The organism is Arthrobacter terrae (genome assembly GCF_015708085.1).
GTDB lineage: Bacteria > Actinomycetota > Actinomycetes > Actinomycetales > Micrococcaceae > Arthrobacter_M > Arthrobacter_M terrae.
Genome location: NZ_JADNYM010000021.1, coordinates 1 through 94,523, shown reverse-complemented (window position 1 = coordinate 94,523; position 94,523 = coordinate 1). Strand labels below are relative to the sequence as shown.

The 94,523-nt window shown below is 63.8% G+C and carries 85 protein-coding genes; 46 read left to right on the top strand and 39 right to left on the bottom strand.

Features of this window, described 5'->3' with window-relative positions:
* Positions 1-198: 198 nt before the first annotated feature.
* Positions 199-435 carry a hypothetical protein gene (locus IV500_RS15780; protein ID WP_196397759.1) on the bottom strand — a complete coding sequence of 79 codons (237 nt, stop codon included), beginning with the start codon at positions 433-435 and terminating at the stop codon, positions 199-201.
* A gap of 185 nt (positions 436-620) precedes the next feature.
* Between IV500_RS15780 and IV500_RS15775 the strand changes: the two genes are divergently transcribed.
* On the top strand, positions 621-1,904 hold the full coding sequence (locus tag IV500_RS15775) for a M18 family aminopeptidase (protein ID WP_196397758.1): 1,284 nt from the start codon (positions 621-623) through the stop codon (positions 1,902-1,904).
* A gap of 111 nt (positions 1,905-2,015) precedes the next feature.
* On the opposite strand, the gene IV500_RS15770 is transcribed toward IV500_RS15775, so the two are convergent.
* Together IV500_RS15770 and IV500_RS15765 are read right to left on the bottom strand one after the other, a co-directional pair.
* A complete protein-coding gene (locus IV500_RS15770) occupies positions 2,016-2,666 on the bottom strand; it encodes a DUF1345 domain-containing protein (RefSeq protein ID WP_230855053.1) in 651 nt (216 codons plus the stop codon).
* A gap of 82 nt (positions 2,667-2,748) precedes the next feature.
* Positions 2,749-4,431, bottom strand: a complete 1,683-nt coding sequence (locus IV500_RS15765) for a DHA2 family efflux MFS transporter permease subunit (protein WP_196397757.1) — start codon at positions 4,429-4,431, stop codon at positions 2,749-2,751.
* Positions 4,432-4,892: 461 nt separating this feature from the next.
* Here IV500_RS15765 and rpsF point away from each other — a divergent pair, with 461 nt between their 5' ends.
* The 4 genes from rpsF (at position 4,893) to rplI (ending at position 6,638) form a co-directional block, all read left to right on the top strand.
* A complete protein-coding gene (rpsF, locus tag IV500_RS15760; RefSeq protein WP_196397756.1) occupies positions 4,893-5,198 on the top strand; it encodes a 30S ribosomal protein S6 in 306 nt (101 codons plus the stop codon).
* Positions 5,199-5,261: 63 nt separating this feature from the next.
* Positions 5,262-5,846, top strand: coding sequence for a single-stranded DNA-binding protein (locus tag IV500_RS15755; protein ID WP_196397755.1), 585 nt, complete (start codon positions 5,262-5,264; stop codon positions 5,844-5,846).
* Between the two features lie 85 nt (positions 5,847-5,931).
* The gene (gene rpsR / locus IV500_RS15750; RefSeq protein ID WP_196397754.1) at positions 5,932-6,171 is read left to right on the top strand and encodes a 30S ribosomal protein S18; all 240 of its coding nucleotides are present in this window, start codon (positions 5,932-5,934) and stop codon (positions 6,169-6,171) included.
* A gap of 17 nt (positions 6,172-6,188) precedes the next feature.
* Positions 6,189-6,638 (top strand): 50S ribosomal protein L9, encoded by a 450-nt coding sequence (gene rplI, locus IV500_RS15745; protein ID WP_196397753.1) that lies wholly within the window; start codon positions 6,189-6,191, stop codon positions 6,636-6,638.
* Positions 6,639-6,703: 65 nt separating this feature from the next.
* Here the strand turns inward: rplI and IV500_RS15740 are convergent, their stop codons facing one another.
* From IV500_RS15740 to IV500_RS15730, 3 genes are read right to left on the bottom strand one after another with little or no spacing between them, the layout of a single operon-like run.
* Positions 6,704-7,219, bottom strand: a complete 516-nt coding sequence (locus IV500_RS15740; protein WP_196397752.1) for a hypothetical protein — start codon at positions 7,217-7,219, stop codon at positions 6,704-6,706.
* A gap of 32 nt (positions 7,220-7,251) precedes the next feature.
* A complete protein-coding gene (locus IV500_RS15735) occupies positions 7,252-7,674 on the bottom strand; it encodes a DUF1801 domain-containing protein (protein ID WP_196397751.1) in 423 nt (140 codons plus the stop codon).
* A gap of 5 nt (positions 7,675-7,679) precedes the next feature.
* Positions 7,680-8,186, bottom strand: a complete 507-nt coding sequence (locus tag IV500_RS15730) for a hypothetical protein (protein WP_196397750.1) — start codon at positions 8,184-8,186, stop codon at positions 7,680-7,682.
* Positions 8,187-8,758: 572 nt separating this feature from the next.
* Between IV500_RS15730 and dnaB the strand changes: the two genes are divergently transcribed.
* From dnaB to IV500_RS15710, 4 genes are all read left to right on the top strand, one after another.
* The gene (dnaB, locus tag IV500_RS15725) at positions 8,759-10,144 is read left to right on the top strand and encodes a replicative DNA helicase (protein WP_196397749.1); all 1,386 of its coding nucleotides are present in this window, start codon (positions 8,759-8,761) and stop codon (positions 10,142-10,144) included.
* Between the two features lie 43 nt (positions 10,145-10,187).
* Positions 10,188-11,510, top strand: coding sequence for an MATE family efflux transporter (locus IV500_RS15720; RefSeq protein ID WP_196397748.1), 1,323 nt, complete (start codon positions 10,188-10,190; stop codon positions 11,508-11,510).
* Positions 11,511-11,728: 218 nt separating this feature from the next.
* The gene (locus IV500_RS15715) at positions 11,729-12,328 is read left to right on the top strand and encodes a hypothetical protein (RefSeq protein WP_312875956.1); all 600 of its coding nucleotides are present in this window, start codon (positions 11,729-11,731) and stop codon (positions 12,326-12,328) included.
* 143 nt (positions 12,329-12,471) lie between these two features.
* A complete protein-coding gene (locus IV500_RS15710) occupies positions 12,472-12,828 on the top strand; it encodes a hypothetical protein (RefSeq protein ID WP_196397747.1) in 357 nt (118 codons plus the stop codon).
* Positions 12,829-12,847: 19 nt separating this feature from the next.
* Here the strand turns inward: IV500_RS15710 and IV500_RS15705 are convergent, their stop codons facing one another.
* The gene (locus tag IV500_RS15705) at positions 12,848-13,834 is read right to left on the bottom strand and encodes an N-acetylglucosamine kinase (protein ID WP_196397746.1); all 987 of its coding nucleotides are present in this window, start codon (positions 13,832-13,834) and stop codon (positions 12,848-12,850) included.
* A 101-nt stretch (positions 13,835-13,935) separates the two neighbouring features.
* Between IV500_RS15705 and IV500_RS15700 the strand changes: the two genes are divergently transcribed.
* The 4 genes from IV500_RS15700 to IV500_RS15685 all read left to right on the top strand — a co-directional run bounded on the left by IV500_RS15700 (position 13,936) and on the right by IV500_RS15685 (position 18,380).
* On the top strand, positions 13,936-14,907 hold the full coding sequence (locus IV500_RS15700) for a MurR/RpiR family transcriptional regulator (protein WP_196397745.1): 972 nt from the start codon (positions 13,936-13,938) through the stop codon (positions 14,905-14,907).
* Between the two features lie 155 nt (positions 14,908-15,062).
* Positions 15,063-16,493, top strand: a complete 1,431-nt coding sequence (ngcE, locus tag IV500_RS15695; RefSeq protein ID WP_376770216.1) for an N-acetylglucosamine/diacetylchitobiose ABC transporter substrate-binding protein — start codon at positions 15,063-15,065, stop codon at positions 16,491-16,493.
* Between the two features lie 97 nt (positions 16,494-16,590).
* On the top strand, positions 16,591-17,487 hold the full coding sequence (locus IV500_RS15690; RefSeq protein WP_196397773.1) for a carbohydrate ABC transporter permease: 897 nt from the start codon (positions 16,591-16,593) through the stop codon (positions 17,485-17,487).
* Between the two features lie 101 nt (positions 17,488-17,588).
* On the top strand, positions 17,589-18,380 hold the full coding sequence (locus IV500_RS15685) for a carbohydrate ABC transporter permease (protein ID WP_230855057.1): 792 nt from the start codon (positions 17,589-17,591) through the stop codon (positions 18,378-18,380).
* Positions 18,381-18,444: 64 nt separating this feature from the next.
* Here the strand turns inward: IV500_RS15685 and IV500_RS15680 are convergent, their stop codons facing one another.
* Complete coding sequence (locus IV500_RS15680; protein WP_196397772.1) at positions 18,445-19,038, bottom strand: CGNR zinc finger domain-containing protein; 594 nt, start codon at positions 19,036-19,038, stop codon at positions 18,445-18,447.
* Between the two features lie 109 nt (positions 19,039-19,147).
* Here IV500_RS15680 and IV500_RS15675 point away from each other — a divergent pair, with 109 nt between their 5' ends.
* From IV500_RS15675 to IV500_RS15660, 4 genes are read left to right on the top strand one after another with little or no spacing between them, the layout of a single operon-like run.
* Entirely contained in the window at positions 19,148-20,128 is a 981-nt protein-coding gene (locus IV500_RS15675) for an EamA family transporter (RefSeq protein WP_196397743.1), read from the top strand.
* A gap of 42 nt (positions 20,129-20,170) precedes the next feature.
* Positions 20,171-21,268, top strand: a complete 1,098-nt coding sequence (locus tag IV500_RS15670) for a WD40/YVTN/BNR-like repeat-containing protein (protein WP_196397742.1) — start codon at positions 20,171-20,173, stop codon at positions 21,266-21,268.
* 12 nt (positions 21,269-21,280) lie between these two features.
* Positions 21,281-21,577 (top strand): MoaD/ThiS family protein, encoded by a 297-nt coding sequence (locus IV500_RS15665; protein ID WP_196397741.1) that lies wholly within the window; start codon positions 21,281-21,283, stop codon positions 21,575-21,577.
* A 59-nt stretch (positions 21,578-21,636) separates the two neighbouring features.
* Complete coding sequence (locus IV500_RS15660; RefSeq protein ID WP_196397771.1) at positions 21,637-23,505, top strand: glycoside hydrolase family 2 protein; 1,869 nt, start codon at positions 21,637-21,639, stop codon at positions 23,503-23,505.
* 35 nt (positions 23,506-23,540) lie between these two features.
* On the opposite strand, the gene IV500_RS15655 is transcribed toward IV500_RS15660, so the two are convergent.
* From IV500_RS15655 to IV500_RS15640, 4 genes are read right to left on the bottom strand one after another with little or no spacing between them, the layout of a single operon-like run.
* A complete protein-coding gene (locus IV500_RS15655; protein WP_230855051.1) occupies positions 23,541-24,563 on the bottom strand; it encodes an NAD(P)-dependent alcohol dehydrogenase in 1,023 nt (340 codons plus the stop codon).
* Positions 24,560-25,423 carry a carbohydrate ABC transporter permease gene (locus tag IV500_RS15650; protein WP_196397769.1) on the bottom strand — a complete coding sequence of 288 codons (864 nt, stop codon included), beginning with the start codon at positions 25,421-25,423 and terminating at the stop codon, positions 24,560-24,562. The genes IV500_RS15655 and IV500_RS15650 overlap by 4 nt, the downstream gene beginning before the upstream one ends.
* Before the next feature lie 15 nt (positions 25,424-25,438).
* Entirely contained in the window at positions 25,439-26,386 is a 948-nt protein-coding gene (locus IV500_RS15645) for a carbohydrate ABC transporter permease (RefSeq protein WP_196397740.1), read from the bottom strand.
* On the bottom strand, positions 26,386-27,780 hold the full coding sequence (locus tag IV500_RS15640) for an ABC transporter substrate-binding protein (RefSeq protein ID WP_196397739.1): 1,395 nt from the start codon (positions 27,778-27,780) through the stop codon (positions 26,386-26,388). The genes IV500_RS15645 and IV500_RS15640 overlap by 1 nt, the downstream gene beginning before the upstream one ends.
* Positions 27,781-27,907: 127 nt before the next feature.
* On the opposite strand from IV500_RS15640, the gene IV500_RS15635 reads away from it, so the two are divergent.
* Positions 27,908-28,849 carry a sugar-binding transcriptional regulator gene (locus IV500_RS15635; protein WP_196397738.1) on the top strand — a complete coding sequence of 314 codons (942 nt, stop codon included), beginning with the start codon at positions 27,908-27,910 and terminating at the stop codon, positions 28,847-28,849.
* Entirely contained in the window at positions 28,846-30,264 is a 1,419-nt protein-coding gene (xylB, locus tag IV500_RS15630; protein ID WP_312875953.1) for a xylulokinase, read from the top strand. Before IV500_RS15635 ends, xylB begins: the two co-directional genes overlap by 4 nt.
* 55 nt (positions 30,265-30,319) lie before the next feature.
* Here xylB and IV500_RS15625 read toward each other — a convergent pair whose 3' ends face one another.
* Both IV500_RS15625 and purB read right to left on the bottom strand, forming a co-directional pair.
* On the bottom strand, positions 30,320-31,846 hold the full coding sequence (locus IV500_RS15625; RefSeq protein WP_196397737.1) for a mannitol dehydrogenase family protein: 1,527 nt from the start codon (positions 31,844-31,846) through the stop codon (positions 30,320-30,322).
* A gap of 268 nt (positions 31,847-32,114) precedes the next feature.
* Positions 32,115-33,566: an adenylosuccinate lyase gene (gene purB, locus IV500_RS15620; RefSeq protein WP_196397736.1), complete on the bottom strand. Its 1,452-nt coding sequence runs from the start codon at positions 33,564-33,566 to the stop codon at positions 32,115-32,117.
* A 217-nt stretch (positions 33,567-33,783) separates the two neighbouring features.
* Here purB and IV500_RS15615 point away from each other — a divergent pair, with 217 nt between their 5' ends.
* The gene (locus IV500_RS15615) at positions 33,784-34,119 is read left to right on the top strand and encodes a hypothetical protein (RefSeq protein WP_196397735.1); all 336 of its coding nucleotides are present in this window, start codon (positions 33,784-33,786) and stop codon (positions 34,117-34,119) included.
* Positions 34,116-35,819, top strand: a complete 1,704-nt coding sequence (locus IV500_RS15610) for a hypothetical protein (RefSeq protein ID WP_196397734.1) — start codon at positions 34,116-34,118, stop codon at positions 35,817-35,819. The genes IV500_RS15615 and IV500_RS15610 overlap by 4 nt, the downstream gene beginning before the upstream one ends.
* On the opposite strand, the gene IV500_RS15605 is transcribed toward IV500_RS15610, so the two are convergent.
* Entirely contained in the window at positions 35,816-36,244 is a 429-nt protein-coding gene (locus tag IV500_RS15605) for a phage holin family protein (RefSeq protein WP_196397733.1), read from the bottom strand. The two genes, IV500_RS15610 and IV500_RS15605, sit on opposite strands and share 4 nt — an antisense overlap.
* A 75-nt stretch (positions 36,245-36,319) precedes the next feature.
* Here IV500_RS15605 and hisC point away from each other — a divergent pair, with 75 nt between their 5' ends.
* From hisC to IV500_RS15585, 4 genes are all read left to right on the top strand, one after another.
* Entirely contained in the window at positions 36,320-37,441 is a 1,122-nt protein-coding gene (gene hisC, locus IV500_RS15600; protein ID WP_196397732.1) for a histidinol-phosphate transaminase, read from the top strand.
* 147 nt (positions 37,442-37,588) lie between these two features.
* The gene (pdhA, locus tag IV500_RS15595; protein WP_196397731.1) at positions 37,589-38,794 is read left to right on the top strand and encodes a pyruvate dehydrogenase (acetyl-transferring) E1 component subunit alpha; all 1,206 of its coding nucleotides are present in this window, start codon (positions 37,589-37,591) and stop codon (positions 38,792-38,794) included.
* Positions 38,791-39,765 carry an alpha-ketoacid dehydrogenase subunit beta gene (locus tag IV500_RS15590; protein WP_196397730.1) on the top strand — a complete coding sequence of 325 codons (975 nt, stop codon included), beginning with the start codon at positions 38,791-38,793 and terminating at the stop codon, positions 39,763-39,765. Before pdhA ends, IV500_RS15590 begins: the two co-directional genes overlap by 4 nt.
* Positions 39,766-39,779: 14 nt before the next feature.
* The gene (locus tag IV500_RS15585) at positions 39,780-41,153 is read left to right on the top strand and encodes a dihydrolipoamide acetyltransferase family protein (RefSeq protein ID WP_196397729.1); all 1,374 of its coding nucleotides are present in this window, start codon (positions 39,780-39,782) and stop codon (positions 41,151-41,153) included.
* Between the two features lie 6 nt (positions 41,154-41,159).
* Here the strand turns inward: IV500_RS15585 and IV500_RS15580 are convergent, their stop codons facing one another.
* Together IV500_RS15580 and ald are read right to left on the bottom strand one after the other, a co-directional pair.
* Entirely contained in the window at positions 41,160-42,485 is a 1,326-nt protein-coding gene (locus tag IV500_RS15580; RefSeq protein ID WP_376770215.1) for an aminotransferase-like domain-containing protein, read from the bottom strand.
* 135 nt (positions 42,486-42,620) lie between these two features.
* A complete protein-coding gene (gene ald / locus IV500_RS15575) occupies positions 42,621-43,733 on the bottom strand; it encodes an alanine dehydrogenase (protein WP_196397728.1) in 1,113 nt (370 codons plus the stop codon).
* Between the two features lie 254 nt (positions 43,734-43,987).
* On the opposite strand from ald, the gene IV500_RS15570 reads away from it, so the two are divergent.
* A complete protein-coding gene (locus tag IV500_RS15570; protein WP_196397727.1) occupies positions 43,988-45,220 on the top strand; it encodes a PucR family transcriptional regulator in 1,233 nt (410 codons plus the stop codon).
* On the opposite strand, the gene IV500_RS15565 is transcribed toward IV500_RS15570, so the two are convergent.
* Entirely contained in the window at positions 45,183-45,602 is a 420-nt protein-coding gene (locus IV500_RS15565; protein WP_196397726.1) for a helix-turn-helix domain-containing protein, read from the bottom strand. The genes IV500_RS15570 and IV500_RS15565 overlap by 38 nt on opposite strands.
* 9 nt (positions 45,603-45,611) lie before the next feature.
* Entirely contained in the window at positions 45,612-47,627 is a 2,016-nt protein-coding gene (locus tag IV500_RS15560; protein WP_230855050.1) for a S9 family peptidase, read from the bottom strand.
* A gap of 84 nt (positions 47,628-47,711) precedes the next feature.
* Here IV500_RS15560 and IV500_RS15555 point away from each other — a divergent pair, with 84 nt between their 5' ends.
* The 5 genes from IV500_RS15555 (at position 47,712) to IV500_RS15535 (ending at position 53,690) form a co-directional block, all read left to right on the top strand.
* Complete coding sequence (locus IV500_RS15555) at positions 47,712-48,794, top strand: Gfo/Idh/MocA family protein (protein WP_230855049.1); 1,083 nt, start codon at positions 47,712-47,714, stop codon at positions 48,792-48,794.
* Between the two features lie 127 nt (positions 48,795-48,921).
* The gene (locus tag IV500_RS15550; protein WP_230855048.1) at positions 48,922-50,205 is read left to right on the top strand and encodes an MFS transporter; all 1,284 of its coding nucleotides are present in this window, start codon (positions 48,922-48,924) and stop codon (positions 50,203-50,205) included.
* A 68-nt stretch (positions 50,206-50,273) separates the two neighbouring features.
* Positions 50,274-50,774: a DUF456 domain-containing protein gene (locus tag IV500_RS15545; protein WP_196397723.1), complete on the top strand. Its 501-nt coding sequence runs from the start codon at positions 50,274-50,276 to the stop codon at positions 50,772-50,774.
* 48 nt (positions 50,775-50,822) lie between these two features.
* Positions 50,823-51,371 (top strand): acyl-CoA thioesterase, encoded by a 549-nt coding sequence (locus IV500_RS15540; RefSeq protein ID WP_196397765.1) that lies wholly within the window; start codon positions 50,823-50,825, stop codon positions 51,369-51,371.
* Positions 51,372-51,449: 78 nt separating this feature from the next.
* A complete protein-coding gene (locus IV500_RS15535; RefSeq protein ID WP_196397722.1) occupies positions 51,450-53,690 on the top strand; it encodes an MDR family MFS transporter in 2,241 nt (746 codons plus the stop codon).
* Between the two features lie 13 nt (positions 53,691-53,703).
* Here IV500_RS15535 and IV500_RS15530 read toward each other — a convergent pair whose 3' ends face one another.
* Entirely contained in the window at positions 53,704-54,876 is a 1,173-nt protein-coding gene (locus IV500_RS15530) for an acyl-CoA dehydrogenase family protein (protein WP_196397721.1), read from the bottom strand.
* A gap of 57 nt (positions 54,877-54,933) precedes the next feature.
* Positions 54,934-56,130 carry a CaiB/BaiF CoA transferase family protein gene (locus IV500_RS15525; RefSeq protein WP_196397720.1) on the bottom strand — a complete coding sequence of 399 codons (1,197 nt, stop codon included), beginning with the start codon at positions 56,128-56,130 and terminating at the stop codon, positions 54,934-54,936.
* A gap of 119 nt (positions 56,131-56,249) precedes the next feature.
* On the opposite strand from IV500_RS15525, the gene IV500_RS15520 reads away from it, so the two are divergent.
* The 5 genes from IV500_RS15520 to IV500_RS15500 all read left to right on the top strand — a co-directional run bounded on the left by IV500_RS15520 (position 56,250) and on the right by IV500_RS15500 (position 64,767).
* Positions 56,250-58,442 carry an FUSC family protein gene (locus IV500_RS15520; RefSeq protein ID WP_196397719.1) on the top strand — a complete coding sequence of 731 codons (2,193 nt, stop codon included), beginning with the start codon at positions 56,250-56,252 and terminating at the stop codon, positions 58,440-58,442.
* 484 nt (positions 58,443-58,926) lie between these two features.
* Positions 58,927-59,943, top strand: a complete 1,017-nt coding sequence (locus IV500_RS15515; protein WP_312875952.1) for an ABC transporter permease — start codon at positions 58,927-58,929, stop codon at positions 59,941-59,943.
* Between the two features lie 3 nt (positions 59,944-59,946).
* Entirely contained in the window at positions 59,947-60,867 is a 921-nt protein-coding gene (locus IV500_RS15510) for an ABC transporter permease (RefSeq protein ID WP_230855047.1), read from the top strand.
* The gene (locus tag IV500_RS15505) at positions 60,860-62,974 is read left to right on the top strand and encodes an ABC transporter ATP-binding protein (protein ID WP_312875951.1); all 2,115 of its coding nucleotides are present in this window, start codon (positions 60,860-60,862) and stop codon (positions 62,972-62,974) included. The genes IV500_RS15510 and IV500_RS15505 overlap by 8 nt, the downstream gene beginning before the upstream one ends.
* Positions 62,975-63,042: 68 nt before the next feature.
* Positions 63,043-64,767 carry an ABC transporter family substrate-binding protein gene (locus IV500_RS15500; RefSeq protein WP_196397718.1) on the top strand — a complete coding sequence of 575 codons (1,725 nt, stop codon included), beginning with the start codon at positions 63,043-63,045 and terminating at the stop codon, positions 64,765-64,767.
* 124 nt (positions 64,768-64,891) lie between these two features.
* Here the strand turns inward: IV500_RS15500 and IV500_RS15495 are convergent, their stop codons facing one another.
* Positions 64,892-65,509 (bottom strand): hypothetical protein, encoded by a 618-nt coding sequence (locus tag IV500_RS15495; RefSeq protein ID WP_196397717.1) that lies wholly within the window; start codon positions 65,507-65,509, stop codon positions 64,892-64,894.
* A 314-nt stretch (positions 65,510-65,823) separates the two neighbouring features.
* Between IV500_RS15495 and IV500_RS15490 the strand changes: the two genes are divergently transcribed.
* Positions 65,824-66,246, top strand: coding sequence for a universal stress protein (locus IV500_RS15490; protein WP_196397716.1), 423 nt, complete (start codon positions 65,824-65,826; stop codon positions 66,244-66,246).
* A gap of 109 nt (positions 66,247-66,355) precedes the next feature.
* Here the strand turns inward: IV500_RS15490 and IV500_RS15485 are convergent, their stop codons facing one another.
* From IV500_RS15485 to IV500_RS15465, 5 genes are all read right to left on the bottom strand, one after another.
* On the bottom strand, positions 66,356-66,646 hold the full coding sequence (locus IV500_RS15485; RefSeq protein ID WP_196397715.1) for a hypothetical protein: 291 nt from the start codon (positions 66,644-66,646) through the stop codon (positions 66,356-66,358).
* Positions 66,647-66,815: 169 nt separating this feature from the next.
* Positions 66,816-67,376, bottom strand: a complete 561-nt coding sequence (locus tag IV500_RS15480) for a TetR/AcrR family transcriptional regulator (RefSeq protein WP_196397714.1) — start codon at positions 67,374-67,376, stop codon at positions 66,816-66,818.
* Positions 67,373-69,481, bottom strand: a complete 2,109-nt coding sequence (locus IV500_RS15475; RefSeq protein WP_312875950.1) for an MFS transporter — start codon at positions 69,479-69,481, stop codon at positions 67,373-67,375. The genes IV500_RS15480 and IV500_RS15475 overlap by 4 nt, the downstream gene beginning before the upstream one ends.
* A 176-nt stretch (positions 69,482-69,657) precedes the next feature.
* A complete protein-coding gene (locus tag IV500_RS15470; protein ID WP_196397713.1) occupies positions 69,658-71,850 on the bottom strand; it encodes a prolyl oligopeptidase family serine peptidase in 2,193 nt (730 codons plus the stop codon).
* Positions 71,851-71,859: 9 nt separating this feature from the next.
* On the bottom strand, positions 71,860-73,677 hold the full coding sequence (locus IV500_RS15465; protein WP_196397712.1) for a glycoside hydrolase family 15 protein: 1,818 nt from the start codon (positions 73,675-73,677) through the stop codon (positions 71,860-71,862).
* A gap of 248 nt (positions 73,678-73,925) precedes the next feature.
* Here IV500_RS15465 and IV500_RS15460 point away from each other — a divergent pair, with 248 nt between their 5' ends.
* Positions 73,926-74,591: a hypothetical protein gene (locus tag IV500_RS15460; RefSeq protein ID WP_196397760.1), complete on the top strand. Its 666-nt coding sequence runs from the start codon at positions 73,926-73,928 to the stop codon at positions 74,589-74,591.
* 4 nt (positions 74,592-74,595) lie between these two features.
* Here the strand turns inward: IV500_RS15460 and IV500_RS15455 are convergent, their stop codons facing one another.
* Positions 74,596-75,321 (bottom strand): hypothetical protein, encoded by a 726-nt coding sequence (locus IV500_RS15455; protein ID WP_196397711.1) that lies wholly within the window; start codon positions 75,319-75,321, stop codon positions 74,596-74,598.
* A 78-nt stretch (positions 75,322-75,399) separates the two neighbouring features.
* On the opposite strand from IV500_RS15455, the gene IV500_RS15450 reads away from it, so the two are divergent.
* The gene (locus IV500_RS15450; protein WP_196397710.1) at positions 75,400-76,485 is read left to right on the top strand and encodes an alanine racemase; all 1,086 of its coding nucleotides are present in this window, start codon (positions 75,400-75,402) and stop codon (positions 76,483-76,485) included.
* 148 nt (positions 76,486-76,633) lie between these two features.
* Positions 76,634-77,467, top strand: coding sequence for an SDR family NAD(P)-dependent oxidoreductase (locus IV500_RS15445; protein ID WP_196397709.1), 834 nt, complete (start codon positions 76,634-76,636; stop codon positions 77,465-77,467).
* A 412-nt stretch (positions 77,468-77,879) separates the two neighbouring features.
* Here the strand turns inward: IV500_RS15445 and IV500_RS15440 are convergent, their stop codons facing one another.
* A complete protein-coding gene (locus IV500_RS15440) occupies positions 77,880-79,193 on the bottom strand; it encodes a plasmid pRiA4b ORF-3 family protein (RefSeq protein WP_196397708.1) in 1,314 nt (437 codons plus the stop codon).
* A gap of 229 nt (positions 79,194-79,422) precedes the next feature.
* Positions 79,423-80,076 carry a GntR family transcriptional regulator gene (locus IV500_RS15435; protein ID WP_196397707.1) on the bottom strand — a complete coding sequence of 218 codons (654 nt, stop codon included), beginning with the start codon at positions 80,074-80,076 and terminating at the stop codon, positions 79,423-79,425.
* A gap of 231 nt (positions 80,077-80,307) precedes the next feature.
* On the opposite strand from IV500_RS15435, the gene IV500_RS15430 reads away from it, so the two are divergent.
* The 3 genes from IV500_RS15430 to IV500_RS15420 all read left to right on the top strand — a co-directional run bounded on the left by IV500_RS15430 (position 80,308) and on the right by IV500_RS15420 (position 82,879).
* Positions 80,308-81,315 carry a 1-aminocyclopropane-1-carboxylate deaminase gene (locus IV500_RS15430; RefSeq protein WP_196397706.1) on the top strand — a complete coding sequence of 336 codons (1,008 nt, stop codon included), beginning with the start codon at positions 80,308-80,310 and terminating at the stop codon, positions 81,313-81,315.
* A gap of 75 nt (positions 81,316-81,390) precedes the next feature.
* A complete protein-coding gene (locus IV500_RS15425; protein ID WP_196397705.1) occupies positions 81,391-81,909 on the top strand; it encodes a metallophosphoesterase family protein in 519 nt (172 codons plus the stop codon).
* 718 nt (positions 81,910-82,627) lie between these two features.
* A complete protein-coding gene (locus IV500_RS15420) occupies positions 82,628-82,879 on the top strand; it encodes a hypothetical protein (RefSeq protein ID WP_196397704.1) in 252 nt (83 codons plus the stop codon).
* A gap of 122 nt (positions 82,880-83,001) precedes the next feature.
* On the opposite strand, the gene IV500_RS15415 is transcribed toward IV500_RS15420, so the two are convergent.
* On the bottom strand, positions 83,002-83,703 hold the full coding sequence (locus IV500_RS15415; RefSeq protein ID WP_196397703.1) for a type 1 glutamine amidotransferase domain-containing protein: 702 nt from the start codon (positions 83,701-83,703) through the stop codon (positions 83,002-83,004).
* Between the two features lie 50 nt (positions 83,704-83,753).
* Complete coding sequence (locus IV500_RS15410) at positions 83,754-84,623, bottom strand: aldo/keto reductase (RefSeq protein WP_196397702.1); 870 nt, start codon at positions 84,621-84,623, stop codon at positions 83,754-83,756.
* A gap of 155 nt (positions 84,624-84,778) precedes the next feature.
* On the opposite strand from IV500_RS15410, the gene IV500_RS15405 reads away from it, so the two are divergent.
* Genes IV500_RS15405 through IV500_RS15395 form a run of 3 tightly spaced genes read left to right on the top strand, consistent with a single transcriptional unit; the run spans position 84,779 to position 86,408 of the window.
* Positions 84,779-85,261 (top strand): SRPBCC family protein, encoded by a 483-nt coding sequence (locus IV500_RS15405; protein WP_196397701.1) that lies wholly within the window; start codon positions 84,779-84,781, stop codon positions 85,259-85,261.
* 39 nt (positions 85,262-85,300) lie between these two features.
* Positions 85,301-85,912, top strand: coding sequence for a hypothetical protein (locus IV500_RS15400; RefSeq protein WP_196397700.1), 612 nt, complete (start codon positions 85,301-85,303; stop codon positions 85,910-85,912).
* 43 nt (positions 85,913-85,955) lie between these two features.
* On the top strand, positions 85,956-86,408 hold the full coding sequence (locus IV500_RS15395) for a hypothetical protein (protein WP_196397699.1): 453 nt from the start codon (positions 85,956-85,958) through the stop codon (positions 86,406-86,408).
* 111 nt (positions 86,409-86,519) lie between these two features.
* Here IV500_RS15395 and IV500_RS15390 read toward each other — a convergent pair whose 3' ends face one another.
* From IV500_RS15390 to IV500_RS15360, 7 genes are all read right to left on the bottom strand, one after another.
* Positions 86,520-86,858: an antibiotic biosynthesis monooxygenase family protein gene (locus tag IV500_RS15390; protein ID WP_196397698.1), complete on the bottom strand. Its 339-nt coding sequence runs from the start codon at positions 86,856-86,858 to the stop codon at positions 86,520-86,522.
* 76 nt (positions 86,859-86,934) lie between these two features.
* Complete coding sequence (locus IV500_RS15385; RefSeq protein WP_196397697.1) at positions 86,935-87,786, bottom strand: patatin-like phospholipase family protein; 852 nt, start codon at positions 87,784-87,786, stop codon at positions 86,935-86,937.
* Positions 87,787-87,910: 124 nt separating this feature from the next.
* Positions 87,911-89,299: an allantoinase AllB gene (allB, locus tag IV500_RS15380; protein WP_376770214.1), complete on the bottom strand. Its 1,389-nt coding sequence runs from the start codon at positions 89,297-89,299 to the stop codon at positions 87,911-87,913.
* Positions 89,238-90,443 carry a glycerate kinase gene (locus tag IV500_RS15375; RefSeq protein ID WP_196397695.1) on the bottom strand — a complete coding sequence of 402 codons (1,206 nt, stop codon included), beginning with the start codon at positions 90,441-90,443 and terminating at the stop codon, positions 89,238-89,240. The genes allB and IV500_RS15375 overlap by 62 nt, the downstream gene beginning before the upstream one ends.
* 9 nt (positions 90,444-90,452) lie before the next feature.
* On the bottom strand, positions 90,453-92,243 hold the full coding sequence (gene gcl, locus IV500_RS15370) for a glyoxylate carboligase (RefSeq protein ID WP_196397694.1): 1,791 nt from the start codon (positions 92,241-92,243) through the stop codon (positions 90,453-90,455).
* 92 nt (positions 92,244-92,335) lie between these two features.
* On the bottom strand, positions 92,336-93,241 hold the full coding sequence (locus IV500_RS15365; RefSeq protein ID WP_196397693.1) for a 2-hydroxy-3-oxopropionate reductase: 906 nt from the start codon (positions 93,239-93,241) through the stop codon (positions 92,336-92,338).
* 161 nt (positions 93,242-93,402) lie between these two features.
* A complete protein-coding gene (locus tag IV500_RS15360) occupies positions 93,403-94,185 on the bottom strand; it encodes a hydroxypyruvate isomerase family protein (protein ID WP_196397692.1) in 783 nt (260 codons plus the stop codon).
* Between the last annotated feature and the right edge of the window lie 338 nt (positions 94,186-94,523).

Here is a 94,523-nt window from a genome sequence, read left to right as displayed (position 1 = left end):
CCGGCAGCGACCCTGGCCTCCAAACGCCCCCACTGCCTCAACGCGGCCACCGAAGCGTCATACACCGCTTCCTGCTCCGCCAACCACTCACCCGCAGCAACAACCCCCGCAGCAAACACCGGATCCAAAACCCCGCCATCCCCCCGCACCGGAAACCCCGGATGCGGCCGAAACACCCCACCACCACCAGACCCCGTATCAGTCCCGGAACCCGACCCAGCACCAGCACCAGACACCGGCCCGGTCCCCGACAGAGCTTCGTCCGGCAGGACCACAGCAGCCAGCAGCGCCGCCGTCGTCGGCTGCTTCCCCGACCCGCCCGCCGTCGGCTGCTTCCCCGACCCGCCCGCCGTCGGCTGCTTCCCCGACCCGCCCGCCGTCGGCTGCGTCCCCGATGCTCCCGTCAAACCGTCCATAACCCAACACTGCCACCACCCACTGACATTCAGACCTCACCAGCACTTGCACGTTGAAAACCTCTGGGGCTATGCGGCCATCGTGAGCGGGCCAGCGCCCAACTCCTCAGCAACGACCGCGGATCCATCAGCTGGGCAGGAATCCGGCAGGGCCGGGGACGAGGGTTGGCAGCAGTTGCCGCCGATGTTTGATTGAATCGATGTATGAGTGAAGCCGAGAATCACATTCAGGACCTGGCCGCCTACGTCACCGCGTCGCCGTCGAGCTTTCACGCCGCGCATGAGGCGGCCCGCAGACTGACAAGCGCAGGTTTCACGCGACTCGATGAAGCGCAGGAATGGACCGGTGGTCCCGGTAAAAATTTCATCATTCGTGACGGCGCGATCATCGCGTGGGTGACCCCGTCCAACGCCACAGCCGTCACCGGTTTCAATATCCTGGGGGCGCATACGGATTCTCCGTCCTTCAAGCTCAAACCCAAGCCCACGACAGGTAAGTTCGGCATGCTGCAGGCCGGCGTCGAGGTTTACGGTGGTCCGCTGCTGAACTCTTGGCTGGACCGGGAGCTGCAGCTGGCCGGACGGCTGGTCACGTTGGACGGCACGCAGACGCTGGTGGCATCGGGGCCTCTGTTGCGTTTCCCCCAGCTGGCCATCCATTTGGATCGTGGGGTCAACGATGGCCTGGTCCTGGACAAGCAGCAGCAGATGAATCCGGTCTGGGGCATCGGGGATGCGGGCACCGCGGACCTGCTTGGACTGCTGGCAAGCGGAGTGGGTCTGGATCCTGCGGACATCGCCGGCTACGACGTCGTAGCTGCGGACACGCAGGCACCGGCGGTATTCGGGGCCGAAGGAGAGCTGTTTGCGTCCGGTCGCCTGGATAATCTGTCGTCGGTACATGCGGGTTTGACTGCTCTGATCGCCGTCGGAACAGTGGCCAATCCTGAGGGACCTGTTGCGGTACTGGCCGCCTTCGACCACGAAGAGGTCGGTAGCGCCTCACGCTCCGGAGCCTGCGGACCGGTCCTGGAGGACGTTTTGGTCCGGATTTCGGACGGACTCGGTGCAACGGTCAGTGAACGGCGCCGTGCGTTCAGCACGTCCTTCTGTGTTTCCGCCGACGCAGGGCATGCGGTCCACCCGAATTATCCGGAGCGCCACGATCCGGCGAACCGTCCCGTCCTCAACGGTGGGCCGTTGCTGAAAATCAACGCGAACCAGCGCTACGCCACGGATGGGGTCGGGGCCGCTGCCTGGGCGCGCTTGTGCCGGACTGCAGGGGTTCCGTATCAGGAATTCGTCTCCAATAACGTTATGCCCTGCGGTTCCACGATTGGCCCGCTGACGGCGACGCGGCTCGGGATCCGCACGGTCGACGTCGGTACCCCGCTGCTTTCCATGCATTCAGCCCGGGAACTGTGCGGCGTGCAGGATCCGGGCAGGCTGGCCCAGGTGGCGGAGGTCTTCTTCGGCACGGTTGTGTAAGGGCCACTGGCCGCGGATCGCTGGCCGTGTTGCTGCGGTGCTCGCCATGTGAGGCACGCGGTGACGGACGCGGGTCTCGGGCCGCGGGCGGCTGCGCCGAAATCAGCCCCGCTATTGGGCCAGGCTGACTACGAGGTTGATGGTGGTTGCCAGAATACCGGTGCCGAAGACGTAGGCGAGCAAGCTGTGCCGGAGGGCAGCGGAACGCATTTCGCGTGTCTGAATATCAGTATCGGACACCTGATAGGTCATACCCAGGCTGAACGCCGTGTAGGCGAAGTCCGTGTACTGCGGCGGCTCATCCTGATTGAAGCTGATCCCCTTGGGGACCGGTTGCGTATAGTAGATCTCCGCGTAGCGCAGCGTAAAGAGTGTGTGTACCAAGAGCCAGGACAGGGCGACGGTGAATAAGGCGAGCAGCGCCAACAGCAGTTTGGCGATGCCCTTCGCGTCCTGCGCCGCAATCATCACCAGGACGACGGCGGCAAGGCTCGCCAGTGCGGCGAGAAGGATCAGTAAATCCGCTGTGGCACGGCGGGGATCCTCTTCCACTGCGTACCGGGCCGTGGCGTCCGCGTCCATTCTGGAGATGGTGAGCCAGATCCAAAGGCTGTAGATCAGGGCCGCCGCCGCCCAGCCCACCGCCGGGGCGTAGATCCACTCGCCTGCCAGTGCCGTCAATAAGCACGCCGCAATGCCGGCAAGGATCATGATCGCAAAGCGCAGGTGTGCGCGGCGGGCCCGCTGGGATTTGATCGCCATGGCCCGATCTTCCCATAGGTCTGACGGCCTGTGCGGTCAATGTCCCACGACGTCGTGCGTCAATGTCCGACGACGTCGCAAGTCAGTGGGCGGAACCGGAGTTGGGCTTAGTCCCCGCAGCGTGTGAGCCGTGCTTCAGCGCGGGATCATCCGCCCCGCCCCGGGCAGGCACCGCGACGTGCCGGCCTGTCGAGGCGCCGCCGTGCTCCGACTCGCGCGGGCCTGAACTGTCGGGAGCACCACGATCCCACTGATTCACCCGCTTCGGCAGCGCGAACACCAAGGCGAAAGCGGCGACGGCGAAGATCGCGCTGACGAGCATGGCATGGGCGGAGGCGGAGGTGAAGCCGGTGGCCAGGTTCGCCGCGGCCTGCCTGTTGACCTCCGCGATGGCAGCAGCCGTGTGGGACGTTGGCGCCGCCGGTTTGGCCACTGTCAGCGTGCCGAAAAGTACGGAACCGATGGCAGCGATGCCGATTGCGGCACCGATACGTTGGATGGCCGCGATCACGGCCGAGCCGGATCCTGCGTCCCGGCGATCGACGGTCGCTACGATGAACTGTGCATTTGGTGCGATGAAGAGGCCGTTGCCGACACCGGCGATGAAGAGCGGCGCGAGCAGGCTCCAGTTGGTCAGGTCGACGCCTTTGACGATCAGGAAGAGCAGCCACAGCCAGATCAGGCCGACGGCGACGAGCGCGGTTCCGAGCACCAGGACATTGCGGCCAAGGCGCGATGAGAGCCGGTTGCTCTGCGAAGAGCCGAGAATGCTGCCGATGGCGAACGGGATCGTCACCACGCCTGATTCGAGAGCGCTGTGAGCGAGACCGGTCTGCCAAAGCAGCGAGATCGTGAAGAATATGCTCGTAAACGCTGCGAAGTAGACCAGGGCCAGGATCACGCCACCGGTGAACTGCGGGTGTTTGAACAGCGTCGGAGGCACAAGGGCGCTTCCGCCCCGCCGCGTGTAATGGACCTCCCAGAGGGCAAACATGGCGAGCAGGACGACTCCGCCTGCGATCGTGGCGTAGGTCCAGAGCGGCCAGCCCTCGTCCTGGCCTTGGATGAGGGGAACGAGCAGGGCAACCAGAGCGGCCGACACGAGGAAGACGCCGAACCAGTCGAGACCGGCGGGCGGACGCGGATTGTCCGGGTCGCGCTTAGGAAGCCAGAACATCGCGAGGACGAGGGCAGTCAGGCCGATCGGCAGGTTCACGTAGAAAACGAAGCGCCAGCCGTCGGTGTCGCCGAACGCCTGAATCAGCAGACCGCCGATGATCGGGCCGAGCGCCGACGAGACGCCGATGACGCTGCCCATGATCGCGAAGGCCTTGCCTCGCGATTGCGACGGGAAGAGCAACTGGATGTAAGCGGTCACCGCTGGCACAAAGATACCGCCCGCAAGACCCTGGATGACGCGAAAAATTACCAGCTGCGTGTCAGACTGGGCGATTCCACAGGCGAAGGATGACACCGTGAACAGAGCGATACCAGTGAAGAAGACCCACTTGTGACCCACCCGGTCGCCAATGCGACCGGCCGGAATCAGCGAGAGCCCGAACGCCAGCGCGTAACCGGAAATGATCCAGGAGAGCGTGGCCTCGTTGGCATTGAGGGAGGTGCGGATGGTCGGCAGGGCCACGTTGACGATGGTCGTGTCGAGGAGCGCAATAAACATCCCAATCAAGAGGACGACGAGTGCTCGCCACGCCGATTTGGGAAGGGCGGGAGCTGGGGATTGGGCCCTAGCGGTCGCGTTGGTCATTGGTGTGGTGCCTTTCGTACCAGATGCTGACTGCGGGACGGGCTCACATCGCGTGGACGGCGCTCATGCCTGACTTTTGATAGCGGAACGAGGCTCGCTCCTGTGTGATTAACCGGGTCGGGAACGGCTTAGTCATTACCCTCGGGTGAGACGAGGGCCTTATGAGGGGACCGGCGGAGGTCGCTGCTCGGTGCCGGCGGCTGAGAAAGGTTCACGGACCATCCTGGTGCATTGGTCTATGATAGCAAGTTGTCCCCTGACCCAGCACGTAGAACTCTTCGCGTGCCTTGGAGGCCTTATCAACAACCGGTCCTGCCGCCGTCGTACTTACGGTAATATGGATAAGTCTGTGCTGGTGCCGGCCATGCTTCATCGGTGGCCGCCAGCCCACGGACACCGCAAATGAACCTCCTGTTACGGAAAGACCGTAGCCGTTTAGCCCAAAGGAGGTGGGTTCACATATGCGTCCTTACGAACTGATGGTAATCATCGACCCCGAGGTCGAAGAGCGTACCGTTGAGCCGTCGCTTCAGAAGTTCCTCAGCGTCATCACCACCGGTGGCGGAACCATCGAAAAGGTGGATATCTGGGGCCGTCGTCGACTGGCTTACGAGATCAAGAAGAAGACCGAAGGTATCTACGCAGTGGTGAACTTCACCGCAGAGCCGGCTACCACGCAGGAGCTTGACCGCCAGCTGGGTCTCAATGAGACCATTCTGCGCACCAAGATCATCCGCCCCGAAGACCAGAAGGTTGTTGCCGAGTAACTTCGGTTACAGTTTTTTGAGCGTTTTCATCCGTAGGAACACACCAGCAGGAAGCAGGAGCAGATGGCAGGCGAAACGATCATTACTGTCGTTGGGAATCTCACCAGCGATCCGGAACTGCGGTTCACCCCGTCGGGTTCGGCAGTAGCGAACTTCACCATTGCATCCACTCCGCGGACCTTCGACCGCCAGTCGAATGAGTGGAAGGACGGCGAAACGCTGTTCCTCCGCGCATCTGTTTGGCGTGAGGCCGCCGAGAACGTAGCGGAGTCCCTGACCAAGGGCACCCGCGTGATTGTTTCCGGCCGGCTGAAGTCGCGTACCTACGAGACCAAAGAAGGCGAAAAACGCACCGTGATGGAGCTTGAGGTCGATGAGATCGGCCCCTCGCTGCGCTACGCCAATGCCAAGGTCAACCGCACCCAGCGCTCCGGCGGTGGTGGCGGCAACTTCGGGGGTAACTCCGGTGGCGGCAACAGCGGTGGGGGTAACTTCGGCGGCAACTCCGGTGGGGGAAACCCGGCCTGGGGCGGCGGCGGAAGCCAAGGATCAGGGCAGTCCGCTCCGGCAGACGATCCGTGGGGCACGCCCTCCGGTGGATCCTCCGGTTGGGGTTCGGGCCCGGATTCTTCGGAACCTCCCTTCTAAAGAAATATTCATGACGGCAGCTGCCGTCGCAAACCATCCCGTGGATCCATATCCACGGGCTCCACGAATACTAAGGAGCTCCACGATGGCAAAGGCTGAACTCCGTAAGCCCAAACCAAAGTCCAATCCCTTGAAGGCCGCTGACGTCACCGTCATTGACTACAAGGACGTAGCATTGCTGCGCAAGTTCATCTCTGACCGGGGAAAGATCCGTGCGCGCCGCGTCACGGGCGTCACCGTTCAGGAACAGCGCAAGCTCGCCCAGGCAATCAAAAATGCCCGCGAAGTTGCACTGCTGCCCTACTCCGGCGCCGGCCGCGGCTAAGCGAAGGGGATAACCAGATGTCTAAGCTCATTTTGACCCATGAAGTCACCGGACTCGGTGCTGCCGGCGATGTTGTCGAGGTAAAGAACGGTTACGCCCGTAACTACCTTTTGCCCCGCGGATTTGCCCTTACCTGGAGCAAGGGCGGCGAGAAGCAGGTTCTGTCGATCAAGGCCGCCCGCGCTGCCCGTGCGCACGCTTCTGTTGAGGCTGCTCAGGCCCAGGCCGCTGCTTTGTCCGCTAAGCCGGTCAAGCTCGTGGTCAAGGCCGGGGAATCCGGCCGACTCTTCGGTACCGTCAAGGCCGAAGATGTAGCCAAGGCCGTCGAGGCCGCAGGACTCGGCGCCATCGACAAGCGCAAGGTGGAGTTGCCCGCACACATCAAGAGTGTCGGCTCCTACACCGCAAACGTCCGTCTGCATGAGGATGTTGCCGCTGTTATTAACCTGGATGTTGTTTCCAGCTAGTTGACAGTTGGCTGAAAGGAACCCGAGCACGCTTGGGGGTTCCACCGGCTTAAAGTTGAGGGCCTCTACCCACCGGGTAGGGGCCCTTTGCTGTCTTTAATCGGAGCCACGCACTCCGGATCGTTACCGGCACGGCCAAAGGTGGCGTAGCTCGTAAATGCGTCACTGGTCATGAGCTTTTGCACCCGCTCCAGCGTGCTTAGCCGACCGTCGGCCATATCGCTTTGGTTCTGCCGCAGGACGCTCTGGATGGCGCGAATGCCTACGTCTGCCTGCTGCTGCTCCTGTTGCCCCGGCTCATCCGGGCGCTGTTGCCCTGGCTCGTCCGGGCTCGGCTGGCCAGCCGGAGCGGGAGTCCGCGGGTTTGTCAGCTTTGAAGTACGCGGTCCGGTGCTGGCCGTGATCGCCGCCGTCGAGGCTGCGTTGGCGGCGGCTGTTGTGCAACGTACGCCTAATTGCCGACGGTATTCATCTTCCGCAGTGGATCTGCGTGCCCGGTGCCTGCCTGTAAAGGCTGACGCGACCAATACTGCGGCAGCGGCTATCGCTGCTGCAACACCAATGATCGACCCGGCATCCATTTTTGTAGCTTACTCCCGGCACGGTTCGACGCTTAGGTTTGCGCGCTTGGCGGACCGGCAGTATTGGCAACGAATCCCTCGCGGATCAGTTCTTCGAGGACAAGCATGTCCACTTCGGCGAGTTTGTTGAGATAAACACGGCCGGCCTCCGTCGTGTGCTGCCCGAGTGAGCCCAGGCGCGCTTTGGCGGACGGGGTGTCGGCGAGTCCGAAGAGGCAGAGGCGGCCGTTCTGTGAGGAAAACCCGACAGCAGCCTGATCCCCTTCCATCCCGCTCTCACAGCGGTAATGGATACTGCCGAAGCCGATTGTGCTCCGGCCCCACACGGCGGCGGGTACACCGGTAATGCGCGTCATCACCACTGTCAGCGCCAGGACATCTCGGCGTCGGGCCTCGTCCTCAACGGCCGCGATAAATGCCTCCACCTCCACGGAGACAGGCACTTCGCTATCCATCCGCGTTACCCGAGCCGGTCCACGTAGTTTTTGGCGTCCATCAGTCCGACGCCCGTTTTGGAGCGCAACAGTGCGATGGCCTGCATCTTGCTGCCGTTACGGATGAGGGTCTGCAGCTGTGCCACGAGCTGCGGGTCCATCGACAGGGGCTGGTCCTGGCCGGCGAAGCGGCCGGCGTTTTGGCCACCGTTACGGCCGCTGAGGTTCTGCCCGTGCGAAACGTTTTGCCCCCGTGCGATGTTCTGTCCGTGCGTTTCGTTTTGTCCTTGGGCCGGAGAGGTGCGGTAGGCGTTGGCCTGGGAGTAGCCCGTACGCTGTGACGGATGGCTTGGACGGCCCGCAGCGGCCGAGCGCGCAGAAGCCTGCAGCTGCGCCTGGGCCTTGCGGTCCAGCTCCCGCTGATACCGGTCCGCATCGGAGAGGTTGCTGCCGCCCGTGCGGCCTACGCGGGCGGCCCAAATCAAAACGACAATTCCGACGACGGCGATGAGCACTACGAAGAACCAGTCCATGCCCTGAGCATATGCCACCTTCGGCAGGGACGGGTCCGTCCGGCCGAAATGACCACGCAGGTGTTCGGGCCCGGGAAGGCAGGGTAACGGGTCTGCCCGTTTGTAAATATGCCTGACCGGACATGCACGCACAACTGCAGCAGTGCGGATCCGTAAGGAAACGTTGCACGGCAGGCATATTTGGCCTGTTGTAAGCGGCCCTCTAACGGCCTATTTAAGCCTTGTCAACATGAAAGCTGTGGATGAAGGTTTGCCAAAAACTTCTTTTCCTCCACAGGGTGTGTGTAGTGTTTCCGCAGGTCAGAGAGGTAATCGTGGGAAAAGTTTCTTGATATCCACAAGGTTCTCCCCAGCCTGTGCACAAGACACGCCGCGCTATGCACAAGTTATCCACAGGGCGGGTGTGCGGCCGGGTTGGCACCCGTGCAATGAGGGTCTACCGTGGCTGAGGATCCCCTTCACAACCATCACCGTGTCGGTGCCCAATGGTAGGAAGAGGTATCCGCGGTACAGGTCGGCAGCGTGCCGGTTGACGGTCCACAGACCAGCGCGGCACGAAAGGGGCATGACCGATGTCAGCAACGAATACGGACTCGGTGGGAACCCTGCGCGAACCGGACTTCGCACGGACGCCACCGCAGGATCTCGTGGCCGAGCAGAGTGTTTTGGGCGGCATGATGCTGTCCAAGGACGCCATAGCAGACGTCGTCGAAGTACTGCGGGGCAATGATTTCTACCGCCCCTCGCATGAAAGCATCTACGAGGCCATTCTTGACCTCTACGGCCGGGGCGAGCCGGCGGACGCCGTCACCGTCGCCGATGAGCTGACCAAACGCGGGGAAATCAGTCGGATTGGCGGCCCTGCCTACCTGCATCAGCTCATCCAGTCCGTCCCTACCGCTGCAAACGCGGGTTTCTACGCGGAAATTGTCGGCGAGCGAGCGGTTCTCCGGCGCCTGGTAACGGCCGGCACCAAGATTGTCCAGCTTGGTTATGCCAACGACGGCGAGGTCGAGGACATTGTCAATGCTGCGCAGGCCGAGGTATACGCCGTCGCCGAACGCCGGACCGCAGAAGACTACGTCGCCCTCAAGGACGTGATGGAATCGACCGTGGATGAAATTGAGGCTTCCGGGCACCGCGGTGAGGGCATGACAGGTGTGCCCACCGGATTCTACGAACTGGACGAACTCACCAATGGTCTGCACCCCGGACAGATGATAGTCATCGCGGCCAGGCCGGCGGTCGGTAAATCCACCTTCGCCTTGGACTGGGCTCGTTCGGCCGCGATTAAGCACAATTTGCCGACGGTTGTCTTCTCGCTGGAAATGGGCCGCAATGAGCTCGCCATGCGCCTGCTCTCTGCCGAGGCCACGATCAGCCTGCAGGACCTGCGCAAAGGAACCATTAAGGACGATCAGTGGTCCAAGATCGCCACCACAATGGGCAGGATGAACGACGCACCGCTTTTCATTGATGACAGCCCGAACATGTCCTTGATGGAGATCCGGGCCAAGTGCCGGCGGCTCAAGCAGCAGCACGGTTTGAAACTGGTGATTTTGGATTATCTGCAGCTGATGTCATCCGGCAAGAAGGTCGAGTCGCGCCAGCAGGAGGTCTCCGAATTCTCCCGTGCGCTGAAGCTCCTCGCGAAGGAACTGCAGGTCCCTGTTATCGCGCTTTCCCAGCTGAACCGTGGCTCGGAGCAACGAACCGACAAGAAACCGATGATTTCTGATCTTCGCGAGTCGGGCTCCATTGAACAGGATGCTGACATGGTGATCCTGCTGCACCGCGAGGACATCTATGACAAGGAATCCCCCCGCGCCGGGGAAGCGGACGTCATCGTGGCCAAACACCGTAACGGTCCAACCAAGACAATAGTTGTCGGATTTCAGGGCCACTATTCCCGATTCTCCAACATGGCCGTTGACTCTGCCGGCACGGGTTCCTTCTAGGGTCCGGCGATGGATCCCGCGCCCTGCCCGTTAGCATGGTCCGGTGCCCCAAACGTCCATCAGCCGACAGATTCTGCAGCTGGCGGTCCCCGCATTCGGCGCGCTGATTGCGGAACCGCTGTTTCTGCTTGCCGATTCGGCGATTGTCGGGCACCTTGGTGTGGACCAGCTGGCCGGCGTCGGCCTCGCGGCGACTCTGCTGCAGACAGCCGTAGGCCTGTTGGTGTTCCTGGCGTATTCGACGACGCCGGCTGTTGCCCGGTTGCTCGGCGCCGGACGGCTCGCTGACGCGCTTGCCGTCGGGCGGGACGGGCTGTGGCTGGCGGCGTTGCTGGGCGTCGGCCTTGCCATTGCCGGGTACCTCCTCGCCGCACCGGCGCTGGGGTCGTTCGGAGCCAGCGGTCCTGTCCTCGGGTTCGGCGTCGAGTATCTGCGGTTCTCCATGCCGGGGCTGCCGGCCATGCTGCTGGTCCTGGCCGCAACGGGAGTGCTTCGGGGCCTGCAGGACACCAGGACGCCGCTGCTGGTGGCAGGCGTGGGCTTCATGGTCAACATTGCCTTGAACGCGCTGCTGGTGTTCGGGCTGGGTCTCTCCGTGGCCGGCTCGGCATTGGGGACCAGCATCGCGCAGTGGGGCATGGCGGCCGTCTACCTCATTATCGTGGGCCGGGCAGTCCGGCGTCACGGGGTAGGGCTGGCTCCTGACTGGGCCGGAATCCGGGCCGTTTCGCGGGTGGGAAGTTGGTTGATGCTGCGCACGCTCAGCCTGCGGATTGCCATCCTGGCCACCGTATTGGTGGCGACGGCACAGGGCGCGGTGAATCTGGCAGCCCACCAGCTGGCCATGACTATCTTCACCTTCTTGGCATTCGCGCTGGACGCGCTGGCGATCGCAGCGCAGGCATTGGTAGGCAAGGAGCTCGGCGCGGCAAATGTGCTCCGGGTCAGGATGCTGACCGGCACCATGGTGCGCTGGGGGGTGGTTTTCGGCGCCGGAACCGGGATACTCCTGCTGGCGCTGTCTCCGTGGGCCGGTTGGCTGTTTACCCCGGACCGCCAGGTTCATGCGGCTCTTTCCGCGGCTCTAGTGGTCCTCGCCCTCGGTCAGCCGCTGGCCGGGCTGGTCTTTGTTCTGGACGGAGTGCTGATCGGCGCCGGGGACGCGCGCTACCTGGCGCTCGCCGGTGTGGCGAATCTGCTGGTCTACCTGCCGCTGCTGTTCTGGGTCTCAGCAGCAGCGGGAACCGGTCCGATAGGTCTGGGCTGGTTGTGGGCGGCTTTCGCCTTGGGCTACATGGCCGCACGGGCCGTGACCCTGGGGCTCCGGGCGCTGAGCACCCGCTGGATGCGCGCCGGTGCAACGTAGATGTCGGCCGTAGCTTCACGCCGATCCCACCTGTCGCCGTCGGTCTTCAGGCCCGACGACGAACGTGCTTATGTGCGCAGAGCCGCCCGGTCGCGCCTTCGGATTCTCTGCAACGCCGGCGCTGAACGAGGCGCTGAACAAGGCGCTGAACAAGGCGCTGAACTGGTCTCACGTTGAACCCGATTCGGATTGGGATCCGGGGCCGGTAAACTAGCACAGTGACTGAATATCCCGCACCCGTCGTCCCGGCCGGCGCCGGCGCACCCGCGCAGCCAGTCTCCTTGTGGAAACCGGTACTGCTGCGCGCACTTGTTTGCCTGGTTTTCGGCGCCGTCACGGTTTTTTGGGCCAAACCAAGCGAGGCTGGAACGGGCGTGGCAGCGGGGCTGTACTTTCTTGCAGCTGCCTGTGCGCAGGTGATACTGCTGCGGCAGCTGCAGTTCCGCAAAACTGACAAGGCCTTCATTGCGCTTGCCCTGCCCGCCGGAATCATGGCCGCCTATGGACTCAGTTTCCTCATTAATTCCAAGCTGGAGTTCATTGGCTTCAATGCTGCGGCGGCGCTGTTCCTGTTCGGACTCGGTGAGGTGTATCTGGGAATTAAGTATCGCCGTCGGCACGTGCTGGCGCGGGACTGGCTCGCCGCCGGCGTCGTGGGGATAGGTACGGCTGCCGTCCTGCCGTTCTTCACAGCACTGGGGCCGCATGCACTTCTAGGCGTTGTTGGGGGCGGTGCCATCATCACCGGGGCCCTGCTCCTGCTGGCGGCGCTGACTATCCGTTTCGACGCCGCGAAGCCGGCGCAGGCCGTAAACTAAAGAGGTACGTGTTCTACTCTGCGTAGAACTTCTTAGAGTTGAACCACGTGAGCCGCGCCACCTGCGCAGCACGTCTCACGTAGCACTTCATGCGTTTAACTAACGACCATCCCGGCGCTGCCGGTACACCAGGAGGACTTGACGTGGCGGAGAAAACACCAGGAACACCCGGGGAACCGCGGATCTCGGTGAAGGCACCGCTAAGTTTTGCCGCAATCCTGGGACTTATCGCAGGGGCCGTCACGGTCGTCGTCTCCAGTGGCGGAACGGCCCATACGCCGCGCTGGGATCTGGGAGCCATTGCGTTCGGCGTGGCCTTCATCGTTTGTCTCGTTGTCGCTGCAATGTTATCGATGAGCTTCAAGGAGAATGCCGAGCACCTGGGAAAGGGCTCTGGTGTGAGTCGTACGTCCGCTGAGCGTCTGGCACAGAATGAACGCAGCCAGAGGCTTCGCGAGGACAAGCGCCGGAACGGCGACGGCGGTCCCCGGACACCGTAGGCATCACCGGTCAGCTGGCTCAAGCACTCCGAAGGTCGGCGAGTGTCCGTCGGATGCGGGCAAACATCTCAGCGTCGATGGTGGTGCCGGCATGTCTGAGGGCCAGTACGGCGGCGCCTACGACGCCGTCGGCGACGCGGATCGCACTACCGCCGGCCGCCTCTTCCACGTAGGCAGCCAGAGCCGAACCCCGGGCCAGAATGCTTCCGCCAAAGACGAGTGGCCCAATCACGGCAGGTGCTAAGACAGCGCTCAAGGTGGTGGAGAGGGCACGGGCGGCGCGGGCCAGAATATCCTGTGCAACGCCGTCAGCGGAACCATTGACGGCATCAAAGGCAAGCGGCGCGAACTGTGAAAGCTCTACGGGGACAAGCTCATAGACCGCATCGATCAGCTGTTGTGCGGCCGCCGCACGACCCTGGACGAGCGGGGGTAGGTCCGGGTCGATGCCGAGCGCGGCCAGCAGCGGGACACAGAGCGAAGTCTTCGGCCCGCGCCCATCCAGGGCGGCGCAGACAGCGCGGACCACTTGATGGCCGATCCAGAAGCCGGAACCGGCGTCACCGAGCAGCCAGCCCATTCCGTCAGCGACGGCGTCGAGCTGACCGGCTCTGATCCGGGCCGCTATTGCCCCGGTTCCGGCTACTAGGGCATAGCCCTGGTCATGATAAGTAGCGGAAAAAAATGTAGCTAAAAGATCAGATTCGATCACTACTCTCCCCTGCAGGCCCAGATCAGAAAGCCCGTCGGCGAACGTTTTCCCGAACGTCTGGACGGATGAGCCTGCCATCGCGATGATCGCGGAGGAGTAGCCTGATCCACTCTGGCCGTGCTGCTGGGCAGCCCGTTGGAGCGCGGTCCGCAGCGAAGCCTGCACGGCAAAAATTCCGCTGGAAACCGGGTTTCCACTGCCCGCGTGCCCGTAGCCCAAGCAGGCCCCTGTGCGGTCCATAATGACGGCCCTGGTGGAAGTTCCGCCGGCATCAAAAGCGACAAGTTGCTGCATCGTTTCCCTTTTCGTGTCTACATTGTGACTTGACACACACGGCGCCTAAGAATAGTTTTCAAAGAACGGCTCCAATCAAGAAACGGATTTTCATTATGCCCATGTTCACGCCCCAGACCACGGCCGGTACGGCTGTGGGTGTCGTGAACCGCATTCAGGCCAAACTACCCGAGATGCCGAGAGCCATGGCGAAAATTGCCGCCTATCTGCTGGAGCATCCGCAGGCACCCATCCAACTTTCCATCATGGAACTGGCGGAGCAGACCGGAACGTCTGCGGCCACTGTGACACGCTTTTGCAGGCTTCTGGGTTACCCGGGGTACGTTCCCTTTCGGGTCGCAATTGCCGCAGACGCGGGCCGCAGCGATGCCAGAGAGTCGTGGAAGGTGGACATCGGCAGGGCATTCGGTCCCGACGATGCGCCGGAGGACGTACTGAGCACCTTGGTTAATGCCCATACCCGCTCGCTGCGGGAAACGGCGACGCTGATGGACATGGCGCTGATGAACAAGATTGCGCGGCGCATAGTGCTAAGTACGCATGTGGATATCTACGGCATCGGCGGAAGCGCCGTGATGGCCAAAGAAATGCAGTCCAGGCTGTACCGGATCGGCATCAATGCCCACCACTGGTCGGAAGTCCATGCCGGCCTGACAAGTGCGGCCATTCAGGACAGCACTTGCCTTGCCATTGGTATTTCGAATACAGGTCGCACCGAAGAGACCATCGCGATGCTGCAGCAGGCCCGGCGGGCCGGTGCGATGACCGTCGCGTTGAGCAATAATCCGGGATCCCCGCTTGCGGAAGCAGCTGACCTGCAGATTATTACCGCTGTACACGAGCAGTTTCTCCAACCGGATGATCTCTCCGCAAAGCACGTCCAATTGTTGGTCCTTGACCTGCTGTACCTGCTGGTGGCGCAGCTGAACTTTACCCGGACCACGACAAAGCTGGCATCCTCCGCACTGGCGGTATCCCCGCACCGTCGTTCGAACCGGACCGGTCCCAGGACGGACAGGAACGATCACCTCTATGCGGGCACCTCGGAAGGAAAGGGACGGACCCATGTTTGAGGCCGTGGGCAGCTATCTGTCCGAAGTGACCAGCAGCGAGGACCTGTACAAAAACCACATCAGAGTTCACGCCTAGGGCATGAACTCACCGGGGCAGTCCGTGGCCGCAAAGGACCAACAAGACTACAACCGCATTAACTCGTACGGTACCAATAATGGAAGGCATTAACACCATGAATATCCAGAAGAAAACTCTGCAACGGCGCGGATTCCTACGTGGCGTCCTGGCTGCCGCGGTCCTGGTTCCAGTCGCCGGTTCGCTCGCGTCCTGCGCCGGCGGCGGAGCCGGCTCGACGGCCACCACTGCCGCAGGCACCGTCTCCGATACCAATCCGTTCGGTATGGCGGACAACTCGACCATTGACGCGGTCATCTTCAAGGGCGGCTATGGCATCGACTACGTCGAGTTTGCCGGCAACCTGCTCGAGAAGAACCATTCCGGGACGACCGCGAAAATCGCGCCATCGACGGCCATCGCGCAGGAACTTCAGTCGCGCTTCGTCGGAGGTAACCCGCCGGACCTGATTGACAACTCGGGCGAAGGTGCCATGGGTTTCAGCGGGATCCTGGATCAGCTGGAGGACCTGAAGTCCGTCCTCGAAGCGAAGAACCTCGAGGGCACGGTCATCAAAGACACCCTGTATGCAGGAGTAGAGGCGCCGGGTACCTTTGGCGGCAAGCTGGCGGCGGTGAACTATGCGCTGACAATTTACGCCCTGTGGTATTCCGCCTCCTTATTCGAGGATAACGGCTGGACGGTTCCGAAGACCTGGGACGAGGCCCTTGACCTCGGTGCAAAGGCAAAGGCCCAGGATAAGTACCTCTTCGTTTGGGGTAAGGAAGCGGCCACCTACTACCAGACCCTGGCTCTGGGTTCGGCCATCAAGGAAGGCGGCGACGAGGTCCGGCTGGCCGTGGACAACCTGAAGGAGAACTGCTGGTCCCAGCCGGCTATTCAAAGCGTCTTCAGCGCGATGGAAAAGGCCGTCAAGGCCGGCTACTTTAAACCGGGTGGCTCGGGAACCAAGTTCACCGCTGCACAGGCACAGTGGAGCAACGACGAGGCAGCTCTGCTCTACCCCTCCGGTTCGTGGATTGAAAACGAGATGAAGGACCAGACCAAGGCCGGCTTCAAGATGACGGGTGCGCCGGAATTCACGGTCACTTCAACACCAAAGATGCCGTACGAGGCCATGCACAGCGCTGCGGGCGAGCCCTTCATCGTTCCGTCCAAGGGCAAGAACGTTGCCGGCGGCAAGGAACTGCTGCGCACGATGCTGTCCAAGGACGCTGCGACCAATTTCGCCAAGACCAAACTGGCGCCAAGCATCGTTAAGGGCACCGTTCCGGCCGACGGATTCGGCTCCACGGCCCTGGTCTCCCAGACCAAGCTGCTCGACGCTGCGGGATCAAACATCTTCACGTGGGGATTCGTTGACCTGTACGGCACAAACAAGGATCAGCTGGTCGTGTGGAACACCTTCCTGGACGGAAAATCGGATGTGGCTACGCTGACTTCCGGACTGCAGAAGATCACCGATAACGTGCGTAACGACAGCTCGGTGACGAAGATTGAAGTGAAGTGAAGTGATTGATCTAAGTTCGCAGGTGCGTCCGGATAGCGGCAAGCCCGCCGCTATCCGGTCCCGCCGGAAAAAACTGACCTTCGACAAGGTCAGTTTCATGGTGGTTTTTCTTGGTCTGCCTCTGGCCGTCTACGTTGTTTTCGTCATCTCGCCGTTCGTCCAGGCCGCCTATTACTCCATGACCGACTGGTCCGGCTTCAGTGCGAGCATGAACTTCATCGGCGTGGATAATTACGTGAAGCTCGTTCACAACGACACGTTCATGAAGGCGCTGGGAAACAACATCATTCTGGTGATCGTCTTGCCCATAGTGACCATCATCCTCAGTCTGATACTGGCCACTCTCGTGACGGTCGGCGGCAGCAGCCGCGGACAGATCAAGGGCTTGAAGAACTCCAGCTTTTACCGCGTTGTCTCATTTTTTCCGTATGTGATCCCGGCCATCATCATCGGTATCATGTGGACGCAGATTTACGATCCGAGCAACGGTTTGGTCAATGGAATCCTGACCGGGATGGGGTTCGACGAATTTAAGTCCTTTCCGTGGCTGGGGGACGAACGCACCGCCATGATCGCCACCATGTTTGTGATCGTTTGGGGATTCATCGGCTTCTATATGGTGCTTTTCGTAGCGGCCATTAAGGGTATCCCGGCTGAGCTGTTCGAGGCAGCGAGGATCGATGGCGCCGGCCGGGTACGGACGCTGGTCAGCATCACGATTCCGCTGATCCGGGACAACATCCAGACGGCCTACGTCTATATGGGAATCCTGGCTCTGGACGCCTTTGTCTACATGCAGGTCATGAACTCCGGCGGTGGACCGAACAACTCCACACTGGTCATGTCCCAGCAGCTGTTCTCCACAGCCTTTACCAAGAACCAATTCGGCTACTCCAGCGCAATGGGTGTGGTCCTGGCGGCCGTGACATTGGCGTTCTCCGGGCTGGTGTTCCTGGTCAACCGGCTGACCGGCGGAAAGGATGACGTGCGATGATGTCGCTCAAGGAGGCCGTCCGCAGCGGTAGCGTAACAGTACGGCCGAGGAAGGCGAAGGAAACCAAGGGCGACAAGGCTGTCGCGGCCGTTTCGCACACTATGCTGCTGATTTGGTCCCTGATCGTCATTCTGCCGCTGTTGTGGACCTTGATGACGTCCTTTAAGACGACAAGGGAGATCTTTGCTTCGCCGTTTTCGTTGCCGGAGCAGTGGAACTTCGACAATTATGTCTCAGCCTGGACCACGGCAGGGATCGGCAGTTACTTTGTGAACACGATCATCGTGGTTGGCTTCGCGCTGGTCATCGTGATGGTGCTGGGAGCGATGTGCGCGTACGTGCTGGCGCGCTTCAAATTCCCGGGAAGCCGAGGCATCTACTACCTCATGCTCGCCGGACTGACGTTCCCGATCTTCCTGGCCATTGTCCCGTTGTTCTTCATCCTGAAGAACATCGGTCTGCTGAACACGCTCCCTGGCCTGATCATTGTCTATGTGGCTTTTGCGCTGCCGTTCACCGTTTTTTTCCTCTTCTCCTTCTTCAAGACGCTCCCCGATGAGATTGGCGAAGCGGCTGCCATTGACGGGGCAGGGGAATGGCGGACTTTCTTCCAGGTCATGCTGCCCATGGCGAAGCCGGGCCTGGCATCCGTGCTGATTTTCAACTTCCTCGGACTGTGGAACCAGTTCCTCATCCCGGTTGCGCTCAATACCAATGTGGGGCACTACGTCCTGTCACAGGGCATGGCGGCCTTCGCATCGCAGGCCGGCTACGCGGTCAATTTCGGGGCGCTGTTTGCCGCCGTCGTCATTACCGTTGTTCCGGTGCTCATTGTTTACATCATCTTTCAACGGCAGCTGCAGGGTTCTGTCTCCGCAGGGACCAACAAGTAGCGGGTTCGATCCGGTTCCCCAACGGCGGGCAGAGCAGGCTTAGATCCTGGTTGGCCGCCGCGTGTCATAATCCTTGGTCCGTCTTCCGGCGGCGGTACGCGGCCACATGCGTCCGGTTCGCGCAGTTGCCGGTACCGCAAAACCTGCGGGAACGATTCCTGGACAGGTCCAGGACCGCAGCGCTGCAGTCACTGGCCGCGCAGCACCGCAGCCGGTCCAGCTCTTTGCCGCGGATGACGTCCACCAGCGCCATGGCCGCTTCCGTACCCATCCGCAATGCCAGCGGCGCCTGCGCAGTGGTGGCGTGCAGATGCCAGTCCCACTGGTCATGTTTGACCAGCTGCGGCAGGGCCCGGGCATTGGCGAGAAGGAGATTTGTCAGCCGGACTGCCTCCTCTTCGGGCGCTGTCCAGATCTCCCGCAGCTGCGCCCGGAGCTGCCGGACGGAGCGGAGCTCGGCCACGTTGTGTGTCCGGGCGCCGGTGAACCGCTGCTGGTCAATAAAGACGTCCAGATCCTGAATCGTCGTTAAAGCATCCGCGTCGCCTGCAGGCAAAGGTCCAGGTCCTTCGCCGCTGCGCGGTGTTCGGACGGGGGCGGTGTTGATGAGCGCCACCGCGGACTCCAACGCAATTTCAGCGTCATGAGTGAAGACCACGTTGACTCCTGTCATTGAGGGGACGTAATGTCACTAGCCTACGTGGCTTTGATCCTGACAATAACTGTCACCCGGGCCCGGCACAGTATTCAACCGGAGAACACCCCTGATGGCAGTTAGCAGCAACCGGCACCATTCGTCCGTACCGCTGGCGGCCGCCCTCCTTTCCGCCGCGGCGTTTGCGCTCTCCGGGTCTTTTGCCAAGGCGCTGTTCGAGAGCGGTTGGTCGCCGGGTGCGGCCGTTGCCGTTCGCATCGGCGGCGCCGCCGCCGTCTTGCTGATCCCGGTTATCGCCACCCTGATCCGGCGCTGGAGCCTGGTCCGTGGCTCGTTGGCACGCGTTGCACTCTACGGAATTGTTCCCATTGCCCTGTGCCAGCTGTTCTATTTTAACGCCGTCTCGCATCTTTCCGTGGGTGTTGCCCTGCTGCTGGAATACCTCTCGCCGGTGCTGCTGGTGGGCTGGGTATGGTTGCGGACCAAGGCAGCTCCCGGGCTGTTGACGGTGCTCGGCGGTCTGTGCGCCATGGGTGGGCTGGTCCTGGTTCTGGATCTGACCGGTTCACAAAAGCTGGACGCAGAGGGCATCCTTTGGGGACTTGCGGCTGCTGTTTGTTCCGCTACGTTCTTCATCATGTCTGCCCGTGCAGGCGATGACGTGCCGCCGGTGCTCATGGCCGGCGGCGGGATGGCGGTGGGGGCGGTGCTGATCTTTGGGCTGGGAGGCCTCGGGGTAATGCCGTTGACATTCTCGACGGAAAATGCGGTATTTGCCTCTCACCCGGTCAGCTGGCTGGTGCCCATATTTGGACTGGTGCTGGTGACCACGGTCCTTTCCTACCTTGCCGGAATCATCGCTGTGCGTGGACTCGGAACGAAGGTGTCGTCATTTCTGGCGCTGTTCGAAGTGCTTTTTGCCGTAATCTGGGCTTGGCTGCTCTTGGGCGAGCTGCCCCGGACCATCCAGCTGTTAGGCGGCGCGCTGATCGTCGGCGGCGTGATCCTGGTCCGGGTCGATGAGCTTCGTGGGCCCGGGCATCCGGAACTGGATCACGCCAATGATCTGGAGCCGCTGCCGCTGGCAAAGTAGAAAAACGTTGCGCTTGGCTGTGTGTGGTGGTCGAATAGTGAGATGGCCGACGCTGCGAGTGTGCTAATAGCTATTGGAACCAAGAAGGGCCTGTGGCTGGGCACCAGTACGGACCGCACGCACTGGGACCTTACCGGTCCGCATTTTCTGATGCAGGAGATTCCCAGCATCGCCATCGATACCCGGGGGGATCGTACCCGCATCCTGGTGGGTACCCGCTCCGAGCACTGGGGCACCAATGTACTGCATTCGGATGATCTCGGTGCCAGCTGGACCGAACCCGAGCGGGCGGCTATTTCATTTCCCCCGGACACCGGTGCGTCGCTGGAGCGGATCTGGCAGCTGCAGCCCGATGCGGCCGGCCGGCCCGGCGTGGTGTGGGCAGGGTGCGAGCCGATCTCGGTCTGGAAGTCCACGGACGGCGGCGAACACTTCGAGCTGAACCGTGGGCTATGGGACCATCCGCACCGCAGCCAGTGGGGCGCGGGCTACGGCGGGGCCGCCGCGCACACCGTGCTGCCAAGCCCTGCGGATACGCAGACCATACACGTTGCCATGAGCACCGGGGGTGTGTACCGCAGTACCGACGCCGGTGGATCCTGGCAGGCGCGGAATCAGGGAATTTCCGCCTATTTCATGCCCGACCCGTTACCGGAATTCGGTCAATGTGTGCACAAGATTGCCCGCGACGCCGGGCAGCCGGAGCGGCTCTACGCGCAAAACCACCACGGTGTGTACCGCTCCGATGACAATGCCGACAGCTGGACCTCCATAGCCGAGGGTCTGCCGGCTGATTTCGGCTTTGTGATGCTGGCTCATCCACGCCGTTCCGGCACGGCCTGGGTGATTCCTATCAAGGCCGACGGCGAGCGGATCCCGCCGGACGCGAGGCTTGCCGTGCATCGGACGGACGACGCAGGCGAGAGCTGGACGCGTGCGGATTCCGGGCTCCCGCAGTCTGAATACAACGCGGTGCTTCGCGACGCCGCCGCCACCGATACCGCGGAGCCTGCCGGGGTGTACTTCGGAACCCGTGGCGGGTGCGTCTACGCCAGTGCGGATGAGGGCAGCACGTTTACCGAGGTCGCCTCGCACCTGCCGGATGTACTTTGTGTCCGTGCCGCCGTCGTCGCCGGTTAGTTTAAAAAGGCCATGAACGAGGTCGCAGATGTGCTGGTACGGGTTCCCAGCCTGCTGCGCCAGTTCACGGATGGCCAAGAGGAGCTGCTGCTGGCCGTGGAAGGGCCGCTTTCCGTGGCTGCTGTGCTGGATGTGATCGGTGCTCAATTTCCGTTCTTCGACCGGCGGGTGCGGGATGAAACGGGTGCCCTGCGCCGCTACGTGAACATTTATGTGGGATACGACGACGTCCGCCGGCTGCGTGGGACGGACACCAAGGTGCAGCCCGGACAGGAACTGATGATTATTGCATCTGTGGCGGGCGGGTGAGCGGGGCAAGCCTGCCCAAGCCCGAACACCCCCGGCCTCAGCTCATCCGTGACAGGTGGATGAACCTCAACGGACTGTGGGACTTTGAGATCGATGCCGGGGATTCAGGCCTTGAGCGCGGGCTCCGTACACGCAAGCTTGCCGGGGAAATCCTGGTGCCGTTCGCTCCGGAAACGCAGCTCTCCGGCATTGAAAACGTCGATTTCATGGAAGCGGTCTGGTATCGGCGCACGGTGACCATACCGCCGGCGTGGGCCGGTCACCGTGCGATCCTGCATTTTGGCGCCGTCGACCATGACGCAACGGTCTGGGTCAACAACGTTGAAGTCGTCCGGCACCGCGGTGGATTCACGCCGTTCAGCGCGGACCTGCAAGGCGTGGCTGAGCCCGGAACCCGGGCGTCAATCGTCGTTCGGGCCCGCGATTCGCGCCATGAAATGCAGGCGCGGGGCAAACAGGCCACCTGGTACAACAACACCCATTGTCAATACACCCGCACCACGGGCATCTGGCAGACGGTGTGGATGGAAGCGGTTGCCGACGTGCACGTAAAACGTCTGCGGATGACACCTAACCTCGCGCAGGCAAGCCTTACCGTCGAAGTTCCACTGAGCCGGAACCGGGCAGGACACACGGTCAAGGTGGTCCTGACCGGGGAGCAGGAGGTGGCAATTACGGCCCTGACCCGGGCCGATCTCGATCTCACGCCATCTGTGCGGCTCAGCATTCCACCGGAGGCGTTGCGCCCGTGGTCGGTTGAGGACCCGTATCTATACGGTCTTGAGGTCTCGGTCGTGGACCAGAATGGCGCCGTCGTCGATCATGTCAGCAGCTACGCCGCAGTGCGTTCGGTGGCCCTCGATGGGAAAATGGTCCGCATCAACGGCAAAGCAGTCTTTCAGCGGCTGGTACTGGATCAGGGCTACTGGCCTGAATCGCTCATGACGTCGCCGAATGACGCCGCGCTGATCAAGGACATTGAGCTGGCCATGGCAGCCGGATTCAATGGCGCCCGCCTGCATGAAAAGGTCTTTGAAGAGCGCTATCTTTACCACGCTGACCGGCTGGGCTACCTGGTCTGGGGGGAGTTCGGCGACTGGGGTGTTTCCGGCGGTGGAACCGTCGGTCATAACCAGAAACCGACCGCCAGCTTCGTCGCGCAATGGCTCGAGGCCCTGCAACGGGACTTCAATCATCCGTCCATCATCGGATGGTGTCCGCTCAACGAGACCCATCAGGTGCTGCACGACCGGATCACCGTCCTGGACGACGTCACGCAGGCCATGTTCCTGGCCACCAAACTGGCCGATCCGACCCGGCCCGTAATCGACGCCTCCGGGTACGCGCACCGGGTCCGGAACAGCGATATTTATGATTCCCACTCCTATGAACAGGACCCGGAGAAGTTCCATGCCGAGCAGAGCGGGCTGACCGCGGGGATGCCGCATCTGAACCGCGGCGATGGTGCTGAAGAACTCTCTGTTCCGTACAGTGGCCAGCCGTATTTCGTCTCCGAATTCGGCGGGATCTGGTGGAACGAGGAGGAAGCATTATTGGCCGCGCTGGATCAGGGGGCACAGGATGAGGGGGCTCTGGATCAGGGGGCACAGGATCAGGGCGGACAGCATGGGAGAGCCGGGACCGATCGGGAAAAATCCTGGGGCTACGGCGAGCGGGTACGTTCGGAAGAAGAGTTCTACCTCAGGTTCAAGGGTCTGTGCGAAGTCCTCCTTAATGATCCACAGATGTTCGGCTACTGCTACACGCAGTTGACGGATGTCTTCCAGGAGAAGAATGGCATCGTCAACTTCGACCGCAGCCGCAAACTTGATGTTGCGCGGATCAGCGCGATTCAATCACGCCCGGCTGCTATTGAGCTGCTCGAGGGCGGTTCGGTGAGTGCAGACACCGGCCGCGCGAGGACGTAGTTATCGGCGCGGACGTACCCGCTCACCGTGCCGGGTCACGGCCGGACTATCGCCTTGAGCGCGCCGGGGCTGTCTCCGGCGGTCAAGGCAGCTTCCACATCGTCGAGCCCGTGCACGGAAGTGACCAGGGCGTCCAGATCCACGGCGGAGCTTGCTGCGAGCCCGACGGCGATGGGCCAGGTATTGGCGTACCGGAACGTTCCGGTGATCATGAGTTCGCGGCCCTGCACCAGCTGAACGGGTAAGGCGATGGTGTCTGCACCCATCCCGACCAAAACACAACGGCCCCGCGGTGCCAGCCGGGCCAGGCCGGCCAGGACGGCGGGTTCTGCACCGGTGGCATCAATGAAGACATCGAATACGGCTCCGGCGGGCGGGGCAGCGTTGGCCGCGTAGCTGTGTTTGGCACCATACCGTTCGGCCTGCTCCAGGCGTTCGGCACGGACATCGGTGACGGTGACGACCGCGCCGGCCAGCTGGGCAACTTTCGACGCCAGCAGGCCGATCGGGCCCGCACCGGCCACCAGCACCTTGTCGCCGAGCCCCACCTTGCCGGCGCGGCCGGCGGCGATCGCGACACTGAGCGGTTCCAGCAAGGCGGCGGCGTCGTCGGAGACGGAATCAGGAACGGGATGGCAAAACGCCGCGGGGTGGACGGCGTACTCGGCGAAAACACCGTCCACCGGCGGCGTGGCAAAGAACCGCACATCGGGATCCAGATTGTAGCGGCCGGCCAGGGTCTGCGCGGAAAGCGGTTCCGGGACACCCGGTTCCAGGGATACCCGCTGGCCTATGGCCCGGTTCAGCACTCCAGGTCCGAGGGCGACAATAACCCCGGAAGGCTCGTGCCCGAGCACCAGGGGTCGGTCGACGATGTAGTCACCGATCCGTCCGTGCCGGTAATAATGCGTGTCCGATCCGCAGACGCCCACCGCTTTGATCCGGACCAGGACCTCGCCCGGCCCCGGCACCGGCATCGGGCGTTCTTCCACATGCAGGCTGCCGTGACCGGCATCGAAGGGACCGCTGAGAACCGACACTTTCATCGTCGTCGTCATTTCACCGCCCCCATGGACAGGCCGCGCACCAGCTGCTTTTGCGCCACCCAGCCCGCTATCACGACCGGCAGTGACGCCAGCACGGAGGCCGCCGACAGCTTGGCGAGGAACAGGCCCTCGCTGGTCATCTGCGAGACCAGGAAAACGGGCACCGTGGACGCATTGGCGGCGGTGAGGTTCAGGGCGAAGAAGAATTCGTTCCAGGCAAAGATCACACAGATCAGTGCCGTTGCTGCCAGGCCCGGGGTGACCATGGGCATCAGGATAGTACGCAGGGTTTTGATCAGGCCTGCACCGTCCATCGCGGCAGCCTCCAGGACCTCGGTGGGGACTTCCTGGAAGAAGGAGCGCATCATCCAGACGGCGATCGGCAGGTTCATGGCGGTGTACAGCACCACCAACGTCCAAATGTTATCCAAGGCCTTGATCTGTCCGGCAATCACATAGATGGGCATGATCACCGCGACCACAGGCAGCATCTTGGTGGAGATGAAGAAGAACAGCACGTCCTGGGTCTTCTTCACCGGGCGGATGCTCAATGCGTATGACGCCGGTACGGCCAGCAGGATCACGAAAATCGTGGAGACGCCGGTGGCGATCAGCGAGTTCAGGAAGTAGCTGCCCGCGCCGTTGTCCAGGACGGTCGCAAACTGGTCGAACGTTGGCACAAAGAAGAACACGGGCGGGTTGGAGGCGGCCACCGATTCCTGCTTGAAGGCCGTCATCACCAGCCAGATCACGGGCGCGAAGAAGATGAAGGCCAGCACCCACGTGCCGGTGGTGATCGCGGAACCACTGAGTCGTCGTCGGGCTTCACGGGACTTGCGCTCAGCGGACGGTGCGGTGGAACGGGGAGACATGGTGGTGGTCACGGCTTAGTCCTTTGCGTCAAAGCTGCGGAAAATGAGGCGCAGGGCGAATGTGGCGATGATGATGGTGGCGATGACCACCACAACACCCATCGCGGCTGCCTGGCCGATGTCGAAGCCCAGAAAGGCCCGCTGGTAGATGTAGAACGGCAGGTTTGCGCTGGCCGTGCCGGGTCCGCCGGCGGTCATCAGGTAGATCTGGTCGAAGGTGTTGACCACGTAGATGGTGCCGAGCAGGACGCCGAGCTCAATGTAGCGGCGCAGCTGCGGGAGCGTGACCCAAAGGAACGTCTTGCCCCAGCTGGCGCCGTCAATCTGCGCCGCTTCCAGCACGTCCTTGGGCTGGGACTGCAGGCCGGCCAGCACCAGCAGCATTGTGAACGGGGTCCACTGCCAGACCAAGGCCATCAGGATGGAGATCACCGGGTACGACGACGTCCAATCCACCGGCGGGATGCCCACCAGCGAGATCACCCAGTTCACCAGACCGAAGCTCGGGTTCAGCATGGACACGGACCAGAGCGTCGCGCCGGCCACCGGCATGATAAGGAAGGGGGTGATGAGCATGGTGCGCACCACGCCCTGGCCGCGGAAGCTGCGGTCGAGCAGGAGCGCGAAGATGATTCCGAGCACCATGGCGGCAAGGACGCAGCCAAGGGTGATGACAATGCTGTTTACGGCCGAACTGCGGAACGTGGAGTCCATGAAGATGTCCGCATAGTTCTGCAGGCCGGTGAACTGGTTGCCGTCCGGGCGGAGCAGGTTCCAGTTGCGCAGCGAGTACCAGATGGTGACCAGGAACGGCAGTTGAGTGACGATGATCGTGAAGACCAGCGCCGGCAGCAGGGGGCCGCGTCGCCGCCAGCCCTCCGCCTTGGAATGGCCACCCTCGGTTCTGGCATTCTTGAGCTTGTGTTGTTTGAGATTGTGCCGGTCAACGAGAGTGCTGGCCATCACTTTCCTCCTTGTTGGTAGGACTCAGCAATGGGTTCGGCATAGAGCTGTGCCTGCTTGAGTGCGTCTTCAACGGATTTCTGTCCGGCAATCGCGGCCGAGACCTGCTGGCTGACCCGGGTGCCCAGGTCCTGGAACTCGGGGATGCCGACAAACTGCAGGCCCGGGTAGGGGACGGGATTGACCATGCTGGTCTCCTGTGTTGCCGAGTACATCGCATCCAAGGTGGGCTTCGCATAGGCCTGCGCCACCTTGGCGTACTCGGGGATCTGGTAGGTGGACTGGCGGCTGCCCGGGGGCACCCGCTCCCAGCCGATCTTGTTGCCCACCAGCTTGATGTAGTCCTTGTTCGTCATCCAGGAGATGAAGTCCCAGGCCGCGGCCTTGTGCTTGGTGGTGGTCGGGACGGCCAACGACCAGCTGTACAGCCAGCCGGCGGATTTGGTGTCCTTTACCGGTGCCGGGGCGTACCCGGACTTGCCTGCCACCAGCGAGGAACTTGGGTCCTCAATGCTGGAGACCATGGCCGTGGCGTCGTACCACATGGCCGCCTTACCCTGGCTGTAGCGCGTGATGCAGTCGCCGTAGCCGCTGGTTGCGGCGCCGGGCTGGCCGGCCGTTTTGAGCAGGTCCACGTAGTCCGTGACGGCGGCCTTGACCTGCGGCGAGTCCAGCCTGGCCTTCCAGTCCATGTCAAACCATCGGCCGCCGTAGGTGTTGATCACGGTGTCCAGCGGGGCCATCACCTCACCCCAGCCGGCCAGTCCGCGCAGGCAGATGCCGGCGAAGTCCTTGGATGGATCGTTGAGCTTTTTGGCCAGGGCACTGACTTCGGCCCAGGTGGGGTGCGCCGGCATGGTCAGCCCGGCCTGCCTGAACAGGTCTTCGCGGTACACCAGGAAGGACGATTCCCCGTAGAACGGAACCGAATACATATCGCCCTGGTAGCTGAGCGCATCCTTGATGGTGGGGATGAAGTCGGCCGTGTCGTAGCCGGGCGTGGCATCGGCCATCGGCTGGAGGTCCTCAATCCAGCCGTTCTCGGCCCACATCCGGGTTTCGTAGTTGGAGATCATGACGACGTCGAACTCGCCGCCGCCGGTGGCCACGGATGCGGTGATCTTGGCCCGGGCCTCGTTCTCGGGCAGCGTCACGAATTTCACGTTCACGTCCGGATGCTTGGCCTTGAAATCGTCCTGCAGGGAAACGGCATCCTTCATCTGCGGGTTGGCGACGATGGCCACGACAATATCGGTTTTGGCACCCTCGCCACCTGCGGCTGTGCAGCCGGAGAGCGCAAGGGCAACGACGGCGACGCCGGCCAACAGCGCGCCGAGCCGGGTCTTCCCCTGCTGCGTTCGGCGGCGATGTCCGTGGTGCTGTGGAAACTTCATTGCTCCCCTTCAGTTGAGACGCTCATATGAGAGTGACTGAATGCTCATTTGTAAAGTGACTCTAGTCATATACACTCATTTGAGCAAGAGCTGATGCTCGTTCGTTTCACCGGAAAGAAGAGCCGCCGTGCCGCAGCCCACGCATGAAGAGCTTCTTGCCCTGATCGGCAAGGACTACTATCTGGACAACCGGTCCAAGGTGGAAATCGCCACCAGCTACGGGATTTCCCGTTTTCAGGTGGCGCGCATGCTGGATGAGGCACGCGCCGAAGGCATTGTGCGCATCGAGGTCCGCACGCCCGAGTCCATGCCGCCCAAGGAGCTGCATCAGCTGGCCGCGTGGCTCGGCATCCGAAAAGTCATCGTCATTAAGACCTCCGGCGATGACGCGCAGCAGCGCGACATGCTGGCGCGGTCGGTGGCCAAGGAACTGATGGAGAGCGTCAGGGCAGGAATGACGCTGGGTATTTCCTGGTCCCGCACCCTGGATCTGGCCGCACGCTACGTCACCGAACTGCCCAAATGCGACATCGTCCAGCTCGCCGGCGCGCTCCCAGGGGGCGGCGGCGGAAACCCGCTGGATCTGATCCAGCGCCTGGGGCAGGCCTCGAACGGCCGGACCTGGCCACTGTGGGCCCCGCTGGTGGTGGACAGCGCCGCCACCGCCGCGGGGTTGAAGCAGCAGCCGGAGATCTCGCAGGCGCTGCGGAAGGCCGACGCGCTGGATTTTGCCGTCATAGCGATCGGGGCCTGGGCGCCCAATCTCTCCACCGTTTGGGATCGGGTGGACAACGCCGTGCGTCAGCAGGGCGTCGTGGCCGGCGCGGTCGCGGAATGCTCCGGACGCCTCATCAACGCGGCCGGATCGGCCGTGGTCACGGAACTAAACAGCCGGATTCTTGCGGTCAGCCTGAGCCAGCTCAAGCGCACTCCCACTGTCGTCGCCGTCGGGCATGGAGCCGAGCGCAGCCCCGCAGTCCGCGCCGCCGCTGCCGCGGGAATTGTCAGCACCTTAATCGCGGACGAGTCTCTGGCCGCCGCCCTTATCCGGGCCAAGCTGGCCGCGTGAAGGGCGTCAGCACCGTGAGGTGTGTTGTCGGTGTTGACTCCTCAACACAGTCCTGCAAGGTGCTCGCCGTGGACGCCGGGACCGGGCGGGTCGTCGCTGCCTCGAGCGCCGCGCACCCGGACGGTACAGCCATCGACCCGCATATCTGGACATCAGCGCTGCACCAGGCATGGGACGGCGCAGGCATTCCGGCTCTGGGCGCCGAGGTAGCGGCTGTTTCGGTAGCCGCCCAGCAGCATGGCATGGTCGCTCTCGATGCAGCGAACGAGCCGGTATCTGATGCGCTGCTGTGGAACGATATCCGCAGTGCGGATGACGCGCAAAGTATGCGCGATGACCTCGGTGCCGGGGCCTGGGTGGACGCCGTCAACGTGGTGCCGGTGGCTTCCTTTACGCTGACCAAGCTCGCCTGGCTGGCGCGCTGCCGGCCCGCGGCCGCTGCGCGGGTGGCGCGGGTGGTGTTGCCGCATGACTGGCTGAACTTTCAGCTGACCGGCCGTTTCACAACGGACCGCAGTGATGCTTCGGGTACTGGCTACTTCAGCCCCGTCACGGACAGTTACCGACCCGCGCTGCTGCAGCGCTTCTTCGGCCGGGTCCCGGCGCTGCCGGTGGTGCTCGGTCCCTCTGCTCAGGCGGGCACGGTGCTTCCGGCCTGGGGGCTGGCTAACGCCGTGCTGGGCGCCGGCGCCGGCGATAATGCCGGCGCGGCGCTTGGTCTTGGCCTGCAGCCGGGCGAGATTGTGGTTTCCATTGGAACGTCGGGGACGGTCTTCAGCACATCGTCGGTGCCCACCCGCGATCCGAGCGGTCAGATCGCGGGGTTCGCCGATGCCACGGGCAACCACCTGCCGTTGCTGGCCATGTTAAATTCCGCCCGGGTGATGGCCGCGGCCGCCCAGATGCTGCAGATTGACCTGCCCTCGTTGGATGCGTTGGCGTTGACCGCGGACCCGGCCGCGCAGGGTCTTCTCCTGCTGCCGTACCTTGACGGTGAACGCACCCCGAATCTGCCGGCTGCGCACGGCAGCCTGCTGGGACTGAGCCGTGCCAATATGACGGCGGAGAACGTGGCACGTGCCTCGGTGCTGGGCGTGCTGAATTCGCTGGCCGACGCAATTGACCGGATGAAAGAGCACGGCGTGCCCGCGGAGCGCGTGCTGCTGATTGGCGGTGGGGCAAAATCGAGGTCGCTGCGGCAGGCCGCGGCGTCTGTCTTCGGGCTGCCGGTCGAGGTACCGGTGGCTAATGAATACGTGGCGCTGGGAGCGGCCCGTCAGGCAGTCTGGGCCGCCACCGGCGAGCTGCCGGTGTGGGAGCGGCGGATCGAGGCGTCCTTTGAGCCCGACGGCGGCTGGGGCGCCGAGGTGCGCGGCCGCTACATCCAGGCGCGACAGACCATTTATGGGGTTTAGTGCGGGTTTTTGCTGCGGCGGGGCGCGTAGCCGGCTCCTCGGCAGCAGGGCTCCGCTACCGGAGGAGCTGCTCCACGGCCGCGCGGGCGCCGGCGGTGTGCAGGGTGTCCAGCGTCTGCAGGTAGGCGCTCACGAAGCGTTCGCTGTCAATCAGGTCGCCGAAGACCTCGCGGTTGGCCAGAAAAGCCAGCTTGTCCTCGCGCTGGCGTGCAGCCGCGGCCATCAGCGGCTCCTTGAGGCGGTCGACGACGTCGATCGCCTCGCCGCTTTCGTCGGTGCCCTCGGCGTACCGTGCCCATGAGGCGACGATGCCCGCTGAACGGAAGATGTCGCCGTCGTTCGCCAGATTAATCCGGACGACGGGCAGCAGCCACTTCGGGATCCGGTCCGAGCTCTCCGCACACAGCCGTGCCAGCGTGTCCCTGACGTACTCGTTGGAGAAGCGCTCGATCAGCGTGCGCTTGTAGAGCGGTAGGTCCACGCCCGGCAGGTCCGCGAGCGTCGGGGTGCCTTCCTTGTCCATGTAATCGAGCAGGAACCGGGCAAAAAGCGGATCCTGGGCCACCTGGTGGGCATAGCGGTACCCGGCCAGATAACCGAAATAGCACAGGCCCTGATGGCTGGCGTTAAGCAACCGGAGCTTCATCAGTTCGTACGGTTCCACATCCTTAACCAGCTGCACCCCTGCGTCTTCATAGGGGGGCCGGCCAAGACTGAAATGATCCTCCAGCACCCACTGCTCAAAGGGTTCGCAGACCACTGGCCACTGGTCCTCGATGCCGAATTCCGCGGCGATCGATTCCCTGTCCGCCTCCGTAGTGACGGGCGTAATGCGGTCAACCATGGAATTCGGGAACAGTACCGCCGTCTGCATCCAGGCACCGAGTTCCGGGTCCTTGAGGGTGGCAAACGCCGTGAACATTTTCCGGGCCACGTCTCCGTTGCCTTGGATATTGTCGCAGGACATCACGGTGAAAGGAGTCATTCCCCGGGCGCGGCGGCGGGCCAGCGCTTCGGTGATCAGGCCAAAGGTTGTCCGCGGCGCGGCCCCGGGCTGCAGATCCAGCACTACGTCGGGGTTGGTTGCGTCGAACTCGCCGGTGACGTGGTGGAAGTTGTAGCCGCCCTCGGTGACGGTCAGCGAAACAATGCGGATTTCCGCCGAGGCCATCTTTTCAATTACTGCCTCCGGATCGTCGGGGGCGAAGAGGTACTGCGCCACCGAGCCGATAACCCGCGCCTCCCGGGTCCCGTCCGGGTTCTTGAGCAGGAGCGTGTAGAGGCAGTCCTGCTCCGCCATGACGCGCTTCATCTTCTCGTCCTGGGGCAGCACGCCGACGCCGCAAATTGCCCAGTCCGATGCCTTTCCCTGGTTCATTAGCCGGTCCAGGTACATCGCCTGATGCGCCCGGTGGAAGCCGCCCATGCCGAAGTGGACAATGCCGGTCGTCAGCGTGCTGCGGTCATAACCCGGGACGGCGGCGCTGCCGCCCTCAGGAGCCGGTTGAGCCGGGTGAGCCTGTTGAGCCTGTTGAGCCTGTTGAGCCAGGAGGGGCAGCGTGGCTGCGGACAATTTCGGCATTGAGTCTCCTTGTAGCAGGTGTTTTTCCTCACAGTATCATATGAGCAATACCGCACCGCTCATATGAGTGTTTCCCTTGTTGCCCTTATGGCCCACAGTCGTTCGCCTCGGCGGTTGGCCGGCCCCGCTGCCGAACGGATGATCTGCCCCTTGCCACCGGGCAAAATCATACGATCGCAGTAGAAACGAGTACTCGAACCCGCTCCTGCTGTTCTCGTTCGAGAAAGGTTCCGGCCTCGCGATACACGTCCACACTCATCGGGTGCGTTCAGTCCTGCAGGTGATCCACCAGGCGTTCTGCGATGCCCGTGTAGCCGCCCGGTGTGAGGGCCAGCAGGCGAGCCTCGGCCTTAGTGGACAGGCCCAGACCGGAGACGAACTCCTGCATCCGAGCCGCATCCACACGCTGCCCGCGGGTGAGATCCTTAAGCCGCTCGTAAGGGTTTTCCATCCCGGGAACGCCCGCGATGGACTCTGCGCGCATCACCATCTGGATTGCCTCGCCGAGGACTTCCCAGTTGTGTTCCAGATCGTCGGCCAGGACGGCCTCGGCCGTATCCAGCCTCCCCAAACCGCCCAGAACATTACCGATGGCCAGCAGCGAATGGCCGAACGCCACGCCAATATTGCGCTGGCTGGAGGAATCCGTGAGGTCGCGTTGCCACCGGCTGGTCACCAGAGTGGCTGCGAGGGTATCCAGCAGGGCGCTGGAAATTTCCAGATTGGCCTCGGCATTTTCAAAGCGGATCGGGTTGACCTTGTGCGGCATGGTCGAGGATCCGGTGGCGCCCGGCACCGGTACCTGGGCGAAGTAACCGATCGAGATGTAGCTCCAAACATCCGTGCACAGGTTGTGCAGAATACGGTTGAAGCGCGCCATATCGGAGTACAGCTCGGCCTGCCAGTCGTGCGACTCGATCTGCGTGGTCAGCGGGTTCCAGGTCAAACCCAGGCCTTCAATGAAGCTCCGGGATACCTGCTCCCAATCCACCGAAGGCACCGAGGCATAGTGTGCCGCGTAGGTTCCGGTGGCACCGTTGATCTTGCCTAAGTATTCCGTCTTCTCGATCCGCTTAAGCTGCCGTCCCAGCCGGTGCGCCATCACGGCGATTTCCTTGCCCAACGTGGTGGGCGTGGCGGGTTGGCCGTGTGTGCGGGAGAGCATCGGCACCGCCCGGTTTTCCTGGGCCATTTGCGTAATTTTGGCCACCAGAGCATGGGCCGCGGGCAGCCAGACATCCTGGACTGCGCCCTTAATGCCCAGCGCGTAGGAGAGGTTATTAATGTCCTCGCTGGTGCAGCCGAAGTGGACCAGCGAGGTCAGGTTCTCAATGCCGATAGCCGGCAGCCTGCGGCCCAGGTAGTACTCCACGGCTTTCACGTCGTGGACGGTGACCTTCTCCAGCTGCGCCAGTTCCGCCACCGAGGCAGTATCAAAACCGGTCACGACGGCGCGCAGCTGCGCCTTCTGGGCATCGCTGAGCTCCGTGGTCCCCGGCAGCAGTTGCTGCGTTGTGAGGTGAATCAGCCATTCCACCTCGACAGCTACCCGGTCCCGGTTGAGGGCCGCTTCGGAAAGGTAATCAACCAGCGGCGCGACGGCGCCCTGGTAGCGGCCGTCGAGGGGCCCCAGGGCGATGCGCTCATCGGCAGCGGCCAACGAGATGCGTCCGGCGGGCGTGCGGGCGGCGGATTCAGTGGTGACGGCAGATTCAGACATGCCGCAATTCTTTCATGAAGTCGGCTGCCGCCTGCCGCTTGCCGCCTGCCACTATGACAGCACCAGACATCTCCACGGCAGCGGAACGGCCAGGCAGGCGACGGTCCCCCTGCACAGGGTTCCAATCGGGAGACTTTTCCACACTTGAGCGCTGGTCCCTGTCGGCGGTTCCCGCGGAGACCTAGCGTCGGGTGTAACGCTTGCGGCAGGAGGAAAAATGATAACGACGGCGGCACGGTCGGCAATGCTGGCCGAGGACGTCGAGTGCGTTGCCGGTGAACTGTTGCGGGCAGCAGCGGAAATGGACGAACTGCGCCTGCAGGTACATGGCGCGGGGCAGTTGAGGTGGGAATCGCCGTCCGCCGCCGCGTTCAGAGAGGTTCTGGCGCAGCGGGAACGGCGGATGCAGAACGCGGCGGGAATGCTTTCGGATGCCGCGGCAATGCTGGTGCAGTATGCCGCACAGCTCCGTACCGTAGCGCTTGAAAAATCTTTGCATGACACTGGCCCGGATCCATTCGCTTGGACCGGCGGACCGGGCCTGCTGCGATGATCGAACGAATCGGGGAGTCTGCGGCAGATCCGCCGAACGGTGCATCCGGCAGTCCGGGCCCGCCGGATAAGGGGCCAGCACCGTTTGGCCTGCCGGGCGGTCCGCTACCGCCCACCGCGTTCCTGACAGCACCGACCGGCAGCTATACCGTGCGGGGAGGAGTGGGATCGGTCAGCTACGTGCTCGGCGAGATCATGCTGGCCAGCGCATCCCTGCAGCGAATCGCGGACGAATTAGCTCCCGTGGAACAGGCAGCGGCCAGAGCCCTGAACCTTTTCGAAACCAGCAGTCCGGCCTGGGCTCCATACCCGTTCGGTCTGATTGCTGAACTCCGCAGTGCCGCCGCAGATTGCAGCGACTGCCGTATGGAGTTGGAGGCTGTCGCCCTCGACGCCCGGACGGCATCCAGCCGCTATGCGGCCAGTGAAAACCAGGCACTGGCCCAGCTGGACCGCGGCAAAGCAGTGCATTCGAACATGTCCGGCTGGCAGTTGCACATTTTTGGGCTGCCGATGGCTCCCATGGTTATCGGAGCTCAGCTGATTACGATTCTGCAGGATGCACAGCAGCGGGGCCTTCGCGATGTGGCCCAAGACGCCGTAGGCCATCTCCCCGATTACCTCAGTGGAGTGCTGGGGTTCCCGCTCCTCTTACCGTCGCAGGCAACGACGGGCGCGGGTCGAACGGCACCATTGCCACCGTCTGGTGTCATCGCGGCCAGCGGGCTAAGGCACGTGATGGACTCCGGCGGGATCTTTGTGCCCGGCGGCCTGAAGATGGAGCGGCTCCCCCCAGCACAGTGGTCCCCGGCGCAACGACCGCGGGCCGGACCTGTTCCGGATCACCCGGCGACAACTGACCCGGCGGCAATTGACCCGGCGACAACTGACCCGGCGACAACCAACACTGCGGTGGGGACGATGGCACCAACACTGCATGACGCGCTGGCTGGTTCCAGAGACGCCTATCGGGTGGCCCCGGCAGCAATTGTGATTAAGCGGGTGGATCGGGGCGACGGTACCGCCGCGTGGATAGCAGACCTGCCGGGAACGGAGCAGTGGTGGCCACTGGACGGCGCCAACCCGTGGGATGTCGAGGGGGATCTGGAGGCCATTACCTCCGCCCAGCGTGCAGGGTTCGCGCAGCGGCAGGTGCTGGTGGAGGAATGGGTGAAGGCCGCGCTGCGCGATGCCGGTGCGGCGGCAGGGGACGCAGTGATGATCAACGGGCACAGCGGAGGAGGAATCCACGCCGCCGCCATGGCCGCCAACCCGGCATTCCTGGCCGAGGTCAACGTCCGGATCATCAACATTGCCGGCGCACCTGGGGCGAATCAACACGTGCACCCCGGGATCCACGTGATGGATCTGGAAAATGTGGATGACATAGTTACGGCTGCCGACTTGGCCCCGCCGCCGGAGACGGCGGACTGGGTGAGCGTCACTTCCGGTCGACGTCCTTCTAGTTCGCTGGCCGACCCCGGGAAACTGGTGGCCAATGCGCACAGCCTGGATTATTACCTTGACGACGCCGCTGAGCTGGATCGCAGCGGGAACGTTTCGGTAGTGGCGCACAAGGAGGCTCTACAGCAGTTTCTGGGACCTGCGGCCCTGACCGGAGCCGTGAGCTACCGCAAGTACGTCTATCAGGGCACGGACGTGAACCTGAGGAAAAGAGACCGGGGGCAAAAACGGGACTAGCGGCCGCTGCTGAGGCTTCGCCGGTTGATGCCTGTGAGCGCGCCGGCGATCATCGACACGACGCTGATGACAATTGCGGCAAGTACCGCGGTCCACAAGAAGGCGTCGATGGTGAAGTGAACGGGCGTGTACCCGCTCAGCCAGGAGGTCAGCCACAACATTGCTGCGTTGATGATGATGGTGAAAAGACCCAGTGTGAGGAAGGTGATGGGCAGCGACAGCAGCTTCACGATCGGCTTAACGAGAGCATTGACGATGCCGAAGATGAGTCCCACGGCGATGAAGGCCAGGACGGTGCCGGCCGCGCTGTTACCGGGCACCAATCCATCGGCTCCGCTGGAATAAATCTGCAGGCCGGGAAGCAGAGCGCTGGCAATCCACAGCGCCAGGGCGTTGATCAGGACGCGGACAATGAATTTACCCATCCGTCATAATCCCACATCGGGCGGCGATGCGACATTGGCCCGCGACCGCAGGGATCCCGGCGATAAGCTGGAACTATGACTATTGAGAACTCCGCCGCAGCTGCTGTGGTTCATCCCCGCACTGTCGTGGGCAGACTACCTAAATATGCCGCCGGTAAACCGGCCGCCGTTGTTAAGGGACTGGAGAGCTTCAAGCTGTCTTCCAATGAAAACCCACTGGGCCCCGTACCGGCGGTGCTGGACGCCCTGCGCTCACTGGCGGACGTCCACCGGTATCCGGATTCCCTCAGCACTAAACTGCGCGGTGAGCTGGCGGACTTTCTGGGCGTCCCGGCCGATGATATTGTCACCGGCGCCGGCAGTCTTGGCGCATTGAACCAGCTGCTGTCCACGTTTGCCGGCCAGAATGACGACGGCCGTCCGGACGAGGTCGTTTATGCCTGGCGATCCTTCGAGGCTTATCCGATCTGTGTGGGGCTGGCGGGCGCCGAGAGCATCAGGATCCCGCTGAACGCGGACGGCACGCATGATCTGCCGGCAATGGCGGCAGCGGTGACTGAACGGACCAAGGTGATTTTGCTGTGTACGCCGAACAACCCGACGGGGCCGGTCCTGTACACGGCCGAAACGGAGCGGTTCATCAACTCCGTCCCTACCGATGTCCTGATCGTGATCGACGAGGCATATATGGAGTTTGTCCGTGCTGAAAATGCCGTTGACGGAATCGCTATGTACCGCAAGTACCCCAATGTTGTAGTGCTGCGGACGTTCTCGAAGGCGCACGGACTGGCAGGGCTGCGGGTCGGCTATTCGGTTTCGCGGCCGGAGCTCACGCAATATCTGCGGGTCACCGCAACGCCCTTCGCCGTGTCCTCCCTCGCGGAGCACGCCGCCGTTGTCTCCTTGCGCAATTACGACCAGGTTGTGGAAAGGGTACAAAGCCTGGTCGACGAGCGGGACCGGGTGGCAGCCGGCCTCAAAGACCTTGGCTGGGAGATTCCGGACGCTCAAGGTAACTTTGTCTGGCTCAATTTAGGGGACAATAGCGCCGAGTTTGCCGCCTTCGCCGACCAGCGAGGGCTGTCTGTGCGTCCGTTTGGCGACGAGGGCGTCCGGGTCACTATTGGCGAGACGGAGGCTAACTCCCGTTTTCTGGAACTCTGTGCGGAGTATACAAAACCGCCGCGGCGTTCCTAGCGCTTAATAAATTCCCTGCGGGGCGTGCTGCCGATACAGTGGATCGAAGAAATAGCAGGATCTTCGCCCGGCCGAAATACATTCCGGTTGGCGCATGTATCCCTACTCAGCGATCGACGTTGCCGATGCGGCAGACGAGGAGAAGGTATGGGCGCTGCCCAGCTACCCAGTACCGAGTTTGAGGATACCGACGTTGGCGGGGCCCTCATCGAGGGCATTGCCCCGGTGGATAACCTGGTACAGCTGCTGGGACCGGACGGGAAGCTTCGCCATGATGAGAAGTTCAGTCCGTATCTTGCGCGGCTTACGCCGGAGAAGCTGCGCAGTTTCTACTCGGATATGGCCACGGTGCGTCGCTTTGACCAGGAGGCCACCGCGCTGCAGCGCCAGGGTGAGTTGGCCCTCTGGGTCCCGTTGACCGGGCAGGAAGCCGCGCAGATCGGCTCGGGTCAGGCGACGGAGCCGCAGGATTACATCTTCCCCACCTACCGCGAGCATGGTGTGGCGCTGACGCGTGGCGTTGATTTGTCGCAATTGCTCAAGCTCTTCCGCGGAATTTCCAATGCCGGCTGGAATCCGAAAGACACCAACTTCCATCTCTATTCGCTCGTTCTTGCCGTCCAGACACTGCATGCAGTGGGGTATGCGATGGGAATCCAGCGCGATCAGGCCACCGACGCGGCAATGAAACCTGCCGCCGTCGTGGCCTATTTTGGTGACGGTGCCAGCTCCGAAGGCGATGTACATGAATCGATGGTCTTTGCCGCTTCCTACCAGGCACCCGTGGTCTTCTTCTGCCAGAATAATCATTGGGCCATTTCGGTCCCCTTCGAGGTCCAGTCCCGTATTCCGCTGGTGAACAGGGCCAGCGGCTACGGTTTTCCGGGGATCCGGGTGGATGGCAATGACGTGCTGGCCGTGCACGCCGTCTCTCAGTGGGCCTTGGACCATGCACGCTCGGGGCACGGACCGGTGCTGATCGAAGCTTTCACCTACCGGCTTGGCGCGCATACCACCGCCGATGACCCCACGAAGTACCGCTTGGCGGCGGAAGAGGAAAAGTGGCGTGCCAAGGATCCGCTGGTACGGCTGGAAAAGTACCTGCGGGCGGAGAACCTTGCCGATGACGCTTTTTTCAGCTCCGTTAAGGACGACGGCGACGAATTGGCCGCGTATGTCCGCAAGACGACGCTGGCCATGACCGTTCCGGACATCCGATCGTCCTTTGCCAATGTCTACGCCCAAGCGCATCCACTGGTGGCCGAGGAGCTTGCCTGGTTCGAGAACTACGCAGCGTCCTTCGCCGAAACGGGCACCGGATCCGCCGCCGGGAATGAAACGGGTGCGCCATGACCACAATGACCATTGCCAAGGCCATTAACGAGGGCCTGCGGGCCACGCTGGCGACCAACCCCAAAGCGCTGATAATGGGGGAGGATATCGGTGCGCTCGGCGGCGTGTACCGCGTGACCGAAGGGCTGAAAGCCGAATTCGGCGCGGATCGCGTGATGGATACACCACTGGCTGAATCCGGTATCATCGGCACGGCCATCGGGATGGCCTTACGCGGCTACAGCCCCATCTGCGAGATCCAATTTGACGGGTTTGTCTTCCCCGGCTTCAACCAGATCACCACCCAGCTGGCCAAAATCCGCACCCGCAGCAGTGGTCAGCTCAGCGCCCCGGTGGTTATCCGCATCCCCTACGGCGGCGGGATCGGGTCCATTGAACACCACTCCGAGTCCCCGGAAGCGCTTTTTGCCCATACCGCCGGACTGCGGATTATTTCCCCCTCCAACGCCCATGATGCCTACTGGATGATCCAGCAGGCCGTCGCCTGCCCGGACCCGGTCATCGTCTTCGAGCCCAAGCGCCGGTACTGGCTCAAGGGTGAGGTCAACACGGCGTCGCCCGGTTTGGACGCCTTCTCGGCGCAGGTGCTGCGCCCGGGAACGGATGCGACCGTCGTCGCGTACGGCCCGTTGGTTCCCGTGGCGTTGGCCGCAGCGGAGGCAGCCGAACAGGAGGGACACAGCGTGGAGGTCATTGATTTGCGCTCCATCTCCCCCATCGACTTCGATGCCGTCACCGCCTCGGTGGAAAAGACGGGCCGGCTGATCGTGGCCCATGAGGCGCCGACGTTCGGCGGATTGGGCGGCGAAATCGCGGCACGCATCAGCGAGCGTTGTTTTTACGCCCTGGAGGCACCGGCGCTGCGCGTTGGCGGGTTCCACATGCCTTATCCCGTCGCGCGGGTGGAGGAGCATTACCTGCCGGATATTGACAGGATCCTCGAGGCGCTCGACCGCGCGCTGGCCTACTAGGGAAGGCGCGACGGATGTCCGCATTGAACACGTTTAATCTGCCCGATGTCGGCGAGGGGCTTACCGAGGCGGAAATCGTCTCCTGGAAAGTCAAGCTGGGGGACGTGGTGGCCATCAATGATGTCCTGGTCGAGATTGAAACTGCAAAATCCATTGTGGAGCTGCCCTCGCCCTACGCCGGGATTGTTGCGCAGTTGCTTGTCGACGAAGGACAGACGGTGGACGTCGGTACTGCGATCATCAGGATCGGTTCGGAGGCGGACGCTTCCGCAGCGCCGGTGGGTGGGCCAGTGTCGGCGCATTCATCGGAGCCTTCCGCGGCCGCCGCGGTCGAAGGTCACCGGCCACTCGTCGGTTCCGGGCCGAGGGCCGACGCCGTCAAACGCCGGCCCCGGAGAACTTCCACCGCCGTGCCGCCGTCGCCTGTGCCGCCGTCGCCCGTGCCGCCGTCGCCCGTAACGCCGCTCTCTGAACGCGCGACCGAGGCCCCAGCGGCGCGCGTGCTCGCCAAGCCTCCGGTCCGTAAGGCCGCGAAGGATCTGGGAATCAACCTCAGCGACGTCTCGCCGACTGGACTGCGCGGGGAGATCACCAAGAAGGATCTGCTCAGCTATCAGGATCAGCGGACCGCCGAGCAGGACGGCGCGGGAACGTTCTGGCAGTCTGCACCGGAGCGCGGGCCGGACGCCGCGGCGGATCAGCGGATTTCGCGTATCCAGGTCAAGGGAGTGCGCAAAGCGACCGCCAAAGCGATGGTGCTCAGTGCGTTCAGCGCCCCGCACGTGAGCATTTTCGTGGATGTCGATGCCAGCCGGACAATGGAATTTGTGAAGCGGCTAAAGACCTCACGGGACTTCGAGGGCATCAAGGTTTCGCCGCTGCTGATCCTGTCCAAGGCGGTGATCTGGGCTGCCGCGCGCAATCCTTCGGTCAATGCGACCTGGACCGGGGACGAGATCATCGTGAAACACTTCATGAATCTGGGCATCGCGGCGGCCACTCCGCGGGGTCTGATGGTCCCGAACATCAAGGACGCGCAGGATCTGTCGCTGAAGGAGTTGGCGGTGGCGCTGAACGATTTGGCCAGCACGGCGCGCGCCGGGAAGACCCAACCGGCGCAGATGGCCGGCGGCTCGCTCACCATCACCAATATCGGAGCGCTGGGAATCGACACCGGAACGCCGATCATCAATCCGGGCGAGGTGGCTATTGTGGCGTTCGGAACGGTCAAGCTCAAGCCGTGGGTGTTGGACGGTGAAGTCATTCCGCGCTGGATCACGACCCTGGGTGGTTCCTTCGATCACCGGGTAGTGGACGGTGACCTGTCTGCCCGTTTCATGGCCGATGTTGCGTCGATCATGGAGGAGCCGGCCCTGCTCCTGGAGTAGCAGGGCTTATCGGCCGACGGCGGCGCGAAGGACCGGCGCGAGCCGGCGGACGCCTTCGCGAATGTTCTCCGGGGTCGCCGAACTGAACGCGAGCCGAAGGGTATTGCTGGGGCCGGGTGCGGAGGTGAAGGCGGCGCCTGGCACAAAGACCACGCCGGCATCGATTCCCTGATGCAGCAATGGATATGTGTCCACGCTAGCCGGGAGGGTCAGCCAGATAAAGAATCCGCCGGCCGGCGTTGTCCAGCTGACACCGGCCGGCATGTGCTCGGCCAGCGCCGAGAGCATGGCGTCGCAGCGGTCCTGATACAGCGCCCGGTAGGTGCGGACCTGCGCCATCCAGTCGAAGTCGCGCAGATAGGCCGAGACGAGCATCTGATTGAAAGGGGGAGGGCAGAGGGTGACGGCCTCGCTGGCCAAGTAGAAACGCTGTTTCAGATGCGCCGGCACCAGCGCCCAGCCGATCCGCAGACCAGGGGCAAAAATTTTCGAAAAAGAGCCCAGATACAGCACATCATCGGGGTTCCCGGCCCGCAGCGGCAGCTGAAGTTCGCCGTCAAACTTCAGCAGACCGTAGGGATTATCCTCCAGAACGAGAATATTTGCTTCCCGGCAGATCCGTACAATCTCCGGCCGCCGGTCCGCTGCGAGGGTGACGCCGGAGGGGTTGCTGAAGTTGGGGATCGTATAGAGCATCTTCACGGTTTTACCCGCCGCACGCAGCTCCTCGATCCGGCGCAGCAGCTCCGCGGGGACCAGCCCGTCCTCATCGACCCGTACCGGCTGAACATCGACCTGATACGCCTCGAAGGCGTTCAAGGCACCCACATAGGTGGGATCTTCAATCAGAATCACGTCACCGGGGTTGCAGAAAACCTTCGCGGCGATGTCTTGGGCGGACTGTGAACCGGCGGTGATGACCACATTGTCCGGGTCCGCGTCGGTGATTCCCTCCGCTGCCATCACCTCGCAGATCTGCCGGCGAAGTTCCAGCGTTCCCTGCCCGCCTCCGTACTGCAGCGCTTGGAGCCCGTGATTGGTAATGATATCCGCGGCCACCGCGCCCAGCCGTTCCAGCGGCAGCGATTGCAGGTAGGGATTACCGCCGGCGAGGGAGACAAGCCCGGGCTGCATAGAAATTTCAAAAACGTCCCGGACCGCGGACTGCTTGATATTGGCGGCGCGCTCCGAGAACAGGGCTTCATGGGGATGTACCATGGCGGAGCTGACTGCCCCGGCACGGGACAAGGCTTCTTCGGTCTCGGCCGGAAGCGTCTCGCCGGCCTGATTGGCACGGGACTGGTTTTCGGTGCTGGTTGATTCGTGGGTCACAGCTCAAGGGTATCCGGTATGTTGCATAAGAGTCATCAAACGTTTTCTAATGCTTCTCGCGGCGGCCGGAGCCGCCGGCAGAGAAGGACGACGGCGGCCGATGAGGCCGCCGTCGTCCTTCTCTTGCACAGAGGGTTAGAGCAGGCTGGACCAGTCCTGCGCCAGTTCGAGTCCGTGCGCGGTGGAAACCGAGTGATGGGTGACCTTGCCGGCGGCCGTGTTCAGCCCGGCCGCAAGCGCAGCATCCCGGTGCAGGGCTTCCTTGACGCCAAGGTTTGCCAGCGCGACGGCGTAGCGCAGAGTGACGTTGGTCAGCGCATACGTGGAGGTGTTCGGGACGGCTCCGGGCATATTCGCCACGCAGTAGAAGATTGATTTGTGCACGGTGAAGGTGGGATCCTGATGCGTCGTGGGGTGGCTGTCCGCAAAGCAGCCGCCCTGGTCAACGGCGATATCGACCAGCACCGAGCCCGGCTTCATCCTGGCGACCATGGCGTTGGTGACCAGCTTGGGGGCCTTCGCGCCGGGGATCAGCACGGAGCCGATCACCAGGTCTGCCTCCAGCAGGGACCGCTCGATTTCCAGTCGGTTGGAGGCGACGGTCTTCAGCCGGCCCTGATATATGGCACCGAGCTCGCGGAGCCGCTCGATATTGATGTCCAAAATGGTTACCTCGGCTCCGGCACCAACTGCCATCGCGGCGGCGTTGCTCCCGGCGACGCCGGCCCCGAGCACAACAACCTTGGCCGGACGCACCCCGGGAACGCCGCCGAGCAGGATCCCCGGTCCGCCGGCGGGAGCGGTCATGCACTGCGCGCCTACCTGCACAGAGAGCCGGCCGGCAACCTCTGACATCGGCGCGAGCAGCGGCAGACTGCGGCCGACCTGTACGGTTTCGTAGGCAATCGCGGTAACGCCGGATTCCAACAAGGCGGCGGTGAGTTCGGGCTCGGCGGCCAGGTGCAGGTAGGTGAACAGGATCAGGCCCCGGCGGAAGTAGCCGTATTCGGCGGCGACCGGCTCCTTGACCTTCATCACCATGTCCGCGCGCGGCCAAAGCTCCGCGGCGGTATCAACGATTTCGGCGCCCGCGGCCGCATATTCCTCATCGGTAATATTCGAGCCCGCGCCGGCTCCTTTTTCAATCAGGACGGTATGCCCGTGATCTTTGAATTCGTGTACCCCGGAGGCGGTAATGGCGACGCGGAATTCGTTGTTCTTTATTTCTTTAGGGATGGCAACAATCATGGGGTTCTCCGTAGGTCTGCATGGATATTCGGGCCGGAGCAGCGGTCCGGCACCTCAGCCCGTCCGCCTCACCGGCCGGGATATCAGCTTAGGGCCCGATGTGACGTAGACGACTCCCCCTGCGGAACGTCCTTGCAGCGAGGCGTGTCCCAGGCCCGGAAATCCGCGGGAATCACTTTTGTCCGCTCGACATATGTCGAGTACGCAAGCGTCAAGTGTCGACTCCTGTCGTTGCGCGCCCATAGCATTGGTGCATGCAGACTACCGACGTTGAACAGCTGGTTGAGCAGCTGGCTGCGAAGCTGAGGCGCGGGCTCTCCCTCGAGGACCTCGACGGCGTCCTCCTGGCCTACAGCTCGGACCAGGTCCATGCCGACCGCGTGCGGGTGAATTTACTGCTCAGCAAGCGGGTTCCGGCGGACGTCAACGGCTGGCAGCTCGCCCACGGAATCTCCGCCGCCGTGCGTCCGGTCGTCGTTCCAGCCAATGCGGATCTTGGAATGCTCGGCCGGGTGTGTGTTCCGCTGCTGGTCCGCGGCTTCCGAGTGGGTTACCTATGGGTGCAGCAGGAGGAATCGGAGTTAACGGCGACGGCGATCCTGGCTCAATTGCCCGAGGTCCGCAATGAGCTGGATCTCTTGTCCTCGTTACTGCTCGAGTCGAATACGGCCGAATCCCAGACCCGGCGCCGCCGCGAACAGGACTTCCTTGCCGCTTGCCTGGGGAAACCAGCGGCGGTTGCCGCGGCTGCAGATCGGGAAGACATGCTGCTGCGCGGCCCGTGGCAGCTGGCGGTATTGCTCCAGGTCCCCTCGCCCTCCCGCGCGGGATCGGCACGTTCGGGGGAGGCAGATCCTCTGGCGCAGACCATGATTCACCGCACAGCTGCCCTGCAGGCCAGCATCGGAGTAGACGATGCACTCTTCAGCGCAGGCACCGACACGCATGCTGTGGTGTTGTTCCGCTCAGCTCAGCCCGGCAAGGGTCACGCCGGTCAGACAACCGTCCGGAATCGTTACAAACGGCAGCTGGCGAAGCGGTCCGGATCAGCACCGCGGATTATTTTCGGACTCAGCGAACCATTTGCCGCACCCCGGCAACTGGCGGCGGCATACGTGCAGGCCAAGGTGGCTGTGCAGGCCGCTTCAGTGGAGCCGCAGTTCCCTGATATTTTGGGCTACCCCTCTACCGGGGTCTATCAGCTGCTGGCCGCCGGCCGTTGGGAGCAGATGTCCTCCGTGCATTACCGCAACCTGCAGGCGGCCGATCGCAACGCCGAGCTGCTGCCGGTGCTGGAGCTGCTTTACGATAGCGACGGCGCCGTGCAGGACGTCGCAGATGCCGTCCATCTACACCGGAGCAGCGTGTACAACCGGATTGCCCGCGTCCGTTCGCTGATCGGCACCGATCCGCTGCACGGCCTGATCCGGTTGGAACTTCATTTGGCCCTCAAGGCCGATCGTTGGCAGCAGCGTCCGCGGATTTGAGGCCGTCGGCACCGGGCGCATTCGGCTGCGTGGCCAACCAGCCGAGCATGTCTTTCAGCCGGATTCTCCGGTGTGTGCCGCGATATTGCACCGCGATCGTGCCTGCATCGGTCAATTGGCGCAGGTAGGTGTTCGAAATCCCGCCTACTTCGGCCGCCTGCGAGGTGGTCAGCAGGTTTTCCACCGAGCTGACCATGATTCCCTCGCCGCGGGAGAGGCGGCTCAGCAGATCCAGAACGGCCTCCACCGCTGCCGGGGAGAGTCTGTGCACAGTGCCGTCGACGAAGATCGTCACGTCCTTGTCCGCCTGAAGCACATGGGCCAGCGCTCGGGCCTCCTCGTCGGGCAGTGGCGGCGCGGCGCGCGGTGAAAGGTGGGCCATGGGCTGAGCCTACCGGGGTGTCTGCGCTGTCTGCACTGCCTGCACTGGAAGATGCGTGTTCCACCAGCGCAGGATGTGTTCAAAGCGCTGCTTGCGGTGATGCGGCGTTCCTGTGCGGGAGAGCTCGTGGTTTTCCCCCGGGAAGATCAGCATCTCGGCGTCGACCCCGTTCCGGCGCAACGCCGTGTAATACCGCTGGCCTTGCTCCAGGGGGCAGCGAAGATCCTGCTCCGAATGAATCACCAGGGTGGGAGTGCGCACCTTGGCTACCTGGGCCATCGGGCTCTGCGCCTGCACCTTGTCCGGGTCGCTGCCGGTGTATTCACTGGAAAAGAACCACCCGATATCCGAGGTTCCGGTGAACGTCTCCGGATCCAGGAAGCCGCGTTCGACGATGGCGGCCTTGAACCGATGATCCTGGCTGATGGTCCATGCCGTGAGGTATCCCCCATAGGACCCGCCCATCACGCCCAGCCGCTCACCGTCGAGCCCGCTGTAGGCAGCCAAAGCGCCCTCCAGAAAGGACATCACATCATGAAAGTCCACCGTGCCCATCGCTTCGCGGATCGACCGGCCGTGGTCGTAGCCGTATCCTGCCGATCCCCGCGGATTGCACATGAGGACCGCATATCCGGCCGCTGCGTATACCTGTGCCTCATCGAACAGGCCCCAGCCATATTGGGCGAACGGGCCGCCGTGAATGTTCAGCAGCACCGGATGCGGGCCAGGCCCCTGCGGCAGCAGTACCCAGCCGTGCACGGGATATCCATCTCCGGCCTTGGTGCTGAACTCCTGGACCGGGATAACACCGGCCTCTGCACGGAATGCCGCGGAGAAATCACTGCGGCGCTCCAGCTCTCCGCCGGCCACGACCGCGACATCACCGAAGCTCGTCGGGTCGCTGTAGCAGGCGACGACGGCGTCAGCGGCGCAGTCGAGCGCTGTCGCAACAAAGTGTCCCGCGGCAAGAATGCGGGGTTCTTCGTGCGGGCTGAAGGCCATCACCCGTGTCCCGCCACGGTACCGGTCAATAGCGAGGACTCCGTCCGTGCCGTAGGTGATGAGCCGATCCCCGTTCTCGGTGAAATCGGCGGTAAGCGCGTCGCTCAGCCGGCGTGCGTGCGCAGGTTCGTCCATCGGGGCGACCCAAACGCCGTACTGGGCGGCCAGGAAGTCCGTGCCCGTGGGCCCCATATCCGCGGCCACGTAGTAAAGCCAGCGCCCGTCGGCGGATTGCGTTCCTGCCATGGCGCTGAACCGTGCTCCGGATGAGAGCCCCGAGAGTTGCCGAGGGGAACCGCCGTTGGCCGGGATGGCGAAGATATCGGCGCGCAGATCGCTGTCCGCGTCCTCGTGCAGGCTGGCGGTGAAGAGGATCGTCGCGCCATCGGTGGACCAACGCGGTGCATCGTGATCGGCGTCTTCGGTGGTTAACTGGCGCGGTGCGGGAACGGCGGAGGACGGGTCATCCGACGAGCGTGATTTGGCGGCCCGGCCCGCTGGTTCTACAACTGGCTCCGCATCGACGGCGGGGACGTCGACGACGAACAGTTGGGAGCGCCTGTCGGTGACGTAACCCAAGCCGTTGGCCTGGTAGTGCCATCCGGTGATGAGCCGTGGATCTTCGGCAGCTGCACCGACGCCCTCGACCGTGCCGTAGCGGCCCTCCTCCGGTTCCCGGGAGGAGAAGCAGATGGCGCGTCCATCCGGGGACCAATCGAAACCCTCGACGCCGAGCAGCCGGTCGGTGATGACCTGCGGTTCGCCGCCGGAGCCGTCCACGATGTGCAGCTGTGGCGCCTTTCCCGGCCGCGAACGGATGAACGCAAGGACTTCGCCGTCGGGCGAGAACCGCGGCGATCCGTCGCGGAACCCGCGCGTGAGGCGGCGCGGGCAGCCGCCGGACAACGGGATGGTCCACAGCTGGCCTACCGAGGCATCCGCGGCGAAATCCGGCCGGCTCACGGCGACGACGACGCGCCCGCCGTTGGGATGGATGGTGGGAGCGGAAACGGTATTGGTCAAGGGTAAATGGTCGGTTTTCACTCTGCCGAGCCTAATCCGTCCCACCGTGAGGGCACCAGCGTACGTGAGGCGAGTGCGGACCCCATGAGCTGGACGCCTGACCTTTCGCTGCTGGCCGCCGAGGGTAAGGTGGCAGCCATGCAGCAGCTCATCAGCACCGCCGTCGTCGGCTTTGGCCTGGCCGGCAGCGTTTTTCATGCTCCCGCCATCGCAGCGAACCTGCGCTACAGCCTGGATTTTATCGTCACAGCCAATCCGGAACGGCGTGCCCTGGCGCAGCGGCGGTACCCGCACGCGCGGATTGTGGACACCGCAGAGGAACTTTTCGCCCGTCCGGGGCTTGATCTGGCCATACTCGGTACACCTCCGGCCAGCCATGCGCCGTTAGCGCACGCCGCCCTGGACCGCAGGATCGCCGTCGTCGTTGACAAGCCCTTTGCGCTCACCTCTGTCCAAGGGCAGGAGCTGGTGGCTCATGCCGCCGCCATGGGGGTGCCGCTGACCGTCTACCAAAACCGGCGCTGGGATGGTGAATATCTGACACTGCGAAAACTGCTGGATGCCGGCGCGCTGGGGGAGGTGTACCGCTTTGAATCACGGATGGAGCGCTGGTCGCAGGAGATTTCCAAGCGCTGGAAAGCCGAAGCCAAGGCCCACGACGGCGGTGGCCTGCTGTATGACCTCGGGAGTCATTTGATTGACCAGGCGCTGCAGCTTTTCGGGCCGGTGACGCAGGTGTACAGCGAGTTGAGTGCACGACGGCCGCAGGAAAAAGCGGACGACGACGATTTCGTGGCACTGCTGCATGCAACTGGCGTGCGCTCGCATTTGTGGATGAATCTTAGTGCCGCGCAAAAGGGGCCCAGACTGCGCGTGCTCGGCTCATCGGCGGCATACACCAAGGCCACCGCGGACCTGCAGGAGACACAGATCATCGCCGGCGTGCTGCCCGGGACCCCGGGGTACGGCAAAGACCCCGAGCAGAATTGGGGTGTTCTGGGTCTGGACGGGGCGCTGAGTCCGGTGCCGACCGAACCCGGCAATTTCCCGGCGTTCTACCAGTTGCTCGCGGCGGCGCTGCTGGACGGCGGTCCGCTTCCGGTCGACCCGGCGGACGCTGTGGAGGCGTTGAAAATCATTGAAACGGTGCGGGCACAGCATGGCTGAACCGTGCCGGCAGCCCACGGCCGGATGCACCACGCCCAGATGGCATTACGCTGATCACAGACACCGCTGATTATAGACACCGCTGATCACAAACACCGGCGGCTGTCCGTGGGGAAGAAGGGGTGCCATGACGTTCGGTCAGCCGGCGGAGAGTTTCCCCGCGATGAACATTCCCCCGTCGGCAAGCGCGCTCAACGAACCGGTCCGGAACGTGCGCCACCGCTGGACCGCTGGCGTGGTGCTGGTGAATGTCGGCATCAACGCAGCGTTCTTCGGCCCGCTCCAGGTATTGCTGGGCCAGCAGGCCATCTATTTTGACGCCCCGCAGAAGGAGGCCATTCTGGCCTTGGTGACCGGCTGCGGTGCGGCCGTATCGCTGGTGGCAAACCCGCTGTTCGGAGCGTTCTCGGACCGGACGCTGTCCCGGTTCGGCCGCCGGGTTCCCTGGGTGCTGATCGGTGCGCTGCTGGGAACCATCGGCCTGCTTGGCCTCACTGCCGCACCCGGCGTGGCCGCGATGACCGCGCTGTGGTGCCTGGTTCAGCTGGGCTGCAATGGAGCGGTTGCGGCCATCACTGCCGCCATTCCGGACCGGGTTCCCGTACGCCAACGCGGCACTGTCGGCGGCCTTGCCTCGATGGGCACCACGGCCGGCATTCTGGTCGGTGCCGGCGTGGCAGCCGCCGTGGCCGGCAATTTCGCGCTCGGCTACATCATCTGTGCGGCGGTGCTGATGCTCGGGATCGTCATGTACCTGTTCACCTCCCAGGACCAGCCGCTGGATCCGAGCCTCCGGCCGCCGTTCTCCCTGCGCGGCTTCATCGTCGGGTTCGTTAGGCCGTTTGCCTTCCCGGATTTCTGCTGGGCCTGGCTGACGCGCTTCCTTGTCAATGTCGGCACGCACCTGGTGACGCTGTATCTGCTGTTCTTCCTCAGTGACGCGGTGCATTACCCCGATCCCGCGTTCGGAGTGCTGATCCTGACGGGTATTTACGCGGTGACGACACTGGTGACGGCCGTGATTGGCGGACTTTGGACGGACCGGGTGGGCAAGCGGAAGCCCTTCGTGATCGGCTCTTCCGTCATCATTGCGCTCGCCGCCCTCATTTTGGCTTTTTTCCCCTCCTGGCCGGGTGCGCTGGTCGGAGCTGCGGTCCTGGGTGTTGGCTACGGCGCGTACCTGGCCGTGGATTTTGCACTCCTGACACAGGTTCTTCCGTTCGCGGCCGACCGAGGGAAGGACATGGGGGTGATCAATGTGGCGAATTCGCTGCCGCAGGTGATCGCGCCGGCAGTTGCCTGGTTATTGGTGACCGCGGTCGACGGCGGTTACCTGCTTTTGTATATTGTGGCGGCGGGGATTGGGCTACTTGGTGCCGTCTTTGTCGTCAAGATCAAGAGCGTCGACTAGCGGAACCGGTCACGGGCATCTGATCACCACCTCCCAAAGGGGGCGCCGGGCGGTGACAGACTAAAAGTATGGATACCCAACTTCTCTGGACCATTATCTGCGGACTGCTCATTCTTCTCGGGGCCGTCGGTGTTGTGGTGCCGGTACTGCCGGGCAGCATCCTGATTGCGCTCAGCCTGCTGGCGTGGGCCATCGCGGTGTCGAGCCCGGTCGGGTGGGTGGTGTTCGTCGTCGGACTTTTGCTGGTGACGGTCGGGATGCTCTCCAGCGCGGTACTGACCGGACGGGTCATGCGCCGGCGGCAGATTCCGGGGCGTTCCATCCTGGCCGGCCTGGTACTGGGCATCGTGGGCTTCTTCATCATTCCGGTGGTGGGGCTGCTGATCGGTTTTATCCTGGGATTGTTCGGCAGTGAGCTCGCCCGGCAGCGCAGCTTTGCCGCCGCCCTCTCGTCCAGTATGGCGGCGCTTAGAGCCACCGGCCTGGGTCTGCTGGCCGAGTTCGGTTTCGCTTCGCTCGCCGGCAGTACATGGATTATTGGCGTATGGATCTATTTCGCCAATCGTTAGCGGCCTGCAGTGGCCCTGCTTTGGTTACCGCTGGGTAACATGGCCTCTATGCATCTGCTCCTGCGCACGCTCTTCCACATCCTCGTCTTATCCGGACGCCGCCCAAAAGTGGACTTCTGGGGTCCCTCGTCGGTTTCCCTGCGGGTCCTGCCGACGGACCTGGACCTGGCCATGCATGTCAATAACGGCATGTATTTTTCTCTGATGGATTTGGGCCGTTTGGGGCATCTGGCCCGCAGCGGTCTGTGGGCCAAAATGCGGACCAGGGGCTGGAAACCGGTCGCCGGCGCGGAGACAATCGCCTTCCGGAGATCCTTGAAGCTGTGGCAGCACTACATGCTTGAAACCAAAATTGTGGGCGTGGATGAGAAGGCAATCTACTTTGAACATCGCATGGTGTCCGACGGCGGGATTTACGCCCGCGCGTACGTCGCCACCCGGTTGGTCGGCAGGAACGGCCCGGTCAGCAACGCGGAAATTTTCGCCGAGGTGGGCCAGCCGCCGGCCGATTTGGTCCTTCCGGACTGGATCCATCAGTGGCGGGAGGCTAATGCCCTGCCCGGTGCACGAAGGCCTGCGCCGCACGCTTGGCACTGACCGGGTTCACCCTCAGGTGGCGGGCGGTTCATTGGCCGGGCCTTCCGAAGCTTGAGCCCACAGGACTAGCATGAGCCCATGGCGGGAGAAAAGACGCAGGCGGCACCGGTGACGGGTCGTGCCCGCTTGCTGATCATCGGGGCACTGATGCTCGGCATGTTACTTGCCGCGCTGGATCAGACCATCGTGGCCACGGCGCTGCCCACCATTGCCGGGGACCTGGGTGGCCTGAACCACCTGTCCTGGATTGTCACCGCCTACTTGCTTGCGTCCACGGCACTGACGCCGCTTTGGGGCAAACTGGGCGATCTCTATGGACGCAAGATCTTCTTCCTGGCCGCGATCGTGATCTTCCTGGTAGGTTCTGTGCTGGCCGGAATCAGCACCAGCATGGGTGAACTGATCGCCTTCCGTGCCATTCAGGGCGTTGGCGGCGGCGGGCTAATGGTGGGCGCGCAGGCCATCATCGGGGACGTCGTGTCGCCACGGGAACGCGGGAAGTACCAGGGCTACTTTGGCGCTGTCTTCGGACTGAGCAGCGTCGTCGGCCCGTTGATCGGCGGCCTGTTCGTTGACCACCTGTCCTGGCGCTGGGTTTTCTACGTCAACATCCCCCTCGGTGCGGTGGCTCTGATCGTTGTTTCCGCAGTGCTGCCCGGCTCAGGGGAACGTATCCGGCGCCGGATCGACTACCTCGGCACCGCGACGCTGGCGGCCGCGGCCACCGGCCTGGTGCTGGTGACTACCCTGGGGGGCACCTCGTACGGCTGGGGTTCGCCATTCATCATCGGTCTGGCTGTCGCCAGTGTGGTGCTGATCGTGCTCTTTGTGCTGATCGAGCGCCGCGCCAAGGAGCCGGTTATTCCGCTGAGCCTGTTCCGCAACCGGACGTTCGCCGTGGCCAGCGGCATCGGCTTCATTGTCGGTTTCGCCATGTTCGGCGCGATCACCTTCCTGCCCCTGTTCCTGCAGGTGGTCCGCGGTGAAGCGGCCACCAGCTCCGGACTTCAGCTGCTGCCGATGATGGGCGGACTGCTGCTGACCTCAATCGGGTCCGGGCTGCTGATTTCCCATTGGGGCCGCTACAAGATCTTCCCGGTAGCCGGTACCGCCATCATGACCGTGGGGCTGTTCCTGTTTTCCACCATGGATCAAGACACACCCGATCTCCTGGTCTGGTTGTTCATGTTCGTCCTGGGTGTCGGCATTGGCGGCGTCATGCAGGTGCTCGTGATCGCCGTGCAGAACGCCGTGGACTACAAGTATTTGGGTACGGCCACTTCAGGCGCCACCTTTTTCCGGTCCATTGGCGGTTCTTTTGGTTCCGCGGTTTTCGGTGCGATTTTCGCCGGGGTGCTGGCCTCCCACACCTTGCCCGCCGGCTTGAGCGGGGCCAATATCAATCCCGCCCAGCTGGCCTTGCTGCCGCCCGCGGAGCAGGCGGAGTTCATTGCCCAATATGCCAATGCCCTGCAGACCGTATTTCTGATCGCCGCTCCGGTCGGTGTACTGGCCTTCATCCTTACTTTGCTGCTGCCCGAGCTTCGGTTGCGCAGCACGGTGGACAATGACACCGCCGAGGCCTTCATCCCACCGGAGGGCCGCACGTCCCTGCAGGAAGTGGAACGCAAACTCAACCACCTGCTGCAGCGCGAGAACCGCCCGGACATGTACCGGCGCCTGGCGAAGGAGGCCAGCGTTGAGCTGGAGCCCGATGCCGTGTGGCTGCTCTTCAGGTTCCCGGAAGAGTCCGCTACGAGCCTGTCCGCGCTGGCGCACGGATTGCGCATTACTCCTGCGGAGCTGGACTCACCCGTGCAGGACCTGGTCCGTTCGCAACTGGTGGCCGCCCTACCACTGAGGCACAACGGCACTGGTCACAACGGCGCTGGTCACAACGGCACCGGTCACAACGGCACTGGTCACAAGGGCACTGGTTACAACGGCACTGGAAACAACGGCGACGGGCAGCACCCCACAGGGCTGAACAGCCCCAGACGGCCAGACGGCGACAGCAACCGTGCCCGGGTTCGCCGGACGGGTGCGGGGGGCAGGAGCCCGCAGCCGGGATCATCCGATGGTGGCGCCCACGCCGCGGATGTGCGCGCCGAAAGCGGCGAAGAACTGAGGCTCACCGCGGCCGGACGTTCCGCCGTCGACCGGTTGACCACCGCGCGGCGCGACGGGCTGACGGAGCTATTGGCGGGCTGGTCTCCCGGGGAGCATCCGGAACTGGCCACACGGTTGGAGCAACTGGCCCGTGATCTGCTCGCGGATGACAATCACCTGATACTTGTCGCTGAACACGCAGAAAAGTAGCGCCGCGCCGGTGCTACCGGAAGGCCGGGATCCCCGTGATGTGTTGACCCAGGATCAGGGCGTGCACTTCGTCGGTTCCCTCATAGGTACGCACGGACTCCAGGTTGTTCGCGTGCCGCAGGGGTGAGTAGTCCAGCGTGATACCGTTTCCGCCGAGGATGGTGCGGGCCTCCCTGCAGATAGCGATGGCCTCCCGGCAGTTATTGAGCTTGCCAACGGAAATCTGCTGCGGGCTGAGCCTGCCGGCATCCTTGAGCCGGCCCAAATGCAGCGCCAGCAGCGTGCCCTTACTGATTTCCAGGGCCATGTTGACGAGTTTCTCCTGCGTCAGCTGGTATCCTGCCAGCGGTTTATCGAACTGCAGGCGTTCCTTGGAGTAATCCAGAGCCGTCTGGTAGCTGTCCCGAGCGGCACCCATGGCGCCCCAGATGATGCCGTACCGGGCCTCATTAAGGCACTCAAACGGCCCGCGCAGGCCCTTCGCGCCGGGGAGCGCCGCACCGGCAGGCAGGCGGACGCCGGAGAGCTCAATGTCGCATTGGATGGAGGCGCGCATAGACAATTTCGGCTCGATCGCGGTGGCAGTGAACCCCGGCGTGCCGGTGGGGATGACGAATCCGCGGACTCCGTCCTCGGTCTGCGCCCAGATCACCGCGACCTGGGCCACCGATGCAAGGCCGATCCAGCGTTTGCTCCCGTCGATGATCCAGTCCGCATCCGGGCCGGAGCCATCCCGGCGGGCGAAGGTCTTCATCGCTGCGGGATCGGAGCCGGCGGTCGGCTCGGTCAGGCCGAAGCAGCCGATCGCCTCCCCACTGGCCAGCCGCGGCAGCCACTCGTTCTTCTGTTCCTCGGAACCGTGTTTGTGGATGGCGCTCATGGCCAGCGAACCCTGCACACTGACGAAGGTACGCAGGCCCGAGTCACCGGCTTCCAGTTCCAGCGCGGCAAGGCCATAGTCAACGGCGGAACGGCCTGCGCAGCCGTAGCCTTTTAGATGCATGCCGAGCAGGCCCAGCTTCGCCATTTCCGGCACGATGTCCAGCGGAAAGACCGCATCCTCGTACCAGTGGGCGATATTGGGCCTGATGGTGCTGTCCACGAAAGACCGTACGGAGGCACGCAGGGCAATTTCCGCCGGGCTCAGGAGAGAATCAATATCGATCAGATCAACAGCGTCGGTCATGGGATGACTTTCCGTTCGAAGGGTCCGGGCACATCGCGCGTCGTTACCTTATTGACGCTACTCCGCTCGCGTCCAGTCCGCCGCAAGCCAGCCGCGGACGCTCTGATCCTGCGCCCCCAATTCCGGCGGTGCCTGCCGGCGCACGGGTAGTGGCGGAGTCCACGATATGGGGTGGCGCACCTGCCGGCCAGCCGGTTCGCCAGCCGGATTTTGGACCTCGATGACGGGCTCAAGCCCGAGCAAATCCGCGAAGTCCAGTCCTTCGGCAATGGTTGCCACCGGACCGGCCGGAATGCCCGCAGCGCTCAATCTGGTCTGCCAGTTCCCCACCGGCGCGGTATGCAACACCTGCTCCAGCAGTTCCACCAACTCCACACGGTGCCCCACCCGGGCACTGTTGGTCGCAAACCGTGGATCGGCGGCAAGTTCATCGCGGCCCAGCACAGCCGCGAACCGGGCAAATTGCGCATCGTTCCCGCAGGCCACCGCGAGCGGCCCGTCGGCGCACTGGAGCAACTGGTAGGGCACGATCGATGGATGGTCATTGCCCATCCGACCGGGGATTTGGTCCGCCCCCAGATAGGCCTGGGCCTGGTTGACCAGGGCTGCCTGCAGGCTGGAGAGCAGATTCAGCTCCAGCCGCGCCCCGCGTCCGGTGGCCTGGCGCGCGGCCAGCGCGGCCAGGATGCCAATGGTGGCGTCCTTGGCGGTCAGCACATCCACCAGTGCGACGCCGGCCTTGATTGGACCGCCGTCGGCTTCGCCGGTAATGCTCATCAGACCGCCCAGCGCCTGGACAATGAAATCGTAGCCGGGCAGCGCCGCGCCGCCGGCGCTGCCGAAGCCGGTGATCGAGGCATAGATCAGACCCGGGTTCTGTGCTGCGAGGTCCGCGTAGCCCAGGCCCAGCTTCTCCATCGTGCCGGTCATGAAATTCTCGACGACCACGTCGGCCCGCAGTGCAAGCGTGCGCGCCAGTTTCCGGTCAGCCGGGTCGGTCAGGTCCAGGCAGACGGATTCCTTATTGCGGTTGACACTTTCGAAGTAGGTAGCCCCCGTCGCGGAAAATGGCGGTCCCCACTGGCGGGTGTCATCCCCCGTCCCGGGCCGTTCAACCTTGATCACCCGGGCGCCCAGATCCGCCATTGTCATGGTGGCCAGCGGCCCGGCCAAAACGCGGGAAAAGTCGGCGATGATGATTGAGTCAAGTGGACCGGCTGGTGATTCTTTGGCAGGCGCGGAGTCTGGGAGCATTTCTTGTCCTTTATCTTCTTCGGTATGTTCTGCGGCATTATTTAGGTTCGGGCAGGAGCCGAACCGATAAACCCATGGAAGCAGATAGCGGCACCGGGGCTCGATGCCATACTGAAGGAATGCCCGCCCTGACGTCCATCTCCGCCACCGCCAAAAAATCGCTGCGGCTGGATTTTTCGCAATCGGACCCCGTGGTGGCCGCGCGGAATGCCGTGGGCGTGGGGATTCCGCTAGTGGTTGGTATTGCGGCCGGAAACATCGGCATTGGTGTCTTCGGCGCAGTCGGTGCGTTGTTTGCGGCCTTCGCGGACCGGCCCGGCGGCTACCGGCTCCGGCTGGCACGAATGGGCGCCACGGCCGTGGCAGCCGGGGTCGGGGGCGGACTGACGGTGTTGTGCGCCCACTCGGTGCCACTGTCGCTGCTGCTGGTTGCTGTGTTTTCCTTCGTTACCGGCATGTTGCTGGCTCTGGGCGCGAACGTCTCGCAGATCGGCATTGCCGCCACGGCGGTGGCCATTGTGCTCAATCGCTTCCCGCAGGCGCCCTCTGACGCCGTGTCCATTGCCGCATTGATCACCGCAGCCGCACTGGTGCAGAGCCTGCTTGCCGTCGCCGGCTGGCCATTGCGCCGGCACGGCCCTGAACGCACGGCGCTGGCGGATCTCTACGGCAAACTGGCGGAACGTACGCGTTCGGCGCAGCCCAAGCGGGTTGCGCCCGGTGCCGCTGCGGTGCTGGACAAGGCGCGGGACACCATCACCGGGTTCGGCCACGGGCACGGTCCCAGCATGCAGTCCTACCGTGCGTTGCTCGATGAGGCGGAACGGCTACGGCTGGAGATCATGGCGCTCGCGTACTGCGTGGAAAGGTTCGACCGGGCGGAAAAGACAACGCAACGGACGGCGGTGCATGATTTGCTGCTGGCCGCAGGTATCGCCTTGGACGCGGTCGCCGCGGCGCTGCATAAGGGACGCCCGTTCGACGACGCTGCTTTGGGCCCCGCGATGGCCGCCTTGGCGCGGATGGAGGAAGTCATGGCCGGGTTTCCGGACTCGCCCACCGGACACTTCGCACTCCTGCACGGGCGGGCTCTCGGCGGCCAGCTGCGGGCCTGCGGCAGGATCGTCACGCCCGGGGCACTGGAAGGCAGGGCAGTTGAGCGGCCGGCCCGGGTGGGCAGGTCGCGCGTGTCGCTGCAGGCCCCGCTGGCCACGCTGCGCGCCAACCTTGACTGGAACTCGGCCATTGCCAGGCACGCCATCCGGCTGGCCATTTTGGTGACCGGGACCGATGCCTTGGCCCGGCTGCTGCCAGGAGGGGACCGCGGCTACTGGGTTCCGCTGATGGTGCTGATCCTGCTCCGGCCGGATTTTGCCGCCACCCTGCAACGCACCACGGCACGGCTGGTCGGGACGGTGCTGGGGCTGTGTATTGGCACGGCGGCCACGTATTTGCTGGCACCGGCGGGTCCCTATGCGCTGATCGCGCTGGTGGTGGTCTTCGTCTTCGGGGTCCGGGCCTCCGGAGCACCGAACGCCTTGTTCATGGGGACGTGGATCGCGGCCTACCTGGTCGCCTTACTGGACCTCGCCGGCTCCCCGGCTGCCGTCGTCGTCGTTCCCCGGCTGGTCGACACGGTCCTGGCTGGCCTTCTCGCGGTCGTTGCCACAGCGGCTTGGCCTGCCTGGGAGCGCGCCTATCTGCCTACCCGGATGGCCGAACTTCTCGCGGCGTATCGCCGGTATCTGGCGGCCGTCACGGATCCGCAGGCGAGCAAGTCCCGGATCGACGCGGCACGGGTCGGTGCGCGCCGTGCACGGTCCAACGCTCAGGCCTCGCTGGACCGAACCCAAGCCGAGCCGGTCACCGGAACTAGGGTGTTGTATATTGCCGAGGGCGTGTTGGTCCAAAGCCACTTGCTGGTGCAGTCCGCGATGGTGATAGATGCCGCAAGGCTCTCCATGCACCAGGCCCACCAGCCCGTTGAGCAGCTGCTTACGGTGCTGGCACCGTTCATCGCACGTGCGGACCGCAATCTGGCGGCCTGTGCGGATGCCGCGACGCAGGGGACGCTGCCGCGCGGAACGGCCAGCCAGCGTGCCGCCTATGCCGATCTGCGGCGGGATCTGGAACGGTCCCCAGACCTCCCGCCTGCCGTCCGGCAGGCGGTCATGCCGTCCGTCCTGGACGCGGCCGACGGCGTCGCCAACAGTATCGACACGATGGTGCACCTGCTGCGCGAGCCTCGGAAGACGGCTTACAACGACGGGGCGCCCGGTCTGGACGGCGCCCGTGTGGCCAAGGGAACATGATGAGTTGCCATTGAACGCCTTTGACAATGGCGCCCGTCGGTAACGATCTGGAGGTCAATCCTCCCTGGCCTTCGCTCCGCGTAACTGCGCTTCCCTGCTGACTTCCGGGGGCGGGGACCTCCCTAGTGCCCCTTGATGACCTTGGAAATATGGGGCTCCGGCGTTTCGCCGGCAGCTGTGGCTGCCTCGCTGACAACCCGTCACAGCCCGGAATGCCGTGCCGATTCCAAATTGACTTCCGCGTCACATGTAGTACGTTGAACCCGAAAGTTGTTCCGTTGTGACGCAGGGCACGCCCACGAGGCGTATGGTCGCCAACGGGCGCTTGAGGCGGTCGCTCACCCGTGGCCGCAGTGTTCCAGCCGTTGAAAAGGATTGCGCCAGTGCTCAACTGTTCCAACCCGATTCCGTCAGGTGCCGGCCCAGCGGTCCGCACCGCGTACGGGGCCTGCGCCGCATGCAGAGCTTTTGCCGCACCAGGTGCGTGCAGCTCTCTGGTCTCGGGCAGAGCGCGCCAATGATCGGCTTCGTGGTCAAGCGGTTCGTCAATTACTTCATTCTCACAGCCATCGCGACACTGCTGGCCTACGTCTTGGCGAGCCTGTCGCTGAACCCGGCGCAACGCTACTTGGGCCGCAATCCGCAGCCCTCACCCGAGGTGATCACCTCGATCCTCGATGGTCTGGGTGTCAATCCGAATGTTCCGGTGCTGGAACGGCTGTGGACTTGGCTCTCCAATCTGGTGACGCATGGTTCGCTGGGCATCACCGTGGACAACCAACAGGTCACCGACGTGATTTTTGCCCGCGCCGGGGTGAGTCTTCGCCTGCTGATCATCGGCAGCGTCATCGGAGCGGTGCTCGGCGTCGTTTTCGGCGTCTGGGGAGCGGTCAAGCAATACCGGATCAGCGACCAGCTGGTTTCCTACGCATCGTTTACCGTTGGTGCCACGCCGACGTTCGTGATCGGCGTGGTCCTGATGATTCTGGCAACCAGCCTCAACGGGCTGACCGGGCATCAGCTGATCAACTTCAGCGGCGAATACACCGCGGGCCTGCAGGGGAATTTCCTGGTGATGTTCGGTGACAGACTCAACCACCTGATTTTGCCGACCATCACCTTGTCCCTGACGGCTGCAGCCGGCTATTCGCGCTATCAGCGCAGCGCCATGCTGGACGTCCTCTCGGCGGATTACATCCGCACGGCACGGTCCAAGGGTATGAGCCGCAACCGGGCCCTGGTGAAGCACGGCGTGCGGATCGCGCTGATTCCCATGTCCACCTACTTCGCCTACTCCTTCGCTCTGCTGCTGACCGGTGCCACGGTGGTGGAGCTGGTATTCAGCTGGCACGGAATGGGCGAATATCTGGTTCGTTCCGTGCAGCAAAATGACATCAACGGGGTAGCCGGCTCCGTTATGTTCGCTTCCATTCTGGTGCTGATTGCCGGAACGCTCTCTGAAATCGTTTATGCCGCCCTCGACCCGAGAGTGAGGGTCTAGCCGATGAGCATGGTCGAAGATGCCCAGGTCCTTCCCGTCACGCCCAAAGCCCAGCAACGCGGTCCCCGTCCTGCTTCCCGCCTGCGCCTCATTTTCGCGAAGCTGGCCCGGACGCCGCGCTTTTGGGTCGGTACCCTCACACTGTTGGTCATTGTGCTGTGGGCGCTCTTCGGGCTGGCGTTCTACAACTTCAATGCGGTCAGCCAGGACGTCATGTCGATGAATACGGGGCCCACCGGCAAGCATTGGTTCGGCACCGACGAGATCGGCGGAGACATTTATGCCCAGACGGTGGTGGGGCTGCGCAAATCACTGCTGATCGGCTTCGTGGTCGGGCCGGTCTCGGCACTGCTGGCGGGGTTCATCGGGGCGCTGGCCGGTTACCTCGGCGGCGTCTGGGACCGGGTCATTGTCTGGTTCATCGACCTGCTGCTGGTTCTGCCGGCACTGTACATTCTGATCATGCTGTACCCGCTGATTAAGGGCGGATCCTGGGTCATCGTGATGGTTTATCTGGCGATTTTCAGCTGGATGATTCTGGCCCGCGTGATCCGTGCGCAGACCTCCTCGCTGCGGGACAGGGACTTCGTCAAGGCTGCGAGGTTCATGGGGGTGAAGACCAGCACGATCATCCGTCGGCACATTATCCCCAACGTGTCCTCGCTGCTGATCATCGACGCCACGCTCGGGGTAGGAGCTGCGATCCTGACGGAAACCACGCTGAGCTACTTCGGCTTCGGCGTCCAGCCCCCGGATGTTTCGCTCGGAACCCTGCTGTCCAGCGGCACCGGCGCCGCCACCACGCGACCGTGGCTCTTCGTTTTCCCTGCTGCGATCCTCGTCATCACCGTACTGGCAACGAGTCTTGCCGGAGACGCGCTGCGCGACGCCGTCGACCCCACCTCTGGAGCAAACCGTGACTGAACCGCTGACCATTACCGGCAAACGAGTCCCGGCCGTGACTCCCGTCCTGGAAGTAGACAACCTCAGCGTGACCTTCGCGCAGGCCGGGAACGAGGTGAAGGCCGTCAGGGGGGTCAGCTACCATGTAAATCCCGGCGAGTTCCTGGGCATTGTGGGGGAATCCGGCTCCGGGAAATCGGTCTCCTCGATGGCGGTGATGGGGCTGCTTCCGTCCTCCGCGCGGATCGGCGGCAGCGTACGGTTTCAGGGCCGTTCGCTGCTGGAGTGCTCGGATGCCGAGCTCTCCCGGATCCGCGGCAAGGACATCTCGATGATCTTCCAGGATCCGCTGTCCGCACTGACTCCGGTGTACACGGTGGGCCACCAGATCGCTGAGGGCCTGCTGCTCCATGATAAGAATTTGTCCCGGCAGGCCGCAGCGGCACGGGCGGTGGAACTGCTGAAACTTGTCGGTATTCCTAGCCCGGAGCGCCGGGCGGAGGCATTTCCGCACGAATTCTCCGGCGGCATGCGCCAGCGGGCCATGATTGCAATAGCGATCGCCAACGATCCGAAGCTGATCATTGCCGACGAGCCGACGACTGCGCTGGATGTCACCATCCAGGCGCAGATTCTGGAGGTAATGCAGGAGGCCAAAGAGATCACCGGCGCCGCCGTGGTGCTGATTACCCACGACCTGGGCGTGGTGGCCGGCAACGCGGACCGGATTGCTGTCATGTATGCCGGGCGTTTGGTGGAGACCGGTGGTGTGGATCAGGTTTTCCATGCGCCCGCCATGCCATACACCATTGGACTGCTGCGTTCCATGCCGTCCATGGCGTCCTCACAGACCCGGCTGGTGCCGCTGGAGGGGCGTCCGCCCTCGCTCGCCGCTCTGCCGCCGGGGTGTCCCTTCGCCCCGCGCTGCCCACTGGTCATTGATGCCTGCCGGGAGGCCGAGCCGGCCCTCACCGGCACGGAGGAAGATCCAACCCACCAGGCCGCCTGTATCCGCTCGTCCGAAATTACCAGCGGGAAGCTGACACGCTCGGAAGTGTTCCCCCGCCCGGTACCGCTGATTGAGGGCACCCCGGCCGGCACCGACGGCCGTGAGGTGCTGTCACTGACGGGGCTCGTCCGGCACTTCCCGCTGCTGAAGGGTGCGGTTTTCAAGCGCCAGATCGGTACGGTCCGCGCCGTCGACGGCGTCAGCTTCGAGTTGGGGTCCGGCCAGACGCTGGGACTCGTCGGGGAATCCGGTTGTGGCAAATCGACGACGATCATGGAAATCCTGGAGCTGGCTAAGCCGCAGGATGGGCAGATCCGGGTGAACGGAGTGGACGTCGCTGACCTGTCCAAGCGGGACAGGCTGAAAATGCGCCGCGACATCCAGGTGGTTTTCCAGGACCCAATGGCCTCCATCGATCCACGGCTTCCGATCCACGACGTGATAGCCGAACCGTTGACTGTGCATGGGGTGAGCAAAAAAGACCAGCAGCGCAAGGTCTCCGAGATGATGGAGCTGGTGGGTCTTGACCCGGAGATGGCCTCACGTTATCCGCATGAATTTTCCGGCGGCCAGCGGCAGCGGATCGGCATTGCACGGGCGCTGGTGACGGACCCGAAGATTCTGGTGCTCGACGAGCCGGTCTCCGCGCTGGATGTTTCCATTCAGGCCGGTGTCATTAATCTGCTCAAGGATCTCCAGCTGCAGCTCGGGCTGTCCTACGTGTTTGTGGCGCACGACCTGGCTGTGGTTCATCACATTGCCGACCATGTGGCGGTGATGTATCTGGGCCGGATTGTGGAATACGGAACATCCGATGATGTCTTCAGCAGGCCGCGCCATCCTTACACCCAGGCCCTGATCTCCGCAGTTCCGATTCCGGACCCGGCGCTGGAGCGGACCCGCGTCCGGGTGCTCCTCGATGGTGACCTGCCCTCCCCGACGGATAATATCCCGGGGTGTAATTTCCGCAGCCGCTGCCCGCTCTACCAGCTGCTTCCGGACCAACAGCGGCTGCGCTGCCAGGATGAAGATCCCAGCCTGCGCACCGTGGATAAGACTTCCGTCGCGTGCCATTACGCGGAGCACGACGCACTGATCGACACGATGGCGGAACGGTGAGACCGGCAGGCGGCGTGCCACGTACGGAATCACCAAGGAAAAGTTTCACTATGGGAGGAAAACATACAATGAAACGGACAAAATACGCTGCGCTCGGGGCCGCGGCCCTGGCATTGGCACTGGGAGTTTCCGGCTGTTCCGGTGGCAGCGGCGGGGGCACGGCCACGGTCAATGCCACGCAGGGCGCCAGTGATCAAGGCAAACTGCCCACCACCGCCTGGGACACCGCGGATTACTCCGACGTCAAGGATGGTGGAACGCTGACGCTGCCGATCAGCGCCCTGCCTTCCAACTGGAACTCCGGCACTGTCGACGGCAACACCTCGGACCAGATCAAAGTCCTGCTGAGCCCCACCACCGGTGGGCCGGTACGCATCAAGGATGACGGCACCTGGGAAATGAACCCTGACTATGCGACCGAGGTCAAGCTGGTCAGCACCGATCCCCAGGTGGTCGAGGTCAAGCTCAATCCCAAGGCCGTCTGGGGCGATGGCGCACCCATGACGTACAAGGACTTTGAGTCGGCGTGGAAGGCGTTCAACGGCAGCGACACCAGCTTCCAGGTGGCGTCGACGAACGTCTGGGAGGACATTTCGTCCGTTGAGCGCACGGACAGCGACTCCAATTTCAAGATCACCTTCAAGAACAAGAACGCCGACTGGCCGTCAATTCTGGTCGGCCCCTCGTTCGAAGCCTCGGTCACGAAGGATCCCGCCACCTTCAATGACGCCTACAAGACCACCCCGGTTCCCTCCAGCGGGCCCTACGAGGTCTCGAATGTGGACACCACCGGCCAGGTGGTGACGTTGAAGCAGAACCCCAAGTGGTGGGGGGAGAAGCCGAAGCTGGACACGATCATTGTCAAAACGATTGAATCCCAGGATGCCCTGGCGCAGGCTTATGCCAACAAGGAAGTTGACGCACTTGGCATCGGCAGCGGCATCGTCAGCCCCGATGTCTACAACACCGCCTCAAAGCGCGACGACGGGGAAATCCAGCGCGCAGGGGGACTCACCTGGTACCACTTCGACTTTAACGCCAAGGTGGCGCCGCTGGACGACGTCAAGGTCCGACAGGGCATTGCCCGGGCGATCAACCGCGACACGATCGCGCAGAGCCGGCTTGAACCATTGGGCGCTCCGGTCACCACGCAGAACAACTACATCTACATGCCCGGACAGAAGGGCTACACGGATGACGCCACCTCAACGATCGGCTATGACGTAGCGAAGGCCGGCGCCCTGCTTGACGACGCCGGTTGGAAGAAGGGCTCCGATGGCATGCGGGCCAAGGACGGCAAACCACTGGCCATTTCGGTGACCGTCCCGTCCGGTGTTGCCACCTCAGCCAACGCTGCCAAGCAGATTCAGGCAAACCTGAAGGCTGTCGGCGTGGAGCTGACGATCGATACCGTCCCGGTCGCCAAGTTCTTCTCCGACTACATCACCACCACTGATAAGAAGAACTTCCAGACCACGCTGTTCTCCTGGGTCGGCACGGCTTTCCCGGTGTCCAGCTCGCAGTCGATCTTCTACCCGGCGGATAGCGAACAGAACTATAACGGTGTCAGCGACGATTCGCTGGGAGACCTGTGGAAGCAGGCTAACGCCGAGCTGGACCCGGAGAAGCAGCGGGCGCTGGCACAGAAGATTGATCAGACCATCTTCTCCTACGTTCCAATGGTGCCGATTTCCCCGACACCAACGGTGAGCGCGGTCAAGAAGGGCCTGGTCAACATTGGAGCCGTACAGTTCCAGGATATCGACTGGACAAAGGTGGGTTGGAAGAGCTGACCGATCGGTAAGGATCTCCGTGGGGAGAGCCCAGCCATAGGGCAGCATTGAACCCATAACAGTAAGTGATGGCCCCGGCTCACAGCGAGCCGGGGCCATCGCCGTGCCCGGATTAGGCGGCCCGTCAGATATGCACCAGCACGTCGGCCAGGCACCCTGCCAGCACAATAACGCCACTGACCAGGGCCGGCTTGCTCCAGGTTGTTCTCACAGGCGACACCACCGGGGCAGTGGCTGCCGATGCTGTTCCGCCATCGGCCTGTCGTTGTTCCCAGCCGGACCACGCGCGCGTCAGGATGGCCTGCGATCCGGTGTCCGAACGCCCCGCTCCGGAGCCCCGGGCCGCAGAACGTGGCACGCCGCCGTCGCCGATCTTTGGCCCGAACCTTTCCAGCCCGGGCGCCCCCCAAGAGGTAAAGACCGCGTCCTTCGTCTTGATCACCACGGAATGGGTCACCCGGATATCCGCCACGGCAGCGAAGAGGATCACCCGGTCCCGCAGCAGGTTCACCAAGACCAGCCGGTCCGGCCACACCCGAAGACAAGGGCGCCAGGAGAGCACATAGGTTCCCCAGCTCACCAGGGCCAGCCACGGCAGATACGCCAACAGCTCACCGGCCCGGCCCAGCACCAGAAAGTTCCCCGCCAGGCCGGCACAGAAAAGCCAGACCAGCACGGCACTCCACCGCGGGAGCGCGGAGCGCAGCACCGTCGGACGCCCCATTGAATTGGGTTGGTTCATCGTGTCCCTTGCTTGGATATTCCGCCCCGGGACCGCATCCGTGCCGGTCAGCCACCCGCCGGCAGCCGCGACATGAAGGACCGTCGTCGGGGTACCGCGGCCCCTGCCAGCCTAAATGATTCCCAACTAGGTAGCAGATAACGCACTCATTTCGCGTTTTGCGTGCCGTAAGTGCGACCTAGTTGGGCGGGGGCGACCCGTGGGAAGGGCCCTGCTGCAGGTGGGCGGCGGGCTCATGCCACGCTCCGGCGCTGGATGTGACTTAATGTAGTGACGTGTTACAGGATTTCCTTATCGAACGAAGGAGCAGCAAAATGACCGACACCATCGTTGTTGGAGTCGACGGAAGCGAAACGGCTATGAAGGCCGCCCGTGCGGCAGCGCGTCTGGCCACCGGGATGGGCGGCGAACTGCGGGTCGTGACGGCGTACGAGGGGGACCGGACCGAGGTAGTGGAGATCGGCAGCGATCGCTGGGTAGTCTCCGATGCCGACGACGCCGAAAGGGTGGCGCAGCTGGTCGCGTCAGATTTGGGGTCAACGGGGGTGAAAACGACGTTTGCCGCCCTTCGCGGAAAGCCGCACGAGGTCCTGATCTCCGAAGCCGACAGACTTGGCGCGAAGGTGATCGTGGTCGGAAGTGTGCGGATGCAGGGCATGGGGCGCATCCTGGGCAGCGTGGCCAACACCGTTGCGCACAATGCGTCCTGCGATGTATATATCGTCAAGACCGACTAGCAGGCACCGCAGCAGGGGCGGAGCCGCGGGAATGATGCGGCGCCGCCCTGCTCAGGCGGGACGGCCGTTGCCCCGCCGCTGTTGCCCCGCCGTCGCCTGCCGCTTGGGTTCAGTGATGGGTCGCGGAATCGAGCACCTGGATGGCTTCCGTCCCCGGACGTTGGGAAGCGCCTGCCACGGTCGCCGGCCCGGGCGCTGCCGCACTACCAGCACGCCAGCCGGACCACTGGGCCACCACGGCTCCGGTCAGTGCCAGGGATGCACACTGGAGCGCTCTGGCAGCAAGGGCCAGTAACAGACAACCCAGAAACGAGACCCCGATAACGGCAAACATCATCACGGCGATGAGCACGGTTCCGGAATAGATGAGTAAATCGTTGATGTTCAGGTACTGGTCCATAAATGCTCCTAAGAGCGTCGTGCGGGTGCAAGCTAATCTGCGGTGCAGGCTTTGGACACTACGCGCCAAATTCGGGCGTGGACACGCCACACGCCCACGACGCGCGGAATGAGATCAAGCTGACATTGAGAGTTACGGAAGAGTCTCGGTGCGGTAAACATGGCGCCGCCTAAACACTCCCGTCAATAATCCCCTGCACCAGAGCGCCATATTCGCGGATCAGCGCTTCACCGCCCACCTCGCCCGGGCCAAGAACGCCAAGTGTCCGGACGCCGGCACCGAGTCCCAGCAGCGCGCAGACCACCAGCTTTGTGCGCCGCAGCCCGGGCTCCGTATCGCCAATCCGCTCCGCAATCCGGCTTACGTACCGGTTTCGGAAAGTCACCCGCGCCGCGTCCGGGTCGGGCGCGTCGTGGATCAAAATGGGTAGCATGGCCCAGGGTTCGGCCTCGCGCTGATCGCGGCGGGTGACAATTCGACGCACCAGTTGGTATCCCACGGGCTCAGCGCTGCCCGGGTCATCCACATTCGGGCCTTCCGGGGCGGCAGCGCTGTACAGCTCGGCCTTGCTGCCCATCACCTTCATCACCATTGCGGGGGAGAAACCGGCCCGGACCGCCACATCTTTAATGGTCACGGCGCTGTAACCCCGCTCGCCAAAGAGGTCGCGGCCGGCATCGACAATGGCTTTCCGGGTGGCACTGCCCGCTGCGGCCGCGTTGGCGGTCACGTCCGTACCCCCGCGTCAAGGGGCGCCTCAAAGTCGACGACGGCGGATTGGCCCGCCACCGTGATCTGCCGGGCGCGTGCCGTTTCCCCCTGCGGGTCCAAGGTGCTGAGAATGTAACGTCCGCTGGGCGGCAACGGCAGCTCGTACCTCCCGTTCCGGGTGTGCGTGGACGCGATGAACTCCCCCGTGGGCCGGGTCAGCGTGACCAGGGCTGTGTCCCCGGGTGCTTGAGCCCCACTGATCGTTCCGGCCAGGGTCAACCGGCGGGATAGGACGATCTGCTGCCAGCTGGCGGCATCGGTGAAGTCCAGGGCCTGGGAATGCGGTGCCCAGCCATCGGCGCTGGAGACCACCAGATAACGGTCCGGACCGGGCAGCACCACCGAATATCCGCCGTCATTATTCGCCCGGCTCCAGTCCACCGGCGCTCCGTTGGTGCTGAGGATATTGACCACCGCGTTGCGGATAGGCAGACCCTCAGCGCTGACCACCGTGCCGCTGACCACAATCTCCACCTCGCTGCCGGCGGACTTGATGCCGCCGGCGTCCGCCGCTGCATTCACCGTCCCCGGCAATGCCGAGCCGGGCAGCGCCTTTGCCACCGGGACCGGCCCCCCGCTGACCTGGGCAGAGCCGGCGGGAGCAGCGCCGGGAGCAGCGGCGGAACCAGCGGTGCCGCCGTCGTCGGCCTTCAAGCCGGTCGCCGTCAGGAACTTCGGAATGAAGACCGTCACGCCCACCGACAGCAGGGCGGCGATGGCGGCGAGCCAGAAGATGAACTTGAACGCATCCAGCGTCGGCAGCGACACGCCATTGTGGTCCATCACCACCGACGTGAGGATGGCAGCTACGGTTGCGGACGCCGTCGAGGTTCCCACCGCGCGCAAGAGCGAATTCAAACCGTTTGCAGAGGCGGTCTCCGTAATCGGTACCGAGCGCATGATCAGCGTCGGCATCGCTGCGTAAGCAATTGCCGTGCCCATACTGACCGCCATGGCGCCGACAATGATCATCCAGATCTCGCTGTTGAGGAAGACCCGGGCCACATAGGAGACCGCCAGGACCAGCGCACCGACAATCAAGGTGGTCTTGGCGCCGAACCGCTTGGTAATAATGGCGGAAATCGGAGCGAGCGCCACCATCGCCAGGCCCGATGGCACCATGCACAGTCCGGCGACCACCACGCTGAGCTCGAATCCGTAGCCGGAAACCTTCGGCATCTGCAGTTGCTGCGTGGTGGAAAGCATATTGGCGTACATCGAAAAGCCCACCAGGATCGAGGCAATATTGGTCAGCAGCACCGGCCTGCGGGCGGACGTACGCAGATCCACCATTGGCTGGCTGACCCGCAGCTCGAATGGGAACCACACGGCCAGCACCACCGCCGTGGTGATAAACAGCAAGATGACCGGCTCGCTGCTCCAGCCCCAGCTGCCGCCCTTGGAAATTGCCAGTAGCATCGTGGTCAGGGCGATCGAGAGCATCGCGGCGCCCAGGAAATCGAACCGGCCCCGGGTCCGCAGCTCTGATTCCGGCACGATGGCCAGCACTGCGATGATCAACGCGATACCGACGACGGCAGAGAGCCAGAAGATGGCCTGCCAGCCGAGCGCCTCGTATATAACCCCGGACAGCGGCAGGCCCAGTGCACTTCCGATGCCCAGCGTGGCGCTCATCAGGGCGACCGCCGAGGCGACCTTTTCCTTGGGCAGTTCATCGCGCATGATACTGATGCCCACCGGGATCAAAGACGCGGCGAAGCCCTGGAAAGCCCGGCCAACCACCAGCGTGACAAAATTACCGCCGGACGCCGCAATGACCGAGCCGATCACCATGAGTACCATCGCGACGATCATCATTCGACGCTTCCCGACCATGTCCGCCAGCCGGGACACGATGGGCGTGGCGACGGCACTGGTCAGCAGCGTGACGGTAACCAGCCAGGAGACATCGTCCGGGCTGGCGTCCAGGATTTTGGGGAAGTCCGGCAGCAGCGGAATTACCATGGTCTGCTGCAGCGAGACCACCGTGCCGGAAAGGCAGAGGATGGCGATGATGAGACCTGTTGGTCTGCGCGTAGTGGTCTTCGCGGAGTGCGAGGGCACAGGGGGCCTTTCGGAAAAATTCGGGCGGGAATACGCCCGGCGCCGGACCGGGTCGCGGTCGGCGGGGATGGTACGGGTGGTGAACAGCAGTTCACCACCCAGTGAACACCCGTTCACCGCCAGCTGGCAACATTCCTTTCATGGTCCCGCAGCTGCGCGGGGCGCAAAGGCCCTGCTCAACCAGCCAGATGCCGCCAGAGGAACTCGTGGGAGGCCGTGTGCAGCCGGGCTGCCTGCCGGTTGTTGCTGGCCCCGGCATGTCCGCCTTCCAGCGCTTCGTGGAACCAGACCCCGGGGATGCCCATGGCCTCCATCCGAGCTGCCATCTTGCGGGCCTGGACCGGCCCGACCCGGTCGTCGGACGTGGCGGTCCAAAGAAAGACCGGCGGATAGTCGACGCCTTGGCGCAGTAAATGGTACGGGGAAAACGTCCGGATAAACTCCCACTGCGCCGGCACGTCCGGGTCTCCGTACTCCGCAACCCACGAGGCACCGGCGGAGAGTTTCGTGTAGCGCCGCATGTCCAGCAGCGGCACGCCGCAGGAGATCGCGCCGAACAACTCGGGATAGCCGGTGAGCATATTGCCCACCAGCAGTCCGCCGTTGCTGCCGCCCGAGCACCCCAAATGTGACCGGCTGGTCACCCCACGCGCCATTAGGTCCCGCGCCACCGCGGCAAAATCCTCGTAGGCCTTATGCCGGTTTTCCTGGAGCGCGGACCTATGCCACAGCGGTCCGTACTCGCCGCCGCCACGGATATTGGCCAAGACATAGACGCCACCGCGTTCAACCCCGCTCAGCACGGTCCGCCGCTCCAGCCAGGTCCTGCCCAAGGCTCCGCTGTAGGCGGGCGTGCGGGATACCTCGAATCCGCCGTAACCGCTTAGCAGCGTCGGATTGGCGCCGTCGAGCACGAGGTCCCGGCGGCCCACCTGAAAGTACGGGATGCGCGTACCATCGGCGGATTCGGCAAAGTGCTGCTGGACCTCCAGGTCGTCAGCATTAAAGAACGACGGCGCCTGCCGGACCAGGGCTGCCCTCTTGCCGGCCCGGGTGGCCGCGGTCGCGGACCCGACGGCCGCGGTCGCTGACCCGACGGCCGTCCCGTCCGCTGACCCGTCGGCTGAAAGGGTTCCGCGGAGGAGGGTTGTGGGGGTGAGGAAGCCACTGACCAGCAGCCAGTAATCGTCGCCACAGACAGGATCCTCGTCGTCTACGGCAAAGGCCTCGCCCGAGTGCAGCGGTGGACAGCCGGCCAGGTCACGGGCTGCCCAGCCGGCGGCCGGGTCCAGGACCGTCACGGCTGCCGATACGTCCTGGAGCAGGTTCAGGAGCAGGAAATTCGAACTCCAGCTCCACGACTGCAGAGCCGTGTGAACATCGGGGACGAAGACGGTCCGCAGCTGCCGGCTACCTGAGAGGAAGGCCGTAAGTTCCGTCACGAGCAGGCTGCCGGCGGGGTGAATAGTTCCCTCCAGCTCCCAATCCGTTTGTGGACGCAGCAGCAGCCACTGCCGGTGGAGGGAGACGTTGACATCCTCCGGGACGTCAATGTGCACCCATTCGTTGTCTTGGCGCAGGTAAGTCCTGCTGCGGAAGAAGTCGATCACATCGGAGGCTACGTCACGTTCGAAGCCAGGTGTGCGGTCATGCGAGACAGCACCGCTGAGATGGTCTTCGGGGACCTGGAAGTATGGCGCAGTGCCTGCCAGTTCCGCCAACGACTGTCCGCGGTGCAGGATCCGGCACTGGGATGGGTAGGACGATGCCGTCATGGAGCCCGCTCCCAGATCCGTCCCCACGTAGAGCGTGTCGGCATCCCGCCAGCTCAGGCGCGTCTTCGCGGCCGGCAGGATGAAGCCGGCCGGGACAAAGACCTGGGTGGACAAATCGAATTCGCGGTAGGTGACCGCATCTCCGCCCTCGGCGGAGAGTGCGACCATCGCGCTCCGATACTCTGATCCTGTTGCGGGCCTCAGCATGGACGCACCGGACCAGACCCAGGACAGGTCTTCTTCTTTGGAGAGCTCGTCGATGTCCAGCAGGACCTGCCATTCCGGCGTGCGGGCCTGGTACTGCGCCCAGCTGGTCCGACGCCACAGCCCACGGGGATGGGACTGATCGCGCCAGAAATTGTAGTACCAATCGCCTCGCTTGTTCACCAGCGGGATGCGGTCGGCCGAATCCATGACCCCCAGTACCCGCCCTTCCAGCGCCGTGTACTCATCGGTCAGCAGCTGCGCGTCGGTGCGGTCATTGTGCTCACGGACCCAAGTGATCGCTTCGTCCCCGTGGATGTCCTCCAGCCACTGGAATTCATCCGATGCTTCGTCTGCCGGGAGGTGGTCCTGTGTGCGTGTCTGCGTCATCAGCCCATCCTAGGCATCTGCGCTTGGATGCGCGTCGGCCACCGGAGCATCGCTGCGGTGTGCCTTCCCGTGATGGAGCTGGATGGCACTGTTAACCAGTGCAAAATGGCTGAACGCCTGCGGGGTGTTGCCAAGCTGGCGTCCGGACTGCGTGTCCCATTCCTCACTGAGCAGGCCAACGTCGTTGCGCAGCGCCAGAAGCCGTTCGAACAGTTCCGTGGCCTCCCGCCGCCGTCCGGCCCCGAGTTGCGCATCCACCATCCAAAAGGAGCAGGCCAGGAACACGCCCTCCCCGCCGGGCAGGCCATCGTCGCTCGTCTGCGGACGGTACCGCATGATAAAACCGTCCTGGGAGAGCTCCTCTAGGATCGCGTCGATGGTGCCGATGACGCGCGGATCGTCCGGCGGCAGGAACCCCACACGCGGGATCAGGAGCAGACTGGCGTCGAGCTCGGTGCTGCCGTAGGACTGGACAAACGTGTTGCGGCCGGCGTCGAAACCGTTTTCCATCACGTCGGCGTGGATGGTGTCCCGCAGCGCCTCCCACCTGTCCACCGGACCGTCCAGATGGAACTTCCGGATTCCCTTGACCATCCGATCCGCCGCCACCCATGCCATCACCTTCGAATGGGTGAAGTGCCGCCGTGGCCCGCGCATTTCCCAGAGGCCGTTGTCCGGCTTGTCCCAGACGGTCTCGAGGTGCTCCATCAGCGCCGACTGCACAGCCCAGGAACTGTCATTGGCCTTCAGCAGCGCATTGCGGGTCAGGGACAGGCCGTCCAGCACCTCGCCCCAGACGTCGAGCTGCAGCTGGTCCGCCGCGGCGTTTCCGGTGCGCACCGGGGAGGATCCCTCAAAGCCGCGCAGCCAATCCAACTCGGCCTCGGGAATGCGCCGCCGGCCGTCAATGGCATACATAATCTGCAGATCTGCCGGGTCCCCGGCGACCGAGCGCAGCAGCCAGTCCCGCCAGGCAGTGGCCTCGTCCGTGTACCCGGCGGCCAGCAGCGCCTGCAGCGTCAGGGTGGAGTCCCGCAGCCAGCAATACCGGTAGTCCCAGTTCCGCGGGCCGCCGATCTGCTCCGGCAGTGATGTTGTTGCGGCAGCCACGATGCCGCCGGTAGGCATGTAAGTCAGCGCCTTGAGGGTGATCAGTGAGCGCTGCACGGCGTCCTTGTGCGGCCCCGCGGCTTTGCTGCGCCCGCTCCACTGCGTCCAGTAATCCTGCGTCCGCGCCAGTGCCCTGTCCGGATCCACGGTCCGCGTCCGGTGCTGGGTCTGATGGCTGGGATGCCAGGTCAGCACGAAAGGTACCTTCTCGCCCGCGTTGACGGTGAATTCGCTGACGGAACTCATGTGTTCGCCCTCCACCGGCGCCGGGGTCACCAGCAGTACCGCGTCCGGCCCGGCTACCGCACGGATGCCGTTCCCGTGCTTGCGCACCCACGGCACAACATGGCCGTAGTCAAAGCGCAGCACCAGCTCGCCGCGCATGCGCACGGTTCCGCTGAGCCCCTCAACAATGCGGACGACGTCGGCAACCTCGTCGCGCGGCGGCATAAAGTCAGTGACGCGGACCCGTCCCTCATCGGTATCCCATTCGGACTCCAGGATCAGTGTGCCTGGCCGATACTGCCGGCGCGTGCACACCCCGCCCGCTTCCGGAGCCAGCAGCCAGCGGCCGGCGCCGTCGTCGTCCAGCAGTGCCGCAAAGCAAGCGGGCGAATCGAAGTTCGGCAGGCAGAGCCAGTCTATGGAACCGCTGGTGCCCACGAGCGCCGCAGTATGCAGATCTCCGATGATCGCGTAGTCCTCGATCCGGCCCATCTCAGTGACCCGCCAAATCGGCGGTGGAATGGTTGACGACGGTACCTGCGACGGAGGCGACGGCAGGAGTGCGGCCGGCAGGAGTGCGGCCGGCAGGTTGGACGGGGCTGTTGGGGCAGGGCTCGTGAGTGCGCATCCTTCTGGTCTACCATCCGAACCAGTGCGTGTCAGCATCTGCCCGGCAATCCGGCACGGACCAGGGCTGGGCGGGTCTGGCCGTGCCGGGCCGGGAATGGGACGATGGAAGCGTGCAGTCCATACTCGATTTCGCAGGCCACTACTGGTGGCTGGTCTTTCCCCTCAGCGGTGTAGTGGGGGGCTGGGCACGGTCCTGGTCCAAGGCCGGCGAACGCAGGCATCAGCGCAGACTCGAGCTGTACCAGGTCAAAAACCAGGCGCTGCGGGTGGAGCAGGTGCGCGCCGATGAGGTGGCACAGTTACTTCTCATGCACGACGGCGTCAATAAACGGTGGTTGGACTACGAACTTGATGTGGGGAAGCTGATCGACTTTCCGATGATGACCGATGTGCGCGAACCGCTCACGGTCGCATTTTTGCGCGCCAAGCGGGAGGCCGACGGCCTCAGGCCCGCTGAGGCCGCCGAAATCACAGCTAAGGGCCGGCTGGATGAGTACCGCGCCGCCGTCAACGGCTATGAGGTCGCGTTTGAAGTAGCTGAGCGGGAGGCCCGCCGGGTCAAAGACAGCAGCTTCACCGGGCCCGAACGCCAGCGTCTGGCCACCGCACGCAAGCTGATCACCATTGCCGTGGATGACGCGGCTACGCCGTCCGAGCGGCAGACCGCCTACCGCCGCGCCCGCCGTGAACTGGACGGCCTGATTGTGCTGCCCGATGCGACGGTGGCCGCCCTTGAGGAGAAGGTCGCACGGATGCTCGGCACGGGTCAGGCCTAGACGGCTAGGGCCGGAGCTGGCCCCGAATCCGCTGAAACTGCGCGCTGCTGGGCTGGCCAACACCCGGCTCGGACCGGGAGAAGACAAACGCCCTGGTCAGCCACTCCTCCGGGAGCCATGTCCGGGTGACGTACTGCGGGTGTGTGGGGTTGCGAACGCCGGCCCAGAAGAAAAACACCAGCTCCGCCCACTCGGATTCAATGATCCAATTGACTAAGCCCTGCGGCGACTGGCCCTGAATCCGCAGCGCGCCGGGGCCAATGAGCTCTGCGAAATGGATGCTATGCCAGTCCCAGGCCAGGACGGCCGTAGCGGTGTGCAGGTAAAAACCGTAGTTACTGACGGCCAGCGTTCCTTGCTCAATCTGCAGCCAGCGCGGGATCGCCAGGGACGCGGCAGCGCTGCCCCGGCCCGCATTGCCCATGGCCCGCACCGCGGCAACGCCGATCATCAAGGGGACGGCTCCGCGGCCGGTGGCCAGCATGGTGGAACTGTTGTAGGCGTAGCTCCCGTCCCCCGGAGCGCGGTAGTCGAGCAACCGGAACGCCCCGTGCGCGTAGACTCCTTCATCGCCGGCATTGCTCAAGCGCAGGGCGAAGGGCACCGCAGTGACGGGCATGCCGGCGAGATTCCCCTGCAGCGTGGCCACCGCCAGCTCGGCAGTTGTCCAGAGCGCGACGTCCCGGCTGCTCCAACGGTCGGGCTCGTAATCCTGCGGTTTCTTCCCCATAGGCCTACGTTACCGCCCGGACCCCAGGTCGGAGCCGGCCGTCTTGGCCCGCACCCGGATTCCTGACACGATGAGGCCATGCCTGCCAGTCTGAACGCCAGCCATCTTCCTGCCACGCCGTTCCTTGCCGTGGACGCCGCCATCGTAGAGACGAACCTGGCGGCGATGGCGCACGCCGCTGCGGCAAAGGGAATGGACCTGCGGCCACACGCCAAGACGCACAAGGTGCTGGAGCTGGCCCTGCGGCAGATCGGACTCGGTGCCGTCGGGCTGACCGTCGCGACTCTGGGCGAGGCGGAAGTCTTCGCGGTGGCAGGTGTCACCGACATCTTCCTTGCCTTTCCCGTGTGGGCGGACGAGGGAAAGGGCGCGAGGCTGCAGGCACTCGCGGAGAACGTCAAGCTGACCGTCGGTATTGACTCGGTGGAGGGCGCACGCCAACTGGCTGCGGCCACGGCGGGAGCCCCGATCGGCGTGCTGGTGGAAGTGGACAGTGGCCATCACCGCAGCGGCGCAGCTGCGGCCAATGCAGGTAGCCTCGCCAGGGCTGCAGCCGACGCCGGGCTCGATGTCCGCGGAGTTTTTACCTTTCCCGGCCACGGTTACGGGCCGGGAAACCAAGGCAGCGCCGCGCAGGATGAGGCACAGGCGCTCGCCGCCGCGGTGCAGTCCCTTGCCGCCGCCGGGCTGGAAGCCGCTGTGGTCAGCGGCGGTTCGACGCCTACGGCGGCAGTTGCGGACGCTGGAATCCTCACCGAGATGCGTCCTGGAGTTTATCTGTTCAATGATGCTCAACAGGTTGAAATGGGCACCTGCGGGTGGGGTGACGTCGCTCTCTGGGCGGTGGCAACGGTGGTCAGCCGGCATGGGCAGCACATCATTTTGGATTCCGGCAGCAAGACGCTCGGCGCAGACTGGCCGGCGTGGACCACCGGCGGCGGCCGGCTGCCCGACCACAGGGACGCACGCATCACCGCGCTCTCCGAACACCACGCGACGGTTGAATTTCCGGAGAACACGGTGCTCCCGACTCCGGGAGAGCTGATCCGGGTGGTTCCCAACCACGTGTGTGCGGCGGTGAACCTGGCCGATGAGCTGAGTGTGATGGTCGACGGCGCCGTGGCCGATACGTGGCGCGTGGCGGCCCGCGGACGGAACAGTTAGACCTTAGCGGAAACCCGGGCGCCGACACCGGCACCGGCCGGCCGCTTGGCTCCGCCCGCCTGGAACAACTGACCCGCCGGCGCCGTTCTATCATCAGCAGCTCTCCCCGCGCCGCGGACCTCACGCTGGACAACCCGAAGGACTAGCCATGGCAGAACGTACGATCGTCATCACTGGAGCCAGCGACGGAATCGGTGCAGCGGCTGCGCAGGCGCTGAGCGCGGCGGGTGACCGGGTCGTCGTCGTCGGCCGGTCGCCGGAAAAGACCAAGGCGATCGCCGGCAAACTCGGCGCGGAGTACTTTCTCGCCGACTTCGCCCAGCTGGACCAGGTGCGGGGTCTGGCGGCCGGGCTGAAGGGAAAATATCCGCGCATCGACGTGCTGGCAAACAACGCCGGCGGTATTATGGGCCGCCGCGGGCTGACTGTGGACGGGCACGAGAAGACGTTCCAGGTGAACCACTTGGCACCGTTCCTGCTGACGACCCTGTTGCTGGACGTGCTGCTGGAGAGCAAGGCCCGGGTGATCAATACCTCCAGCGTGGCGAACAGTTTCTTCGGCCACCTGGACATCGATGATCTGGACGCCGAAAAGAAGTACGGCACGAACAGGGCTTACGGCAATGCCAAGCTGGCGAACATTCTGTTCACGAAGGAACTTGACCGCCGCTACGGCGGCCAGGGACTGACGACGGCGGCTTTCCACCCGGGAGGGGTGGCGACGAACTTCTCCGCGGAGTCGAACAGCCCGATGCGTTTTGCCTACAAGGGCATCATGCGCAGGTTCATGCTGACCCCGGAGCAGGGCGCAGAAACGCTGGTCTGGCTGGCGACCGCGCGGCCGGGAGCGGACTGGGTTTCCGGACAGTACTATGCCAAGCGCAAGGTCGCGAAGGCAAACAAGCAGGCCGACGACGCCGGTTTGGCCAGGGCCCTGTGGGAGCGCAGCGAGGAGATGGTCAGCGCGCAGCCGGCCGGATAGAAAGGGGGCAGCCCCAACGCTCCGCCATTGTGAGGTCTGCGGCCCATGCTGCTGCGAAATCGGGCCGCCATCCTCTGGCTCGATCACAACTGGCTCGATCACAACTGGCTGGGCCACGCCCAGTCGGTCTGCCGCAGCAGCGAACTTCGGGTCAAAGGTTGCCAGCGAGGCGCCGCAGTTGATCGCCGTGAGCGGCACGCATGCGTCAGGCATTTGCAACCCGGATTCAGCGCGGAGTAGAGCCAGCCGTTCGGCCTGGTCTGCTGCCAGCTTTTCGATGGCAGTCGGTAGCTGGGCGAGTAGGTGGATGGGTAAGTGGATGGTATCTGAACCGGATCAGTACCTTGCAACCCTTCGTCTAATGGGCACCTGGCGTCCAATTGACGCCTTCCCCGTTCGTCGCCGGCCCGGCTTATTCCCGGTTTCGCCGTCTCCGGACGTCCAGCAGGAACTTGATCCCCGCCAGCGTGAGCTTTCCTTCTTTACCGGACTTTTCCTCCGGTTCCCGCAGATCCAGGCAGCCCAGCGCCCAGCGCAACTCCTGGTGCAGGCTCATTGAGTCGAGTTCCTCCACCGGCCCTCCGCCAGCCATCCGGAACATTGAATTGTTCAAAATGTCGGCCAGCACCTGGCCGATGACGTGCCGGTCGGGCATGGTGTCCTCCAGCAGCCAGCCAACAATCACGCGATGCACCAGGTCCTCGGCGTTGGTCCCGGGGAACGCAAAACGTTCGGCAACATGGGCCCACAACGCGGCGTCGTCGTCGGCGATTTTCCGTGCCGCGGGCGTGCGGACCAGCCTGCCCTTGGTCTTGCGCAGCAGCTTCCAGCGCACGCAATTCTCGCGCAGTTCCAGCACAGGAACGGCCTGGTCCTCGCGGTTGATCGTGCCGTAACAGCGCTCCTGCCAGCCCAGTTCCGCCACGGCCGCGCGTACCACAGCGGGCTTGAGGTAGCCGGCTGCCGTGAGTTCCAGACCGGCGGTCCCGGCGCGCTGCAGCAGCCAACGGACGGGACGGACGACGGCGTCAACCTCGGTTTCGGTGGGCGGCCCGGCACTGCGCAGCATGGCAAAACGTGCCAGCCGCGCGTTGGCGGCGTCGACATCGAAGGCCTCGGCGTCAAAAGGGGCAGCGACAAACCTGCCCATTGCCGACGCGGCGCCCGCGTACCAATCCGCCAGATCCTCATACTCCGGATGCCGCGGATTCGCGAGCACCTGGCTCAGGTGGGTATAGCCGCTGGCGCCGCCGGAATCCTCCACCGGACCGCGACGCCCGCCGCCGATGCAGGTAATCTGGCCCTGTTGGAGCAGGCACCGGCCGGTTACCGCGATGGTATGGTCCCAGGAATCCCCGAAGTCGTACTCGTAACTCAGCGTGGCGGCCTGGCCCGCGGCGCCGGCAGCGCTGGTGCTCGAGCCCGCCACGCCCGCGCTGCTCGATCCTGCCACCGTCTCCAGCACGGAGGTCAGCAACACGGCGGTCTCGGATTCGACCCCGATCTCTTGGGCGGTCTCTTCGTCCGAGAGGATTCGTCGCGTATCTGTGTCAGTTCCGGCGGTGAACTGATGCAGGTGGCGGTCCTCCCAGCCGAACGCCAATTGAATTACCCGGTGCAGCTCCGCCAGTTCGATGCTCTCCGGGACGCGAATCGACCGCCAGATCTGCGGCTCAATTCCGTCCAGTGAGATGCGGAGTTCGAGTCCATTTTCGGTGTTTCCCATGCCCGCCATTGTGTCAGAGCGGGGGCGGGGGATGGTTTCTGGCCGAAGCAGCGGAAGGTGTCCATGCTGGCCAGACCGGATCGCCCAAGAAGAAGCCGTTTTCGTAATTGGCAACCGGCAGGAACGGCATAGACGCTCGGCGCGTCGTCGAGGGCGACCGTCGCGGCAGCCGAAGCCTCATAAGCGTGCGTAGCCTCCTGGCCTGCCCGGCGCAGCGAGAGTTGCTGCGTTACTCGGGCAGCGCGTAACGCAGGCTAAGCCAGTTTTCCCGGCTGACTCGGGCCGCCCCCTCCGCATCGCCGACGCGTGCAAACCGGATAATTTCATCGTGCTGGGATACGGAAGTCCGTGCGGCAAAGGATGCGAAGTGCACTCGCTCCACGCGGCGCAGCACCGGAGTGCTTTGTTCCAGAACCTCGGGGATCACGGTATTTCCGCAACGGGCTACGAATACGCCGTGGAAGTCATCATCCGCCAGCAATGCGGCATCCACATTCTGATCCTGCAAGGCCATGGCGAAACGTGCGTTGGCCTCCTCCATTTCGGTAGTGTGTTCCGCCGTCAGGGAGGGAACCACCAATCGCGCAGCCAACTCGTGCATGGCTGCAACCACCTGCTGCGCGCTAATAGTGGATGCCAGGTCGAAGGGGGCAACAATGGTTGCCCGGCCGGGCACGGCGATGGCCAGGCCCGCCCGCTCCAACCGCAAAAGCGCCTCCCGGATGGGGGTCCGGCTCACGCCCAGCCATTGTTCCAACTCGGTATCTTTCAGTCTTTCACCGGGTGCGAATGTTCCATTGACGATGGCATCGCGGAGCGATTGGTACACGTCGTCGCGCAGGAGCGAGCGTTTGTGTACGCCGTGAATGGAGGGGATAGGCATGTTGCAAATGATATACATACTCATCAGGCACTCCGTCCCCGTCTTCTTCCCCCTCAATTGGATGGCCGACGGCGGCACCCGCCTGCCGCCGTCGGCCATCCGGGGAGCGTTCGGGACCTTGACAGATGCGCCGGAACACATGCAATATATTACATATTGTTCTCAAGTGGGGCCCGGCTAACGATCTTCCGCACCTGACGAATGTCCCGCAACCACAACAAGGAGATTCCTGTGGCCATCACCGATTTTGAGCGTTACCCCCTGACCTTTGGGCCCAGCCCGGTGCACCCGCTGCCGCGATTGAGCCAGCATTTGGGCGGCGCACAGATCTGGGCCAAGCGCGAGGACGTCAACAGCGGGCTGGCCTTTGGCGGCAATAAGACCCGGAAACTGGAGTACCTGGTGCCGGACGCGCTGGCCCAAGGTGCCGATACCCTGGTCTCGATCGGCGGGTATCAGTCAAACCACACGCGCCAGGTTGCAGCCGTGGCCGCCAAACTAGGTCTCAAGGCGCGACTGGTGCAGGAAAACTGGGTGGACTGGCCCGACCCGCTGACCGACCGCGTGGGCAATATCCAGCTTTCGCGCATCATGGGCGCCCACGTCACGCTGGATACCGCGGGGTTCGACATCGGCATCCGCAGCAGCTGGGAGCAGGCCATCCATGAGGTGGAGGAAGCCGGCGGCAAGCCCTACGCCATCCCGGCCGGCGCCTCGGACCACAAACTCGGTGGGCTTGGCTTCGCGAATTGGGCTTATGAAGTGGAACAGCAGGAGAAGGAACTAGGGATTTTCTTCGACACCATCGTCGTCTGCACCGTGACCGGCTCAACCCACGCCGGCATGATCGCCGGATTCGCCGGCCAGGACCGGCCGCGCCGCGTGATTGGCATCGATGCCTCCGCCACGCTGCAGAAGACCCGTGACCAGGTGGAGCGGATCGCCCGCAACACAGCCGAGCTGATCGGCCTGGGACGCGAGCTGCGCGACGATGAAATCAACGTGCTGGAAGGTTGGGCCGGGGGCTTCTACGGCATCCCCGTCAGATCGACCCTGGACGCGATCCGGCTGGCCGGTTCCCTGGAAGGGATGATCACGGACCCGGTCTATGAGGGCAAGTCTCTGGCCGGGCTGATAGATCTGGTCAAGAGCCGCGACATTCCTGCAACCAGCAACGTCCTCTACGCGCACCTGGGTGGCCAGCCCGCACTGAATGCTTACAGCGGGCTGTTCCGCTAACCGCGACGTTGGCCAAGGTTGCAGGTTGCGAACGACGGCGGCGGCACCTTCGATGCGCGGTGGCAGGATAGCTGCATGGCCACTCGTCTGCTCCTGCTCTCCGACACCCATATCCCCCAACGCGCAAGGGCCCTCCCCGCACAGGTGCTGGCCGCAGTTGCGGCCGCGGATGTTGTCTTCCACGCCGGCGACTGGATCGACGAGTCAGTCCTGGACGACGTGGAGCACCGTGCGACCCGTCTCGTGGGCGTTTACGGTAATAACGACGGCGACGAGCTGCGGGGGCGGTTGCCGGAGGTGGCCCGGGTGGTGATCGAGGGCATCCGCTTCGTTATGGTTCATGAAACCGGGCCGGCAACGGGGCGGGAGGCACGGTGCTCCGCACGGTTTCCGGACGCGGACGTGCTGGTTTTCGGGCACAGCCACATTCCCTGGGATACCGTGGCGCCCGGTGGCCTGCGGCTGCTCAATCCGGGCTCGCCCACGGATCGGCGGCGCCAGCCAGCCGGCACGTACCTGACGTTGGTCGCCGAAGCGGGAGAACTGCGCGAGGTCACCCTTGTCGCCGTGGGCGGAAGCCCGGGTGCGGCCTAAATCCGAGGACGGCGGCGGCGCCCGGCTGGCGAGGTCAGTTGGGAGCGAGCAGGACCAGAAGTGCTGCGTCGACGTCGCGCACTCGGAGCTGTCCAACCCGGCCCGCGAACTCTCCCAGCCGGTTTTATGCCTGCCGTGCCGAATAGGGCGATCGCGGATAGCACCCAAAGTAGCAGCAGCTTTGTCGCAGGTGTCTGCCAGCGTTTCCGTTCTGGTGCGTGCAGGGCGGCCGATGCCCGAGGACGTGTTCTCAGCGGAGGCGGCTATCGCTCGGTGATGCACGTTATATGCCCCGTGCAGACGTTCTTTGGGCGGCAAGCGTGCCATGATCTGAAGAGGGAGGTTTCCACCCAAGCAGCTAGCTAGGAGAGCAGTGCGCGACGCCACAACTTTAGGTTGGCCCGAGTTATTGGGCCCAGCGATTGCCCTTTTGGCAGTGCTGGTCGCTGTTTTTGTCTCGTGGTTCCAGCTTCGTTATCAGCGGAGTCTGCTGGCTATTGAACGAACTGTAGGTATGCATCGAGACATTACGTCCGGCGAGGTCGGACAAGCGCGGGATCGGCTGTCGGAGTTTATGTGGCGAGTTGGATCGCGAAGCGGCTCCAACCACTGCTATCGACCGTCTTGGGAGGAGCTGTTGGGTGGGACGTATCTATCCCTGGCAGAGGGATCTTCCGATTTGTCGTCATATCCTGCTGACATCGCAAATGGGACCAACGTGACTCCCTCTCGGGACCTGTACAAAATCCTGTGGTGTTTCGAACGAGTGGCTGCGGAGTTCAGCGGCCGTTTGATCGACCAAGAGCTTGCGACTCACCTCTTGGGCAATCACGTCGTCTGGTGGGACGCCCTATGCCTGAACATTCCTTTCCAGGCGACTCGCTACCGGAAGAATCTCAACGACCTTGCTGCCCGATTCGATGAGCTGGACGCCAAGCTTCGGCCGTGGGCTCTTGCCGATTTTGAATAGCTGCGAAGCCAGGGTGACGATGTCGTGGCTGCTCCCAAAGTTACCGGCGAACGGCAGGGCGCGTGCGGGTCCACCAGCCGGTGGATCCGCACGCACAGAGGCTCTTTGAGCGCAGCCGCCCCCTACTCGGCCAAGGCGGCCAGCACTTGCCGGGCAACGTCCTCGCTGGACTGCGGGTTCTGGCCGGAAATCAGGTTCCCGTCTCGGACCACGTGGGAAGTCCAGTCGGCGCCGGTTTCCACGAGGGCACCCTTGCTGCGCAGCACGCTCTCCACGAGCCACGGCGTATTGGGGCCCGTGCCCCCGTTCAGCTCTTCGTGGTCGGTGAACACGGTGAGCCGGCGGCCGGCAAAGAGGAATGTTCCCGAACCGTCGACGGCGCTGAGCAGACCTGCCGGACCGTGGCAGAAGGGGGCGATGATCTTCCCTGCTGCGTCCATCGATGTGAGCACAGTGCCCAGATCGGCGTCCTGATAGAGGTCGGTCATGGGTCCGTGACCGCCAGGCATAACGACGGCGTCGTAACTGCTGGCATCGACGTCTGCGAGGACCAGCGGCGACGACAGCTCCGCGTCAATGCCGGCGAGGTAGGACCGCAGTTCATCGGCCCTTTCCTGCCCGCCAGCGGCCTCGGGGGCCAAACTGACCTCATCAACGGTTGGCTTCCTGCCGCCGGGGGTGGCAATGTGCACGGTGTGGCCGGCGTCGAGCAGCAGGCGATGGGAGACAGCGAGTTCTTCCGCCCAGTAGCCGGTGGGGTGTTCGCTGCCGTCCTTCATGGCGAGGTGATCTGCGGCCGAAACGACCATGAGTATGTTGGCCATTATCTTTCTCCTATTCGGGGCGTAAGCCCGGTGGTGGGAATTTATTGGGACTACCGCGCGGCGCTTAGCTCCGCAAAAGTTGCATCATCGAGCACGACGTCGGCTGCTTTCAGGTTCTCCTCGAGGTGCTTGACCGAGCCGGTGCCGGGAATGGGCATCATCACGGGGGAGCGGCGGAGCAGCCAGGCGAGGGCAACCTGCGCCGTCGTGGTGCCGAGCCGCTTGGCTGCTTCATCCAGCGCGCCGCCGGGCTGTGCCAGTTCACCGGCGGAAATGGGCGCCCAGGGAATGAAGCCGATGCCGTTTTCTGCTGCGTAATCGAGCACGTCCTCGGAGGAGTTGTCCGTGAGGTTGTAGCGGTTCTGTACGGTGGAAACGGTAAAGAATTTGGCCGCGGTCTTGAGCTCGTCAACGCTGACCTGAGACAGGCCCAGCGCCTTGACTTTGCCTTCCTGCTGCAGGTCGCGCAGCACGGCGAACTGCTCCTCGGCGTCCACCTTGGGGTCAATGCGGTGCAGCTGGAGCAGGTCCAGCGCGTCCACCTTGAGTTTGCGCAGACTCAGCTCGGTCTGCTGGCGCAGGTATTCCGCGCGTCCCACCGGCACCCACGTATCCGGCCCAGTACGGGTGAAGCCGACCTTGGTGGCAATTTTCAGGGTGTCCCCGTAGGGGTGCACGGCCTCGGCGATGATTTCCTCGCTGATGTTCGGCCCGTAGGAATCGGCGGTGTCGATGAAGTCAACGCCCAGTTCGACGGCGCGGCGCACGACGGCGACGGCGGCGCGCCTGTCCGCGGGTTCACCCCATACACCGTCCCCGACAATGCGCATGGCGCCGAAGCCCAGGCGGTGCACGGTGCCGAGGTCTTTGAGGTCAATGGTCGACGGCGACTGGCTGCTTTGGGTGTTGTCAATAGTCATGGTGGCGGCAACCACGGGTGGTGCGTCGATATTCCGGAGCGGATATGTGTACCGGACGTCACCACCACCAGCCGAGCCTTCACCGGGCTGCCCGGTCGACGCCGTCGTAATTCGGTGCAGTGGAAATCATCAGCAAACTGCGCAATGCTGGGACTATGACTGAAACCGAAGGAAAACTGACAGTTGACCGCGTAATTGACGCCCCGGCAAAGGAGATCTTCAAGCTCCTAAGCAACCCGGCGAACCATGCTGAGCTCGATGGCTCGGGGATGGTGCGCTCGGATGAGAAGACGGACCGGATCACCGCCGTTGGGCAGGTGTTCACGATGAACATGTTTTGGGACAAGATGGGCGGGGAGTACCAGACGGATAACCACGTGGTGGGGTTTGATCCGAACAAACTGCTGGCGTGGAAGACGGCCGAAGCGGGCAAGGAACCGGCCGGCTGGGAATGGGTCTGGGAGCTGGAAGCGACCTCCCAGGATTCGACTAATGTCTCGCTGACCTATGACTGGAGCAAGGTGACGGACAAGGACGTATTGCGGCAGATTTCCTTCCCGGTGGTGGAAGCGCACCAGCTGGAGGGCTCGCTCGGGAAGCTGGCCGAAGTCGTGGCCGGGCCACACCACACCAACTGATGTACCGGGCCTGAGGACATCGCCGGTTATGGCTCGCGAATGGTGTTTACCGGCCGCATCGCGGGGCTGGGGACAACCTCCGGTCTGCGCGCGGTGGTCGGAATGTGGGCGCAGTCGCCGTTTGGGCCGTTCGCCGATGTGATGGTGGAAATGCGGTCCGGACACAGGATGCTGCTGGCCCCGAGTGCTGAAATAGCCGACTTTGTTTCAAGCACTTACGGCTTTGATGAGACGCTGCTGGTTCCGGTAACGGCCTCCCTCGACGCCTGGAATGAGACGAAGATTCTGGTGGTTGAAGCCGGGCCACTGCGGATCCGGGCGGATGTAGGCGCCAGATCCATTCTGGGTTATGCGGCTGCGCTGCTGCCGCGGCGTCTGGCGGTCCACCCGGGTTGGCTGCGCGCCGTCAGCCCGGTGGCCGCCCGGCTGAGTCCCGGCGTCCGGACCGCTGGTTCCGCACAGGACGGCCGTCGGGAGTTTTATGGGGTCACCGATATCTGGCGGATAGATTCGGCCGTAGTGAGCTGGGACGGGTGCGACGCCGGCGGGCTGGCACAGATCCGGCCACCGGTCAGGTTCGGGTTCAGCAGCGTACCGTCGCGCCCCAGCGTTGCAACTGTGCAGACCACGGTGCTGATGGAGCAGTCGTGACCTCCATCGACCACGCCGTTGCTGCGGCTATATGCTAAGCGGCATGAGTAATTCCGCGTCCGACGGTCCCGATGCCAACCACCAACGCCCGGACGGGGTGACTGACGCGACCGTCACGGCCCTTGGTAAACTGTCCGAGGCCCTCGAAGTCGTCGAACACGCCCGCGGTTACCTCTACGGATTTCATCGGCTGACCGGTAAAGCGGACCTGGCGCTGGGCGAGGCAGTCGATCTGTTCCGCGAAGCCGGTCACACCGGGCTGGCGGATAGGTTGGAGCAGGAGATTGTGGGCCGGAACGTGATCGACGGCCGGTGGACATTCCAGGTGGTCGAGGACTACGACGACGGCTATTATGCGCAGTTCAAGGCGGCGGAAAAACTGGCCCGCCAGGAGCTTGTCGACGGGAAGCGGCACCTCTTCGAGGCAGAGATGAAGGAAGACCGCCGCACCCATGGGCGTGCGAACCATGAGGCGTTGCCCTCGGAAGCACAGTAGGTCCACGCGCCGGCTGCAAGGACCGGCGCTGTTTTTCGGGCCCGGTCTGGAGTTCTCCACCCCTCAGGCCCATCTTCGAGACGTTATGTTTCCCCGAAACCGGGCACCCCGCTACTGGCTGCCGCTGCCGCCGGCCACGGTGTAGCTCCATAGCTCAGCGGAAAGGCCGACAGGCCGCTGGCGGGGGGTGTCGCCGTCGGCCTGTACGGGGTCAGCCTGTCCGTGCCCGGCACCGAAACTGCGCGAGTTTTTCCACGCTTCGAAGGATTCCTCGTCCCGCCAGCGGGTCACGACCAGCCACGTGGTGCGCTCGTCGGCGGGCTTGAGAAGCTCGAAGCCTTCGAAACCCTCCTGCCCGTCAACGGCACCGGCGCGGGCGGCAAAGCGCTGCGCGAGCTCGTCGCCGCTGTCCGCAGGAACGGTGATGGCGTTGATTTTCACTATGCTCATGAAGCCATTATGTCCGGCTACGCTGGGAAGATCCTGCGGGCGAACACCGAAGGCACCTCTGGACCGTAGCGTTCCGTCAGGACCAGAGACGGCCGACGGCGTCAGCGACCGCCGCCGCTTGATCCTTACCGGCGCGGGCAGCGGCTGCACGGAAGGCGGGGTCGAGTGAGTTGCGGCCCATGGCTCGCTTGGCGGCGTCGTTGGGGGTGATCAGCAGGGTGCGCACGCCGGGGCCCAGCGCAGCCAGCTGACCCGCCACCGACCAGCGTTTCCGAAGTGATACGGCGATGGGGGCGAGGACGACGACGACGTCGCAGCCAGCGGCAAGGTCGGCGTTGGTGGCGGAGAGAGAGCCGCCGTCGATATAGCGGTGGGTGCCGATGGTAACCGGCGGCCAGACGGTTGGAACGGCGCAGCTGGCAGCGACGGCGTCGACCAGAGAAACGCCGCCGGTGGCAAGAAGGCTGTCTTTGCTGAAGACGCGGCGCTCGCCAGTGCTGGCGTTGATGGCGGTTATGCGCAGGTCGGTGTCCGGCCAATCGGCGCAGGGAACGCGCCGGGCGATGATTTCCCGGCGCTCGGCCTCGCTCACGGTCTTGGCGCGCAGAGCTGCACTGCCGATCCGCCGGGCGATGGTCTGGTCGGAGGCGGGGAGGAGCTGCGGGCCGAGGAAACGGGCGAGGTTGCTGATGCCGAGCCTGGCGGCCCTTTCGCTCCCGCGGTCCGCGATTTGAGCGTGGTAAGCGTCGTTGGCCTGGATGCCGGAAGTGAGGGTGGCGGCGACGCTGGAACCGGCGGAAGTTCCAATGATGCGGTCCGCTTCGCTAAGGCGGATACCGCGATCGGCGAGTCCGGCGATCAGCCCGGTTTCCCAGCCAATGCCGGTGACGCCGCCGCCGCCGAGGACGAGTGATCTGCTGGTGGTCATGGGGCTCCTCGCCGGATACTCACAATGAATGGTCGCGTTAAAACTCCTCTGCCGCTTTGAGGGTATCAAAGCGGCAGAGGGCGACGACTGGGCTCAAGGCCCCGGCGGGTGCGGAAAGCTCCGGCTAGCCCGCGTTCCCGCGCGAAAGCAGATTTCCAGTGGGCGTTTTCCCGTCCACTTCGCTGCCGCGCAAAAAGGTCCTGCGGACCAGGCCGGTCAGGGTTTTTCCGTCGTAGGGCGTGATCGGGTTTTTGTGCTTGAGCTTGGAGACGTCCACAACATAGTCTTCCTCGGCGGCGAAGACCACCAGATCCGCGTCGTACCCTGTGGCCAGCTGACCCTTGGATCCCAGCCGGGCGAGGGCGGCGGGTTTCGCGGACATCCAGGAAATAACCTGCTCCAGTGGGATGCCGCGGCTGCGGGCGTCGGTCCAGATCAGGGACAGTCCCAGCTGCAGCGAGGAAACGCCGCCCCAGGCCACGGCAAAGTCGCCGTGTTCCAGGTCCTTGAGGTCCAGGGTGCTGGGGGAGTGGTCGGAGACGATGCAGTCAATGGTGCCGTCCTGCAGCCCGGCCCAGAGCAATTCACGGTTGCCTGCTTCGCGGATCGGCGGGCAGCATTTGAACGCGGTGGCGCCGTCCGGGATTTCCTCGGCCATCAGGGTGAGGTAGTGCGGGCAGGTTTCCACGGTCAGCTTGATGCCCTCGGCCTTTGCCGCGGCGATCAGCGGCAGGGCATCGGAGGAGCTCAGGTGCAGAATGTGGGCGCGGGCGCCGGTGCGTCGGGCGGCATCGATGACGGCCGCGATGGCAACGTTCTCCGCTCCACGGGGGCGGGAGGCCAAAAAGTCGCTGTAGTGGGTGCCCGGGGTCGCGGGCGCTTCCTCAATGGTGCGGGAGTCCTCGGCATGCACGATCAGCAACGAATCGAAGGTTGCCAGCTCGGCCATGTCCTTTTCCATCTCGGCCGGTTCCAGATGCGGGAATTCGTCTACGCCGGAGTGGATCAGGAAGCATTTAAAGCCGAACGCGCCCGCGTCGTGCATGCTGCGCAGGTCGCCGGTGTTGCCGGGCACGGCTCCGCCCCAGAAGCCAACGTCCACGAAAGCCTGGTCCTGCGCAACACTGCGTTTGAGCGCCAACGCCTCTGCCGTCGTCGTCGGCGGGATGCTGTTCAGCGGCATGTCGATAATGGTGGTGACGCCGCCGGCGGCAGCGGCGCGGGTGGCGGACGCGAAGCCCTCCCACTCGGTGCGGCCGGGCTCATTGACGTGCACGTGCGTGTCAACCAGGCCCGGGATGAGGGTTTCGTCGGCTGCCAGCTCGATGCTGCGGGTGCCTTCCAGACCGGCACCGAGGGGTTCGACGGCGGCAATGACGCCGCCGCGGACGCCCACCTCGCGCGCGGCAATGCCGTCACTGGTGAGGACTCGCTGGCCGCGGATGACGAGGTCAAACATTGAAGGGCTCCTTGGTGTCAAAATCGGGGGTACTTGGTACGGTGCTGCCCGCATCGGCGGTGTTGGATCCACCTTCGGCCCAGTCCAGGGCAATCCGCCGGCCCAGCCGTTCCAGCAGGACGGCGGCGTCCCTGATGCAGATGCTGACATCCGGCTCCAGTTCGGTCAAAGCATACGTTTTGGCGAACCCGGCACCGGAGAGTGTTACCGGATCAAGGGTAGTACGGCCGCAGACGGCAATCACGGGAATGCCGGCGCGTGCGGCGGCCTGTGCCACGCCCATCGGCGTTTTGCCGCCCAGGCTCTGGCCATCCAGGCTGCCCTCGCCGGTGATGACCAGATCAGCTCCCGCAATTCTGCTGTCCAGACCGGTGAAGTCCAGAACCACGTCGATGCCGGGGCGGCGCTCCGCGCCCAGGACGGCCAGGGCGGCGTAGCCCACACCGCCGGCTGCTCCGGCTCCGGGAGCATCGGAGCTGGTGACGGCATGCGTGCCGATGGCGTTGGAGAGCAGCCGGAAGTAGCATTCCAGACCGTGTTCCAGCGCCAGCACATCCGCCGGTGAGGCACCCTTTTGCGGGCCGAAGATTTCCGCCGCGCCATTGGGCCCGAGCAGCGGATTGTCCACGTCGCTGGCCAGCACAATGTTCGCCGCTGCCAGCCGGGGGTCCAGCCCGCAGACGCCCACTTCCGCTAACTGCGCCAGGGCCCCGCCGCCGTCGGGCAACTTCTGCCCGCGTTCGTCCAGCAGTTTTACACCCAGCGCGCTGAGCAGGCCGGCGCCGCCGTCGGTGCAGGCGCTGCCGCCCACACCGAGAACGATGTCCGTGCAACCGGCATCCAGTGCGGCCCGGATCAGGTCTCCGGTGCCGCGGCTGGTGGCAGTCAGGGCAGACAGTTCGCCCTTGTGGAGTACGGCGAGCCCGGAGGCCACTGCCATTTCGATGACCGCCTGGTGGCCGCGGACCGCAAAGTCCGCGATGATCGGCCGGCCGGTCGGCCCGGCCACCGTCACGCTCCGGAGCTCGAAGCCGGAGCCGACGGCGGCGTCCAAAGTCCCCTCGCCGCCGTCGGCCACTGGAATTTGCTCCACTGTCAGCCCCGGCTCCGTGGCCAGCAGACCGGCGGCCAGATGTGCGGCCACCTCCGGCGCGGAGAGTGAACCCTTGAATTTATCCGGGGCTATGACAATGCGCATGGTTTTCTCTCAGTCCAGCAGTGCGATGATCGCGGTGGGGGCGTCCTGGTGCTTCTCGGCCAGTTCTTCGAACTCGGTGACATTGTCCAGTTCGGTGCCCATCGAGATGTTGGTGATGCGCTCCAGGATGACCTCAACGATCACCGGGACCTTGAACTCACCCATCAGCGCCTGCGCCTTCTCAAACGCTGCGGCCAGATCCGCCGGATCCTCCACCCGGATGGCCTTGCAGCCCAGACCCTCGGCAACCTTGACGTGATCCACACCGTAGCCCGCTGTGGTCGCAGCAGAATCAGTGGAGTTGATGTTCTCGAACGCCAGGGAAACCTCGAAGTCCATCTTGAAGCCGCGCTGCGACTGGCGGATCAGGCCCAGGTAGGAGTTGTTCACCACCACGTGGATGTAGGGCAGCTGGAACTGCGCGCCCACGGCCAGCTCTTCGATCATGAACTGGAAGTCGTAGTCACCGGAGAGGGCGACGACGGTCTCGTCGGGTTTGCCGCGCACCACACCGAGCGCTGCCGGTACGGTCCAGCCCAACGGGCCTGCCTGGCCGGCGTTGATCCACTGGCGCGGGCCGAAGACGTGCAGCATCTGCGCGCCGGCGATCTGCGACAGCCCAATGGTGGAAACGTAGGTGGTGTCCTTGCCGAACGCCTTGTTCATTTCCTCGTAGACGCGCTGCGGCTTGATCGGAATGTTCTCGAAGTGGGTCTTGCGCTGCAGGGCACCCTTACGGGCGGAGCAGTCCTTGACCCAGGGGTTGTAGTCCGGGAACGGGCCGTCGGCTTTGCGCTCGCGGGCCACTTCCAGCAGCATGTCCAAAGCGGCGCCGGCGTCGGAGACGATGCCCAGGTCCGGGGCGAAGACGCGGCCGATCTGGGTGGGCTCGATGTCGATGTGCACGAACTTGCGGCCCTTGGTGTACGTCTCGATGCCGCCGGTGTGGCGGTTGGCCCAGCGGTTGCCGATGCCGATCACAAAGTCGGACGCCAGCATGGTTTCGTTGCCGTAGCGATGCGAGGTCTGCAGGCCCACCATGCCGGCCATCAACGGATGGTCATCGGGGAGGATCCCCCAGCCCATCAGCGTCGGGATGACCGGGACATTGAGCAGTTCCGCCAGCTCGACCAGCTGTGCGGAGGCGCCGGCATTGATGATGCCACCGCCGGCGACGATCAGCGGGCGCTCCGCAGCGGTGAGCATGTCCAGCGCCTTTTCGGCCTGGCGGCGGCTGGCCTTGGGCTTGGACACGGCCAGGGGCTCATAGGCATCGATGTCGAATTCGATCTCCGCCATCTGCACGTCGAAGGGCAGGTCCAGCAGTACCGGGCCCGGACGGCCGGAGCGCATCAGGTAGAACGCCTTCTGGAAGGCACCCGGGATCTGGCCAGGCTCCAGCACTGTCATGGCCATTTTGGTCACCGGCGCGGCGATGGAGGAGATGTCCACGGCCTGGAAGTCTTCCTTGTGCAGCTTGGCCACCGGTGCCTGGCCCGTGATGCACAGGATCGGCACGGAATCCGCCCAGGCGGCGTAAAGGCCGGTGATCATGTCGGTGCCGGCGGGACCGGAGGTACCCAGGCAGAGGCCGATGTTGCCGTCGGCGGCGCGGGAGTAACCGTCCGCCATGTGCGAGGCACCCTCGACGTGACGGGCCAGCGTGTGGCGGATGCCGCCGTCGGCCTTCATGGCTGAATAGAACGGGTTGATCGCAGCACCCGGCAGGCCGAACGCCTCGGTGGCGCCCTCCTTCTTCAGGATTGCGATCGCAACATCAACTGTGCGCATCTTGGACATGGGATTCTCCTTCTGGTGTCCCCCGGCCGGCGCTACGCGCCGGTCGGGGGAATTCTGTGAATGGCTATTGCCGGTGTTCCGGCGGTGGAGGACTAGTTAGCTGTGGCGGAGCCGGCAGGGCCGGACTTGCCGGAGAGCTGCTCGACGAGCTTGAACAGGCCCGAGTGGTCAAGGCCACCGTCGCCCTGATTGACCATCGAGCCGACCAGCTGTGCAACCAGGGCGCCGAGCGGGATGGTAACCCCGGCTTCACGGGCGGCGGAGGTGACGATACCCATGTCTTTGTTGTGCAGCTGCAGGCGGAAGCCGGGCTCAAACGAGCGGTCCAGCATTTTCTGCCCCTTCTGCTCGAGCACCTTGGAGCCGGCCAGGCCGCCGCCGAGGACCTTCAGGGCCGCCTGCGTGTCCACGCCGTAGGCCTCCAGGAAGACGATCGCCTCAGCGAGAAGCTCGATGTTGCCGGCCACGATCAGCTGGTTCGCTGCCTTGACCGTCTGCCCGGAACCGGAGGGGCCCACGTGCACAATCGTCTTGCCGACGGCGTTGAGTACGTCAGCGACGGCGTCAAAGTCCGCGGCCTCCCCGCCGACCATGATGGAGAGTACTCCGTCGATGGCGCCCTGCTCGCCGCCGGAAACCGGTGCGTCAAGGGGCTTAACGCCGGCTTCCTTGGCATCCTTGGCGAGGCGGACGCTGAAGTCCGGGCGGATGCTGCTGGCATCGATCCAGTACGCACCGGATTTGGCGTGTGCGAAGACGCCGTCCGGGCCGGACACTACGCCCTCAACATCGGGGGAGTCCGGCACCATGGTGATGACAACATCGGCATCCTTCACGGCGTCGGCGATGCTGGTGGCGCCTTCGCCGCCCGCCTCGACCAGGGCGTCAATCTTGTCCTGGCTGCGGTTGAAGCCGGTGACGGTGAAGCCGGCCTTGACCAGGTTGGTGGCCATGGGCAGGCCCATAATGCCGAGTCCGATAACTGCAACGTTTGTCATGATGAAATCCTTTTGGTCTGCGGGTGTCTCCCCAACTAGGTAGCAGTTGTTGCACTCATTCGTGCTTTTGAGTGCCGTAAGTGCTACCTAGTTGGGATGCGGATGTGCGGTGCGGGCTGGGATGGAGGTGGGTCGTTGTGTTGGCGTGCGGGGATGGTCGCCTAGCGGATCAGCCAGGTGAAGGCCTCGTCCGTGTCCGCTTTGTATTCGAGTCCGATGTAACCGTCGAAGCCGAGGTCACGGCTCTTGGCAATCCAGTCACCGAGCGGGAGCTCACCCGAGCCCGGTGCGCCGCGGCCGGGGGCATCCGCGATCTGAATGTGCCCGAAGTCCTTCGCGTAGCTCGCGATTACCGCATCCACGTCATCACCGTTAACCGAGAGGTGGTAGAAATCCGCCAGCAGCGCGATGTTCTCTGCTCCGGCATGACGGACCTTGCCGATCACGTCCATGGCCTGCGCGGCGGTCTTGATCGGGTAAAGCTCGGCGCCGCTGACGGGTTCCAGCAGCACAGTCCCGCCGATCCTGGCCACGCCCTGGGCCGCCGCGACGAGATTCTTCACTGCGAGCTCATCCTGCTCCTCCGGCGTGAACTCTGCCATTCGGTTTCCGTACAGCGCGTTGAAGGCCTTGCAGCCCAGCCGCTCACCGATGCCGGCGACGACGTCAATATTGTCTTTGAACTCCGAACAACGGCCCTTCCAGGAGACCAGTCCGCGGTCTCCGGCGGGCATGTTTCCGGCGTTGAAGTTCAGGCCGGTGAGCTGGACGCCTGCGTTGGTGATGGCGTTTTCGAACGCGGTGACTTCTGCATCCGCCGGAACCGATTCGGCGAAGGGCCACCAGAATTCGACGGCGTCAAAGCCTGCTGCCTTGGCCGCGGCCGGACGCTCCAGCAGAGGCAGGTCGGTCAGGAGGATCGAACAGTTCACTGCGTACGTCATTGTGGATATCCTTCGCCAGCGTAGTAAGTGATGCAGCGTCAACGCTCTAACGCTACTACTTTCACTATATGAAAATTATATCTTGCCTAATGAAAAGTCTAGGGCTGTCCTCGCGTGCCGTCAACCCCCGGAAGGCTGACGCCGACGGTTTTGGGAGCATGCACGGACGAAAGGACGCTAAGTGCCGCCAAAATGGTGGTTTAGCGGCACCTAGTGGTGTGTCTCAGTTTTGCTTGATGGCTTGGAGTGCGACGCGGCCGCGGGCGACTTTTTCCAGGATGGAGTCTGCGGTCGCGACCCAGATCAGGGGTTTCGGGTGCTCGTTGTTGACCTGAATG

Bases quoted from the DNA above. Each gene is read 5' to 3' on its own strand.
- IV500_RS15775 (WP_196397758.1), top strand. From the start codon at position 621: ATGAGTGAAGCCGAGAATCACATTCAGGACCTGGCCGCCTACGTCACC.
- IV500_RS15770 (WP_230855053.1), bottom strand. From the start codon at position 2,666: ATGGCGATCAAATCCCAGCGGGCCCGCCGCGCACACCTGCGCTTTGCG.
- IV500_RS15765 (WP_196397757.1), bottom strand. From the start codon at position 4,431: ATGACCAACGCGACCGCTAGGGCCCAATCCCCAGCTCCCGCCCTTCCC.
- rpsF (WP_196397756.1), top strand. From the start codon at position 4,893: ATGCGTCCTTACGAACTGATGGTAATCATCGACCCCGAGGTCGAAGAG.
- IV500_RS15755 (WP_196397755.1), top strand. From the start codon at position 5,262: ATGGCAGGCGAAACGATCATTACTGTCGTTGGGAATCTCACCAGCGAT.
- rpsR (WP_196397754.1), top strand. From the start codon at position 5,932: ATGGCAAAGGCTGAACTCCGTAAGCCCAAACCAAAGTCCAATCCCTTG.
- rplI (WP_196397753.1), top strand. From the start codon at position 6,189: ATGTCTAAGCTCATTTTGACCCATGAAGTCACCGGACTCGGTGCTGCC.
- IV500_RS15740 (WP_196397752.1), bottom strand. From the start codon at position 7,219: ATGGATGCCGGGTCGATCATTGGTGTTGCAGCAGCGATAGCCGCTGCC.
- IV500_RS15735 (WP_196397751.1), bottom strand. From the start codon at position 7,674: ATGGATAGCGAAGTGCCTGTCTCCGTGGAGGTGGAGGCATTTATCGCG.
- IV500_RS15730 (WP_196397750.1), bottom strand. From the start codon at position 8,186: ATGGACTGGTTCTTCGTAGTGCTCATCGCCGTCGTCGGAATTGTCGTT.
- dnaB (WP_196397749.1), top strand. From the start codon at position 8,759: ATGTCAGCAACGAATACGGACTCGGTGGGAACCCTGCGCGAACCGGAC.
- IV500_RS15705 (WP_196397746.1), bottom strand. From the start codon at position 13,834: ATGCAGCAACTTGTCGCTTTTGATGCCGGCGGAACTTCCACCAGGGCC.
- IV500_RS15700 (WP_196397745.1), top strand. From the start codon at position 13,936: ATGTTCACGCCCCAGACCACGGCCGGTACGGCTGTGGGTGTCGTGAAC.
- ngcE (WP_376770216.1), top strand. From the start codon at position 15,063: ATGGAAGGCATTAACACCATGAATATCCAGAAGAAAACTCTGCAACGG.
- IV500_RS15690 (WP_196397773.1), top strand. From the start codon at position 16,591: ATGGTGGTTTTTCTTGGTCTGCCTCTGGCCGTCTACGTTGTTTTCGTC.
- IV500_RS15685 (WP_230855057.1), top strand. From the start codon at position 17,589: ATGCTGCTGATTTGGTCCCTGATCGTCATTCTGCCGCTGTTGTGGACC.
- IV500_RS15675 (WP_196397743.1), top strand. From the start codon at position 19,148: ATGGCAGTTAGCAGCAACCGGCACCATTCGTCCGTACCGCTGGCGGCC.
- IV500_RS15670 (WP_196397742.1), top strand. From the start codon at position 20,171: ATGGCCGACGCTGCGAGTGTGCTAATAGCTATTGGAACCAAGAAGGGC.
- IV500_RS15665 (WP_196397741.1), top strand. From the start codon at position 21,281: ATGAACGAGGTCGCAGATGTGCTGGTACGGGTTCCCAGCCTGCTGCGC.
- IV500_RS15660 (WP_196397771.1), top strand. From the start codon at position 21,637: ATGAACCTCAACGGACTGTGGGACTTTGAGATCGATGCCGGGGATTCA.
- IV500_RS15655 (WP_230855051.1), bottom strand. From the start codon at position 24,563: ATGACGACGACGATGAAAGTGTCGGTTCTCAGCGGTCCCTTCGATGCC.
- IV500_RS15650 (WP_196397769.1), bottom strand. From the start codon at position 25,423: ATGTCTCCCCGTTCCACCGCACCGTCCGCTGAGCGCAAGTCCCGTGAA.
- IV500_RS15645 (WP_196397740.1), bottom strand. From the start codon at position 26,386: ATGGCCAGCACTCTCGTTGACCGGCACAATCTCAAACAACACAAGCTC.
- IV500_RS15640 (WP_196397739.1), bottom strand. From the start codon at position 27,780: ATGAAGTTTCCACAGCACCACGGACATCGCCGCCGAACGCAGCAGGGG.
- IV500_RS15625 (WP_196397737.1), bottom strand. From the start codon at position 31,846: ATGCCGAAATTGTCCGCAGCCACGCTGCCCCTCCTGGCTCAACAGGCT.
- purB (WP_196397736.1), bottom strand. From the start codon at position 33,566: ATGTCTGAATCTGCCGTCACCACTGAATCCGCCGCCCGCACGCCCGCC.
- IV500_RS15615 (WP_196397735.1), top strand. From the start codon at position 33,784: ATGATAACGACGGCGGCACGGTCGGCAATGCTGGCCGAGGACGTCGAG.
- IV500_RS15610 (WP_196397734.1), top strand. From the start codon at position 34,116: ATGATCGAACGAATCGGGGAGTCTGCGGCAGATCCGCCGAACGGTGCA.
- IV500_RS15605 (WP_196397733.1), bottom strand. From the start codon at position 36,244: ATGGGTAAATTCATTGTCCGCGTCCTGATCAACGCCCTGGCGCTGTGG.
- hisC (WP_196397732.1), top strand. From the start codon at position 36,320: ATGACTATTGAGAACTCCGCCGCAGCTGCTGTGGTTCATCCCCGCACT.
- pdhA (WP_196397731.1), top strand. From the start codon at position 37,589: ATGGGCGCTGCCCAGCTACCCAGTACCGAGTTTGAGGATACCGACGTT.
- IV500_RS15590 (WP_196397730.1), top strand. From the start codon at position 38,791: ATGACCACAATGACCATTGCCAAGGCCATTAACGAGGGCCTGCGGGCC.
- IV500_RS15585 (WP_196397729.1), top strand. From the start codon at position 39,780: ATGTCCGCATTGAACACGTTTAATCTGCCCGATGTCGGCGAGGGGCTT.
- ald (WP_196397728.1), bottom strand. From the start codon at position 43,733: ATGATTGTTGCCATCCCTAAAGAAATAAAGAACAACGAATTCCGCGTC.
- IV500_RS15570 (WP_196397727.1), top strand. From the start codon at position 43,988: ATGCAGACTACCGACGTTGAACAGCTGGTTGAGCAGCTGGCTGCGAAG.
- IV500_RS15565 (WP_196397726.1), bottom strand. From the start codon at position 45,602: ATGGCCCACCTTTCACCGCGCGCCGCGCCGCCACTGCCCGACGAGGAG.
- IV500_RS15555 (WP_230855049.1), top strand. From the start codon at position 47,712: ATGAGCTGGACGCCTGACCTTTCGCTGCTGGCCGCCGAGGGTAAGGTG.
- IV500_RS15550 (WP_230855048.1), top strand. From the start codon at position 48,922: ATGACGTTCGGTCAGCCGGCGGAGAGTTTCCCCGCGATGAACATTCCC.
- IV500_RS15545 (WP_196397723.1), top strand. From the start codon at position 50,274: ATGGATACCCAACTTCTCTGGACCATTATCTGCGGACTGCTCATTCTT.
- IV500_RS15540 (WP_196397765.1), top strand. From the start codon at position 50,823: ATGCATCTGCTCCTGCGCACGCTCTTCCACATCCTCGTCTTATCCGGA.
- IV500_RS15535 (WP_196397722.1), top strand. From the start codon at position 51,450: ATGGCGGGAGAAAAGACGCAGGCGGCACCGGTGACGGGTCGTGCCCGC.
- IV500_RS15530 (WP_196397721.1), bottom strand. From the start codon at position 54,876: ATGACCGACGCTGTTGATCTGATCGATATTGATTCTCTCCTGAGCCCG.
- IV500_RS15525 (WP_196397720.1), bottom strand. From the start codon at position 56,130: ATGCTCCCAGACTCCGCGCCTGCCAAAGAATCACCAGCCGGTCCACTT.
- IV500_RS15520 (WP_196397719.1), top strand. From the start codon at position 56,250: ATGCCCGCCCTGACGTCCATCTCCGCCACCGCCAAAAAATCGCTGCGG.
- IV500_RS15510 (WP_230855047.1), top strand. From the start codon at position 59,947: ATGAGCATGGTCGAAGATGCCCAGGTCCTTCCCGTCACGCCCAAAGCC.
- IV500_RS15500 (WP_196397718.1), top strand. From the start codon at position 63,043: ATGAAACGGACAAAATACGCTGCGCTCGGGGCCGCGGCCCTGGCATTG.
- IV500_RS15495 (WP_196397717.1), bottom strand. From the start codon at position 65,509: ATGAACCAACCCAATTCAATGGGGCGTCCGACGGTGCTGCGCTCCGCG.
- IV500_RS15490 (WP_196397716.1), top strand. From the start codon at position 65,824: ATGACCGACACCATCGTTGTTGGAGTCGACGGAAGCGAAACGGCTATG.
- IV500_RS15485 (WP_196397715.1), bottom strand. From the start codon at position 66,646: ATGGACCAGTACCTGAACATCAACGATTTACTCATCTATTCCGGAACC.
- IV500_RS15470 (WP_196397713.1), bottom strand. From the start codon at position 71,850: ATGACGCAGACACGCACACAGGACCACCTCCCGGCAGACGAAGCATCG.
- IV500_RS15465 (WP_196397712.1), bottom strand. From the start codon at position 73,677: ATGGGCCGGATCGAGGACTACGCGATCATCGGAGATCTGCATACTGCG.
- IV500_RS15455 (WP_196397711.1), bottom strand. From the start codon at position 75,321: ATGGGGAAGAAACCGCAGGATTACGAGCCCGACCGTTGGAGCAGCCGG.
- IV500_RS15450 (WP_196397710.1), top strand. From the start codon at position 75,400: ATGCCTGCCAGTCTGAACGCCAGCCATCTTCCTGCCACGCCGTTCCTT.
- IV500_RS15445 (WP_196397709.1), top strand. From the start codon at position 76,634: ATGGCAGAACGTACGATCGTCATCACTGGAGCCAGCGACGGAATCGGT.
- IV500_RS15440 (WP_196397708.1), bottom strand. From the start codon at position 79,193: ATGGGAAACACCGAAAATGGACTCGAACTCCGCATCTCACTGGACGGA.
- IV500_RS15435 (WP_196397707.1), bottom strand. From the start codon at position 80,076: ATGCCTATCCCCTCCATTCACGGCGTACACAAACGCTCGCTCCTGCGC.
- IV500_RS15425 (WP_196397705.1), top strand. From the start codon at position 81,391: ATGGCCACTCGTCTGCTCCTGCTCTCCGACACCCATATCCCCCAACGC.
- IV500_RS15415 (WP_196397703.1), bottom strand. From the start codon at position 83,703: ATGGCCAACATACTCATGGTCGTTTCGGCCGCAGATCACCTCGCCATG.
- IV500_RS15410 (WP_196397702.1), bottom strand. From the start codon at position 84,623: ATGACTATTGACAACACCCAAAGCAGCCAGTCGCCGTCGACCATTGAC.
- IV500_RS15405 (WP_196397701.1), top strand. From the start codon at position 84,779: ATGACTGAAACCGAAGGAAAACTGACAGTTGACCGCGTAATTGACGCC.
- IV500_RS15400 (WP_196397700.1), top strand. From the start codon at position 85,301: ATGGTGTTTACCGGCCGCATCGCGGGGCTGGGGACAACCTCCGGTCTG.
- IV500_RS15395 (WP_196397699.1), top strand. From the start codon at position 85,956: ATGAGTAATTCCGCGTCCGACGGTCCCGATGCCAACCACCAACGCCCG.
- IV500_RS15390 (WP_196397698.1), bottom strand. From the start codon at position 86,858: ATGAGCATAGTGAAAATCAACGCCATCACCGTTCCTGCGGACAGCGGC.
- IV500_RS15385 (WP_196397697.1), bottom strand. From the start codon at position 87,786: ATGACCACCAGCAGATCACTCGTCCTCGGCGGCGGCGGCGTCACCGGC.
- allB (WP_376770214.1), bottom strand. From the start codon at position 89,299: ATGCGGGCAGCACCGTACCAAGTACCCCCGATTTTGACACCAAGGAGC.
- IV500_RS15375 (WP_196397695.1), bottom strand. From the start codon at position 90,443: ATGCGCATTGTCATAGCCCCGGATAAATTCAAGGGTTCACTCTCCGCG.
- gcl (WP_196397694.1), bottom strand. From the start codon at position 92,243: ATGTCCAAGATGCGCACAGTTGATGTTGCGATCGCAATCCTGAAGAAG.
- IV500_RS15365 (WP_196397693.1), bottom strand. From the start codon at position 93,241: ATGACAAACGTTGCAGTTATCGGACTCGGCATTATGGGCCTGCCCATG.
- IV500_RS15360 (WP_196397692.1), bottom strand. From the start codon at position 94,185: ATGACGTACGCAGTGAACTGTTCGATCCTCCTGACCGACCTGCCTCTG.